Consider the following 115,343-nt stretch of genomic DNA (forward strand, 5'->3'; position numbering starts at 1 on the left):
CATTATCGTTGCTGTTGATTCCTATCTGGGCTTCGAACAATGCCAGCTCATCCCTTTACGCTTCCCCATTATGGGTACAGCACATCGCATTACTAACGTCTTTGCTGCTGGGTAGCGTGCTGCTTGCACTGTTTACACTGCGTGATACTAATCGTCACTTCATTCGAGTGTTATTCATGTCTGGGATGGCACTGACCACAGCATGGACGGTTCGTTGGATCACCATGATGGAAGTACAAACCATCGCTAAGTTTGATGTTGGCCCATATCCATATGACTTGCCAATTGGCAGTAATGGTCTACTCGGCATCATCGGCATGTTTGGACTATGGATTGCGCTGGCATTACTTGGTTCCGAACTGATTCAACCAAAGCGTGAATCTACATCTTCAACCCTAACTCAACACTGATCTAAGAGGATTTCATTATGGATAACAAACGCCGTCAGTTTTTGAAATCTGGCCTTGCAGTGGGAGGGCTTGGTGCCTTTGCTGCGGGCTACGCAACCACCACCAAACACATGGTAGAAGGTGCTATTCATGGTACTGCGGGTGAGAAAACCCGTGATATTCACCACGGCAACTCACTTGAGCCCGAATACAAGGTGAACGACAAGGGCAACTTAATCCCGAATCCGAATCAGCGTGTTGCGCCATCAATGTGTTTTGGTTGTTGGAGTCTATGTGGTTTGCGCGTTCGTATCGACAATCGTAACGACGAGATCCTGCGCATTTCGGGCAACCCATACCATCCGTTATCACATCAGCAACACATTCCATTTGAGACGCCTATAAAAGACGCTTACTTGAGCTTGGCGGGTGAAAACGGTTTAGAGGGCCGTTCCACAGCGTGTGCTCGCGGTAACGGCATGATGGAAATTCGTAATAGCCCTTATCGTATAACCCAACCACTGAAGCGTGTGGGCAAACGTGGTGAAGGTAAATGGGAACCGATCAGCTACGAGCAGTTGGTGGACGAAGTCGTCAACGGTGGTGATCTATTTGGCGAAGGTCATGTTGAAGGTTTGAAAGACATTCGTGACCTAACGACGCCCGTTGATCCGCAAAACCCTGAATACGGCCCAAAAGCCAACCAACTGTTGATGACCAACGCCGGTAACGAAGGCCGTGACGACATTTTCAAACGTTTTGCTTTTAACAGCTTTGGTACGCGGAACTTCGGTCATCATGGTTCTTACTGTGGCTACGCTTTCCGCGCAGGCAGCGGCGCGTTCATGAACGATCTGGATAAGAACGCCCACTTAAAGCCAGACTTCGACAATGCCGAATACGTTATTTTCATTGGCATGTCACCAGCACAAGCGGGTAACCCATTCAAACGTCAGGCTCGTCAGCTAGCCAAAGCACGTACCGAAGGCAAACTGGAATACACCATTATCACGCCGAGCTTGCCAGCAGGTTCATCCAGCCTTGCCGCGGGTGATAATAACCATTGGATGCCTATCAAGCCGGGCACCGATTCTGCCTTGGTTCTTGGCATGATTCAGTGGATCATCGCCAACGAACGCTACAACAAAACCTTCCTTGCGCAGCCAGGAGCAACGGCGATGCAAAGAGCGGGCACGGCACATTGGTGTAATGCCACTCACCTTGTGATCAGCGATGAATCCCACCCACGCTACGGGCACTTCTTACGTGCATCGGAAATGGGTATGCCATTTGAAGGGGAAGCACTGTCAGAGACAGATCCATACGTGATTGTCGATGCGCAAAGCGGTGAGTTGAGCGTACACAAGCAGGCAGGTGAAGCATCGTTGTTTGTCGACCAAGATGTAGAGCTGGCATCTGGTGTCGTTCGCGTTAAGTCATCATTGCAACGTTTGAAAGAAGAAGCGTTTAAATACGATCTGGACTTCTACAGCGAGCAATGTGAGATCCCTGTGGATCAAATCATCGCGCTAGCAAAACGCTTTACCAGTCATGGCACTAAAGCGGTGGTTGATACTCACGGCGGCAACATGCACACCAACGGCTTCTACAACGCCTTCACCATCATGATGCTTAATGCTCTGATTGGTAACATCAACATGAAAGGCGGCGCAATGGCGAAAGCGGGTGGTTATCCGACATCTGCGGCAGGCCCTCGCTATGACTTCACTCAATTTGAAGGCAAAGTGGGACCAAAAGGCGTGTTCCTTTCGCGCAGCAAATTCCCTTACCAGAAAACCAGCGAATACAAACGTCGCGTGGAGGCGGGAGAATCCCCTTACCCGACTCGTGCACCTTGGTATCCGTTTGCAGCGCCTTTGCTTACCGAGCATCTATCGGCGGCGATCGATGGTTATCCATACCGAGTGAAAGCGTGGATCAACCATATGGCAAACCCAATCTATGGCGTGCCGGGTTTAAAAACGCTGCTTGAAGACAAGCTAAAAGATCCAAAGCAGCTCGGTTTGATTGTTTCTGTCGATGCCTTCATCAACGAGACAACGGCACTATCGGACTACATCGTGCCAGATACCGTCACTTACGAAAGCTGGGGCATGGCATCACCTTGGCATGATGTTCCAGTGAAAGCAGTGACTGCTCGCTGGCCAATCGTGGAAGCTCGCACAGAAAAAACCGCCGATGGTCGCAGTATTTGTCTCGAGAACTTCCTGATTGATATCGCCAAAAAGATGCAACTGGGCGGCTTTGGTGACAACGCCATCAAAGACACGCAAGGTCGTTTACACGGTATTCACTCTGCTGAAGACTTCTATCTTCGCTCAGCAGCCAACCTTGCCTACGTGAAAGGTGGCGTTCCGGAAGTGAGTGCAGAAGACATTGCTTGGTCTGGTCTTGAGCGTCTATTGCCAAGCATGCAAAAAGCACTAACACCAGATGAGATGAAGCGCGTGGCATACATTTTTGCTCGTGGTGGTCGCTTTGAAAACGCTACAGAAGCCTACAAAGGCGAGCAAATGAAGTACAAGTGGACGCGTCCAGTCGCGATTTGGAACGAGCGTGTTGGCAGCGCAAGAAACACCATGACAGGCGAGTTCTACAGTGGCTGTCCGACTTGGCATCCACAAAAGCTCGCAGATGGCACACCACTTGAGACTCAGTACCCGAAAGCCGAGTGGCCATTCAGCCTGACCAACTTTAAATCGAACATTCACAGCGCAGTATCCAACTTATCACCACGCTTAAACTCGATTAAAGGTGTTAACCCTGTCTATATCCATCCAACGGATGCCGCTGCGGTTGGCATTCAAACTGGCGACCATTTCGTGATTGAAACACCGGGAGCCAGCACTACCGCACTTGCAATGGTCATGTCTGGTATTCGCCAAGGGGCGCTCGGTTTTGAACATGGCTTTGGCCACACAGAGCTAGGTCAGCGTGCGCACTGGATTGGTGATAAACAACAACCAGTGAAAACCAGCGGCAATGATGGCGTCAACATCAACGACGTCGGTTTGATTGACCCTACTCGTGAAGGTAAAGGCGTGATGTTGGATTGGGTGGTTGGTGCAGCGGCACGTCAATCTCTGCCAGCGAAGATTCGCAAAGCGTAGCGGATTCAGCCACCATTCATTTGTTAGGCTTCTTCCCTTTTAGGGTGGAAGCCTTTTTTATTTCTGCAGCAAGCCGCAATGCCTCTCCACAAGATTTATGTGGATTTCCACAATAGCCACAACTAATAACAATACTCACAATAATGCGCTCAAATAATAATCAAATGTGAGTCAGCATGTTTCGTAACTTATCTTTGGCTGCGCTTTGCTTGAGTGCCGCCTCTTTCGCAGCTTATTCTGCCCCACTCCCCGAACACGGTGAGATCTGTACCGGATGCCATGGTGTCGACGGTAAAGGCCAAGCAGGTATCGCACCTATGCTTGCCGGACTGAATGCCGACTATATGGAAAGTCAGCTCGAACTCTTCTCGAACGACAAGCGCCACAATGTCATCATGAAAGGCATGGCCGATGAACTGAGTGACCCAACACTTCGTGCAGAAGTTCTGCAATATTTTGCTCAATTGCCGACTTGGGAATTTACCGACCTTGAGCAGCGCGGTGATCAAGCGGATATCAGTAATCCTTATCGAAAATTGGTTTATCAAGGAGACTGGGATAGAAACATTCCCGCTTGTTCAACTTGCCACGGCGCAAGTGGTATGGGCGTAGATAAATTTCCCCGTCTTGCGAGCCAACAAGCCGATTACTTACAAAACCAACTTCATGCTTGGAAGAACGGCACACGTAGCGGTGATCCGCTCAATATGATGGGCAGCATTGCGAAAAAGCTCACCGATAAAGAAATCGAAAACTTGTCTTACTACTTCGCTTCTTTGCGTTATGAGGAGTCGAAATGAAACTGATTTACTCTCTGCTGCTTGCAAGCATCTCTACCCTCGCACACGCCAGTGATGCCGCAAACAATGAACTGCCAGACAGCCAAACAGAACTACCAGCGGTACAAAAACACGCTGATACGCAATATCTTAAACCCCGTGATTTGAGCACCATCGAAAACGACGAGTTTGGTCAGAAAGTGAAATACGGCTACTCACTGTTTGTGAACTCGCAGCAAATGCGTGGACGTTATGTGGGTAACGAGCAAAACTGTGTGAATTGCCATATGGAAGCCGGACGTAAAGCCAACGCAGCACCACTTTGGGCGGCTTATATGGCCTACCCTGCTTATCGTAAAAAGAACGACAAAGTAAACAGTTACGCCGACCGCATTCAAGGCTGTTTCACCTATTCGATGAATGGTAAGCCACCAGCAAAAGACTCAAAAGAACTAGAGGCGCTCAGCGCTTATGCCTACTGGTTAGCAATGGGAGGCTTATTAGACCAATACGGTATGCAAGATGAGCCAGTTCCTGCCATCAGTACTGAGCAATTATTGACGGGCGGTAAGGCGGAAGATTTCCCGTTGCCAGAAAAAATCGCTAACGCCTTACCTACGAAGAAACGTGGCAACCTCGCAGGCCGTGGCTATCCAAAAATTGACAATCCAGAGCTTGAGCCTTCACCAGAGCGTGGTGCGCAAGTTTACGTTGATAACTGCGCGGCCTGTCATGGCGAAAGTGGTCAAGGCATTCACGATGAAAACGATCGCTCTTACATTCCACCTTTGTGGGGTGAATACGCTTACAACTGGGGCGCTGGCATGCACCGCATTAACACCGCGGCTTACTTCATCTATGAGAACATGCCTTTGGGCAAAAGCGTTCAATTGAGTAAGCAAGATGCATGGGATGTCGCGGCTTATATCAATAGCCACGAAAGACCACAGGATCCTCGCTACAAAGGTGATTTGCAAGCAAACGCAGCGAAGTACCACAACCACCAAGGGTACTACGGTAAAGAAGTGAATGGTCATGTTTTAGGCAGTAAAGCCTTCCCACCAACTACGGTAGATTAAGGCGTAACTTCAATTCGACTAAAAGCGTGTTCACCTGAGCACGCTTTTTTGTTTTAAAACCTTGATACACCGCCACTATTCTCAATTGGGTGTTTGAGTTCATCCGCTGTGCATTGTTAAATGAAGCAAATTTCAGATCCTGAGTTCCCTATGGCCACCATCAAAGACGTCGCAAAAGAAGCTGGCGTATCCATTGCAACCGCATCTCGCGTCATCAATGACGCCCCACACACCAGTGAATCCGCGATTGTCGCCGTCAAAGAAGCAATGAAGAAACTAGGCTATCGCCCGAACGCCAATGCGCGCGCACTGGTCAGTAAATCGTCCAACGCGATTGGGGTATTGGTGAACGACGTTTCTGCGCCCTTTTTTGGCACCATGGTCAAAGCCATCGACACCATTGCCAGTGAGCAAGAGAAACAGCTTCTGATTGGCAGTGGCTATCATGATGCCGTGAAAGAGCGCAACGCGATCAACTTGCTGATCAACAGCCGCTGTGAATCTTTGGTCGTGCATAGCAAAGGCATGACAGATGACGAGTTAGCCACGCTCGCCAATGAAATTCCGGGCATGGTGTTGATCAACCGTATCGTGCCAGACATCGCTTCACGCTGTATTGCGTTGGATAACCGAAAAGGCTCTTACATTGCCACTGAGCATTTGATTCGCAATGGACACGAACACATCGGCTATATCTGCTCAGGTCATGATATTGAAGATGCACGCGATCGCCGCGACGGCTATCTTGATGCTCTGCGAGATAACGGCATCAAGATTCGTGAGGAATACATCGAGTACGGCGAGCCAGATGAAACCGGTGGCGAGCAAGCTATGGTGAACTTGATGGCGAAGAACACGCCCATCACTGCTGTTGCTACCTACAACGACTACATGGCAGCGGGCTGCATGACCTTGCTGCAAGAAAACGGCATCCGTATTCCTGAAGACATGTCTGTGGTTGGATTCGATGATGGTCATATCGCGCGCTATATCTACCCTCGCCTAACGACCATTCGTTACCCAATTCAAGTCATGGCAAACGAGGCGGTGAAGCTCTCACTTCAGTTGGTCAATAACGAAGAAACAGAGCGTACGGAACACAAATTATTCATGCCAATTCTGGTCAGACGCTCTTCCGTTGGCAGCATCAAATAAAGCTCAAACCGGCCTGTGTGGCTGGTTTTTTCTTTTAAACAGGTAAGAAGCTTGTAAAACATTCCCGCAAAAACAAGCGCATATCTTGAAAAAGGGTTATTCTTAGTGATTAAAAGTACGAAATAATAACTGAATGAGCATTCAACCCAATTCACGTCAATTAGTCTCCTGTGAGGAGTGCGGCTTGGTCGTTCGTATCCCAGATATCGAGCAAGGTCAAAAAGCGCAGTGTCCTCGTTGCGAACATTCGCTTACCAAAGTGAACGCGAAACCGTATCAAAGCGTCATTGCTGTATCGGTGGCTTGCTTGATCACCTTAGTTTTAAGTGTCTCATTCCCGTTTATGTCATTCAGTGTTCAAGGCTTATCTCAAGAGATTACCTTGATGCATGCCGCTAAGATGCTAGCCGAGTTTCATAACGCATTGCTAGGGGCTTTGCTTCTGGCGACCGTCGTGGTGCTGCCCGCAATCTACGTCGGATTAATTCTGTTTTTACACCTTGAAGCCTTGAAGTCACTCAAGCATCCATTAGGTAAGAAGCAGATTCGGATGGCGAAAACCCTATGCCGGATCTTATTCCGTGTTGAACCATGGTTGATGGTCGATGTGTTCCTGATCGGTGTCTTAGTGAGCTTAATTAAAATCGCCTCACTGGCTGAGATTGGCATGGGTAGTTCGTTTTGGGCATTCTGTGTTTACACCGTGCTGGTCGTGAAATGTATTTCAATGGTCGATAAGAGCTGGCTGTGGGGACACTTCATTCCTGCGATTGAACTGCCAAATGTGAAAGAAGGTGATACGCACCACAATGAAAACCACATTGGTTGTCACACCTGTCATCAACTCAACCCTATTGAAGACAAAAAACATCAAAAGTGTCTTCGTTGTGATAGCCCAATACACAAATACAACCCTACAGACAGCATGCAGAAAGCATGGGCCTTACTTTTTGCGGCAATCATTTTCTACATTCCCGCGAACCTTTATCCAATGATGTACACAGTGAGCCTCGGTCATTCCGAAGGCTCGACCATCATGGAAGGTGTGGTTCTTCTGTGGCAACTGGGCTCCTACCCTATTGCAGCGGTTATCTTCTTCGCCAGTGTGTTTATCCCAATGGCAAAAATGTTGGCACTCGCTTGGCTGTATTTCAACGCTCAAAAAGCACAATACTTGCCTCCTGAAGAAAGTATTTCACGCTTGAAAATCTACCGAATTACAGAATTTATCGGTCGTTGGTCGATGATTGATATTTTTGTTGTCGCTATTCTGGTTGCGCTCGTGCAGTTGCAAAACCTAATGGCGATTTACCCTGGTCCAGCAGCGCTTTCATTTGCTGCTGTGGTCATACTCACCATGCTCTCTGCAATGATTTTTGACTCGCGTTTGTTGTGGCAATTACCACAAAACGAAGCGCAGGAGCCAATGACTAATAACTTAAATGAGAAAGCCAAATATGAGTGATGAGAACAAGGCAACCGCTCAAATAAAACCGCAAAAGCAGGTCTCTGCGATTTGGATCATTCCGATCCTTGCGTTAGCGATGGGAGCGTGGATGCTGTTCCAATACATCAACAGCACAGGGCCAGAGATCACACTGAAATTACCAACAGCAGAAGGTATTGAAGTCGGTAAAACAGAGATCAAAGCACTGAACGTAAAAGTTGGCGTGGTTACTGACGTTAAACTCAGCGAAGACTATGACCACATCATCGCTACAGCACAAATGAACAAAGACGCGAAACGCATGCTGCGTGAAGACTCCATGTTCTGGGTCGTTAAGCCTCGTATTGGTCGTGAGGGCGTGTCAGGTTTAGAAACCCTGTTATCTGGTGCCTATATTCAACTTCAACCAGGCAATTCTCAGGTCGAAAAAGAGCATTTTGATGTTCTCGATGTGCCACCTGTCGCTTCCCCTGACGCAGAAGGTCTACGCATTGTATTGACACACCGCGAAGCCGGAAAACTTGGTGTTGGTGACCCAGTGATCTACAAAGGCTTTACCGTGGGTCGAGTTGAAACCACTAGTTTCGATGTCGACACTCGCCGCGCTTTGTACCAACTGTTTATCTTCAAGCCATATGACAGCCTTGTGCGTACCAAAACTCATTTTTGGTTGAGCTCAGGTGTCGATTTGCAGCTTAATGCGGAAGGCTTTGAGGTGAAGTTCGGTTCACTAGAAAGCATGATTACGGGCGGCGTAACCTTCGATACCCTGCCAGGAATGGGCGCAGGAGATGAGCTTAAAGAAGACATGACACACTTCCGTTTGTTCGATGATGTTAAACAAGTGCGCGAAGGCATGTACGATGAATACATTCAGTTTGTGATGATGTTTGAAGAGTCTGTTCGTGGTCTGAAAGCTAAAGCACCGGTTGAATACCGTGGTTTACGCATTGGTACCGTTATCAAAGTGCCTATGCGAATGCCAACGCCAGAAGAAGACTTCTCCGCGAAGAAAATCCCAGTGCTTGTACGTATTGAGCTTGGCCGAGTTTATGAAAATTTACCATCAAGCCAACTGCCAAGGTTCAAAGAGAAGCTAAAAGAAGAGTTTGCCAAAGGTCTTCGCGGTACGCTGAAAACAGGTAACTTGTTAACGGGTGCGCTGTATATCGATGCGGATTTCTATCCTGATGATGAACCTTACGTGCCGAGCCAATTTGAAGATTTAGATGTCTTCCCAACCAAACAAGGTGGCTTTGCTCAGGTTCAACGCCAAGTGAATGACTTCCTAACCAAGCTAAACAACTTACCAATGGAAGACACGTTGAACTCACTGAACAAGACGTTGAAGAACTCGGAAAAAACGCTTGCTTCAGCAGAGCGTGTTGCGAGCAGTGTGGATCGTCTCCTCAACCAAGAAGACACCAAAGCGATTCCAGCCGACATTCGTAAGAGCCTAGAACAGCTGCAAAGAACATTAGATGGCTACGGTCCGAACTCCACCATGTACAGTGAAATGGAGTCGACGCTGAAAGAGCTAGAACAAGTAATGACTGAGTTCAAACCAGTCCTTAAGCAGTTGAACGAAAAACCAAATTCATTGGTATTTGGCGAAGATGAAGTCAACGACCCAATCCCAGTTAGAGGACAAAAATAATGAAACGCGGACTTTTATTGATTTCTGCCCTTCTGGCAGGTTGCAGTAGCGCTCCTGAAGACACAGGCGCTTTGTATGTCTTACCGGAAGCAAGCTCAGCAAAGGTAAGCGACACCATGATTGCACAACGCCCACAACTTGTAGTTCGCCCAGTTGAATTGGCAAGCTACCTTGCCGACAGTGGTATTGTGTATCGCGCTTCAGAGACCCAGATCATCCAAGCGAAGCACAATCAGTGGGCACACAGTATCTCTGAGCAAATCACGACGCGTGTAATCGACGAACTGCGTAGCAAGCAAAGCCAATACTGGCCGGTAGAAGTGAATAACCTGCTCGACCAGAGTGACGAAAGCAAGCTTCAATTGTCGTTAAGTAAGTTCAATGGCAGTTATGAAGGCAACGCTGAAATCGAAGGTGAATGGATCCTTGTTGATGCTAACGGCAAAGTGAAGACCAGTGCACCGGTCAAAATCAGCATGCCTTTACAAGATGAAGGCTACGATGCGCTTGTCGATGCACTATCGGTAGGTTTGAACAACCTGACAGATCAAATCGCCGCTCAGCTATAACACTCCTCGCCCATTCAGTTCTCTGAGTGGGCGACTTTTTCTCCCCTTGTTTTCCCGATACACTGTAACCCTGCCCTTTTAGTGAGTGATAAAGAATGAAAGACATGCGACAAGCGTTGCTCGATGCCGGATTGCATCTGATCAATGAACACGGCTTTGCTGGTGTGGGTTTAATGAAGATCATTAACGAAGCAGAAGGCACTAAAGGGTCGTTTTATCACTACTTCAAATCAAAAGAACACTTTGGTGCGATTTTGCTGCACGACTACTTTGAAACGCACCTTGAGCGTCTCGAACGCTTTTTGAGTGACGAATCCAAAGCGCCAAGCGAACGCGTACAAGCCTACTTTGATGATTGGTGCGTCGTTAAGTTGACCGAAGACTTTCATATTCAATGCTTAGTCGTCAAACTCGCAGGTGAAGTCTCTGGTCACGACACTGAAATGCAAAGTGAAATGGCTGCCGGCACTAAGAAAATGATTGAGAAAATGACGACTTTCTTTGAGCGCAGCAATCAAGAAGGTACGCTTTGTTTGTCTGCACCGGAACAAACAGCAAAAACACTGTTTAGCTTGTGGTTGGGTTATACCTTGCTTGCGGCAATGCAAAAAGATCGCGCAATTTTAGATGATGCGATGCAAACCACCGTTAAGCTTCTCAACGAATAAGCAGAACCTCTCACATACTCGGCAAAACACTGTGCAACACATATATCGAGAGAAACCATCAAGATAAAGACAACAAAGCCAGCATTTCGCTGGCTTTGTGTTTATTAGATGGGTAATGCTAATTCCCGACCCCACCGACGGTTTCTGCAGGTGTTTCTGGTGTCACTGGAGGCCACTTTTTGAAGGTTTCCAAATGCTGCTGAACTGCGGCTTGGGCAGGACCAAAGGCCCACATTTTCTGCCCCATCCATTTTAAGTACATACCGGATTCTTCTTCCGCTCGCTCATAAGGATCTTGGCGTAGGTTGAATAACAGTGGCGCATTCAACTCTTCTTTCGGACCACTCCAACCGTGGTTTTGTACCACAAAATGCGCTTTCCAATCTCCCACACGAACGGCTTGCAGTTTATCACGCTCATAGTAAAAGATTTCATTGCGATTAGATTTGCCGTTGTTGGTTAGCATTTCCATTTGGTTGTAGCCATCAAGGTGCGCTTTGTGGCCTTTGTAACCTTTCAGCATTTGCTGTTTTAAATCAGCAGGGCCACCAGCAGCTTCGACCAACGTCGGTAACAGATCCATCCCATCAAACATACCGTTGCTGACTTTATTAGCTGGGATTTTTTCAGGCCAACTGATCAAGAAAGGGGCTCTAACCCCACCCTCCCATGTTGTGCCTTTCTCACCATGGAATGGCGTCATACCACCGTCTGGCCATGTCATGATCTCAGGCCCATTATCGGCGGTGAAGATCACTATGGTGTTGTCAGCAACGCCGAGCTCTTCAAGCTTCGCAAGCATTTCTCCAACGTGGTCATCGAGGTCTTTCATTACGACCTCTTGCAATCCCCAACCGTTAGTACCAAGCATCGCTTCATATTTTGGAGAGAGATGCGTCCATACATGACCTCTTGATGGGCAGTACCAAGTAAAGAAAGGTTTTTCGGCCTTCACCGCACGCTCAATAAAATCGATCGCACGCTTGTTGACCTCATCGTCAAGAGTACGCATTCGCTCAATGGTGAGAGCGCCATCATCTTTAATCGACTGACCGCCTTTTCCATCGGCTTTTGCATGAATCACATTACGTGGCGCAAACTTCTGGAAAGCTTCATCTTTTGGCCAATCAGGGTCTTCAGTGTATTCCATTGCGTTTAGGTGGTAAAGCCAACCCCAATACTCGTCAAAGCCGTGCATGGTTGGAAGAAACTCATCGCGGTCACCTAAATGGTTTTTTCCAAACTGCCCCGTAACGTAGCCAAGCTCTTTAAGTAACTCAGGTAGAGTTGGAGTATTTTGGTTAAGCCCAACAGGACCACCAGGTAGGCCGACAGTGTGCATACCTGTTCTTACCGGTAATTGCCCAGTTAAAAAAGCAGAACGCCCAGCAGTACAAGATGGCTGGGCGTAATAATCGGTAAGTAACATGCCTTTTTCAGCAATGCTATCGATGTTTGGCGTCTGGCTACTCATCAACCCTCGGTGATAAGCGCTGACGTTAGATACACCAATATCATCAGTAAATATCACGAAGATATTGGGTTGGTCCTGCGCTGCGGTTACAGCGAAGGACGCCAATGAAGCTAATCCTAGCGCTATACGACGAAGTATCCCTTTCATAGATTTTCCTTATGCAGTTTGCTCTTCTTTTCTGATCATCTTCAGCCCCACTAAGCCAAAGCCGAACTCCAAAAATAGATACACGACTAACAACCAATGCGGCATTCCGTCTACTAGCAAACTCAAGAGCCTTCCCATCGCTAAGCCCCACATAAAAATGACCAAGCTATACAGTGCAGGTAGACGATATTTGGTGCTCATCGCCCCCATTACCCAAAACATAGAGAGCGCTAAATACAATCCCATGACCGCTCGGAAAATGTGGCTAACATTCACCGAGGATGCATCAATCCCAAATAAAAATGAGAGCGAGTCAACCGGTGAAAAACCATAAGAAAGTGCAATCGGGGTAAGACCTGCCGCAGCTAAGAGAAGAAAAATACTTTGAATTTTCATGACGTCTCCTGATTCGCTGTTTCACATACAGCGTAGTTAAATTAACAAATTAAACAAGTTGCATAGCTAATGGTTTTTTGAAAGAGGCTTGATGAAGCCTGTGTGTCTTTAAGCAAACATTAATAAAGGCGCCAAAATACACAAACCAGATAGCAGGACGTTTTCGATTTTCATCTGGGATTCTCCGTCAAATATCATTCCATCGACGTTGAATGTTGAACGCATTACCACGTTCTTCGATGGTCAAAGAATACATAATACAAACCGGTCGGTCTAGAGCTATTTACAAAAAAGATCTTAGCTCGATCATAGGGAATCGCTATCACGCTGAATTGAAAAGAAAGTTATCCATAAACCTGAGATTTTGAATTACTGCAATCCATGCTCTACGCTAATTTTGTGCAACTCATTTAATAACGATTACAAACACGGACGTTGATATGGCTAAGATGACCTTCCCTTCTATCGCCCTCATTTCCTCGCTTGCAGTGGCGCCAAACGCAATAGCAGAAGATACGCAATCCCCACCAAGCGACTGGCAACACAGTGTCGAGATCTACATGCTCGCCTTAAATATCAATGGTGATACCACCATGGGTAACTTCTCTTCCAGTCTCGATGTCGATCCAAAGTTCATCATGGATCATCTCGACATTGGCGCTATGGCAAGGCTTGAAGGGGTATATCAAAACAAATGGGGTTACTACATCGATTACAGTTTTATGGACCTCAGTGGTGACGTAAATAACCTGTCAGGTATTCTCCCGAGTGTCAGTTATCGTGCTGATTTGGAAATCCGCCAAGGCGTTCTCGAAGCAAAAGCATTTCAGCGTGAAACCTACTCATTCGGTATGATCGATTACATGTTTGGCTTACGTTGGTGGGATAACGACATCAAGGGCAAGGTTTACCGCAACGATAACCGTATTCTGGTGGATAGACTCAACATCAAAGAAGACTGGGTTGATTTTCTAATGGGTGTTCGATGGATCAATGACCTAACCAAAGATTGGCGCTTTCATGCCAGCTTGGATGCCGGTTTAGGTAAAGACACCAACTTTACCTATGCGACCCAATTTGGTTTGCGTTACCACATTAATGATTGGTCGGACGTTAACCTCGCTTACAAATCCACTTGGGTGGATTACGTAAACGAAGGAACCTTTGAATACGATACCGCCTCGCATGGCTTCTTAATCGGTCTTGGTTTGTACTTTTAATCACTTTAGGGCGAAGTGTTTCGGCACTTCGTACCGGATTCTCCTAAGCTAATAAGAACGAGTGTCATAAGGTGTTGCTTAGATGAACAAATCGGAAGTTATCTGGCCGGATTATTATCATCCCAAACATTCTCATATTCATGTGCGTAGCCAAATCGAAATCCCTGAACCTCCCGAGGTTGTTTGGCAACACTTAGTTCGTGCTCATGAATGGCCTGCGTGGCGAGACGGAAAAACCATGGTTCAGATCCTAAGTGGTGACAGTACATTGTGCAAAAACACCATGTTTCGTTGGAAAGCCTCTTGGCTCGACTTTCATTGTACGGTTGTGGAATACACACAGCATCAGCGCTTGGCTTGGAAAGGGAAAAAAGGCGGCGTTGATATGTATCACGCGTGGGTGTTGGAACCAACCAAAACCGGTTGCAGTATTGTCACCGAAAGCACGCAGCGTGGTGGCATGACTTGGCTTACCAAATACTTTGCACCAAAAAGGTTGAGAAGATACCAGCTCAAATGGCTAGAAGAGTTATGTCGTCAGTCTCATGGTCACTGCGGCAAATAAGCACCAATGCCCCCCGCCTACCGACGGATATGTACAATAAATGCTCCCTCCCTGATCTCAATCATATTTGAGACACATTGCATGAGATACCCTTAGCGAAAACTATAAAACCCAATCATATGACCCCATGGTCAATAGATAAGGCGCTTGAGCAGCAATGTCGATTAACATTTCAGATCTAACCACCGCATTAAGCAAGGTGGAGCACATCCACAAAGTTCAATTGGAAAACGTGCATCAGTTTTTTAAGTCTAACGAAACTTTCTCGGTAAAAGCCTTTAGCCAAATCGTGGCGACGGACTCTATTGATGAACGTTTTAAAGCTATCGACAAAGAATTTGCTTCACTTGGTGACGTTAAGACTTACTTGCTGGAAGCTTCTTACCTAGTAAGCTAAATGCCTCAAGAATAAAAAAGCCCCGACACAATCGAGTTTCGGGGCTTTTTGTTGTTTGCTATCTAACAACTAGTTCGATGACAGCTTGTAACGGTCGTCGATAACCGTCACTTCAGGGAACGATTTGCCCGCCTTCATCGCTTTCTCTGTTTCTTTCTTCACAGACTTATCAATCCAGAAGTTTGAAATATCCATTGGGTGCAAAATCCATTCGGTATTTTTTGTCATCCCATTCTTAGGAATCTTAACCCAACGCCAATGGGCATCACGTGTGTAAGGGACCATGTAACCAGGAACAATGACGTTTGCATCACCGATGTATTTTTGGATCTGACGAGACAAGTCGTAGCGTTTTTGTTGTTCAAACTCATTATCATACGCTTCAATTAGCTTATCTAGCTCTGGGCTGCTGTAGTTTGTATGTGCATTAGTTTGAGGCTTATTCGCATTATCTGAGTGGAAGTATTCCCAGTACGCAGGGATCTCACCAGAGCCCATATTCAAAAATGCTAGTTGGTGCTTCTTCTCCAGAATGTATTTAAACGCCGAAGAACCATCAACAAGGTTTAAGGTAAACTCCAAACCTGCCAACTTCGCTTGCTCTTTTAAGTACGCAATACGTGGAGTGTGTGAGTTGTAACCGTAGGTAATCGCAAAACTCAAACGCTCACCTTTATCATTGACGCGGATACCATCCGAACCAATTTTATCAAAGCCGGCTTTCTCGAAATGTTTTACTGCCTCTGCAGCATCAAACTTCGGTGGTGTGTTGCTTGGATCATCATACTCACCGTGGCCAAAACCAAGACCATGTGGCTTACGAGAGTAGTCACCACGCATTATGTTTGCGATCATACCGTCGTAGTCTGTTGCTGCCATCACACCTTTACGCACTTCTAAGTTGTCTAGCATCGGCATTGCCGTGTTCATCCACAGACCACCCGCCCCCTGAGGCGACTGGTTGAAGCCCCAGTATTTTTGTACATAGCCTTTCTTGTACACTTCACTGTCTGTTTTATCATGCCAGAAGTTAGGTAACACCATCTCGAAGTAGTCTAAATTGCCCTTCTCGAAGTGCTTCATTGCGATGTCTTCATCACGAATCACGGTAATACGAACCTTGTCTACATTGTAACGATTTTTATAGTAACGGTTGTTATAACCCCACCAATCTTCACCAACGTGTTTAAACGTCACGCTCTTACCTTTCTTCACTTTATCAATGTAATAAGGTGCCGCGGTAGGCTCTGATTTGAAGTTGAACTTACGAACAAAGTTGTCCGGCATACCATCTTTGTTTTCATCTTTTTCCCCTTCAAAAAAGTGCTCTGGGCGAGGCTGAAAACCATTACTTGGCATGTTGATCAGAACCATCAAAGCATCTTGGCTCTGTTCCACAGCAAGGTTTACTTGGATGGTGTAGTCATCGATTTTCTCTACGCTTACAATGCTTGTTTTAAAGAAATCGTTGTACCACGGATCAATGATGTCTTCTGACGTGTAGTACTTCATCATAAACACGTAATCATCGGCGGTTATCTTCTCACCATCGGACCATCTTGCCGTCTCATCTAACTTGAAATAAACGGTTTTGTTGTCATCGCCAAATGCCCATTCCTTAGCAAGTTGGGGAATCCATTTACCCGTATCAGGATGGCGCTGAGCGAGTTTAGGAGTGCCATCCATTAAGTATTGGCGAAGACCAGAGTTCGCATCAGGACCAACACTGCGTAACGTTTGAGGGAAGCTTCGAATAAAAGTACGGTATGTTCCACCTCGTACCGCTTCTTCTGAAGCAAACAGAGGCTCATTATTGTTTGAAATCCATTCTACCTCTGCTGGTAGCTCAGCTGCGCTAACTTGAAAGCTGGTTGCCATCAAGGTTGCCAGTGCTGCAAATGGCAGGGTTTTTATCATTGTATTCTTCCTTGTTGTGTTTACGCGGTAAGACTGATGGAGCGACAACAAGTGAATCTCGGAGAGGCTATGCCAAGGCACAGTAAAGGAAATAATAAGCGCTAATACCAAGTGAATTCCTGTCCACTTTACGTATTAATATCAGAGAGTTTCACGAGGTCATCCTAGACCTTACAACGCAGTGAATGCATCAACCTCATAGTATTCGTTACACATTTGTAACGCAACCCATCCATAACACATGCTTGCAATTTCACATCATCACAGCGAGTTATGTTACCAAAGTGTGATCGTAGCAGTCCTATCGCCTAATCTAACACTATCCGGCGATATTCAATTCAAGCTTACACCTCAGATTTTCTGTGTTAAAAAAACAAAAAAGGTGAAGCACTTTCACTTCACCTTTCCATCTTCCATTTCAACAATGTTTACATATTCGCCAAACTTTCGTTGATAGATTTAAGCACAGCCGCTGGATCTGTCGCTTGAGTAATTGGACGGCCAATCACTAAGTAATCAGAGCCTGCTTGAATTGCATCGACTGGCGTCATGATACGGCGTTGATCACCTTGCTCAGAGCCTGCTGGACGAATACCAGGTGTCACTAACTTGAACTCTTTACCTAATTCACTCTTAAGCAAAGAAGACTCTTGCGCTGAACATACCACACCATCAAGGCCAGAGTTTTTAGTCAGCGTAGCTAGACGAATCACTTGCTCTTGAGGCGCAACGTCCAAGCCAATACCAGCAAGGTCGCTTTGCTCCATACTGGTCAATACCGTCACACCAATCAGCAACGGACGGTCTTTACCGTAAGGCTCAAGAATTTCACGTGATGCCGCCATCATGCGTTCACCACCACTCGCGTGCACGTTCACCATCCATACACCCAGTTCAGCCGCAGCGCGAACTGCTTTTGAACACGTATTCGGGATATCGTGAAACTTCAGGTCTAGAAATACAGAGAAACCACGTTGATGAAGCTCACGTACGAAATCAGGACCAAATAGCGTAAACATTTCCTTGCCTACTTTTAGGCGACATGACGCAGGATCAATTCTATCCACAAACGCAAGCGCATCTGCTTGGTTATCATAATCCAGTGCGACAATAACTTTTTGGTCGATCATTTCATCTCCTAACTGTTTTTGGTTCTTATTAAATAAAGGTCAAAAAAATGCAGCGGACAGAAACTCTGCCAGCTGCATTAAAACTATTCACCGTCCAATCCTCGGATTGGCTTGATCGTCCCCCATCCTTTACATGATGGACAATGCCAGTAAAGAGAATGGGTGGAGAAACCACATTTCCTGCATCGGTAATGCGGTTTAACTTTTAACTGTTCACCAACCATCGCTTGTAGCGTCGATAAGCTGTCTTTCGCACGGCCATCTTCTGCTTCAGCAATATGGTAGTCGATAAGGCGGTAGAAGCCTTTCATCGTTGGGTTTTTCAGTAGTTGTTTCGTCAACAGCTCTTGCGCGGCACCAACGCTCTCATGATGCGCGACAAGTTGCGCCAACATTAATTCGGACGATACACCCGCCTTTTTATCGATACAGGCACGTAAGAATTCTACGAGTTCATCTTCCTGACCTAAATGGTGATAACACTCAGCAATCGTTGGTAGGACATCACTAATAAAGTCTTTATCTTGCTCAAGCACGCCTGTCAGGTACTTGATGGTGTGTTTGTAATCTTCTGACTCTAAATACACCCGGCCAAGGGCAATACTCGCACGAACACATTTAGGGTCTTCTGACAGTGCTTTCTTGAAATGTTGAATCGCTTTACTGGTGTTACCATCAGCTTGGTCAAGCATGGCTAACTCGCACCAGAAATGTGCAATGTTGGCACGAATACGAGTGCGCTTCTTACCCATCTTCGCCAACTGGTTTGCGTAATGAATGGCTTTTTCCCACTCACGCGTTTGTTGGTAGATGGTGACAAGTTGCTGAAGTGCACTTTCACGATGGTCTGGCTCTTCCACTAACTGTTCAAAGATTTTTTCTGCACGGTCTAAGAAACCAGAAGCCATGTAATCTTTAGCGAGCTGTTGAAGCGCGAGATTTTTCTGGTCTAGCGTGAGGCCAGAACGAGAAATGAGATTTTGGTGGATTCGAATTGCTCGGTCGACTTCACCACGAGAACGAAAAAGATTACCCAACGCTAGGTGAGTATCTATCGTTTCGTTATCAACTTGGAGCAATTCAATGAAGTGGTCAACCGCCTTATCTGATTGATCAGATAGGAGCAGGTTAAGACCCGTCACATACTGACGGGATATCTGATGAGATTGCTTCTGCTTGTCTTGCTGAGCGCTACGGTGGCCCATGTACCAACCATAGGCGGCGGCTATTGGCAATAACAAGAAGAGTAGTTCAAGCATTAAAGTTAAGCCTTATCCTTATGCCTGTTTTTCTACTGCTGGTTTTGCAGGTTGTTCTGCTTCAGCGGGCTCATACTTTTTAAGTTTCTTTTTCAGACGACGCACTTGCAGTTGAGTTTTGAACTGAATGCTAGCAAAGATAACCCATGCTATGCCAAAACCAACGACAAACACTACACCCAGCAGGGTTGATAAGTGGAACTCACCTTTCGCCAGAAGATAATTAAAGGTTACGATCTCTTGGTTTTGAGAACCTAAAGCCAGTGCAATTAAAAAGAGAGCTAAAACAGCAATGATTTTTATAATTTTCATGTTACATCACCCTTCGAGGAGTAAGTAGGTAAGATTATGCAGTAAAATGTTTCTTCAGACCATGTATATTACCAATAATCTAGTTATAAAAAAGCGGCATACACGAGAGTATGCCGCTTTTTCAAACTAATAAGAGAGCCTTAGCTATCCATATTTACGCGTTCACGAAGCTCTTTGCCTGGTTTGAAGTGAGGAACGTATTTACCCTCTAACTCCACCTTGTCGCCCGTTTTAGGGTTGCGACCTACGCGAGGCTCGCGGTAATGAAGAGAAAAACTACCAAAGCCACGGATCTCAATACGGTCACCGGTCTCTAGTGTAGAGGCCATGTGCTCTAAAATATCTTTTACAGCATCTTCTACCTCTTTCGCTGATAAATGTGTTTGCTCAGCGCAGAGTCTTTCAATCAGTTCAGACTTAGTCATAGTTGCCCTCTTTGAGTATCTTTATCACTCATTATAGTAAGTAATACTAATTCCAACAAACACTTGCTATCAATTCTAGACAATTTTTACACAAAATGTGCAATCAAAAAATGTCTTTTTTTAGCATAGTTTATCAACATTAGTATTACTACTTAGTTTATAGCAAGCATAAAAAAGGAGCCTTGCGGCCCCTTTTTAGCTTAAGCGAGTAAATTATTCGCCTTTAGCAGCTTTGAAAGCGTCAGCCATTGCATTACCAAAAGCAGCTTCGTCTTGCTTGTTGATAGATGCCATTGCTTCTTGCTCATCAGCTTCATCTTTAGCTTTGATAGATAGGTTGATTACGCGGTTCTTACGGTCTACACCTGTGAACTTCGCTTCAACAACATCACCAGCACTTAGGATTAGAGAAGCATCTTCTACGCGATCGCGTGATACTTCAGAAGCACGGATGTAACCTTCAACGCCTTCTGCGATTTCAACTGTAGCGCCTTTAGCGTCAACAGCAGTTACAGTAGCGTTAACTAGAACACCTTTCTTGTTGTCAGCAACGTAAGCATTGAATGGGTCGTTTTCCATTTGCTTAACGCCTAGAGAAATGCGCTCACGCTCAGCGTCTACTGCTAGAACAACTGCAGAGATCTCGTCGCCTTTCTTGTACTCACGTACAGCTTCTTCGCCAGCAACATTCCAAGAAATGTCAGATAGGTGAACTAGACCGTCGATGCCGCCTTCTAGACCGATGAAGATACCGAAGTCAGTGATAGACTTGATCTTACCAGTAACTTTGTCGCCTTTAGCTTGTGCTTCAGCGAATGACTGCCATGGGTTAGCTTTACACTGTTTCAGACCTAGAGAAATACGACGACGTTCTTCGTCGATCTCAAGAACCATAACCTCAACTTCGTCGCCAACATTAACAACTTTAGATGGGTGGATGTTCTTGTTAGTCCAATCCATTTCTGAAACGTGTACTAGACCTTCAACGCCTTCTTCGATTTCAACGAAGCAGCCGTAGTCAGTTAGGTTAGTTACGCGACCAGTTAGTTTGTGACCTTCTGGGTAACGCTTAGCGATTGCTACCCATGGATCTTCGCCTAGTTGCTTAAGACCTAGTGATACGCGAGTACGCTCACGGTCGAACTTAAGAACTTTAACTTGGATCTCGTCACCAACGTTAACGATTTCAGATGGGTGCTTAACGCGCTTCCAAGCCATATCTGTGATATGTAGAAGACCGTCAACGCCACCTAGGTCAACGAACGCACCGTAGTCAGTAAGGTTCTTAACGATACCTTTAACTTCAGAACCTTCTTGTAGAGTTTCTAGAAGCTCGTCACGCTCAACGCTGTTCTCAGATTCGATAACTGCACGACGTGAAACAACTACGTTGTTACGTTTTTGGTCAAGTTTGATAACTTTGAACTCTAGCTCTTTGTTTTCTAGGTGAGCAGTGTCGCGGATTGGACGTACGTCTACTAGAGAGCCAGGAAGGAAAGCACGGATACCGTTTAGTTCAACAGTGAAACCGCCTTTAACTTTACCGTTGATGATACCAACAACAGTTTCAGCTTCTTCGTAAGCTTTCTCAAGAACGATCCAAGCTTCGTGACGCTTAGCTTTCTCACGAGAAAGTTGAGTTTCACCGAAACCATCTTCAACAGCGTCTAGAGCTACGTCTACTTCAGCACCAACTTCAACTTCAAGTTCGCCAGCAGCGTTCTTGAACTGTTCAGCAGGGATAGCAGATTCAGACTTAAGACCAGCGTCAACAAGAACGAAACCGTTCTCGATAGCTACTACAGTACCTTTAACGATGCTGCCTTGTTGGAATTCTGTTTCGTTTAGAAACTCTTCAAAGAGTTGAGCAAAAGATTCAGTCATTTATTTAATCTTCAATAAATTAAACGTCCACGGGTATCCTACCGCATGGGGTTATTAAATTCGCCAGTCATCATCCTTGCGACCAACGCTCTTAGTCTAGCCGAGTGTTATTACTCAGCTAGCTTCGATTCGATATATTGTAGTGCCTTTTCTACTACTTCGTCGATACTCATCGACGTAGAATCTAGCACAAGCGCATCCTCTGCAGGGCGTAGTGGTGCCACTGGGCGGTTACGATCGCGATCGTCACGCTCTTGGATCTCGCTCAAAAGGTCAGCAAATCTAACATCTAACCCTTTCTCTTGCAACTGTTTAAGGCGTCGATTTGCACGCTCTTCTGCGCTCGCATCAAGGAAAATTTTCGCTTGTGCATTCGTGAATACGACCGTACCCATATCACGGCCATCAGCAACCAGACCCGGAGCGGTCTCAAATGCACGCTGACGGCGCAATAATGCTTCACGAACGCGTGGCAGAGCTGCTACTTTAGACGCCGCCATCCCCGTTTCTTCTTTACGAAGCTCACCAGAGACGTCTTCGCCTTCTAGAATCACTTTTACTAGGTCACCTTCAGCAACAAACTGAACGTCTAGATGAGTAGCAAGTGGAACAAGCGCATCTTCTGACTCAGTGTCTACGCCGTGGTGAATCGCTGCGAGTGCAAGTACACGATAAATTGCGCCAGAATCAAGAAGATGAAAGCCCAACTTCTTCGCCAGCAACATACATAAAGTGCCTTTACCTGCACCACTAGGTCCATCTACGGTAACAACCGGAGTTTGAGAGGACATGTTTTTCTCCACGTTGATGTGCGAATTTCGGTGCTTCCACCCAAATTCATTTCATTCTTAATTTTACGGTGCGGGAGTATATACCTAATAGCCTCAGGATACCATTTCTTTGCCCTCTCCCCGGTTCAGAATTTGCCGTTTTCTCTCTTCTGATTTTTTCTCTTTAAAACGCAATACCAAATGGCGGATTTTCTCTAAGTTTCATTTTTCCGACCCGATCACACATTAGTAATACAATATTATTGTATATTAAATCATCTTATCGACGACCCTATAAAAATTGAGAACACCATATGAAGAAATTAGCGCTTACTTTTCTTGCTGCCAGCATTGCCTCTGCGTCTGCTATGGCTGCGACTTCGTCTAATGAATTAGCGAACAAATATGAGCTAGATCCGACAAAGGCTCCAGCTCAAAACTTTGATATGACGAATTGGAAAATTACCTTGCCTGAACTAACTAAAGAAGGTGAACGCAAAGGTAAAGCATTAGAAATAGCCAAAGATGAGCTGGGCAATACAGAAAACCCTTATGTTCACCCTGAGTGGTTCTATACCAACAAAGAAACAGGCGCCGTGGTTTTTGTTGCACCAAATGAAGCACCGACCACTCCTAATAGTAAGAACACCCGTAGTGAACTTCGTGCCATGCTTGCTACGCACTACGGTGAGCCAAAAAACAACTTTGTCGTCGCTTCTCACCCAAATGCTGCTGAGTATGGTGCGATTGGTGGCGAGCTAAACGCGACCCTATCTGTTGACCAAGTAAGTACAAGTGGCAACTACAAAAAGAATGGCGCATTCGCTGTCGTGATTGGCCAAATTCATGGCTCTGACAATGAGCCTTTAAAGATTTCTTACCGAAAACTGCCTGAGCATGAATACGGCTCTCTTTCGTGGAACTACGAGTTAAACCCAACCAAAGAACTTCAAGACGCGAAAGATGAAAATGGTAAGAAACTTCGCCAAGACATCCGCCACAACGTGTTCGGACAATACAACTTACGTAAAGGCGATGCAGACCCACAAGACGGCATCAAACTGGGTGAAATCTTCTCATACAGCGTGAATGTGGAAGGTGACATCATGCACCTGACTTTCACTAAGAACCCTGGTGAGAAAAATGAAGTCACTAAGACATTTGATGTGAATCTAGCAAAAGGCAAATACCAAGGTCATGAAGTAGACCAAGGCTATGGTAACGATTGGATGTATTACAAAGCCGGTGCTTACAACCAATGTAATACGAAGAAAAGCAGTTCAGACTGTGAATGGCGCGGCATGGAAGCGGGTGATTATGCTCAAGCAAGCTTCTATCAATTAGAACTGAAACAATAACGGTTAGAGCTGAACTAACAACCCTCAGCGGAGACAAAAAAACCAACTAAACAGTTGGTTTTTTTGTTACTTCTTAAGCATTACACAATTGGCTTTTGACCGCGTTCTGCAAGTTTAAGTACGACACTATCAGCCACTTTACTTGCAACACCGGCAAGCTTGTCTGCCAGTTTTTTCTTTTGCACGTAATGCACTGCTAGTACGGTTTTCTCTTTGCATGCTGCAACAACTAGATCGTCGGAAGTGCTGATTTCATCTACCAGTCCTAGCTCTTTCGCTTGCGTACCAAACCAGTGCTCACCGGTTGCGACTTTTTCAAGTTCTAGCGCTGGGCGACGTTCACTGATGAAATCTTTGAACAGTACGTGTGTTTCTTCAAGTTCTTGTTTGAACTTATCACGCGCTTTGTCGGTGTTCTCACCAAACATCGTTAGTGTACGCTTGTACTCACCAGCTGTTAGCTGCTCATATTCGATATCGTGTTTTTTCAACAGTTTGTTGAAGTTAGGGATCTGCGCGATAACGCCGATAGAACCTACAATCGCAAACGGCGCAGACACAATCTTGTCTGCCACACATGCCATCATGTAGCCACCACTTGCTGCCACTTTGTCGACAGAAATCGTCAGAGGCAGACCTGCAGCTTTGATTCGATCAAGTTGAGAAGATGCTAAGCCATAGCCATGGACCATACCACCACCAGACTCTAGACGAAGCAGCACTTCATCGCCTTCACGAGCTACTGCTAATACTGCAGTGATCTCTTCACGTAGAGAGCCCACTTCTTTTGCATCAATACTTCCGTTGAAGTCCAACACGAACAGATGCGGTTCGCGCTTGCTATCAAGAGAACCTTCTTTGCTCGCTTGTTTGATTTCTTTCTCACGAGATTTGTTCTTTTCTTTCTCTTCCTTCTTAGCCGCTTTATCACGAGCTTTGATGAAAGCGTCATCGTGCAGGTGATGTTCTAACTGTTCGATTGCATCTTTATGACGCTCAGAAAGATTGGTGACTTCCAATTCGCCTTTCGCAGCACCCGATTTACCACCCGCCGATTTTGCAATAATCAGCAGCACAACCACGGCCGCAACAACGGTAACAATCTTGGCTAAAAACAGACCATAATCTAATAAAAATTCCAATGAGAGTTCCTCTATCTCATACCAGTAATAGTCATCAATATGTTACGTAGAAAAATCAGAGAGAAGGCAAGAAAATCGGTAACCTCTTGTTCTGATTGATGGTGTTCAAATAACATACCGGACAACCGTTCTGGAATTGGTATAACACATGAATTGGTGTATTGTAACCAACTTGTCACGATTACCAAGATTTTCCATTGAGAAACAGGCGCATTTCTACACCAAGATGACGTCTGTTCGTCGGAATTAGATACAATAATAAGGATTAACTACCGTGAACTACTCCGTTTCAGCAGATGCCCTAAAAGGTAAAGTCATTCTTGTCACTGGTGCAGGCAATGGTATTGGTCGCCAAGCGGCACTTTCTTACGCTCAGCACGGTGCGACTGTGATTCTACTTGGTCGAAACGTTCAAAACCTTGAATCCATCTACGATGAAATCGAATCTGCAGGTTACCCTCAACCCGCGATCATTCCACTTGATCTAAAAGGCGCAACTAAGCAGCACTACATCGATATGGCAGAAACCATCGAAGGTCAATTTGGTCGTTTGGATGGCCTGCTGCACAACGCTGGCGTTTTAAGCACGCTGTGCCCGTTTGAGCAAATCAATGAAGAAGACTTTGACGACATCATGCAGATTAACGTGAAAGCAGAAGTCTTGATGACTCAGGCACTGCTGCCTATCATGCGCAAATCAGATGCTGGTCGTATTGTCTTTACCTCTTCAACGGTTGGCCATTCAGGCCGCGCTTTCTGGGGTTCGTATGCTATTTCTAAATTTGCCGTCGAAGGCATGATGCAGGTTCTCGCCGACGAACTGAGTGACACACCAATGCGAGTTAATGCCATTAACCCCGGTGCAACTCGTACTCGTATGCGTGAAAAAGCCTACCCTGGTGAAGATTCAAATACATTAAAAACACCTTTAGATATTATGCCGTTGTACCTGCATTTAATGGATCCAGCCGTCACTGATATCAACGGTCAGTGTATTGACGCACAACCAAAGCGTAAGTGATAAATTCTCACGACCTCGCATAATCGATTGAAAAGGCAGCAAACGCTGCCTTTTTTCGTATTTCTGCCTATAAAAATCTTGCGACTTTCCATCACAGAAATATACTGTGCATATATACAGGTATTTTATTATGCAAGACATTATCCAGAATTTAAAAAGCCAACATCTTGTTTGGCAAGCAAATTTAACCAAAGCTGATACACACCAGACTCTCCATAGCTCAGGTTTTCCTGAGTTAGATACCTTGCTTGGGGGCGGTTTTCCTCCCCATGGCGTCGTGGAAATGGAGTCCGTTGGCAGTATTGGTGAATTGCGTCTTTTAGCGCCTTATTTAAAAGCATCTCTGGCAAGAGGAGTAACGGCATTCATTCAGCCTCCCGCATTGATGAATTCATTGTTCCTACACAGCATTGGGTTGGACATCAACCAAGTATGGGTTGTCACACCGGAACATCAACGCGATGCCTTATGGGCAGCAGAGCAATGCCTCAAAAGCGGCGTATGTACTAACGTTTTGCTATGGCAAGATGAACTAGAGATCCACCAAGTAAAACGCCTGCAAGTGGCAAGTGAGCAAGGCGCTTGCCCTCTGTTTATGCTCAAACCTAACATGGCAAATCGCTTGTCTTTGCCTGTGTCACTCAGCTTAAAACTTCACGGTCACGAGCAAGGTGTGAGTGTAGAAGTGCTCAAAAGAAAAGGCGGTTGGAGCAAAGGCAGCGTCGATATCAACTTCCAGCACCACTACCCGCAACTGGTGATTCCAAGCACAACTCGTATTCCATCCACGGTGGTCAATTTCCCATTGGCGAATCAAGGTTAGTGATATGGCTTTGTGGATATACTTGCACTTCCCTCGCCTACAGTTAGATGCACTCTTTGGTGATAACCAAGAGCAGCCCATGGTGATTGTAGAAAGCCAACGTTGTCGGATCATTCAATACAACGAGATTGCCGAGCAACAAGGCATTAAGCCAAATATGGGCTTGGGTAGCGCGGCTTCTTTGTGCCGAGATTTGCAAGTGCATCCTTATCATCCGCAAACCGAATTGAGCAAGTTACAAGAAATTGCTCAATGGCTGTATTTGATTACGTCTGATGTCGTATTGATGCCAAGCCAAGGGGTTCTACTACGCGCAACCCCGATGCTTAACTTATATGAAGGGCTGCAAAATTACTGGCAAAAAGTCACGACTCACCTAGCAACGCTCAAGCTGAGCTTTCAGTTCGGCAGCGGCTTTTCACCCTTTTCAGCCAAATTGATGGCCTTATCTGGCAGTAATTGTTTGAGTGAAGATAAAGCCTTCATGCTACAAGCGTTACAACCTTTGCCACTGACATTGACCGATTTGTCGACCTCCACTGTCGATAAGCTACAGCGCGTTGGAGTTACAACCCTCGAAGGTTTGCTTGAGTTGCCGTTACAAGATATTGCTCGCCGATTTGATATCGATTTAGTCAACTACGTTGGGCGGTTAACAGGCCAGTTCAAACATCCTGTTGATTTTTATCATCCAACGGAATCATTCCAAGTCTATCTAGAATTGCTGTTTGAAATTGAAAACGTGCAATGGGTGGAAAGACCGTTAGCCAAGCTCCTTCAGCAGCTCGAAACCTTCCTCAAGCTGCGCGATAAAGTCGCGTTTGAGCTGTGCTTGACGCTCCACCAGCGAGATAAGCAAGAACAACATCTTCAATTGACTTCAGCGCAGGGCGATTACTTATATCAGCGTTGGCAACAACTCGCCAGTTTGAATCTAGAATCATTGACCTTAAACGGCCCAGTGATGGGCTTAACGTTAAAAATCGTCCGTCAAGGAGAGCCTTTAAGCGCAACTCGTGATCTCTTTGCTGGGCAAAAGGGCCAAATGAATGCATTAGAGTTGCTCTCTCTACTGCAAGCTAAATTGGGTAAAAGCGCAGTACTCAAACCGAATATCGCCTGCGACCCAAGACCTGAGAAAGCCAGTCAGTATCGCCCAGCCGATGAGCCGGATGTGTCGATTAACACCATCCCTGCGTTGTTACGCCCAGCGATGCAATTACCCGAACCTATCGCGCTACAAGAGCAAGTATCTCTCATTCATGGACCAGAGCGAATTGTCTCTGGATGGTGGGATGGCGATGAAATCATGCGTGATTACTACGTAGCACATACCAAGCAAGGGCGCTGGTTATGGGTCTTTCGCGATCAACACAAGCATTGGTTTCTTCATGGCTATTTTTGTTAAATCGGCAGTTATTTTTGTTAGGTTGTTATGAGTTACGCAGAACTATTTTGTCAGTCCAATTTTTCCTTTCTCACTGGGGCTTCTCATGCGGAAGAGTTAGTACTGCAAGCCGCTTTTTATCGTTATCAAGCTATTGCGATTACTGATGAATGCTCTGTTGCCGGTGTCGTCAAAGCGTACGCGACCATTAAACAGCACAAGCTTGATATTAAACAAATCGTCGGCAGCATGTTTTGGTTGAACGAGGAATGCCAAGTCGTGCTGCTTTGCCCTTGTCGAAAAGCCTACGCTGAGCTGTGCCGTATCATCACCAATTCAAGAAGACGCAGCGAGAAAGGCAGCTACCAACTTTCCGAATGGGATTTAATGTCGATTCGTCACTGTTTCGTGCTGTGGTTACCTGCACATCAGGAAAGTGATCACTACTGGGGACGTTGGCTTAATCAACACCATTCCGAACGATTATGGGTCGCGATTCAACGCCACCTCAGTGGAAGTGATGAAGCATACACAACTCATTGTGAGTTATTGGCTAATGAATTTCAGCTTCCTATTACCGCTTGTGGTGGTGTTTTGATGCATGCTGTCGAACGCCTACCTCTACAGCACGTACTCACTGCCGTTAAGCATGGATGCAATGTCGATAAACTTGGTTTTGATCGCCTATCCAATGCAGAAAGAGCGTTGCGCCCAATGAATAAGCTACTCCGCATCTATAAACCAGAGTGGCTTGCAGAAAGCAAAACCATCGCAGATTTGTGCGAATTCGAGCTGTCTGACCTGAAATACGAATACCCAGCCGAACTCATTCCAGATGGTTACACACCAGACTCTTACTTACGTTTTTTAGTTGATCGAGGTAAGCAACGACGCTTTCCCGAAGGGGTTCCAACAGACATCAATCAAACGATTGAGCGTGAACTCACACTCATTAAAGAGCTAGAGTACCATTATTATTTTCTAACCATTCACGACATTGTGATGTTCGCTAAGCAGCAAGGCATCCTCTATCAAGGACGTGGATCCGCGGCTAACTCCGTAGTGTGCTACTGCTTAGAAATCACCGCGGTTGACCCGAGGCAAATCTCTGTCTTATTCGAGCGTTTTATTAGTAAAGAGCGAGACGAGCCGCCAGATATCGATGTGGATTTCGAGCACGAGCGTCGTGAAGAAGTGATTCAATACATCTACAAAAAGTACGGGCGCGAGCGTGCCGCTTTGGCGGCCACCGTGATCAGCTATCGCTTTAAAAGTGCCGTGCGTGAAGTGGGTAAAGCACTGGGGATTGAAGAAACTCAGCTAGACTTCTTCATCAAAAACGTCAATCGCCGTGATCGTAGCCAAGGTTGGCAAGCGCAAATCATCGAATTGGGGTTACAACCAGAGTCATTAAAAGGCCAGCAGTTTATCCAGTTGGTGAATGAGATCATCGGATTCCCGCGCCATTTATCTCAGCATGTCGGCGGCTTTGTGATTTCATCTGGCCCTTTATATGAACTGGTGCCTGTCGAGAATGCCTCGATGGAAGATCGCACCATTATTCAATGGGATAAAGATGATTTAGAAAGCTTAAAGCTATTGAAAGTCGATGTACTTGCACTTGGCATGTTGAACGCGATCCGTAAATGCTTTCAATTAGTCGAGAAGCACCACCAGCGATCCCTGTCGATTGCCGAGATCACGCGCCTGCAAGACGATCCGCACGTATACCGCATGATCCAAAAAGCCGATACTGTTGGCGTATTCCAGATTGAGTCTCGCGCGCAGATGAGCATGCTGCCACGCTTAAAACCTGCACGTTACTACGACTTAGTCGTGCAGATTGCCATTGTTCGTCCGGGCCCAATCCAAGGAGATATGGTGCACCCGTTTTTAAAAAGACGAAATGGTGAAGAACCGATCAGCTACCCATCGGAAGAAGTGAAAAACGTACTAGAGCGCACCATGGGCGTACCGATTTTCCAAGAACAAGTGATCAAGTTGGCAATGGTCGCGGCTGGTTTTAGCGGCGGTGAAGCGGATCAATTGCGTAGAGCAATGGCAGCATGGAAGAAGAACGGCGATCTCGCTAAGTTCAAACCAAAGCTTATCGATGGGATGCTTGAACACGGCTACGATCTTGAGTTTGCCGAACGTATCTTTGATCAGATTTGTGGCTTTGGTGAGTATGGTTTTCCTGAGAGCCATTCCGCCTCTTTCGCGGTACTGGCTTATTGCTCTGCATGGCTAAAGTTCTACTATCCCGCTGAATTCTATACTTCGCTACTGAATAGCCAACCCATGGGCTTTTATAGCCCTTCACAGCTGGTTCAGGATGCACGTCGACACGGAGTGGAAGTACTGCCTACTTGCGTGAACCACTCACACTACCAGCACCACTTGGTAAAACGCCCCAATGGACGCCTTGGTATCCAACTAGGCTTGCGGTTAGTCAAAAGCCTCAATGAAGAAAACGCTATCCGCTTGGTTGAACACCGCCCAACTCATGGTTATCGTTCTATCCAAGAGGTAAAACAAATTCTGAGAAGTCGTCGTGATATTGAGTTATTAGCTTCTGCGAATGCTTTTCAAATACTCTCAGGTAACCGATATAACGCACGTTGGTCAGCTATGGATTCGTTATCAGACTTGCCCTTATTTAATCAAATTGAAGAGCCTGAGGTGAGCTATCAACCTCAGCCTTCTGAGTACGAAAATCTCATTGAAGATTATGCCAGTACAGGGTTATCACTTAGCCGTCACCCAATTACCCTACTGGAGGAAGCTGGCAAACTACCACGCTTTACTCGTATGAAACAGCTCGTAGAAAAAGAGCACAAGTCCTTGGTGACGGTTGTCGGTGTCGTCACAGGCAGGCAATCCCCAGGCACTGCAGCTGGCGTCACCTTTTTCACGTTAGAAGACGACACTGGTAACATTAATGTGGTTGTGTGGCGAGCAACAGCGCGCGCGCAGAAACAAGCTTATCTCACCTCAAAGGTGTTAATGGTAAAAGGAATTTTAGAAAGAGAGGGAGAAGTCACGCACATCATTGCAGGTAGGCTCATTGATTGCACTCAACACCTTGCGGGACTGCAAAATAAATCGCGGGATTTTCATTAAAGAAATGAGAATAGAGACAGATTGACACAGGGTAAACTGAATAAAATAAAGGGAGGTCGACCCTCCCTTTTCAATTCCGCTGAAATTAGTCATCAGCTTCCGCTTCCGTACGTTTTTTCTTGTATTCCCTATACAGTAACAAAGATAAAGTCATAATAACTTTAGATGTTAGCCATATCATTAAAAGGAAGTACCCTATACTGATGAGTCGAGTTGACTCGTAGGTGAAAAGTAACGTGATATACCTGACATATTTCACTGTAAAAAATATGTAAGTAAAGTATAGCAACTCATGAAGCAGACATCATAAAAACTTATGAATGAGTTTGTAACAAGATAATTATACCTTGGATAACCTAAACCACCTGACGCAAACGTTCTTGTGCGACTTCAACAAGAAGATCTGGTTGGAACTTAGATATAAAGCGGTCACAGCCCACCTTTTGCACCATGGCTTCATTAAAACTCCCACTTAAAGAAGTATTTAGCGTGATGAACAGTTTGGACATTCTCGGATCACTACGGACTTCATGCGTCAGTCGATAGCCATCCATTTCTGGCATTTCAGCATCAGTAATCATCATCAGTAACTCGTTCGCGACATCTTTACCTTCGTCACACCAACGTTTTAATACCGTCAATGCTTCAAGGCCATCTCGGCACTCAATAATATTCAAACCTAATTGAGACAAGGTATCACGTACTTGGTTACGAGCTGTTGAGGAGTCATCCACAATCAGCACATTACGACCAATCATAGCTTGAGCAAGTTCGTGGTCTAACACGCCTTCAGAAATCGTGACATCGTAATGGATGATTTCCGCTAACACCTTTTCTACATCGATGATTTCGACGATTTGAGAGCTATCCCCTTCTTTCACTTGGGTAATTGCCGTGAGGTAGTTAGAGCGACCAGATGTGGAAGGTGGAGGCTGAATTTCGGTCCAAGCTGTATTGATGATGTTTCGTACAGGCCCAACAAGGAAGCCTTGAACTGAGCGGTTATATTCCGTGATGATCAGGTTTTCTTCTTCCGCTTCACCACGCAAAGGGGGAAAGCCAATTGAACCACGCAAATCAATCACAGGTACTGCTTCACCACGGAGAGAAGCGACACCACGAATATTGTAGTGTGAACCAGGTAGCTTGGTCAGTGGCGGCAGTTTGATCACCTCTTTCACTTTGAAAACGTTGATCGCAAATAACTGGCGACTATTTAATGTGAACAGCAAAAGCTCCAGTCGGTTCTCACCCACTAGATTCGTACGCTGATCCACTGTATTTAACACTCCGGACATACCACTACCTAACTCTGAATAACTATCCTTCACTCTTTAAAGAAAACCGTGCTGAAACAACAAAGTAAAACTTTTGTATGAGTGTTTTACATTACTTAGGGAAATTACATTAATGCTATTGATATAGCAATGAAGCAAAGCTCAGATTGGCGCTTTGCATCAAATTGGCGATCAAAAAAGGGTGAACTCTTAAAGCTCACCCTTTAAAACTACGCCACAACAATACGAGAAATTAGCCTTCAATTACCTTCATCAGTAACTGACCATCATACAACGCTTGTTTGATAAGCGCGGCACCCGGCATGGTCGCTTGTTTGTAGAAACGAGATTCCACCAGCTCAAGATCTTGGTGGTAGACCGGTAAACTCTGCTCTTCAATGCAGCGGCGAACGGCAGGATAAAGCACCTCTTTCGCTTGGTTGATTACCCCACCAATCAAAATCTTCTCTGGGTTAAACAAGTTGATCACAATAGCAATTGCAGATCCCAAGTAACGACCAAGCTTCTCGATAACATCGACAGCCAAAGGATCGCCATTTGCCGCCGCCTCACAAATACTTTCGATGCTCATTTCTTCCTGATCAGCAAGAATTGAGGGTTCGCCATCAGCAATACGAGTCACCACTTCTTCACGAATAGCTTGTGAACTCGCAACGGTCTCTAAGCAACCAATGTTACCACAGTGACAACGTTTACCATTCGGATCAATTTGAATATGGCCAAGTTCACCAATGTTACCATGACGGCCCTGTAGGACACGCCCATCTAAGATGATACCGGCCCCTAAGCCGTGGTGAATCGAAATCAGAACCGAGTTATCGTTCTCTTGTGAGTGACCAAACAGCTTCTCAGCCAATGCCCACGCACGTGTATCGTTGGCAATAAACACTGGTAAACCTGTTGCTTTGTAGATCTCAGGTCCTAGAGCAAGGTTCTCAACATTGTAATGCGGCATTTGCAGCACAATACCCTGCTCTGAGTTCACCAGACCAGGCAACGTGATAGCAATACTAGTCACACGATCAAGTTGATCGGCGTACGTTTGAAAGAATTCATCAATTTCGTAGAGTAAGCGTTCCAAAACATCATCTTGATCGCGCTCGTGGATATCGATTTTGGTATCGATAAGCACATCCCCACCAAGTTCATGCAAAGCAATGGTCAAATACCCTCGCCCTAAACGCATCGATAAGAATTGCCAGCCTTCATTATTGACTTGCAAACCTACCGCTGGACGGCCACGACTGGTCGCCTCTTGCACGGTAGTTTCATGAATCAGATGTGCTTCAATCAACTCTCGAGTGATCTTAGTGATACTCGCAGGTGCAAGCTCACTTTTCTTGGATAAATCGATTCGAGAAATTGGACCCTTCAGGTCAATTAGTTTGTATACACGACCAGCATTGACCTGTTTGATATGATCAATATGGCCCGGTTGAGCCATGTACATCTTGCACTCCGAAATTCTATAACGGGATAATTTTTTTACTTTGCGAAGTAATTGTGAAGTGAATTGATAAATCCCCGTGACAAGCATCACGTATAAACATGTTTGTTTGTGTATTCAATCAAATAACGAGAAATCTACTCCTGTTAAATTGTTTGAAAATTGACTTATTTTATTCATCAAATTAGGAAGCAAAGCCTGAGACTCAGCGTTTTTTCAGCACTTTGACCTAAATACGAACAATATGTACATAGTGTGCATATACTTAGCGAGAATAGAATTCCAGTTATCTCGTCCTACACCTGCATTCTTCGGAGAATCTATGACTTCTATATTGAGAAGAACAAAAATCGTCACAACGCTAGGCCCTTCAACCGACAAAGACAATGTCCTTGAAGAAATCATCAAAGCGGGCGCAAACGTCGTACGTATGAACTTTTCCCACGGTACGAGCGAAGACCATATTCAACGAGCCAATAAAGTCCGTGCGATTGCGGCTAAACTGGGTCGACAAGTTGCTATTCTCGGCGATTTACAAGGTCCTAAAATACGAGTCTCAACTTTCCAAGATGGTAAAATCATCCTCAGTGTCGGAGACAAGTTCACTTTAGATAGTGACTTACCTAAAGGCGAAGGCAACCAAGAATCGGTTGGCTTAGATTACAAAGAACTTCCACAGGACGTCTCAACTAACGACATCCTGTTACTTGATGATGGCCGAGTACAGCTCCAAGTTACCAGCGTTGAAGGAAATAAAGTTCACACCCGAGTCACTGTTGGTGGTCCATTGTCCAACAACAAAGGCATCAACAAAAAAGGTGGCGGTCTTTCTGCGGATGCTCTAACAGAAAAAGATAAGGCAGACATCCTAACCGCAGCAGAAATCAAAGTGGATTACTTAGCCATCTCATTCCCTCGCAACGGGGAAGACATGAACTACGCACGTCGTTTAGCGCGTGACGCTGGCTTAGAAGCGAAGCTTGTCGCTAAAGTCGAGCGAGCAGAGACGGTAGCGAACAATGAAGCAATTGATGACATCATCCTCGCTTCCGATGTGGTGATGGTGGCTCGTGGTGACTTAGGGGTAGAAATTGGCGATCCAGAGCTTATCGGCGTACAGAAAAAGCTGATCCGCCGTGCGCGTAGCTTAAACCGCATTGTTATCACTGCAACCCAAATGATGGAATCTATGATGGCCGCACCGATGCCAACTCGTGCAGAAGTGATGGACGTTGCCAACGCCGTGCTTGATGGTACAGACGCCGTTATGCTTTCAGGTGAAACAGCTGCGGGTTTATACCCAGTAGAAACCGTTAAATCCATGGCAGAAGTCTGTATGGGTGCAGAAAAAATGTCAGAAGCAAGCCTCTCGACTTACCGATTGGATCGCACGTTTGCGACCGCAGAAGAGACCATTGCAATGTCGACTATGTATGCTGCCAATCATATGGAAGGCGTAAAAGCGATGATTTCATTAACAGAATCAGGCCGCACAGCATTGATGATGTCACGTTTGAGTTCTGGTCTACCGATTTTCGCACTCTCTCGTAACGAGTCCACATTGAACCGTGCAGCACTATACCGTGGTGTAACACCAGTGTTCTTTGATTCTAAGGGGGGCGCTGGATTGACGACCGCTCACGCGGCAATTGTAACGCTTAAAGAACAAGGATTGCTCGATGAAGGGGATCTCGTGATCTTCACTCAAGGTGATGTCATGGATGTGGTTGGTTCAACGAACTGTATGCGAATCCTATCTGCGTAGCATTTGACTCGAATACATGACAAAGGCTCCAACTGGAGCCTTTTCTTTTATCGAATTACGGATTCAAACCTAAGCGGTCTCTCGGCCATCTACGTTTAACTTATCATAGAGCTGAATTAGGTTAAAACCCGCTTGTAGTCCGAGTTGGTAGTCATGCTCTAGCGCTTCTGGGTCACTAAGTAGAGAAGAGGATTGGAGTTCTTCTTTAGGAGCCAACTGGAGGATAAAGGTATCATCCGGCGGCGCAGACAAGAAAGCTTGTGTCAGTTCGAACGTTTGGTAGTGAATCATCAACATATCTGCCAGCCCGGAGTCGAAGTTCTCTCCGACCAAATGACTCAAACGATACAAATTGTCCGCCCCAAACAACCAACGTCCGCCATTCAGCAGTTTGTGGCCAGTTAACTTAGAGTCATGAGCGGCATTGATTTTTTGTTGAAGGAAGTCACTCCAATCATCTTTCCATTGAGTAACTTTTTGTTGCCAAGATTCTTGTACTGAATTGATAGATTCTCGATACCACTCAACGCCACCATCACCAATCTCACTTTGCGCTTTAGCTTCTGATTCAGAAAAAGGCTCAGTACGAATCACAATAATATTACGTGCATTTTGTCGCCATGCTTCTTGCACTGGGATAGACGCAGATACACCTCCATCCACAAACTGCTGACCATTAATACTCACGGGGCTTTGGTACAATTTTGGTATGGCGCACGTCGCTACCATAGTATTAACCCAATTTTGGCTCAAAATCGGCAGGTATTGATCTGAGAGAGTGTCGGCGTTAGTAACCGCTGCGAAGGCGCTACGGGCTCCTAACACACTTTTACCCATATCTAAGTCAAGTTTGTAAGGGTAATCCTGAATCCGCTCTAAGGCCCATTCTAGCCCCAAATACTGCTTTTTACGGATGTAGCGGAAGAGATTGAAGAATTCGTCAGATGTCGTGAGGTCAGTAATGAAAGCTTTCCCCATTCCGTGTTGTCGGCAGAGATAAGCACAGAGGTTAAGCGCGCCGGCTGAAGTTCCATAGAACTCATCAAACGGGTCGAAATTGGAAAGAAGAAATGCATCCAATACACCAGCGGTAAAAATCCCTCTCTGCCCTCCACCTTGTGCGACAAGGGCAGTTTTGCCATTTCTAAAGCGCTCGTAAACATCTACATCAAGCTCTGCATGGCTGTCGGTGATTATACCGCTGTTACGTATCATAGGCGTGATGCCAGTATGTTAGTTAAGCCGTAGTAATCGCAATAATCCCAAAAGACAGTAAAACTGCGAACACCGTGACGACAATGAGTAGGGCGGATTTTAGATCGTGTTCCATAGACACCTCCTTTAGTTGTAACAAATTAATAACACCAGTGTGAATTATGTTCAAGAATTGCCTAATTTAGTCGCACGATTTTGACTAAGGCATCACAATTAGCTTAGTCATAATAAGGAGATAGCAAATGAACTATAAAATTGGCTGGCTAGTTGGGAGTATCTTATTGAGCAGTTCTATGGCTGCTCAAGCAAACGTTATTGTTACTCCCTACGTCGGCTTTACAGGGGGCGGAAAAGTAGAGGATGAAAACAGCCGCACCTACGATTTAGACCCTTCCATCAATTATGCGATATCCGTAGAAACACCTTTCGAGATGGGTCGTATTGGTTTTTTCTATTCAAACCAATCCTCAGAGCTACAAGACATCAATAACTCCGCAGATATTCACTATCTCCAATTTCAAAGCAGTATTTACTACCCTCTTTCTCAAGGATGGCAAACCTATGTTGGCTTGGGATTAGGAGCCTCTTATGCCGATGTTGATTGGGTTAATGACAAATACGGGTTTTCTGGCAGTGCTTTCGCCGGTCTTGAATACGAATTCTCGAAAACCTTTGCGATGACAGCTCAGATCCGTTGGTTGGGCACTGTTGTCGATAACGACACATCAGGAGCCTGCGTCCTACCGACTGACGGTTCATCTTGTATTATCAAGTTTGAAACCGATTGGATGAACCAATTCCAGTCAAATATTGGTTTTACCTTCCGCTTCTAACACGTCGTTTTAACGTAATATCTTCTATAGGGTGTCATCAATACAGACAGACGCCCTATAAAACAAAAACAGTTTATTAGACCAAGATCACATTGATAATTTAGATATTTATTTCAAAAACAACCACTAATTACCGATCGGATGCCCTACAAAAACACCATTTAACAATATTTAAACCACATAAAATCCTGCCATTAACATTTAGAATCTATTGCGCTAAATAATGTAAAAAGTTAGTCTAACCACAGAAAGCAGAAGAATATTTCAGCTTTTACAAACACACATCAAAATACTAAGCATTTAATTCTATTTCTTTGCATGCATTACAAAGTAAAACACCAGAATTTTGTAACAATTCGGAATTAAGGATAAAAACTGATGGATAACAGTTGCCCTTTCTTCTGCTGGTTTTTTCATAATGCCTGAAAGAGCTTCATTCCTTAGGGAGTTGTACAGGAGTCAAATATGAAGCGAGAACAATGGGGATCCCGTGCGGGATTCATTTTAGCCGCAGTCGGTTCAGCCATCGGTTTGGGTAACATCTGGCGTTTCCCTTATATGGCTTATGAGAATGGTGGCGGTGCCTTTTTTATTCCTTACCTTTTCGCCATGATCACAGCAGGTATTCCATTCATGATCCTAGAGTTCAGTATGGGTCAAAAGTACCGTGGTTCTGCGCCAAAAACACTCGCGAAGATCCACTCTAAGTTTGAGTGGTTAGGTTGGTTTCAGGTGGGTGTTGCTGCAGTTATCGCAGTCTATTACGTTGCCGTTATTGGTTGGGCGATTTCTTATTTTGGTATGTCGTTTACTCAAAGTTGGGGTTCAGATACGAATGCATTCTTCTTTAGTGAATACCTAAAGCTTGGTGATAATTCACCAACGGATTTAGGCAGTATTCAATGGAAGATCGCAGTATCTATGTTGATTGCTTGGGCGATTACCTACACAGCCATTGTGAGCGGTGTTAAATCGGGTATTGAACGCGCTTCTAAGATCATGATGCCTATTTTGTTTGTTATGGTGATCTTCTTGATTGGCCGCATGATTTTCCTACCTGGTGCGCTAGATGGTGTGAACTACATGTTCGAGCCTGATTTCAGCAAAATTTGGGATGTGAAGGTATGGGCTGCGGCTTATGGTCAAATCTTCTTCACGTTGAGCATTGGCTTTGCGATCATGCTGGCGTACTCAAGCTACCTACCAGAGAAATCGGACATCACCAATAACGCCTTTATGACGGTATTGATCAACTGTGGCTTCTCAATTCTATCGGGTATCATGATTTTCTCAGTGTTGGGTTATATGGCGCAAGAGCAAGGCAAACCACTCACTGAAGTTGTATCTGCAGGTGTTGGATTGGCATTTGTGACATTACCTGCGGCAATTAACTTATTACCAGCACCATACATTCTTGGCCCGCTGTTCTTCTTTGCTTTGGTTGTTGCTGGTTTAAGCTCGCACATTTCGATCATGGAGGCAGTCACTTCAGCGGTTATCGACAAGCTAAAATGGAGTCGTAAAAAAGCCGCTAACGTCGTAATTGGTGCGGGATTTGTTGTCTCGATGGCATTCGCGACCAACGGCGGACTGCTTCTACTTGACCTTGTCGACCACTTCGCAAACAACGTTGGTATTATGGTTGGCGGCCTTGTAGAAATCGTTCTGATGGCTTGGTTATTGAAACAAGTGCCAGAAGTTCGCAATTACGTTAATGAACGCTCTGACTTCTCTATCGGTCAATGGTTTGAAATCTGTCTACGTTTCGTGACGCCTATCATGCTAGCGATTATCTTGGCAACAAAACTGTACGCGCTTCTAACAGAAGGCTACGGTGGCTACGACCTAACCCTAGGTTGGGCAATGATTGCTGCGCTGTTCGTGTTTGGTGTATTAATTAACGTAATGAGCAAGGAGAAAGCGTAATGACGACAAGTGCAATCATCATGATGATTATCGGTCTGGGTATTACTTGGGGCGGAGCCGCAATTTGCATCAAACGTGCGATGAACAAGCAATAATCATAATTAGAAGTTAAAAAATAAAGTGCCGGCGACAAAGCCGGCATTTTTGTGTCTGTTAGAAATTATACTTGATACCAAGTGCCCCACCGATTTGTAGGTCAGGTCCTTTATAAAGCTCAAGTTCTGGGTGAATTTGAGCGTAGACGTCCCAACCTTTAGATAAGTCCCAGTTCAAACCCAATGGAACACGGACACCAAATTCATCATCCCACTCATACCAACCACCAATACCGACGTACCAGGTCAGTGGCATGCTTTGATCGAACGTCCCGCGCTTCGCAATGTAGTCAAACGCCATCCCATCATTACCAATGATGCCGCGATACTTATCTTCAATTTCAATCACGACACTCAACTGCTGATCAACAGCCATACCCACAGAAAAATTCTTTGGTCCATCTGCAGCCATTACGGCGCTTGGCAATGCAGCTGCTGCCAACAAAATTAGTTTTTTCATCAACATCTCCCCCTCTAAAAAACAGCGTGCATAATTCAAACATAACACCATTTTATTTTGTCAGTAACGAGTAAGGATGACGTACGAATAAAGCTACAAAGGTAAGGCTGAGAAGAAGATCACGCACTGTAACTAAGGAAGTGACTAAGAGAGAAAACAGTAACAATAGAAAAGAAAAAGGTAGACCAAAATTTACAGATCAAAAAAGGAGGCCGAAGCCTCCTTTTTTATGAATGACTGAGATTAGCCGTGGTTACGAATCCACTCATCCATTTCTGTTTTCAGGTTGTCAGACTTAGTACCGAAGATAGCCTGTACACCACCTGCAACAACTACAACACCAGCAGCGCCAAGTTGTTTTAGCTTGTCTTGGTCAACGGCTGCTGTATCAGCAACTGCTACACGTAGACGAGTGATACATGCGTCTAGACCTGTGATGTTAGCTTTACCGCCGAATGCAGCAACAAGCTCACCAGCCATGTCTGAACCAGTCGCAACCGCAGCAGTTTCTGTTTCATCTTCACGACCAGGAGTTTTTAGGTCAAGAGCAGTGATTACTGTGCGGAATACTACGTAGTAAATGACTGCGTAAACTAGACCAACAGCAACCATCAGACCCATCTTCTGAGCGTGGCCAGATAGAACTAGGAAGTCGATCAGACCGTGTGAGAATGATGTACCGTGTACGAAACCGAGAGTATTAGCAACAACGTATGCAGAACCAGCTAGTAGAGCGTGGATACCGTATAGTAGTGGAGCAACGAATAGGAATGAGAATTCGATTGGCTCAGTAATACCTGTTAGGAATGAAGTCAACGCAGCAGATGCCATGATACCCATTACTTTCGCGCGGTTTTCTGGTTTAGCACAGTGAGCAATTGCGATTGCTGCAGCTGGTAGACCAAACATCTTGAACATGTAACCACCCGCTAGCTGACCGAAGCCATTACCAGCAGCACGAGATGCTTCATCAGCAACTAGGTAACAAGTTAGTACGCCGTTTTGAGTTTCGCCCGCAGCGTTCACACAAGTACCAGCTTCGAAGAAGAATGGTACGTTCCATACGTGGTGTAGACCGAATGGGATTAGAGAACGTTCAACAACACCGTAAATACCGAATGCTAGTTGTGGGTTCTGATGTGCAGCCCAGTCAGAGAATGCAGAGATTGCACCGCCGATTGGTGGCCATACGAAAGAAAGTACTACCGCAAGGAAAATCGCAGCAAAACCAGTGATGATTGGCACTGCACGCTTACCAGCGAAGAAACCAAGGTACTCTGGAAGTTGAATTTTGAAGAAACGGTTGAATGCCCAAGCAGCAACACCACCGACAAGGATACCACCTAGTACGCCTGTATCGATTTTCTCAACGCCCATGATGCCAGCCATAACGCCAAGCGTTGCTGTCATAATGCCGTAACCAACAATAGCAGCAAGACCTGCTACACCGTCGTTGTTTGTGAAGCCAAGTGCTACACCAACAGCAAATAGAAGTGCCATTTGGCCGAATACTGAACCACCAGCTTGTTCCATAAGATTCGAAACGATCTCTGGAATGAAGCTAAGGTGGGCAGCACCAACACCTAGTAGAATACCTGCGACTGGCAAAACTGATACTGGTAGCATCAGAGCTTTACCAACTTTTTGCAGGTTTGCAAAAAGGTTCTTAAACATGTTTATGCTCCTGATAAATTATAAGTATTATTTGGGCACTAACGGCACACCCCCGTAGCCTCAATGTTAGCACCCAATGAAAATGTAACCACACGTTGCATTATATTTTCCGGCTCTAAATATATATTGATGGCCCTCAAACTTTCCACACAGTTACGAAATTTAGTTTCAAAACAAGTCTCAGATCACACCGAAAAAGCGCTAATGAAAAGGTTTGCATTAAACTTATATTACTGTTTTATAAAGACTTTATTATCAACAGAATTAATTTTAAGGCGTAAATAAAATAAAGACTGATGTTATTTTTAGTAACAAAATTACATTTGAGGAATTTGAATGCGGTTAAATCAACAAATTTAGTAAACATTAAACTAAATGATCTTTTTGGCGTATTTCTAAACAAAAAAGGGGCTATTGCCCCTTTTTTACTACGCTTATTGATTTTTCATCGCAAAAAAAGATTTCGGAAGTTTTCGGTGGTTTTTTGCCCTACCTCTGCTAGCGAGCATCCTTTTAGCTGTGCGATATAGGCTGCAACTTCGACTACGTAAGCGGGTTGGTTCTCTTTTCCACGATGTGGCACGGGAGCTAAATACGGTGAGTCCGTCTCAATAAGTAGCTTTTCTAGCGGTAATGCTTTCACTACTTCCTTCAATTCTGTCGCTTGACGGAAAGTCACAATACCCGAAATTGAGATGTAGAACCCCAAATCCAACGCAGCTTCTGCAAATGGCAGATCTTCCGTAAAACAATGAATCACACCACCACATTTATCCGCTCCACCTTTACGTAGAATTTCTAATGTATCTTCACGTGCGTTACGAGTATGAATGATGAGTGGTTTATTTAGTTCTACCGCTAATTCAACTTGCTGCTCAAAACGCTCTTTTTGCAGTCCCGCTGTCTCTGGTTTGTAATGATAATCTAACCCCGTTTCACCAATCGCCACGACTTTCTCGTGAGAAGCATGACGATGCAGCGTCTCTAGTGAAAATGCACTTTCTACATCAAGTGGGTGCACACCACAAGACGCGTATACATTATCGTAAGGCGTGATCAGCTCTAACATCTTAGGGAAAGAGTCCAACGTCACACCGACCGATAGAAGTTCGGTTACGTTAGCTTGTTTTGCTTTGTTAATAACGTCTTCAACATTGATATGAAGATCGTCGTAATTCAACTTGTCTAAATGACAATGCGAATCTACGAACATAATGCCTCTCGTGATTCAATTAACCAGTTCATTGATAGTAGTTCAAGGTTTAAACCGGGAAAATTCTGCACCTGTGCTTTAAGCTCAAGGAGCTTTTTCGTTGATAGGTACAACCCATCATAATTATTTGTTGGGAACTTCGTCGCGCCAGGCAGTTGATCCACCTCGACAACGCCAAACTGAGCCTTCTGCGCATCTGTTAATAAATACCATGCCCAGTCCAACGCTTTATCAGGGTTCTTCGCAATCATAGTCGCGCACTGAAAAACATCCGATATCGGCGAAGATAGCGTGTCGATAAAACAGCGTTCAAACGTTTGATATTCATCTAACTCGCCACTTTTCACAGCTTCTAGGGTTTTTATTGGAGACCCCATATTCAACTTCAGCGCATAAGCAGGCACATTTGACTCGCCTTGCTCTTTAATCCAGTTCATTGCCTGTTCAGTCGAAGGGGATGCCACCACCCACTGCTGACAACGACTTTGAATCGTTGGCAGTAATCGCTCTTGATTGTGCGTGACAAGTAAGAACAAGCATTTGTGTCCTGGTTCTTCGAGTGTTTTTAACAAAGCATTAGATGCAGACTCATTCATTGCATCCGCAGGCTCGATAATAAACACACGATAGCCATTCAATTGAGAAGACTCATGAGCAAGACGATTACAGGCGCGAATCTGATCAACCGTAATCGCTTTGCCTTCTTTCTCTGGCCTTATCCAATGTAAATCGGGATGGCTTTGAGACTTCACCAACTGACAGCTATGGCAAAAACCACAAGCTTCGCTGGCGTAGTTTTGGCACAACAAAGTAAGACTGAAAACTTCCACGAGCTTATCCACGGCCAAACCTTTCTCACTTTGCAGCATCAAAGCGCCGGGAACCCGTTCGGAATCTAGGCTCGTTTTTAGGTTATCCCAAACTGGCTGTAACCATGGAAAATCATTCAACATGAATCACCTCAATCCAGATATCACTTATTGTTGCTCTAACCACTCATTAAGAGCAGCTTTGATGTCTCGTGACACTTCTTCAATCGTCTGTTGTGCGTTGATAATAACAATAGAATCGTCTGCATTCGCCAGCTCTAAATAACGCTCACGAGTACGCTCAAAAAAGCTGATGTCCATCTTTTCAATACGATCAAGTTCGCCACGACCACGAGCACGCTCAAGACCGACACGCGGATCGATATCCATGTACAGTGTGAATGCAGGCTTGAACTCACCTAACGTGGTATCACGTAGGTTCTTCATAAGAGATGCATCGATTTGACGACCACCACCTTGGTAAGCCTGAGAAGACAAATCATGACGATCGCCCACCACCCACTGTTCGTTTGCTAGAGCTGGCTTGATGACGTTTTCGACTAGCTGAACACGCGCTGCGTAAAGCAAAAGCAGTTCGGTCATGTCTTTTAGGTCTTCACCCTCATGCTCTTCTTTTACAAGCGCACGCATTTTTTCTGCTAGCGGTGTGCCACCAGGTTCACGAGTATTAACAATGTTTTCGATACCCGCCATCTTGAGCGTATCTAAAACTGTTTTAATGGCAGTGCTTTTACCCGCGCCTTCTAGGCCCTCAACGACAATAAAGTTTGCTTTCATCATTTGTTCTTTCTTAGTTCTCTTAAATAGGCACGTACAGCACGATTGTGCTCAGCAAGGGATTTCGAAAATACATGTCCGCCCTTTCCACTTGCTACGAAATATAGATAGTTGCTGTTTTCTGGGTTTAAAGCCGCTTCAATCGATGCTTCACCAGCCATGGCAATTGGTGTTGGCGGCAAGCCATTAATCGTGTAAGTGTTGTATGGCGTTGGTGTTCGTAAGTCTTTCTTCCGGATGTTGCCATCATACGCATCGCCCATACCATAGATAACCGTCGGGTCTGTTTGTAGGCGCATACGTTTATTCAAACGGTTTACAAACACAGAAGCTACACGTTCACGCTCAGAATCAATCGCCGTCTCTTTCTCGATGATAGACGCTAAGATCAATGCTTCATATTTATCTTTGATTGGCAGTTTTTCTTGGCGTTGCACCCAGTGAGCATCCAAAATGGCATTCAACTTATCATGAGCACGCTTCAGAATTTGACTTTCACTTGCGCCCGCAGTGTAGTGATACGTCTCTGCTAAAAACAAACCTTCTAGCTTATCTCGTTTAATACCCAATTTTTCCGCCATCTGTTTTTCAGATAAATCTGTCATATCATGCTTAACATATGGCGCAGCACTCAGTTGTTCAACCCACTCAGAAAAACGGCTCCCCTCAACAAACGTAATCGCAAATTGATGCTCTTTGCCAGTATTAAGTTGTTCGAGAGTTTCGTACAACGACACACTAGGCTCAAGTTGGTAAGTGCCTGCTCGCACCTGAAGAAGCTCTGGGTAAAGGTGGGGCATTAAACGAATGTAATCAGAAGCTTCTATGATGTCGTCTTTTACAAGATCACGCATCACTCGGTGAAAGCTGGTGCCATTTTCTACGGTAAACAGCTGAGGCTGCTCTATAAGAATTGGCGAGTTAACATATTGCTTAGTCTGTGAAACAACGTAAAAAACACCAGCTGCACCAATAACGGCAATCAGTACAACAAAAGCAAACAGTTTTTTAATCACGTATTTAGATTCCCTTGAAGTCGTTGTGTCAATTTTCCAATTGGAAATAGAGTCTTATTGTTTTGCGACGAAATGCTCCTAACAGGAGCAACACCTAATAGAGAGTTACACATCCAGATCTCATCGGCCTCAAGCAGCTCGGCAAGCGAATAAGTACTCACTGCCACTTTAATACCAATAACATCTAAATATTCCAGAACTTTACGGCGCTGGACGCCAGCGACACCAGATAAACTCAAATCCGGTGTAAACACACTATTATCTTTAACCCAAAAAAGGTTTGCCATTGTAGTTTCAATGACATGATTTTGCACATTTAACGTCACAGCATCGGTAAATTCAGAGCCCTCTATTTCTGCTTTGGCGAGAACTTGTTCTATTCGGTTATTATGCTTATGTCCGGCCAGAAGCGGTTGAATACCAAGGCGGGTTTCACAGACCCCTAAGTGAACACCATTTTCTTGCCAAAAAGGATAATGAGAAGGGAACGCAAAGTTAGATACACTGACCGTAGGTCCCTCAATGCCACTTGGACTGTACCCTCGCCCACCTTCACCACGGCTGATGTGAATTTTGATACCTGCCAATTCATCTTTCAAAATAGCTTGGGTAGCCCATTCATGGACAGTGCACCAATTTGGAGAAGGTATTTGCAATGTTTTTAGGCACGCCTCCAACCGCTCGATATGTTCTGGCCAATAAACCAGTTCACCTTTTTTAGTCAAAATAGTGGTGAAGCAACCATCGCCATACTGAAAAGAACGATCGCTAACTGAAACGTGCGTTTGTGGAAGTCCATTTACCCAGAACATTCAAATACCCTTGCTTTGTGAGCGCCAAATAAAACAAAACGGCTCAATGCTAAGCATCGAGCCGTTAGAATACAAGTTTCGTGTCTCTAAACAGTGTTAGAGATTTTTACTCAGCAAATTTTTTGAATACAAGCGAACCGTTTGTTCCGCCGAAGCCGAACGAATTACAGATAGCGTATTCCATATCAACTTTACGCGCTGTGTGCGGCACAAGGTCGATATCTAAGCCTTCTTCTGGATCATCAAGGTTGATCGTTGGTGGAACAATTTGGTCAACCAGCGATAGAACCGTAATAATAGCTTCAACCGAACCTGCAGCACCTAGTAGGTGACCAGTCATCGATTTAGTCGAAGAGACAAGTACTTGCTTAGAGCCTTCTTCACCAAGAGCACGTTTCACACCCTTGATTTCAGCAACGTCACCCGCAGGCGTTGATGTACCGTGAGCATTCACGTAACCAACTTGAGTACCTGTGATGTTTGCGTCACGCATTGCTGCTTCCATCGCTAGAGCGCCACCTGAACCATCTTCACTTGGAGAAGTCATGTGGTAAGCGTCACCAGACATGCCAAAGCCAACAAGCTCTGCGTAAATCTTAGCGCCGCGTGCTTTCGCGTGTTCATACTCTTCAAGAACCATAATACCGGCACCGTCACCAAGAACGAAACCATCACGGCCTTTATCCCAAGGACGAGACGCTTTTTGTGGTTCGTCATTGCGAGTAGAAAGCGCTTTTGCTGCACCAAAACCAGCCATACCTAGTGGAGTAGATGCTTTTTCAGCACCACCAGCAACCATAGCTTCAGCGTCACCGTATGCGATCATACGTGCCGCGTGGCCAATGTTGTGAAGACCAGTAGTACATGCTGTAGAGATCGCGATGTTTGGACCACGAAGACCACGCATGATAGATAGGTTACCTGCAACCATGTTTACGATGGTCGAAGGAACAAAAAATGGGCTAACTTTGCGAGGGCCTTTATCAACAAGTGCTGTATGACCTGTTTCGATAAGGTCTAGGCCGCCAATACCTGAGCCGATTGCAACACCAACTCGAGCCGCGTTTTCTTCGGTAATTTGTAAGCCAGAGTCATCTAGCGCTTGGATACCAGCAGCAATGCCGTATTGGATGAATAGATCCATTTTACGCGCATCTTTTTTAGACATGTACTCTGTGCAATCGAAATCTTTTACAAGACCTGCAAAACGAGTTGAGAAGTTTGTTGCATCGAAATGTTCGATGTTAACAATACCACTTTGACCTTCTAGCAGGGCTTTCCAAGATGATTCGACTGTGTTGCCTACCGGTGACAACATACCCATGCCAGTGACAACTACACGACGCTTGGACACGATATAATTCTCCGGGAATTGAATGTTTCTATGAGAGGATAGAAGAAGTTAGAAAGAACACAGGCGGTCTAGGAGACCGCCTGGGAGAGATAATTACTGAGCGCTGTTTACGTAGTCGATTGCAGCTTGAACAGTAGTGATTTTCTCAGCTTCTTCGTCAGGAATCTCAGTGTCGAATTCCTCTTCTAGAGCCATAACTAGCTCTACAGTGTCTAGAGAATCAGCACCTAGATCATCAACAAATGAAGCTTCGTTTTTAACTTCTGCTTCGTCTACACCTAGCTGTTCAACAATGATTTTCTTTACGCGTTCTTCGATGTTGCTCATTTTTCTTTTCCTTTACAGATTTCGCCTAATGCGATGATTCCGTAGTTTATTCGAACTATTGAAAGTTGCAAGGGGGTCCTTGCTGGTCAAACCACAAAATTAGCGAATTTAACCGAATTTCAATACATTTTTGACTTAAATCATGCACAAATCTTGCGCATGAGCATGACAACTTAATGACAGTTAACAGCAACTATAGGCTATTTTTCACAAAGTAAAACAGCTTATTTTGCGCGAACTGTGCATTAAACCATGTACATGCCACCATTTACATGCAAAGTTTCACCAGTAATGTAAGCCGCTTCAGGTGAAGCCAGGAACACAACTGCTGATGCAATTTCACGTGGGTCACCTAGACGACCTGCAGGCACGTTTGACAACGTTGCTGCACGTTGGTCATCATTTAGCGCCTTAGTCATGTCAGTTTCAATAAAACCAGGTGCTACTGTATTGACTGTCACGCCACGAGAAGCAACTTCACGAGCCATCGACTTAGTAAAGCCAATCACGCCCGCTTTTGCTGCAGCATAGTTAGTTTGACCAGCGTTACCCATAGTACCAACAACTGAACCTACATTGATGATACGACCCGCACGTTTTTTCATCATGCCGCGTAAAACCGCTTTAGACATGCGATAGATAGGCGTTAGGTTCGTATTGATGATGTCATTCCACTCATCATCTTTCATGCGCATAAGTAGGTTATCACGCGTGATACCAGCGTTGTTAACTAGGATATCGATCGCACCAAACTCATCGTTGATGTTTTTTAGTGTCGCTTCGATTGACTCAACGTCAGTTACGTTAAGTGCAAGGCCTTTGCCATTTTCACCTAGGTATTCGCTGATCGCTGCTGCGCCGCCTTCAGACGTTGCAGTACCGATAACTGTCGCACCGCGTTCAACAAGAAGTTCAGCAATTGCACGACCAATGCCACGGCTCGCGCCTGTCACTAGGGCAATTTTACCTTCTAGATTCATCATGTTGTGTTTCCCTTTTCTTATCGTGAGTAAATTACTTAGCGGCTTCTAGCGACGCGACGTCGTTAACAGCTGCTGCGCTTAGTGTTTTCACGATACGTTTTGTTAGACCTGTAAGTACTTTACCAGGACCAAGCTCAAGAAGATTTTCTACGCCTTGCTCACTCATTAGCTGCACACTCTCAGTCCAGCGAACTGGGCTGTGTAACTGGCGAACAAGTGCATCTTTGATTTTTGCAGGATCTGTTTCTGCTGCCACATCAACGTTGTTGATTACTGGAAGCTGTGGCGCATTGAATTCAATAGACTCTAGCGCAACAGCTAGTTTCTCTGCTGCTGGTTTCATTAGTGCACAGTGTGAAGGCACAGAAACTGGAAGAGGAAGAGCACGTTTAGCACCTGCTTCTTTACATAGTGCGCCGGCGCGCTCTACTGCATCTTTGCTACCTGCAATAACAACTTGACCAGGCGAGTTGAAGTTTACTGGAGAAACGACGTCACCTTGTGCTGCTTCTTCACAAGCTTTTGCAATGGCTTCGTCATCTAAACCGATGATCGCGTACATTGCACCAGTACCCGCAGGTACCGCTTCTTGCATCAGTTGACCACGTAGCTCAACCAGTTTGATTGCTTCTTTAAAGTCAATCACACCAGCACACACAAGCGCTGAATACTCACCTAGGCTGTGACCCGCTAGGTTTGCTGGTTGCTCTAGACCAAGATCTTGCCATACACGCCAGATAGCCACAGATGATGCTAGTAATGCAGGCTGAGTACGGAAAGTTTGGTTTAGATCTTCTGCAGGTCCATTTTGAACAAGCGCCCATAGGTCGTAACCTAGTGCGTCAGATGCTTCTGCAAATGTTTGTTTCACTACGTCATATTGTTCGCCTAGGTCAGCAAGCATACCTACAGCTTGTGAACCTTGACCTGGAAATACGATAGCAAACTTGCTCATGTTGTTTTCCTTTAAGCAAAGTAAAAAGAAATAAGATGCACCGCAGCGCATCTTAAATTTTGAATTCTTATGAAAGTTAGAACTTCACCAGAGCTGAGCCCCAAGTGAATCCGCCGCCAAACGCTTCAAGAAGCAGAGTTTGACCACGTTTAATACGACCATCACGTACCGCTTCATCCAGTGCTGTTGGCACGGTTGCTGCTGATGTGTTGCCGTGTTTATCAAGTGTAATCACGACTTGGTCTAGTGACATCGAAAGCTTCTTCGCTGTCGCTGAAATGATGCGGTAGTTCGCTTGATGCGGAACTAGCCAGTCTAGTTCAGACTTATGCATGTCGTTCGCTTCAAGCGTGTCTTTTACTAGCCTTGAAAGCTGAGTAACGGCTACTTTGAACACTTCGTTTCCAGCCATATGCAGCCACTTGTTCGCATCTTTACCACGTTCAGGAACAGGCAGGCTCAATAGATCGCCAAACTGGCCGTCTGAATATACGTGCGTAGAGATAATACCAGGCTCTTCGCTTGCACCAAGGACAACGGCACCCGCAGCATCACCAAATAAGATGATAGTTGAGCGATCCGTTGGATCACATGTTTTCGACAATGCGTCTGCACCAATCACAAGCACATTTTTGCACATGCCAGATTTGATGTGTTGATCAGCAACAGACAATGCGTATACAAAGCCTGAACAAGCAGCGGCTAAGTCGAATGCAGGACAACCTTTAATGCCAAGCTTTCCTTGCACCTGACACGCAGATGAAGGGAAAGTATGGCTACTGCTAGTAGTAGCAACGATAATCAGGTCGATATCGTTTTTGTCGATGCCGGCCATATCGATAGCGTTTTCAGCTGCGTAGAATGCCATATCTGCAACTGTTTCATCTTCAGCTGCAATTCGACGCTCTTTAATACCAGTACGAGCTACGATCCACTCGTCACTTGTATCTACCATTTTCTCTAGGTCTGCGTTAGTACGCACCTGAGATGGCAGGTAGCTGCCAGTACCTAAAATTTTGCTATACATGAAGACTAATAATGCCTCTCGAGTAAAACCGCTTCCAAACGATCGCTAATACGGCTTGGTACTTGTCGTTTGACCTCGTGTACTGCCTCGCCAAGTGCATTGACAATCGCAGATACATCCGCACTTCCATGGCTTTTTATGACGATGCCGCGCAATCCTAGCAAACTTGCGCCGTTATACTGGTCGGGGTTCAGTGTTTTTAGTTCATTAAATAGCCGAGAAAACAGTTTTCTAGCAATCCATCCCTTTATCGTTGATGCCATCATGCTGGTTTTTAGTTTTTCGATAAAGAGTTGCGCTGTTCCCTCGCTGGCTTTTAAGCATACGTTACCGACAAAGCCATCACAAACAATGACATCGGCCACGTCATGCAAAATTTGATTACCTTCAATATAACCCACAAAATTAATTGCGTCGGTTTGAGAAAGCATTTCTGCACAGCGTTTGACTAAATCGTTTCCTTTAATTTCTTCAGCACCAATATTCAGTACCGCCACTCGAGGTGGGTGGCCAAGATGCTCTTCGGCTAATGCACTGCCCATTACAGCAAACTGAAATAAACTGTCAGCATCGCACGACACATTTGCACCAAGATCTAACATCCAAGTACGTTTGCCACTGATGGTTGGTAATGCGGAAACTAAAGCAGGACGCTCAATACCAGGAAGCAGTTTAAGAATAAATCGTGAGAGCGCCATAAGGGCACCGGTGTTCCCACCACTCACACATGCATCTGCTCCGTTTTCAGAAACGAGATCGATAGCCATACGCATAGAGCTGTTTTGGCTGTTACGTAATGCTAATGAAGGCTTTTCTGAATTTGAAATCACTTTCTCGCTATGAAGAATGCTCAAACGAGAACTGGTCGAGGTGCCTAGTTGGGATAATTGAGACGTGATCAGAGGTTGATCACCTATAAGAATCACTTTTAGCTCTGGGAAATGAGACAGTGCCTGCACGGCGGCAGGCACTGTTACGCGTGGACCGAAATCCCCGCCCATTGCATCAAGTGCAACGGTAATACTTTGCAAAGGTTCAACCTTACTTGTTGATAACCTTTTGACCACGGTAGTAACCTTCAGCAGTTACGTTGTGGCGTAGGTGAGTTTCACCAGAAGTCGCGTCTACAGATAGTGCAGCTGTAGTTAGCGCATCGTGTGAACGACGCATACCGCGCTTAGAACGAGTTTTACGGTTTTTCTGTACGGCCATTGACCCTACTCCTATACTATTGGGTTAAAAACCTAAAGAAGAAGCGGCTACCACACCAGTTACTTTTTCAGATTTTTCAAAACGTCGAATGGATTCGGTTTTTCTTCCTCAATTTCTTCAGGAATCTCACCAAAAACCATGTTATTTGAATCAACGCTACAATCCGCTTCGTCGTGCATTGCGATTTGAGGCAATGTTAAGATGAACTCGTCTTCAACTAGTTGTATAAGGTCTAATTCACCGTACTCATTTAGATCTACCAAATCATAAATTTCTGGTGCTTCCTCTTCCGTCTTCTCACCGTAGTAAGGAGTGTAAAGGAATTCAACTTCACACTGATGTGTGAATACCTCATTACAACGCTGACACTCTAAATCGACTTCGATGTTAGCTTTACCAGAGATAACAACAAGTCGCTGTTCATCAAGATCAAATGACAATGAGACTTCTGCGTCGCGTTTTACGCCTTCAGTTGTTTCCGCTAAGCGCTTGAAAAGACTAGCTTGGATGATGCCATCGTAATCTAATCGTTTCTGTGCGGACTTCGCCGGATCAACCGTTCGCGGTATTTTTACCTTTTGCATAGGGCGCGAATATTATCTTCCAAATCAAAATTAGTCAAAGAAAAAGGCAAAAAAGTTGTACTTTTTTACGCTTAACATACAGAGCATTAGCCAGAATCGATTTTGATCGATTATCCTATTGGAAATGCTTGTGCGAATTGTAATTCAAAATGAAAAATTACCAACTGGTTTTAGCCTCAACCTCCCCTTTTCGTAAACAACTGCTGGAAAAACTAGCAGTGCCTTTTACTTGCTTGTCACCGAACAGCGACGAGACACCTTTGCCGAACGAGACACCTTTAGAATTGGTGCAAAGGCTCGCAATTAGTAAAGCCACCTCTTGTGACACAACCGATAACAGCTTAGTGATAGGCAGTGACCAAGTCTGTGTTATTGACGGTAATATAGTTGGCAAGCCGTTGAACCGAGAAAACGCCATTAAGCAATTATTAGCTCAAAGCGGTAAAACTATCACTTTCTATACTGGCTTTGCCGTACACAACACTAATACGAACCATACTGAGGTCGGCTTCGATACGTTTGAAGTGCATTTTAGAGCGTTAACCCAAGAACAAATCGAACGTTACGTCGATAGAGAAGAACCATTTTACTGCGCAGGCAGTTTTAAGAGTGAAGGCATGGGGATTTGTCTGTTTAAGAAGTTAGTCGGCAAAGATCCGAATACGTTAGTCGGGCTGCCGCTCATTGATTTGATCGACATGCTGCAAAAACAAGGGCTAGATATTTTGTAGGGAATCAGGAATCAGCTCTATTTTGTCTTTCTACATACCAATTCTGTCAACTCCAGTTAGAACTTAGCTTCTTTCACATGCCCTCCAACGGAGCGCTTCCGAATATTAGAGCGCTGCATTCCGAACGCCCTTGTAATCCAACTCAACGATCAAAAAAGCCGATGTATTAACATCGGCTTTTACATAGTTTTTTGCAGTCCAGAAGGAGTAGATACTCTTACCTCTACTTTTTACGCAAACCCGCTAAGACTTTCTCTAATTTCGCTTCCATCGGCGCGTTGATTTCCATCCACTCATCATTCGATGGGTGCTGGAACTTGATGTTAGCTGCGTGTAGGAACAAACGGTTCAAACCAACCTGACCAGTGTACGCATCAAAACGACGATCCCCATAGCGGTCATCCCATGCAATTGGGTGGCCCGTGTATTGAGTATGCACACGAATCTGGTGAGTACGCCCCGTAATTGGGCTGGCTTGAATCAACGTTGCTTGCTCGAACTTCTCCAACACTTTAAAACGCGTCTCAGACGGCTTACCGTTTGGATTCACTCGAACAATACTGTTCACTTCGTTTTTAAGAAGTGGCGCATTAACAACTTTGCAGCTGTTTTTCCACTCGCCCATCACAAGCGCGAAGTAAAACTTCTTCACTGTTTTCTCACGGAACTGTGCTTGCAGGTGACGCAGTGCTGAACGCTTCTTCGCAACAAGTAAGATTCCGGATGTATCACGGTCAATGCGATGAACAAGTTCAAGGAAGCGAGCTTGTGGACGCAGTGCTCTGAGTGCCTCAATCGCACCAAACTTCAAACCACTTCCCCCGTGTACTGCCGTACCGGATGGCTTGTTGAGAATCAAAAGATGATCGTCTTCAAAAATGATCTTATCTTCTAACTCTGCCACTTTATTTAGCTTCGTACTTGGTGCAACGTCGTCTTCTTTCTTTTCTACCGTAACTGGAGGAATACGAACAAGATCGCCTGCTTTTAGTTTGTACTCTGCTTTAATGCGCTTTTTATTTACGCGTACTTCGCCCTTGCGCACAATTCGATAAATCATGCTCTTTGGGATGTCTTTTAATTGGTTACGCAAGAAATTATCAATGCGTTGACCCGCCATATCTTCGTCGATATCGACGAACTGGACTTGTGTTCTTATTTCGCTCATGGCCGCTATTGTAAACCCAAATCTGTGTGACTTCACATTATTCTTGCTGCAAAAGAAACACTTGTAGTCATAAATAGCCCCAAAACACGCCAAGCTTTTGTTTAGATTATTAAAAGTCTTTATCAACTTCTCTATTTGTTTCTCGTCTTTCTCAGTTTGCGAGACTCAAGTGCTTATGAAACAGCCAGTTATAAATTACAAAAATTGAATTTAGCGCCAATTTTTCCATCGTTTGCGCTAAAGCAGATTGCTGATATCAACCTGCGCTGCTATAGTTCACAGCTGCTAAGGAAGGTTTGGTTACATTTTGTTCATTACCAATCATTTACCCCAAGCAATGTGAGTAGGTTGTTGAATGTCAGGTGCAGCATTGGCGTAAGACACATTGAGTTCAACACACTTGTCACTCTACTCCTCGCATATTCACGTTGAGTATCAACCGCCCGAATAGCGGGTCACAAGTTTCCGTTTCCAACGAAACCCAAAAGAATTTGTGATGACTGAAGTGCCCGAGAGCATCCCCTTCCAGCCGGGAGGCTGCAAAATATAAGCCATGGGATCAGGCACCGTGAAAGAGCGAAAAACCAGTGACAAGTTGCAAAGAAATATAAAAGAAAAGACAACGAGAAATTTTCAATGAAAAGAATGTTAATTAACGCAACTCAAAAAGAAGAGTTGCGTGTCGCTCTGGTTGATGGCCAGCGACTTTTCGATCTTGATATCGAGAGTCCAGGTCATGAATCTAAAAAAGCGAATATCTACAAAGGACGTATCACACGTATCGAACCAAGCTTAGAAGCCGCATTTGTTGATTACGGTGCTGAGCGTCACGGTTTCCTCCCTCTCAAAGAAATTGCCCGCGAATATTTCCCTGAAGGTTACACTTACCAAGGTCGCCCAAGCATTAAAGAAGTGCTGACTGAAGGTCAAGAAGTAATCGTGCAAGTGGAAAAAGAAGAACGTGGTAGTAAGGGGGCAGCCCTAACTACGTTCATTTCTCTTGCGGGTAGCTACCTTGTTCTCATGCCTAATAACCCTCGTGCTGGCGGTATTTCTCGCCGTATCGAAGGTGACGAGCGCACTCAACTGAAAGCCGCTTTAAGTACGTTAGAACTACCACAAGGTATGGGTCTAATCGTACGTACTGCAGGCGTAGGTAAGAGTGCAGAAGAACTTGAGTGGGATTTGAACGTACTACTTAACCACTGGGGTGCGATTAAGGGCGCAGCAGATTCTAACCCTGCTCCATTCCTAATCCACCAAGAAAGTAACGTAATCGTTCGTGCAATCCGTGACTACCTACGTCGTGATATCGGTGAGATTCTAATCGACAGCAATACCATCTACGAACGTGCTAAAGAGCACATTCAGCTGGTACGCCCAGATTTCATCAGCCGCGTTAAAAAATACGAAGGCGAAGTACCGCTATTTAGCCACTACCAAATCGAAAGCCAAATTGAATCGGCTTTCCAACGTGAAGTGCGTCTACCATCCGGTGGTTCTATCGTAATCGACCCAACAGAAGCGCTAACTTCTATCGACATCAACTCTGCTCGCGCAACAAAGGGTGGTGATATTGAAGAAACAGCATTGAATACTAACTTAGAAGCAGCAGACGAAATTGCTCGTCAATTGCGTCTACGTGACCTTGGTGGTTTGGTTGTTATCGACTTTATCGATATGACACCAGTTCGCCACCAACGTGAAGTTGAAAACCGTCTACGTGAAGCTGTTCGCCTAGACCGTGCTCGCGTTCAGATTGGTCGTATTTCTCGCTTTGGCCTTCTAGAAATGTCTCGTCAACGTTTGAGCCCTTCTCTTGCAGAAGCGAGCCACCATATCTGTCCTCGCTGTAGCGGTACAGGTGTCGTTCGTGATAATGAATCCCTAGCTCTATCCGTCCTTCGTTTAATCGAAGAAGAAGCACTGAAAGACAACACCGCGCAAGTTCTTGCCGTTGTACCTGTTCCGATTGCCTCTTACCTTTTGAACGAAAAGCGTCGATCAGTAAACCACATCGAGCGTATCCAAGAAGTTAAGATCACCGTTGTTCCTAACTCTGATATGGAAACGCCACACTTCGAAGTGATTCGTGTACGCGAAGGTGAAGAGTTTGACCTGCTTTCTTACCTACTTCCTAAGAAATTGGAAGCAATGAAAGAAGCAGAAGGCAAAGAACCTGTTGAAGTTGAAATCAAACCAAAACGTATTGAAGAACCAGTACTAAAAGGCTTTGCTTCACCAACTCAAACTGCACCAGCTCCGGCTTCTAAACCAGCACCAGCTGCTAAGAAGAAAGAAGTGGTACAGGAAGAGAAGCCTGGGTTGTTCAGCCGTCTATTTAAAGCACTAGGTAGCTTCCTATTTGGTGGCTCTGAAGAAGTTAAAGAAGAGCCGAAACAAGAAGAGAAGAAACCAAACCGCGACAATAAACGCAACAAACGTGATCGCAACGACCGCCGTCGCAACAATCAGCGTGGCGAAAACCGTGAGAATCGTGGTGACAGAGATAACCGTGATGGCAACCGCGACAACAAACGTCGTCGTAAACCACGTGAAGAGCAGTCAACAGAGCAGAACGAAACACAGCAGCAGTCTAATAAACCGCAAAACCGTAACCAAAAGCGCAAGCCAAAACCTCAACAAGCTGAAAAAGCTCAAGAGCAAAAGGCAAACGCTAAAGTTGCGGAAAAAGGTCTACAACTAGCTGCCGAAGCTCGTACTGGTTCAGAGGCGAAGCCTGAAGAAAACAAAGCGAAGCCAAACGCGAAAGCAGAAAAAGTGAAAGAGCGTCGTCAACGTCGCAAACTGAACAAATCTGTTCGTGTGAAGGACCAACAAGCCGCCGAGCAAGCAGTTGAAACTGTAAAAGCCGTTGAACCTGTTGAAACGCCAGTTGAAAAGCCAGTAGAGGCAGCAGCAGAAGCACAACAAGACAACAAGGCAGAGTCGAAGCAACGTCGTAACCGTCGTTCTCCACGTCACCTACGTGCAAGTGGTCAACGTCGTCGTCGTGGTCGTGATCGCCGCCCTAACCCATTCCGCCTACGTAAAGGTGGTGTAGCCTCTCCAGAGATGGCAATGGGTAAGGTAATGCCACGTTACATTCCAAAACCAGCGCCTAAGAAGGAAGAGCGAGTTCAGGAAGAAACCGTTATTGCAACATCAGCGGTACCAGCAATGCAAGGTGGTTTTGCTTGTCCAGAAATGGCGATGGGTAAAGTTATCATTCGTCGTGAACAACCTATTGTTACTGAAGCACCAGCTGTTGAACCGAAAGTTCAAGAGACTGTTGAAGCAAAAACTGAAACACCAGTTGTAGAAACGGTTGTTGTTGAAGCACCAGTCGTGGCTGAACAAGCTTCAGTTGTTGAAGTCGTTGAGGCTGTTGAAGCTCCAGTGGTTGACGCAACAGAAACCGTTGTAGAAGCAGCACCTGTGATAGAAGCGATTGAAGAAGCAGCAGAAGAAGTTGCCGTTGCAATCGAAACACCAGCAGTAACAGCAGAGCCAAAAGCAGAAGTCATCAAAGTTGTAGCTAAACCACAAGCTAGCGCACCAATGACGAAAGCACCGGGCCCTCAAGAAATTCGCGAAATTTCTGTTACCGCAGCACCACTTAAAGCTGAACGTTACACGTCGAAAGGCGCTGGTAGCCAAGTAGCAACAAACAGTGCAACAGCGGCAATGACAAAACCGAACTTTAACTAAGTTTAAAACTGTCATAGCTTAAAGCTAAATAAAAGGCTGCCATTTGGCAGCCTTTTTTGTTACTTATCGTGTTAACTGAAATTGTTCATATTAATATCAACGACTGATCACATTTGTCGGTCATTATCCCTATCATTCTTGAACTTAATCACACTTTTCGGTAGCATTCGCCGACTCAAGTTTTCGACACCATTCTGATGCTGCTCTTTTTTTACTACGGTTTGTGCTGATCGAAGTGGCTAACACTTCACCTATCAGTACTTGTGCAAATATGAATATGTGTCGAGAGAAATTCATCGCCAAGAGAACTCAATACAAACCATGTTCGAATTTCCTCAATTTTCTAAGCACTCCGTAAAAAATGATGTGCTTTCAGGCTTAACCGTTGCGCTTGCGCTGGTTCCTGAAGCAGTAGCATTCGCCTTCGTTGCAGGTGTAGATCCAATGGTCGGTCTATATGCTGCATTCATTGTAGGCCTTATCACCTCTATCTTTGGTGGCCGTCCTGGCATGATTTCAGGTGCGACCGGTGCAATGGCAGTGGTAATGGTATCGCTAGTTGCAACCCACGGCGTGCAATATCTATTTGCCGCGATTATGCTGGCGGGTATTCTTCAGATTGCCGCTGGTTTATTCAAACTAGGTAAATTCATCCGTATCGTTCCACATCCAGTAATGATTGGTTTTGTAAACGGTCTAGCTATTGTTATCTTCCTAGCACAGTTAGGTCAGTTTAAAGCGCCTGATATCAACGGTATGCTAACTTGGTTACCACAGGACCAAATGTTCCTTATGCTAGGTTTGGTTGCTTTGACGATGGGCATCATCCACTTCCTACCTAAGATCACCACAGCTGTGCCATCTTCGCTTGTTGCGATCGTGACAGTGACAGCGCTTGTTGTTGGTTTGGATCTGGAAACTCGCACAGTAGTAGACTTCCTACGTACTATGTCTGGTGATGAAGCAGCGACTTTGGCGGGCTCTCTCCCTACATTCTCCATTCCAGCGGTACCATTGACACTTGAAACACTACAAATCATTCTGCCGTACGCAATCATCCTTGCAGCTATCGGTCTGATTGAGTCTCTGTTGACGCTGACTGTTCTAGATGAAATGACGAATACTCGCGGTCAATCGAACCGTGAATGTATCGGTCAAGGCATGGCAAACATGACGTGTTCAGTATTTGGTGCGATGGGTGGCTGTGCAATGATTGGTCAATCAATGATCAACGTAAATTCAGGTGGTCGTGGTCGACTTTCTGGCATCGTTGCAGCAAGTGCACTTCTGATCTTTATCCTATTTGCATCATCGCTTATCGAAATGATCCCTCTAGCTGCGCTAGTCGGTGTGATGTTCATGGTTGTAATCGGCACATTTGAATGGGCGACCTTCAAGCTTGCACGACGTGTTCCTAAACAAGACTTCTTTGTTATCGTTCTAGTAACTGTCGTTACGGTGCTGACTGACCTTGCAGTCGCCGTTGCTGTCGGTGTTATTGCATCAGCGCTGATGTTTGCATGGCAGCACGCAAAACACATCTACGCAGACACTCGTTTGAATGAAGAAGGCTCTAAAGAATACAAAATCCATGGCCCTATCTTCTTCGGCTCAGCGGCAAACTTCCTAGAACTGTTTAACGCGCACGGCGATCCAAAAGATATTATCGTTGACTTCGCAGACTCTCGCGTAACAGATCACTCCGCAATCGAAGCGATTGAAACGCTTGCAGAGCGCTATGCCGCACTTGGTAAAACGCTTCATCTGCGTCATCTAAGTCCTGACTGTCGCAAGCTTCTTGATAAAGCGGGAAGCTTGGTTGAAATCAATGTGAAAGAAGATCCAAGCTATAAAGTAGCAACAGACATTCTAGCGGGTTAATCCCAAATTAGATTGTTCAGGTATAGTTCTTTAGAAAGCGAAAAAGGGATGAGTCATACTCGTCCCTTTTTGTTATCTGTTATTTACATTTATAGCTTGTTCAAAATCGCTTCTGAAGCTTCTTCAATCAAATCTAATACCAATTCAAACCCCCTTTCTCCACCGTAATATGGGTCAGGAATTTCATCGTATTTGGAGTCCGAATGGCTCAAAAATAGCGAGACTTTATGGCGATGCTCTACCGGGCAAATATCCAAAAGATCCGCAAGATTCGCCTTGTCTGCTGCGAGTACAAGATCAAACTCTCCAAAATCCTCAACCTTTACCTGACGTGAACATATTCCTTTAAAAGAATAGCCTCGTTGCTTACCGGCTTGCATAGAGCGTGCATCTGGTGAATTACCTGCGTGGTAACCAATTGTGCCAGCCGAGTCAATTTCGACATCCACACCAAGCTTTTCGGCTTTCGCTCTCAGTACCGCCTCTCCAGTTGGAGAGCGACAAATATTTCCCATACAAACAACGAGTATTTTCTTCATTTTATTCCCTGAATTATCGATGGTTTTTCTTCACGATGTGTTGGTCTATCATAGCGAGATAATCTAATGAACCCAAGTCAGCTTGGGCAAGGCACGACAAGGAATTGAGGAAGTAATATGTCTATCGAAGAAAACAAAGAAGCACGCCATAAGGCTCGCCAACAAAAAGTAAAAGAACAGGTAGACGCAAAAATTGCTGCGGCTCAAGAGGAAAAAGGCTTGCTACTGGTTATCACAGGTAACGGTAAAGGGAAGTCAACTTCGGGCTTCGGAACGATCGCTCGTGCAGTTGGTCACGGTTTGAATTGTTCCGTTGCTCAATTTATTAAAGGTACTTGGGACAACGGCGAGCGTAATCTACTTGAAAAGCTTGGGGTAGAATTCCAAGTGATGGCCACGGGTTTTACATGGGAAACACAGAATAAAACGGCGGATACAGATGCTGCTCAGTTAGTTTGGCAAGAATGTAAGCGTATGCTTAAAGACGAATCGATCGATGTGATTCTGTTTGACGAATTAACTTACATGGTGAGCTATGGGTACATAGACTTGGATGAGGTCGTAGAAGCCCTAAACAACCGTCCTAAAATGCAGTCTGTCGTGATCACTGGCCGCGGAGCACACCGCACTCTGATTGAAATGGCCGATACAGTATCGGAAGTAAAGAACGTCAAACACGCTTTTGAATCTGGCGTAAAAGCTTTAAAAGGTGTGGATTGGTAATCTATTCATCGTGCAATAATTAATAAAAAAGGGTTGGCGTATTGCCAACCCTTTTCTCTTTTAGATTTAGACCGCAGTTAATTGAACAAGCCTTTCAATAGGCCATCAACGGCTTCTTTGGTTTTCTCATCTTTGATCTTGTCCGTTAGCTTCTCTACACCACGATCAATTTCTTTCTGCGCTTTTTGTTTTAACACATCATCAAAGACCAGTTTGAATTTAGGCTCTGCCCATTTTCCAGATACATTGATAGGAATGGTAATGTCTTTAAGTTCATCGATGTTCTTACCACCTTGCCCTTCTAAAGAACCAACTACTGAGGTACTGATCGTAAAATCGACGGTTTCATTCAGATAGTTGGCTTTACCTTTACCGCGCACACGCAATAACGGTGATTGGGCTTTCATGTTATCCGTTGAAACGACACCTTTATTCAGTTTCAATGTTGCTGTCATAGCACTGAAGTCGGTTTTCTTCACTTCATCTGTGCCGTCTAAGCTCTGTCCTTTGAAACGTGCGTAGTTTTCACGAATCAATTGTGCAACGTTAATGCCGTTAACCGCACCATCGGTAAAGTTAATCGCGATAGTACCAACTAAGTTCTTTTTGATGCCTGTTGGAGTGAGGCTGCTGCCCTTCACATTAACGTCAATATTACCTGTTCCTTCAAGCATATCGTTGTTCGCTACATCAATAAGTAGCGGTTGAACATGAATACCTTTGATCGACTTCTTAGCCGTATAAGTCGCAGGTGATTTACGAGCATCCAACTTAGCTGTTGCAGAAATCGTACCTTGATACAGCTTAGAGGTGAACGAGTTCAGATCAAACACACCACGATTGATAGAGAGGCTTGCTTTTACTGCTTCCATCTTCGCATTCGCCGCTTTGAATTTATCGATCGTGATATCGCCTTTCACGTCTAACGTTTTCAATGCAGACAGGTCCGGTTCAACTTCTGGTCCTGCTGGTGCTTTGCTATCACCAGATGCTGGTTTATCACCCGCAGGAGCTTGATTATTCAAGCCCAAAAATTCATCTAAGTCGATATTAGGGCTGTGCACAGCAAAGCGTACCTTAGGAATATCCCCCAGAGTGACATCCGCTTTACCATCAAGTGCAATGGCGTTCGCCGTTAGCTTCTCCAACACAAAGCTCAGGTGACTCTTAGTTAGGTCAAATGAAAGATCCGAAGCCATATCCACTTTCATTGGTGATTGCGGCAGCGTATCCCCCTCAAAAGTTGAGTTGAGCGTCAACTTGTTTAATTGCACTTTGCTAATCGCCTTATCAACGTTCAGCTCACCGCCGCCTTTCATATCGAGTTTCATGCCACCCGCTTCGCCTTTGAGCGCATAGCTTAGGTTATTGGCCTTATCGAACTCAAAAGTGTCCAGACCGATAGTTGCGGAATCAATCTTGTTTGTCGCATCCGCATAAGTCGCATCAAAGTTAATGTCTTTCAGAGCATAGTTTGCAAGACCTTTCGCCAACTTAAAGTCAGCTTTACCTTGGGCGGTAAACTTCTGCTCATTCATCTCACCTTTCACACCAAAATCTGCGGTGGTCCAGTTATCAAAAGCAAACTGGGAGAGATTTAAAGAGATATCAGAAAGCTTAATATGGCTGTCTGCTTGCTTGTCTTGGATTTCAACATAACCATTTGAGATGGTGACACCTGCAAGATTGATTGTCCAATCGGAACCAGAACCTTGTGTTGCACTCTCCTGCTCCGGCGTAGTATCCGTTGTTTGCTCAACTTGTTGAGTTTGCGCCTTGGTAAGGGAATCAATATTTCTGCTGCCATCTTTCAAGGTTTCTAAATAGAACTCAGCGCCATCCAGTGTGACATTGCCAATTTCTAATTGTTTGCTCAACAGAGGCGTAACTGAGACATCCACCCCGACGGCGTCGACTTTGAATAAGTTTGGTTGGCTAAAGCCTTGAGGATTGCGCAGCTCGGTGCGTCCCAGTTCGAAACCAATCGATGGGAAAAACTGCCAACTGATATCGCCTTCAATCACCAACTCTAAACCCGTTTGCTTCTGCGCTTGTTCCACAATAAGGGGTTTAAATTGATTCGGATTGACGAAAATAATTAATGCTAAAACAACGGCCAAAATTGCCACAACAGGTATGGCGATAATTAAGAGCAGTTTCTTCATTCGCTTTTTCCTTGCTCGTGTGTTTTTAAAATTATAATAGCTGACGCCACTTATCGCAGACAGTTCCGCAAAAGCGTGAAAAACATCCAATTTTTATCTGCAACTGACTAATTTAAAAACAAAAAAAAGAAGTGGCACCTAAGGTGCCACTTCTTATCACAAAAATAAAGCGATATAGCCGTCTAAAGGCTTAAGCTTTCAGAAGTTTTGCAATGTGCGCTTTAAGAACGTCGATTGCGATACGGTTTTTACCACCACGAGGAACGATGATATCTGCGTATTGCTTTGAAGGTTCAATAAATTGCATGAACATCGGACGAACAGTTTGTTGGTATTGCTTAAGAACAGAGTCCATTGTACGACCGCGTTCTTCAACGTCACGCTTAACACGACGAAGTAGACAAATATCCAAAGGCGTATCCATAAACACAGTTGCGTGCATTAAGTTACGCAGGCGTGGGTCCGTTAGCAGCAAGATGCCTTCTAAAATGATTACCTTTTTAGGGGTCATTGGTGTGGTGTTACTTGTACGAGTGTGCTCAGTGTAGCTGTACTCAGGCACTTCTACGGCTTCGCCACGCACCAATTTTTCCAAGTGTTCACAAAGTAGGTCGTGGTCTAACGCGCTCGGGTGATCGTAGTTAGTCTTTACACGCTCTTCCATGCTTAGTTGGCTTTGGTCGTTGTAGTAGCAATCTTCCGTGATGACACCGATTTGATGATCGCCCACTTTCTCGCGAAGCTCATTGTAAATCGTGCTCGCGATCAGACTTTTTCCAGAAGCAGAAGCGCCAGCAATACCTACGATGACGCATTGATTATTATCAGACATTAGTTTGCACCCGATGATGATTTTCTAGTCACATAAAAAGATAAACTGCGTGATTATAGGGAGTTCACCCCATAGTTACTAGCTGGAATTAGAGTTTCGTTATAAGTTTCTGTCTACCTAGAGGATCAACCTCTAGGCAAACGATAAAACGAACAGTTTTCAACCAGTACTGTTTAAGAACTTAGTTTACCATTGTAAAACTGATTGCATCTGGCTTGGTCTTTCCTTGCCAATACATGATGCTACAAACACGATCGGCCAATTGCTTGTAGTAGCCAGCATGCTCACTCTCCGGACGTCTTGCGACGGTTGGAGTGCCCAAATCAATGTCTTCCCGCATTGAAATGTGCAATGGGATTTGACCCAGTAAGGCTAAGCCAAACTCTTGCGACATTTTTTCAGCTCCGCCAGTACCAAAAATGTGCTCGACCGCACCACACTGACCACAAATGTGATAACTCATGTTCTCAACTACACCGACAACTGGGACGTTCACTTTATGGAACATCGCCGCCCCTTTACGAGCATCCGCTAATGCAAGATCTTGTGGTGTCGTAACAAGCACAGTACCTGTTACTGGAATCTGCTGTGACAACGTCAATTGAATATCACCCGTACCAGGTGGCATATCAATCACCAAGTAATCAAGCTCTGGCCAATCGGTTTCCGTCAGCAACTGTGAAAGCGCTTTAGAGGCCATCGGGCCGCGCCAAATGGCCGCTTCCGACTTATCCACTAAGTAACCGATAGAATGAGTATAGATACCATGTGCGAAAATAGGCTCCATCCATTTCGCATCGCGAACTTCTGGTTTTGCGTCTTCTTGACCTAGCATCATAGGAACCGATGGGCCATAGACATCAGCATCTAACAAGCCAACTTTCGCCCCCGACTGTGCAATGGCTAAAGCAAGGTTGACAGCCGTTGTCGATTTACCCACGCCTCCCTTTGCTGAGCTAACTGCGATAATGTTTTTCACGCCTTTAACGGCATTGGTAACTTGCGTCTCAAGCGCTTTGATATTCAACTCGATTTGAAAATCGAACGCTGGAACATCACCCGATGCTTGTTGCTCTTTAACCCAATGGCTCAACGCAACTTGAAGTTCGTTGCTCGCAAACGGCAAGGTAATTTGAATACCACCTTGCGCGGGGATCGCAACCATACCATTAATATCTGCCCAGTTTTCCACCAACTGCGGATGTTGAAACTGGTTAAGCCAATGACAAAAATCTTGTTTTGAAGTGAACTGATGCATGAGGCCTCCTTTATGCATCTAATCGTAGCACCCAGCGGCGAGATTCAGAACCCCAAAAAAACTAAGGCAATCCATGGTTTGATGCCTTGGCGTTAGGGAACTCATGGGGTAGTATTAGTCTCTATTTTTTATACCTATCAAAAAGCGATTATTAAGTATGGCAAACGATCCAAGAAAACTGCTGGTAACTTGTGCCCTTCCGTACGCTAATGGTTCGATTCACCTAGGTCACATGCTTGAGCACATTCAAGCTGACATCTGGGTTCGCTACCAACGCCTGCGTGGCAACACTGTAAACTTCATCTGTGCTGACGATGCTCACGGCACGCCGATCATGCTAAAAGCACAACAGATGGGTATTACGCCAGAAGAGATGATCGCTGCAGTGAGCGAAGAGCATCAAAAAGACTTCGCTGGCTTTGATATTAGCTTTGATAACTACCACAGCACACACTCAGAAGAGAACCGTGAACTGGCTTCTCACATCTACCTTGAGCTGAAGAAAAACGGTTTTATCTCTAGCCGTACTATTTCTCAGTTGTTCGATCCTGAGAAGGAAATGTTCCTACCAGATCGCTTCGTTAAAGGTACTTGCCCTAAGTGTAAGTCAGAAGACCAATATGGCGACAACTGTGATAACTGTGGTGAGACGTACAGCCCAACTGAACTGATTAACCCAAAATCAGCAGTATCTGGCGCAACTCCAGTAATGAAAGACTCGGAGCATTTCTTCTTCGACCTACCTCAGTTCGAAAGCATGCTAAAAGAGTGGACACGCTCTGGCTCACTGCAAGCTGAAACAGCAAACAAAATGCAAGAGTGGTTCGAGTCTGGTCTGCAACAGTGGGATATCTCTCGTGATGCGCCTTACTTCGGTTTCGAAATTCCTGGTGAAAAAGACAAGTTCTTCTACGTATGGCTAGATGCACCTATCGGTTACATGGGTTCATTCAAGAACCTATGTGACAAGCGTGATGACCTAGACTTCAACGAATACTGGAAGAAAGACAGCACTGCTGAGCTTTACCACTTCATCGGTAAAGACATCGTTTACTTCCACAGCCTATTCTGGCCTGCGATGCTAGAAGGTTCTGGTTTCCGTAAGCCAAACAACGTATTCGTACACGGCTACGTAACAGTAAACGGCGCTAAGATGTCTAAGTCTAAAGGCACATTCATCAAAGCGAGCACGTACCTAAACCACCTAGACCCTGAGTGTCTACGTTACTACTACGCAGCGAAGCTAAATAGCCGTATCGACGACCTTGACCTTAACCTTGAAGACTTCACTCAACGTGTAAACGCTGACGTAGTAAACAAGATTGTTAACCTAGCTTCTCGTAATGCAGGTTTCATCACTAAACGCTTCGAAGGCAAGCTATCTGCTGAATTTGCAGAACCAGAGCTTTACAACGAATTTGTTGCAGCTGCTGAGCGCATCGGTGAGCTATACGAAACTCGTGAATTCAGCCGTGCTATCCGTGAAATCACAGCGCTAGCAGACAAAGCGAACCAGTACATCGATGAGAAAGCACCTTGGGTTCTTGCAAAAGAAGAGGGTAAAGAGAGAGAGCTTCAAGAAGTTTCTTCTGTAGGTATCAACCTATTCCGCGTTCTAATGGCTTACCTGAAACCAGTGATGCCTGAGCTTGCGGCTCGCACTGAAGCTTTCCTAAACGAAGAGCTAACGTGGGAAGGCGTTGCTACTCCGCTAACTGATCACGAGATCACTAAGTTCAAAGCGTTATTTAACCGAATTGATCCTAAGAAAGTGGAAGCGATGATTGAGTCTTCTAAAGAAGATGCAGCGGCAGAAATAGCAGCAAAAGAGAAAGCTGAAGCTGAGAAAGAAAAAGCAAGCCAAACTGAGCTAGACAAAGATCCTATCGCTGAAGAGATTGAGTTTGATGCTTTCGCAGCCGTTGATATGCGTATCGCGCGCATCATCTCGTGTGAAGAAGTGCCAAAAGCAAACAAGCTACTGAAGTTCCAACTGGACATCGGTGGTGAGACTCGCCAAGTATTCTCTGGCATCAAGTCAGCTTACAAACCTGAAGAGCTAGAAGGCAAGCTAACCGTAATGGTAGCGAACCTAAAACCTCGTAAGATGAAGTTTGGTATGTCTGAAGGCATGATCCTAGCAGCGGGCCCTGGCGGCAGCGACCTATGGATTCTTGAGCCACACGAAGGTGCTCAGCCAGGTATGCGTGTAATGTAATTCATTACGTTATCGTATTGCTTAAAAATCCCTGCCAATTCGGCGGGGATTTTTTTTGACCAAATTCACACTTTTGGTGAGAGTACGCACCAAATTTGTACGCCTGATTTTAATAAAAACTCATAACACTCTGTTTTTATTGACTTTAATTATTGGCATTAAAACTGCTCCTACTTACTTGCTAGGTCAAAAGCACTAATAAGGAGTTGGTTATGTTTGTTTTGATTTCAACTTTCATTTCAATTGCCATTCTGGCGGGGATTTATCACTTGGCTGCGAAGCGCGAGAAGCAACATGCTCGTAAATACCAGCTACTCAGTTTATTGCGTGATGTTGTCTACCTATTACGACGTCATCGAGCAATGACTCACCACTCTCTCCAATATCATCAAAACCACGAAAATGAGATAGAACACGTCCATCGTGAGTTGAGCAATAAGTTACACCTATTACTTGATACGTCACACTTCGAGAACAAACCCATGTATCGCGTGCTGCAAATCAAAATCGATAAACTCATGGAGCAATGGGAGGATAACTCTGTCGCACGTAATCAGATGGAACATGGCCGGTTAATTCGTCACTGTTTGTTCCTGATGGATGAAGTGACCATTGCGTGGTTGGCTATCGCTCAAAGAGATGAACTTAATGACGAATATCACATGAATTGGCAAACTGTCATCGACAGCTTAGAAACATTAACTCAGTTACGGATCAGTATCCAAGATATGGAAGATCGCGGCGGTCCTGAACGAATGCGCAATTATGCGTCAGTAATGATAAGAAGGCTTAATCAGCTTGCGGTTATCAGCCCTTTGAGCCTTGCCTCTCCTACATCAGTAAGTTCCATACAGGCACTCAACGAATACATTGATGGGGATATCAACACGCTTAAAGTAGAGAAGTTGTATGATATTACTTCGGATTTATCTTTGACCATATTTAACACTTACGACCACATTCTGTCAGATATTATTGAAGTCCTGTATCAACCGCTACCAAAGTTATCTTTAGCCTAGTAGTTAAAATAAAAAACCGCAGTCGAGTGACTGCGGTTTCTTTATTCTTGAAAACGTCGTTAAGTTGAAGCTTAGCTGTCGTCTTCAGTGAAGTTGGTTGGAAGTTGCAGCTTCATCTCATTCCAGATCTGTGCACTTTCCATACCGTAATGACGAATCAAAATCGGTAGCTGATCACGCTGACCTGTTTCACAGGTTTCAAACAACTGACGGTAGAATCTCAATGCCAGATCACGTGATGCTGGGTTCGAGAAGTAGTAGCTGCCTACACGATCATAAAGCTTTCTCAAACCGTTAAAAATCAAGCCGTAAATTTGGTTGCCAGAATGGAATGCAAGGCGTTGAAACAGCATGTAGTCATAGAAGTTGAACGTCTTAGCAATCAGAATCTCTTGGCGTTTTGCTTCATCTTTTTCGTTGTCTTCTTTGACACTTTGCAGGATTTTGTCTGCATATGGAGACGCGGCAATAAAGTCATCCCAAGAAGGTGCGCTAACAAGTGCTTCACAAGATTCAATTACGTTCTGGATTGTACGCTCAGACGCCTCTTTGTTTGCTTTGAACGCATAGCGCATAAAAATTGGACTGATATTCGTACGTGCCGCAAGCAAATCTTCAACGATGTTTGTCGCGTTATCAACATCTAACGTCATTAGCGTGTCCAAGATATGCAGACCAGAAGTCTCCATGAATTGGTTCACTTTGGTTGGTTTACCATGCTGGATAGTCAACCATCCATCACGAGCAAGACGTTGCAATACTTCACGTAGTGTAGTTCGAGTAACCCCGATCAGTTCAGATAGTTCACGTTCAGCGGGTAAAATTGAGCCAGGAGGAAAACGGCCGTTCCAAATGCTCTCGATTATGTATTTTTCTGCGAAACCCGCAGGGCTCTTAGCCTTAATGACCATTCTGTTTTTATCCAATATTGATTTCTAAGGGTCGATACCACTCATCATACCACTACTTAACGATTAGCGAAAATTAACGATCAATAAATGAAACGATTTCTCAATATAGAGTTAATACTCTACATATATCTTCAATTTAAAATACCAACCACTTGGAACCAAAGGCGCAAAAGTCATATTCTGTATAAAATACAGCAGTCATAAAGTCATATAAAATAAAGCCTACCTCGTCACATTTTTCTGCTCAAAATATGCAAAATAAATTTGTGTTTTACGATTAATATTCTTTCTTAATTGATCTTTTCTCGTAATTGACTTCGTTTTAAATTCCAAGGTGATTTTTTTTAAGCTTTTCGTGGTATAGTAACGCCGTTTTGATCGCGTTATTACAAATAAAAAGCAGTTTTAGTCGGAAGCATCACGTTTTGTTATTGACTATAAAATGCCGAGGTGTAGAGTTGCGGTCGAAAGTGAGCGGTGCTTAAGTTCAGGGGAAGTAACTTGGCAAGACTACAGTAAGACAATGGATTGTTGTTTTTCTAAGTTATTGTTTTAAAAGACTAAATAATAAGTCTAACAAACAGATACTTAAGCACTATTGTAGTGTCTATTCATAATTTTGTTATAAAGAGAATTATCATGCCGATGTCGCTCGGAAATGCCTTTATCAAGAACTTCCTTGGTAAAGCGCCTGATTGGTACAAAGTTGCCATTATAGCCTTCCTAATTATTAACCCGATTGTTTTCTTCTTAATTGACCCATTTGTTGCAGGTTGGTTGCTAGTAGCGGAATTTATTTTCACATTAGCAATGGCGCTGAAGTGTTACCCACTTCAACCCGGAGGCCTCCTCGCAATAGAAGCGGTTGCTATCGGTATGACTAGCCCTGCCCAGGTGAAGCATGAGCTAGTTGCCAATATCGAAGTACTTCTACTATTGGTATTCATGGTTGCGGGTATCTACTTCATGAAACAGCTTCTGCTGTTCATTTTTACGAAGATCCTGCTTGGTATCCGTTCTAAAACGTTACTTTCGCTCGCATTCTGTTTCGCTGCCGCGTTTTTGTCAGCATTCTTGGATGCGCTGACCGTAATCGCAGTTGTTATCAGCGTTGCCGTTGGTTTCTACTCGATTTACCACAAAGTGGCTTCAGGAAACCCAATTGGCGACCACGATCATACTCAAGATGACACCATCACTGAGCTAACTCGTGACGACCTAGAAAACTACCGTGCTTTCTTACGTTCACTGCTTATGCATGCTGGTGTAGGTACCGCACTAGGTGGCGTAACGACGATGGTTGGCGAACCACAAAACTTAATCATTGCTGACCAAGCTGGTTGGTTCTTTGGTGAGTTCTTGATTCGCATGGCACCGGTAACACTTCCAGTCTTCTTCTGCGGTTTAATCACTTGTGCAGTTGTAGAGAAGCTGAAAATTTGTGGTTACGGTGCACAACTGCCTGATAACGTTCGTCAAATCCTTGTTGATTTCGACCGAGAAGAACGCAAAACACGTACAAATCAAGACGTCGCTAAACTTTGGATTCAAGGTCTTATTGCCGTGTGGTTAATTGCAGCACTTGCACTACACTTGGCAGCAGTTGGTCTGATTGGCCTTTCGGTAATTATCCTCGCGACTTCGTTCACGGGTGTGATTGAAGAACACTCAATGGGTAAAGCGTTTGAAGAGGCTCTGCCATTCACGGCACTACTAGCGGTATTCTTCGCGATTGTAGCCGTTATCATTGACCAAGAGTTGTTTAAGCCTGTTATCGACGCGGTTCTCGCCGTTGAAGACAAAGGTACGCAACTTGCGTTGTTCTATGTTGCAAACGGTCTATTGTCGATGGTATCGGATAACGTATTCGTAGGGACAGTCTACATCAATGAAGTGAAAGCGGCATTGATCGACGGTCAAATCACCCGTGAACAATTCGACCTACTTGCAGTAGCAATCAACACAGGTACTAACCTACCTTCTGTTGCGACTCCAAACGGTCAAGCAGCCTTCCTATTCTTGCTAACATCTGCACTGGCACCATTGATTCGTCTATCATACGGCCGCATGGTTGTCATGGCATTGCCATACACTATCGTACTTGCTCTTGTAGGTTTGATGGGCATCATGTTCTTCCTAGAACCTGCAACCGCATTCTTCTACGATGCTGGTTGGATTGTGCCTAGTAGTGGTGATCTAGCACCCGTTGTGTCAGGTGGACACTAAAAATATGAGTTGATTAGGAAACTTATCCACGTTAAAAAGCTCTGAGTAATCAGAGCTTTTTTATATTTCAGACAGGATTGAAACCCGTGACTATTTTCGCATCACTAAACCAGTTTTCGAAGGGACGCTTATCTTGGCTTCTACTTCTTCTTGCTATTGTCTTCTTTGAAGCCTGTGCCCTATTTTTCCAGCACGTTATGATGCTAGCCCCTTGTGTTATGTGTATTTATGAACGCGTAGCCATGCTAGGTATTGGGGCAGCTGCAATGCTCGGCCTTATTGCACCAAACAACCCAATCACGCGTTGGATTGCGCTTGCAGCTTGGGGAGCAAGTGCATATAAGGGTTTAATGCTGGCAATGCAGCATGTCGATTACCAATTTAATCCATCGCCGTTTGCTACATGCGATCTCTTTGTTACGTTCCCAAGCTGGGCGCCATTAAATCAATGGGCACCATGGATGTTTGAAGCGTATGGTGATTGTGCAAAAATCGTATGGCAATTCTTTGGATTATCGATGCCACAATGGCTCGTTGTTATTTTTGCCGGCAACTTGATCGCTTTTGCTTTTGTTCTTATTGCTCAATTTGTAAGCCCAAAAAGAAAGAACCCGATCCAATAACACGGTTCAATAACCAAGCGATAGTTATGAAAAAGCCGACCTCAGGTCGGCTTTTTCACGTCAAGTCAGCGAGTGAAATCTACTTCCCACAACACTGCTTAAATTTCTTACCACTCTCACATGGGCATGCATCATTACGGCCTACACCTTTGAATGGATTTAAGCTCTTCGACTTTTTACCGACCATCAGCTCATCAGCGCCTAATGCGACTTCATTGATCATCAAGTCAAGCTGGCCCACAAAATCAGAAAGCGCAGGCGGTGTTGCGATGCCAGCATCACGCATTTGTTGCTGTGTTTGCTCTTCATCAATCGCCAACATCATTGTCGTCAATAATGCTTGCAGCATGCGCTCTAAGCCATCATTAAGCGCAACGTCATGCCATTGTTCCTCAATGGTTGTCCATACAGACATAAAGCCTTCTGCAAAGTCTGCTAGCTGCTCTGTATTGCTATCTGTTAACTCTAGAATCGAGTATTCATTACGCAGGATATAGTTGTGCTGCTTGTGAATCTGTTCTTCTACTACTGGTTGAATCGCTTTAAAACCCTCACCTAATAGCGGCTCTAGCCAAGTTTCTGGAGCTAAAGGTTTCGTCGTTAAGTTGGCTGCGAGTACCGCGCCTTCAATAAAAAGTGAAGACTCACCTAGCTGGACTTCACCTTTTTCTATCAATGTATATTGCATGACATCTGGTTTCCCATGAATTTGGCGGCATTATACCTCAGAGCTTATACCCAAGTAACCTCGAGATGCTTGGGTATATAGAATGCAAGTTGATGTCACTCCAAGCGGATGACTCTTTTAATGACAAACTTCACTCACATCGCTACAATCGCCCTCCTTTTTCTCACCAAACTGTATTAGGCAAACTATGCGAGTTGTATTAGGCCCGATGGAAGGGGTTTTGGACCATTTGATGCGTCAAATCCTGACTGAAATAAACGACTATGATCTTTGTGTGACAGAGTTTGTTCGCGTGATCGATCAGCTTCTTCCAGATCATGTTTTCCATCGCTTATGCCCTGAACTTCTGCAAGACTCTCAAACTGCATCTGGTGTACCTGTCCATGTCCAACTACTCGGGCAAGAACCAAACTGGATGGCTGAAAACGCGATAAAAGCAGCGGAGCTTGGCGCGCGCGGTATTGATTTGAACTTTGGCTGCCCAGCAAAGTTGGTGAACAAGAGTAAAGGTGGTGCAGCCTTGTTACAGCACCCTGAACTCATCCATAATGTGGTTAAAGCATGTCGCGATGCCGTGCCTAATGATATTCCAGTGACCGCAAAGATTCGCCTTGGCTGGGAGAACCCTGAAGACTGTTTTGAGATTGTAGACGCAATTCAAACAGCTGGAGCGAATGAGCTCACGGTTCATGCTCGTACCAAAGAAGGCGGATACAAAGCTTCTGAAATTAAGTGGGAATACATTACGAAGATTCGTGAGCGTTTCGATATCCCATTAATCGCTAACGGCGAAATCTGGAATTATGAAGATGGTCAACGTTGCATTGCGACCACAGGAGTTGATTCTTTGATGGTATGCCGAGGTGCATTCAACATTCCTAACCTTGGAAACATGGTTAAACACAACCACCAGCCTATGCCTTGGTCAGAAGTGGTTGATCTATTGATTTACTACTCACAGTTTGAAATGAAGGGCGACAAAGGCTTGTACTACCCGAACCGCGTAAAACAATGGTTCTCTTATCTGCGACAAGCGTATCCAGAAGCGAAAGAACTGTTCCGAGAAATCCGTACGTTTAACAAAGCCGCCCCTATTGTCGAGTACATTCAACGCTATCGAGATGAATTGCACGCGCGCGTCGCTTAACCTACCGACATTAAAAAAGGGCGATGAATTCGCCCTTTTTTATGTCTAATTTCCAACAATAAATTGCTTAAGTCGCTTAATAACAGATTTTGTTCTTACCTGTACTTTTCGCTTCATAAAGCTTTTCATCAGCAAGCTTAAACAGCTCATCAAAACCTTCCAATTGAGCCGCAGACTTAAATTCAACCCCACCCGAAACCGTAAAGCCTCCGTCGACGATTTTAATGGAGTGTTTGGCAATTGCTTTTCTTACACGCTCTAAAATTCTTAGCATGCTGTCGAAGTCTTCATCATAGATAGCCAAGACGAACTCTTCTCCACCAAAGCGTGACGCAACATCAGAATGTCGAATGTTATCTCGAATGCATTTGGCGACTAAGCGAATCGCATCATCACCTACATCATGACCATAAGTATCGTTAATCGCCTTAAAATCATCAATATCAAACACTGCTAAAGCAACGTGCTTTTTGGTCATTTTGTTTCGCCACACCGCTTGAATACCGCGGCGATTTAATAGTCCTGTCATGGGGTCTTTAGCGGCCAATTCCTTGAAGTAACGGCGCTCTGTTTGTGTATTCACTAGGAACAACGCCACTGTACTCAAAACGTAAATAAAGAAAGCCACAGCCACACTGTATTTCTCAAACGCAATCAGGTTTTTAAATTCATCCCAAAGCTTGTATTCATAAAAAATACTGTGGTTAGCACTTAAACGGTCGTGCTCCACAGGTTGAATTCGCATTGCGTTTTGAGGTATCGGCGTGACGTTAGAAATAATATGCAGCTTACCCGCGAGATTCTCATTGGTCTTGAGGAGTGCATCGACATCAAAATCAATGGATAGAACCCCTTGATGAACAGCCTTCTCATAAATCGGCACTGTTAAGCTGATAACTTGACCATCACGACGTGCCAGCATCGGCGCAGGGCCAGACATGGTGACTTTTACGGTTTCTTGAGCTGTCTTTTGCCAAAATGGTCGCGCTTTTAGCGTATTCCATAGCTCTTGGGAAAAGTTCTCTGCATAGGTGTCTGGTGATGAGATAACGTAGCCACGCTGGTCGATATAGTGGATACCTATAATGTGCGATTCAATGTCATGCAGGAACGACAAAGACGGCGCAAAACCCGCTTTCTTTTCTGCCAAATTAAACAGAGCAGAACCTTGCTCACATAATTCTTTTTGACCAACAATCATGTAATCCAGTTCGACCGCAGGTAAACCTCCCGAATGTTTATTTTCTAAGAGCAATACATCGATAGGCCATACGTAACACATGCCATTTCTTATCATATGGTTGTGTTCTTGAAACAAAGGATGGGCTGGATTTGAGTAATTAACAAAGCTGTAGTCTAAAGCGGTAAGTACTTTAATCGCTCGGTTCAGCGCGCGATCAATCTGCGCGTATTCCAACGTAATGTAGCGATTCATTGCATCGTAATAGTTCTTCGCAGTCACGATCATGACTGCGATAAACAAAAATAGCGGGAAGAAGATGACAAACTTGAGGCTAAATCGCCTTTTATTACCCATTAAACACCATTGTTTCAGTTATTATTTGCCCTCAACAACGTAAGTTACCAAAGGGCTATTTATAGTTTTTCATTTATGTATTCATAAATTTTAATAAATCTGAGCTAACGTGTCACTCCAACTGCCATAATTTGCAGTTCATTGCTGGGATATTGACAGAAAAATGACGTTGCGCATCGATAACTTCACCATTGTCTAATAATTGATGCAAGTGCTTTGCATTTAAGCCAAGTTGCCATAAAGGTAAATTAACAATTTTGTCGTATTCGCTTAAGTTAAATGCCACAACTATTGTTTCTTCTTTCCACTGTCTGGCATACACCATTGTGCTTTCATCACAGTGTAACCATTGTATACTCCCTGACTGTAATGACTTGTATTTATTACGAATTACAATTAATAGCTGATAGAAAGGAAACCACTGAGAACCATCTAATTCCTCCCAAGGGAAGCAACGTCTATTGTCCGGATCTAAACTCCCTCCTAACCCCACTTCGCTACCATAGTAAAGGCATGGAGTACCGACATAAGTCATTAACAATAACAATGCCACTCGCATTTTTTCTTCATCGCCATTCAAAAGCGTCAGAAAACGGGCAGTATCATGGCTATCTAACTGATTAAGTTGAGAGAGTTGGTTTGCAAATGGGATTTTAGCCCGAGCTTCATCTATCCACTCTTTAAACTCCATAACATCAATATCAATTGGGTCATACATGATGTCTTGTTTTGCAATCAAAGCGCGAACCGGATGAGCAAAGCCGTAATAATTCATCGCGCCATCTTCTTGTCCCCCCTGAAGCCATTGTGTCGCTTCAAAGAAATGCTCCCCTAACACATAGGCATCGGGATTGACCTCTTTTGTGGCCTTGCGAAAAGCTTCCACATAGTGTGCGTTGTTCTTTGCGCCATCGCCCTCACCTAACATATGAATCACATCGAAGCGCCAACCGTCGACAGCATAAGGCGGTTTAAGCCAATATTTGATGACCGACTCTTCACCTTGGTAGATATGGTCACGAACTTGTTCATTCTCAAAGTTCAGAACCGGTAGATTGCCAATACCTTTCCATCCAATGTAATTGTTGGTTTGTCCCTCGAAGAAGTAGTAATCACGAAAGTCAGAATTTGGATTCCCATAAGCCCCTTGGCCTTCTTGTTTAAGATCAAACCAAGGGTGATGAACTGATGTGTGGTTAAACACCGCATCCAAAACAATCTTCATCTGCTTACCACGAATTTGCTCACACAACTGCGCAAACTGCTCATTCGAGCCAAACATTGGATCAATCTTGAAGTAGTCTGTGGTGTCGTATTTATGGTTGCTTGGCGCTGTGAAAACTGGGTTGAAGTAAAGTGCTGTTACACCAAGTTCGGCCAAGTAATCCAGTTTTTTCTCTACGCCTTTTAAGTCGCCACCAAAGAACTCGCGCGCACCCGTATTTTTATGAGAACCAACAGGGTCTCCCCATGACTTAACCAGTGCGTCTGGGTCATAGGCAGCATAATCATCTTGGGTGACTTGCTCAGAACGACTTGAGGCAAAACGGTCCGGGAAAATTTGGTAAAAGACCTGCTCTTGTACCCAACTTGGCGGTTGAGATTGAGTGTTGAGTTTGAAGTGAAACTCTTTGGGCGGCATACGTTTATGTACACCTCTGCCATCGAGCCAAAACTGCTGCTTGCCTTTGAGCAGTTTGAAGACATAGTGAGTCACATCACGATCTTTATTTGACGCAAACTGAGCTTTCCAGAGAGTAAGCTCACCAGCTTCTCCGCTGCGTGACATGCTAATCAGGTATTCTTCATTATCCGGTTCACAACGAACGTGCACGCTATCAAAATCAGTGTTCTCGGTTTTCAGGATGACGGTTAGCAAATCGCCATCAAAAGTGAGGCCATCATCAGTTTGGCTATGGAAGATAAATGGAAGGGTCATGGCAAGTGCTCTTAGTATTGGAATATTCCACTATTTTAATTAAGAGTATTTACCGAAAAATCCTCCTTTTAAAACGACCATTTAGGTTATTTCTCAAGGAGGATCACGTTTGGTAGGCGTAGTTCTGTGTTTGCTTAGATTAGTTCAACAATAAACTGTCGTCCGCTAATTCCTCTCCTCGCACCTTTGAGAACATCTCTAGGAGATCCGGAACTTGCATATTGGCACGTTGCTCACCTGCGACATCAAGAACAATCTCACCTTGGTGCAGCATGACCGTTCTGTCACCACAAGCCAGCGCGTCTTTCATTGAGTGCGTCACCATCATCACTGTGAGATTGAACTCGCTGACGATACGCTTGGTTAGATCGATAACAAAAGCCGCCATGCGCGGATCTAACGCAGCAGTATGCTCATCTAACAACAACAGCTTACTGTCTGATAGTGTTGCCATGACCAAACTCACGGCTTGACGTTGGCCGCCAGACAACAGACCAATACTGTCTCCTAGCCGGTCCTCTAAACCCAAACCAAGAATACTGATTCTCTCCTGGAAAAGTTTACGTCGTTTGGAAGAAATCGCCATTCCCCAACCACGACGCTTACCGCGCATGTACGCTAGAGCCATATTCTCCTCGATGGATAAGTCCCCACAAGTCCCTGCTAAAGGATCCTGGAAAACTCTCGCACACTGCGTAGCACGTTGGTCCACACTCTTTCGTGTTACGTCTTGCCCGTTGATAATGACTTGCCCACCAATCATCGGTGTTTCACCAGTCACCGCACCAAGCAGAGTCGACTTTCCCGCACCGTTAGACCCAATCACAGTGAGGAACTGGTGCTCAGGCACATCCAGAGATACGCCTTTTAACGCTCGGTTTTCCAAAATCGTTCCGGGGTTAAAAGTTACTTGAATATTACTTAACTCAATCATAGCGCCTCCCCTGAACCATTTTTAGATGCCGTTTGTTTGGCGTCATTAACGCGTTGTTTGGCTTTCATTTTTTGTTTTAGCTTTGGTGCAATTAGAGCTACAGCTACAAGCACCGCCGTAACGAGATTCAGGTCGGAAGCCTGTAAGCCAAACATGCCAGAGCTCAGAGCAAACGCGACAGCAAGTCGGTATAAAACCGAGCCAATAATGACCGCACATACCGCCACCCATATTTTGCGACCTGGAATGAGTGTCTGGCCAAGAATCACTGCCGCAAGACCAACCACTATCGTACCGACACCAGAGGTCACATCAGCAAAGCTATTGGTCTGAGCAAACAAGGCCCCAGCAAAGCCAACAAAACCGTTAGATAGCGCCAAGCCAAAGTAGGTGTAAAACCCTGTACTGGCTCCTTGCGCTGCAACCATACGCGCATTGACGCCTGTAGCCCTTAAACCAAGGCCAAAATCACTGTTCAGTAAACGCACCACAAACCAAGCAGAGAACAAGACCAGTACACCGACAACTAACGGCCGGATGTACATAGAGTCCCCTATGGCTTCAAACGGGGTAAGAATGGTGTCTTCACCTAGAAGGGCCATATTGGGCTTGCCCATGATGCGAATATTGATAGAGAACGCCGCAATCATGGTAAGGATGGAAGCTAATAGGTGAAGAATGCCACATCGAACCGCTAGAAAAGCCGTTACCCACCCTGTCATCCCACCAGCAATGACAGCCATTCCGGTGGCAATCCAAGGATTGATGCCCGCAACAATCGCAGTTGCAGCCACGGCAGCCCCCATTGGAAAGCTGCCATCAACACTTAAGTCGGGAAAGTCGAGAACACGAAAAGTTAGGTAAACGCCTAATGCAACCAAGCCATAAATCAAGCCGATCTCAAGCGCACCAAAAAAAGCAAATGCAGACATAACTGCTCCCTCTGCATAAATCAGGTCAGCATTTTACCGACCTAATAAGGACTCTTATTGCATGCTAGTTGCACGTTTCACTACAGCGCTAGGTAACTGGATACCGAGTTTGGTCGCAGCACCTTCATTCACCACTAAGTCAGAGCCCGTCGCAACTTTGACATCTAGCTCACCCGGTTCTTTACCTTCTAATATCGCAGCAACATAATCCGCGGTTTGCACACCTACCTGATAGTAGTCAAACCCGAGGCTGGCAATGGCACCTTTTTCGACGTAAGACGTTGCACCACCAAACACTGGCTTTTTCGCCTGATTCGCCGCAACAATCATCCCTTCTATCGCACTTGCGACTGTGTTGTCTGTTGGCGCATAAAGCACATCCGACTTAGCGGCAATGGCTTGCGTCGCCGATTGAACATCCGCACTCTTCAATGCTGTCGCTTCCACGACTTCTAATCCATTTGCTGCTGCACTTTCTTTTAGCAGTTGTACCAGCGTCACCGCGTTTGCTTCTCCTGGATTGTAAACCACACCAATGGTTTTAGCGGCTGGGAGTATTTCTTGAATCAAAGCAACATGCTGTGCCACAGGTGATAAGTCAGAAAGGCCAGTGACGTTTTTCCCCGGCTGATGCATGGATTTCACAAGCTTTGCGCCCACCGGATCCGTTACCGCAGTAAATACCACAGGAATTGAACGTGTCGCTGAAACCAGAGCTTGAGCAGAGGGCGTTGCAATACCCACTAAAACGTCTGGATTCTCACCGACGTATTGGCGAGCGATCTGTACGGCAATCGCGGGGTTACCTTGGGCAGTTTTATAATCAAACTCGAGGTTTTTGCCCTCTTCGTAACCTTTGGCTTTTAGACCGTCTAATAAGCCTTGTCGGGTAGCATCTAACGCTGGATGCTCAACGATTTGGGACACCGCTACGGTTGCGGTGTTGGCAAACACGCTAGCGGAAGAAAAAGTCGCCGTAGCAGCTAAAATGGCGGTGGCTAGTAAACGTTTTGTTCTCATCATTACTCCTTGATGTCTCTTCATCCTTGTACCACGAGCGTTCGTAAAAATTATGATGCCAGCATGGTTATTCAGAAGATGGGATGTCGTGTTTTTTGTGCACTTTTTGTGCATCTCATTTTCATTATTAACGCTAACTCTCGGTAAATAAAAGTAAGATTTAACAACAAAGTAACATTTGTGATCGCGACGCCGCTATAAAGATAGTTTTGACAGCACAGAAAACGGTGGGATGGAGAAATGTAGAACAGACAGAAATGGAGTGACAAAGGCTCACTCCATTTTCATAACATTGACTTGAGGGTTGTTGTTGTCGAGATTAGAACCAGCGCTCCAGCGCAGTTTTATCTAACTGACGGAAAGCTCTGTTCAAGATAATCGCCAATTCTTTGTATCTTGGTTTTGCTTTTGCTGGCTCAAGTGCAAAGCCTGTCTCAGTGATCTTTTGATGCAGTTCTCGGTACCAAGACGCAAGTGCTGGCGGCAATTTGGTGTTAGAACGACTGCCTAACCACCACATCCCTTGTAAAGGCATGCTGATGGCAAATAATGCGACGACAATGGCTTGCGGTAACGCATTGTAATTGTTAAAAGCCATTTGAGTGAGAACACTGATCGCCGCTACTGCCGGCATCACTTTAATGCCGAAACGCGTTGCTTTGATAATGCGTTGTTCGGGAAAAATGGCGGTCAGCTCTTTACGAACCGGCCAGATCTCCATGTAGTTTTGGCCATCTTTCAGGCTATGGAACAATCCGACTTTATTACTCATACCACTCTCTCACTAAAAAATAGTTGAACATTTCAACTGAAGGCGCAAAAAATTGATGAAAGTTAATATTCTTTCAAAATTTTTTTGTTATCATTGCCTATTATCGCTATCCTTTGCAGACCCTCAATCTCATTGTTGCCGTTATTTACAATTTAAGCAACTTGAGATTCCTATCTGCACGGATCGCATCATAGTGATGGATGGGTTCATCACTATTCTTTTATACGGAATTAGAACGATTTTTGACCAAGATTAGTACGCACCCTCGATGGTATCGTCTATTCTTGTGATTAATTTTTCATCCTTTAACTGATTTTGATCAGACGAATAACAGGTAGTCACACATGTCTAAGCTAGTTTTAGTTTTAAACTGCGGTAGTTCTTCTCTTAAATTTGCTGTTGTTGATGCAGAAACAGGTGCAGAGCACCTATCAGGTCTTGCTGAATGTCTTCACCTTCCTGAAGCACGTATCAAGTGGAAACTTGATGGTAAACACGAAGCTCAACTAGGCAACGGTGCAGCACACGAAGAAGCACTAGCGTTCATGGTTGAAACTATTCTTGCTTCTAAGCCAGAGCTTAAAGCTAACCTAGGCGCTATCGGTCACCGTATCGTTCACGGTGGCGAACAGTTCACTCAATCTGCACTGATCACTGACGAAGTACTTAAGGGTATTCAAGACGCTGCGACTTTCGCACCGCTTCACAACCCAGCGCACATCATCGGTATCGAAGCTGCTAAGCACAACTTCCCAGAGCTTCAAAACGTTGCTGTATTTGACACTGCGTTCCACCAAACTATGCCTGAAGAGTCTTTCCTATACGCTCTTCCTTACAAACTATACAAAGAACACGGTATCCGTCGTTACGGCATGCACGGTACTTCACACCTATTCATCACTCGTGAAGTTGCAGGTCTACTAAACAAGCCAGTTGAAGAAGTTAACATCATCAACTGTCACCTAGGTAACGGTGCATCTGTTTGTGCGATCAAGAACGGTCAATCTGTAGATACTTCTATGGGTCTTACTCCTCTTGAAGGTCTAGTAATGGGTACTCGTTGTGGTGACATCGACCCAGCTATCGTATTCCACCTACACGACGCTCTAGGTTACTCTGTTGAAGAAATCAACAACATGCTAACTAAAGAGTCTGGCCTACAAGGTCTAACTGAAGTGACTTCTGACTGTCGTTTCGTCGAAGACAACTACGGTGAGAAAGAAGAAGCAACTCGTGCAATGGACGTGTTCTGTCACCGTCTAGCTAAATACGTAGCAGGTTACACGGCTTCTATGGAAGGTCGTCTAGACGCAATCACTTTCACTGGTGGTATCGGCGAGAACTCTGGCCCTATCCGTGAAATGGTTCTAAACCGTCTAGGTATCTTCGGTATCGAAGTTGATGGTGAAGCTAACCTTAAAGCTCGTTTCGGCGGCGAAGGTACTATCACTACAGCAAACAGCCGTATCCCAGCAATGGTTATCTCTACTAACGAAGAGCTAGTAATTGCTGAAGACACTGCACGCCTAGCAGGTCTTTAATAGAATGAACTGGCTAGCCCTCGGCTAGCCAGTTTTTCTTCCAAACGAATTTCTTAGGGGCTCAACTCCTATTCTCTGAACCTCATGGAATAAGAGTTGAGCTTTTATCCCCCAATAGCTAAAGGTACTCTACGAATGTCTCGTACTATTATGCTTATCCCTGCAAGTGCTGGTGTTGGTCTAACTAGCGTAAGCATGGGTGTTCTTCGCGCTATGGAGCGCAAAGGCGTTAAGGTTTCTTTCTACAAACCAATTTCACAGCCACGTTCTGGCGGCGATCAACCTGATCTAACTTCAACAATCGTTGGTTACAACAGCGATATGAAGATCGGTCAACCTCTAGCGATGTCTGTTGCAGAAAGCCTAATCGGTAACGACAACATGGACGAGCTGCTAGAAACGGTTGTTGAACGTTACAACCAAATCAACAAAGACGCAGACGTGACGCTTATCGAAGGTCTAGTACCAACTCGTAAGCACCCATTCGCTAACCAAGTGAACGCGGAAATCGCAGCAACTCTAGGTGCGGAAATCGTTCTTGTTGCAACTCCAGGTACCGATAACCCAGCTCAACTTAAAGAGCGCATCGAAGTAGCATGTTCTAACTTCGGTGGTACTAAGAACAAGAACATCTCTGGCGTTATCATCAACAAGCTAAACGCACCTGTTGACGAAGCTGGCCGTACTCGCCCTGACCTATCTGAAATCTTTGACGATGCAGACAGCGCGAAGCAAAACGAAATGAAAGTGATGGAAATCTTCAACACTTCTCCAATTCGTGTACTAGGTTGTGTGCCATGGAGCATCGATCTGATCGCTACTCGTGCTATTGATATGGCTCAGCACCTAAATGCTGACATCATCAACGAAGGTGACATTGCGACTCGTCGTATTAAGAGCATCACTTTCTGTGCACGTTCTCTGCCAAACATGATTGAGCACTTCAAACCAGGTTCTCTACTTGTTACTTCAGCAGATCGTCCAGACGTTATCGTTGCAGCAGCGCTTGCGGCAATGAACGGCGTTGATATCGGTGCTATTCTGTTGACTGGCGGTTACGACATCCCTGAAGAGATTTCTGGTCTATGTAAGCCAGCATTCGAAACAGGTCTGCCGATCTTCAAAGCACAAGGTAACACTTGGCAGACTTCTCTAAACCTACAGAGCTTCAGCATCGAAGTTCCTGCTGACGATAAAGAGCGTATCGAGTTCATCAACGAACACGTTGCGGGTCACATCGACGGTAACTGGATCGAGTCTATGACTGAGGGCACTCAGAAGTCTCGTCGTCTAAGCCCACCAGCATTCCGTTACCAGCTAACTGAATTCGCTCGTAAAGCAGGCAAGCGTATCGTTCTTCCTGAAGGTGACGAGCCACGTACAGTGAAAGCTGCAGCGATCTGTGCTGAGCGCGGCATTGCAGAATGTGTGCTTCTAGGTAACCCAGACGAAATCCGTCGCGTTGCTGAGCAGCAAGGTGTAACACTAGGTGCTGGCGTAACGATCATCAACTCTGATGAAGTTCGTGAAAACTACGTTGCTCGTCTAGTTGAGCTACGTGGCGCGAAAGGCATGACTGAAGTTGTTGCTCGTGAGAAGCTACAAGATTCAGTATTCCTAGGCACTATGATGCTTGAGAACGACGAAGTTGACGGTCTAGTTTCTGGTGCGGTTCACACCACAGCGAACACTATCGTACCTCCGTTCCAAATCATCAAGACTGCACCTGATGCGTCTATCGTATCTTCTGTATTCTTCATGCTGCTACCTGACCAAGTACTGGTTTACGGTGACTGTGCGATCAACCCAGATCCAACAGCGGAACAGCTTGCTGAAATCGCTATCCAATCTGCTGATTCTGCAGCGGCATTCGGTATCGACCCTCGCGTTGCTATGATCTCTTACTCTACTGGTGAATCTGGTAAGGGTGCAGACGTAGATAAAGTTCGTGAAGCAACAAAACTTGCTCAAGAGAAACGTCCAGATCTAGTAATCGACGGTCCTCTACAGTACGACGCGGCTATCATGGAAAACGTTGCTGCTTCTAAAGCACCAAACTCTCCAGTTGCAGGTAAAGCGACAGTATTCGTATTCCCAGACCTAAACACTGGTAACACGACTTACAAAGCGGTACAACGTTCAGCAGACCTAGTTTCTATCGGTCCAATGCTGCAAGGTATGCGTAAGCCAGTAAACGATCTATCTCGCGGTGCACTAGTAGACGATATCGTATACACAGTTGCTCTAACTGCGATTCAGGCAGATCAAGCTGACCAAGCAAAAGAAAAAGCAGTTAACTAATTAACCGCACCTTTCTGAATGAAAAAACCTCGCCACGGCGAGGTTTTTTATTTCATGTTGCTATACGAGAATCGGGTCCATTGGACGATTCAATTGATACTGCACGTTCAAATTCGTATTACTCGATCCGATGTCCCTATACTTCCAACGCACACCTTCATTGAGCTGGCGAGCAACGACGGACTCCACGGTAAGCAAGTTATCATTTTCTATGATGAGCCGATCGCTATCGCTACCACTTGAGGCAGCGCGATAGTGCGTCATGAACCAATCTCGTTTCAACATGTATTGACGCGCGTGGCCAAACTCATGAATAAGCCCAACCGCTGGTGACTGCGTCCCTCTAGATACATTGTTATTTGGCACACGACTGCGTCCAACGGGTTTATTGCGCTTAATGTCGTTTACATTCAAGCTATCAAAAGGATTCCAAGTCACTAAACTGCCGCGAACATTGCAGCCTGCTTGTTTTACGATTTCTGCAGGAAAAAAGCTGCTGGTAGTATCAGTTGTACAAAGCAACGTGACCTCTTCGCCTCCCGAAAGAAAATCTAATAGTGCTGCCGCCGCACTAGATTGACGTAAATAGGCCACAGCGTCGTTATATTTAGTGATAGGTTGTTCCACGGTTTTCCATTTAAAGCCCGTCCCTTCGACCACTCCTGGAAATACAGTAATCATATCGTTTCTTCCTTGTTCAGATTCCTAGCGCTTGGAACGAAAGCCCAGCACTTGGTGAATCAGTATAGAAAAAGGAATGAGTTTTACTTGATTGATAAGTACAGATTGGAACCTAGCTCGCGACCTAATAAATTGTTTTTGCATCAGACGGTTATTTGTTCTAAACCGCCAAATAGACAAGCCCACCCAAACAAACCGCACTCAACATAGGTGGAACAACCTTAGCCCACAGTTGACGAGCACCTATCATGAGTACCATCCCCATCTTTACAATGGTATTCACTGACGCCGCGATAAATATCCCGAGCACAGCAACCTCTATCGCCAATGACTGAGTACTTTGACGCCCTAAAGTCAGTGAAATGGCATCAACATCCGTAATCCCTGACACCGCAGATAGAACTAAGATACCCGCACTACCAAACCAATCTGAAAGCGCATGAGATAACAATATAATGATCGCCAACACAACACCAAAGAACAGTGCCGATTGAAGGGCCAACGGGTTAGTCTGTTTGTTTGATTGCTCTATTTTCTCGACTTCACTGCGACGCCATATCCACCAAGCCGGCAAATAAAGTGCAATCATCATGACCAAGACAATCGGCCATAACAGACTGACTAATTGAGGATTGAGAACAGATAAGACAATCAACAAGCGAGGAAACATAGTGCCGCAACTCAACAAGATTCCGCTTGCGAGCAGAGGGCTGATACCTTCCTGCTCACGTGAAAGATGAGAGAACTGCAACGTAAGTGCGGTAGAAGAACTTAAGCCAGCAAAGACAGACGTAAACAATATGCCCCGCTTCGCTCCGCCGATCTTAATCGCGAAATAACCGACAAATGAAATACTGGCGATCAGCACCACCATCCACCAAATCTCATAAGGATTCAGTGCCTTCCAAGGACCGTACGCTTGGTTAGGTAGAAGAGGCAATAAAACGATGGAAATAAGCAGAAGACGCAAAGCCGCATCCAACTCATATTCTTGTAAACGCTGCAACGCTTGATGAAGCTCTTTCTTATTGTCCAGCACAACTGCAGTGATAACTGCCGCCGCTGCTGCAAGAACGGCCTCACCAGAAACAGCTAAACTGCCGAGTACAAACGTAATCACTAAACTGACCACACCTGTAATGCTGATATCCTCACTCTTTTTTTGCTGAATCACAAATGCAATACAAGCAAGAATAACCAAAGCAATAAGAGCAAAGCCAAGTAACAAAGGCGTGTAGATCTTAGCAAGAATACCGATCAGGCCGCCAAGTAGCCCCACCAAAGAGAAAGTGCGAATCCCCGCAACTCGACTGCCTTCAACACTGTTACGCATTACCCAACCGCGTTGGGTTCCGACAATTGCGCCTAATAACAGGGCAATAAACAGATTCCAAATTAGATGCTCACCACTGACAAACTCATTGACGTCCATACCCCACCTAAGTCCAAGATCGGTTGTTATATCATCAGTTTATGTGTTCATAAGGAATAAGGTGTGACGGTGGGAAGATATTGAGAAAAAGAAAACGCGCCAAATCAAATGGCGCGTTTCTCGGAGAGCTTAAATTTTAAATTAGGTCCCGACCATGGAGCGAATCCAAATCTATCGCCGGGCCTTTTGGTACCACTTGCGTAGGGTTGATACCCGTATGACTGAAATAGTAGTGACGCTTAATGTGGTAGAAGTCTGTAGTTTCTGCCACACCTTCTACTTGGTATAGCTCTTTCAAATAGCCTTGAATGTTTGCGTAGTCGGCAATGCGTTGTTTATTACATTTGAAATGGCCTACGTATACTGCGTCAAAGCGAACAAGAGTCGTAAACAAGCGCCAGTCGGCTTCGGTGATTTTGTTGCCCGCTAGGTAGCGATGCGTCGCAAGATGAGCATCAATTTTATCCAGTGCTGCGAACAATGAATCAAACGCCTCTTCGTACGCCTCTTGCGTTGTCGCAAACCCACAACGGTAAACACCGTTATTCACGTTAGGATAAATATAGTCGTTCCACTGGTCGATAACACTTTGAAGTTGCTCCGGGTAGTAGTCATCTTTGTTCCCCGTTAAATCGTTAAACTCGGTGTTAAACATTCGGATGATTTCAGACGATTCATTCGACACGATGGTGTTGGTCTTTTTATCCCATAAAACCGGAACAGTAACGCGACCTGTGTAATCAGACTTGGCTTGAGTGTAGATTTGGTGCATTCGAGTATGGCCAAACAGTGGCTCTGGCAACCCCATTTGCCAGCCTTCACTTAGCATATCTGGGCAAACGACCGTGACGTCTATGTGTTTTTCCAAACCTTTGAGTTTGCGGAAGATCAATGTGCGATGTGCCCACGGACAAGCAAGCGAAACATAAAGGTGGTAACGGCCTGACTCAGGTTGGAATGTTGCATCCGGTTTATTCTTTACCCACTGGCGAAAACCCGCATCTTCACGAACGAACTTACCACTGCTTGATTTAGTGTCATACCATACGTCTTGCCAAACGCCTTCAACTAACTTACCCATAACTGCTCTCCTCATATCTTGTCTTCTACTATATTAGCGATTCATACTGAGCTTAGAATCCGTTCACTTAGTACATCTTGTTCAAGAATTTCGAATGAACTTAAACCAACAAAAATCGTAGGCATAAAAAAAGCGCGACCCTATAAAAGGAGCCGCGCTTAAGCCCGTCACAGGCTGAATTAGATTATATCGCTACGTTCAAACAGGAAACTGCGTGAACATCAGAGCCTTGGATATTTGGTTTAGTCTTCGAGCACTCATCCGTCGCTTGTGGGCAACGAGTGCGGAAAACACAACCCGATGGTGGGCTAATAGGTGACGGTAAGTCCCCTTCTAGCATTTGAATCTTTTTGTTGCGCTCTAACTCCGGATCAGGAATTGGAACCGCTGACATCAAGGCACGAGTGTATGGGTGCTTTGGATCGGCAAATAAAGCCTCTGATTCACCGAGCTCAACCGCATTACCAAGATACATAACCAGTACACGATCAGAGATGTGCTTTACAACGGACAAATCGTGCGCGATAAATACCAAAGAAAGACCAAGCTCTTTTTGTAGCTCTTTCAGTAGGTTAACTACCTGAGCCTGAATCGATACATCAAGCGCCGATACTGGCTCGTCACAAATGATCATCTTAGGCTTTAGGATAAGAGCACGAGCAATACCGATACGCTGACACTGACCGCCTGAGAATTCATGTGGGTAACGGTTGATCACGTTAGGTAATAGACCTACCTTCGCCATCATCTCTTTAACGCGGTCTTTCACTTCTTGCTTAGTCAGTTCTGGGTAGAATGTCTCTAGCGGCTCAGCGATGATGTCGCCCACTGTCATTCGCGGGTTCAAAGAAGCCAAAGGATCTTGGAAAATCATTTGGATTTCTTTACGCGTTTCGCGGCGTTGAACGTCTTTCATTTTCGTCAGGTCTTGACCCAACCAAACCACTTCACCGTCGGTAGCTTCAACAAGACCAATGATCGCGCGAGCAAACGTAGACTTACCACAACCAGACTCACCTACTACACCAAGAGTCTCGCCTTCGTACAGACGAACATTTACGCCGTCTACCGCTTTTAGGCTCGAAGGCTTTGACCACGGCCACGCTGATTTCGATGCAATGCTGAAGTGAACTTTCAGATCAGACACATCCAGAATTAGTTTTTTATCTGTACTCATTTGCTCCAAGCCTCCCATTCAGAAAAACATGCACGCTGACGACCATCACCAAATGGTGTCAAGATTGGTGCTTCGCGTTTACAACGACCCATCACGCGGTGGCAACGCTCTTGGTAAGGGCAGCCAGGTGGCAGACGCAGTAAGTTTGGCGGGTTACCTGGAATTGTTGGCAGGATCTCGCCTTCTGTATCTAGACGAGGAATCGCTTTTAACAGACCTTCCGCATACGGGTGGCTTGGGTTGTAGAAGATTTCGTTCACAGTGCCGTACTCCATGGTACGACCTGCGTACATCACCAGTACTTTGTCACATGAACCTGCAACAACACCAAGATCGTGCGTGATCATGATGATTGCAGTGTTGAACTCAGATTTCAGTTCGTTCAGCAGATCCATGATCTGCGCTTGAACCGTAACGTCCAATGCCGTTGTTGGCTCATCCGCAATAAGCAGTTTTGGACGACACAGTAGCGCCATTGCGATCATTACACGCTGACGCATACCGCCTGAAAACTCGTGTGGGTACATAGTGATACGCTTGCGAGCTTCTGGAATTTTTACCGCTTCAAGCATGCGAACAGATTCTTCGAACGCTTCAGCCTTGCCCATACCTTTGTGCAGCATCAGAACTTCCATAAGCTGATCACTAACTTTCATGTATGGGTTAAGGGACGTCATTGGGTCTTGGAAGATCATCGCGATCTGTTCTGCACGAACCTTGTTCAGTGCTTTTTCTGGCAGATTAAGGATCTCGTTTCCTTCAAACTTCGCGCTACCAGAAATGATACCGTTCTTCGCTAGCAAACCCATGATAGCGAATACGGTTTGTGATTTACCTGAACCCGACTCACCTACGATACCTAGGGTTTCACCTTGGTTTAGAGAGAAGTTCAAATCGTTTACTGCGGTCACGATACCATCTTGAGTGGTAAATTCTACGCGCAGATCTTTGACATCTAATAAACTCATCATTGCTTCCTTTATTCTTTCTATTTTTAATTATCTGTCTTTTGGATCCAGCGCATCGCGCAGGCCATCACCGACGTAGTTGAAGCAGAATAGAGTCACAACCATGAACGCTGCTGGGAACGCCAGCTGCCAGATTGCTACTTCCATTGTTTGCGAACCTTCTTGTAGAAGTGCGCCCCAACTTGTCATCGGTTCTTGAACACCAAGACCAAGGAATGAAAGGAATGATTCTGTCAGAATCATGCTTGGGATAAGCAGTGTCGAGTAAACCGCGACAATACCCAGTACGTTTGGAACGATATGGCGAGTGATGATTTTCCAATTGCTCACACCACAAACATGTGCCGCTTCAATAAACTCTTTACTACGTAGACTTAGCGTTTGACCACGTACGATACGAGCCATATCTAGCCACGCAATAGCACCGATAGCGACGAAGATAAGAACAATATTACGACCGAAAAATGTTACCAGTACGATAACTAGGAACATGAACGGAACCGCGTACAGGATTTCAAGAATACGCATCATGATACGGTCAACTTTACCGCCGATGAAACCAGAAGCCGCACCGTAAAGCGTACCAATCACAACCGCAACCAATGCACCTAGAACACCAACCATTAGAGAGATACGACCGCCAATCAGCGTACGCACATAAAGGTCACGGCCTAAGCTGTCCGTGCCAAACCAGTGTTCAGCACTTGGACCGACGTGCATCGCATACCAGTCAGTGTCATCAAATGTGTAAGGGGCAATCATTGGTAAAAAGATTACCGCCAGTGTCATCAATGTAAGAATGAACAAGCTCACCATTGCCGCTTTGTTACGCATAAAGCGGATACGGGCGTCTTGCCACAAACTACGGCCTTCAACTTCCAGATTCTCTGCAAATTTCTCGACCGCTTCAAGATTCTCTTTTTTCGTTAACATAACCATACTTCCCTGTTAGTAGCGAATTTTCGGGTCAATCATTGCTAGTAGAATATCAACGATGGCGTTGAATAGAATGAATAGGAAACCAATCAGGATGGTTACCCCCATTACTAGCGAGTAGTCACGGTTGAAAGCAGCATTGACGAATAACTTGCCGATACCAGGTAGACCAAAGATGGTCTCGATAACAACCGAACCTGTGATGATACCTACGAAGGCAGGCCCCATATATGACACAACAGGAAGTAGTGCTGGTTTTAGCGCGTGTTTGATAACGATGTAACGGTAGCTTAGACCTTTCGCACGTGCTGTACGAATAAAGTTACTGTTCAACGTTTCTATCATCGAACCACGGGTGATACGAGCGAACGTCGCGACATAGAGCAGTGACATACCGATAACTGGGAGTACGAGGTATTGCCATCCGCCATCATTCCAACCGCCAGCAGGGAATAAGTTCCAGTGCAACGAGAACAGATAGATTAAAGCGGGCGCCAATACAAATGAGGGCATAACCACCCCGAGCATGGCGGTCGACATGATCACATAATCCACCCAAGTATTTTGTTTGAGGGCTGCGATCGTCCCTATGCTTACCCCAAGAATGACAGTAAAGATAAAGGCAATGAAACCTACCTTTGCTGACACAGGAAGAGCAACCGAGATCAGTTCGTTTACTGTGTAGTCTAAGTATTTAAATGAAGGACCAAAGTCACCTTGGAGAACGTTGGTCAGATAAGTCGTATATTGCTCAAATACTGGCTTATCTAGGCCGTATTTAGCTTCGATGTTCGCCATAACTTCTGGCGGTAATGGACGCTCGCTCGAGAATGGGTTACCCGGTGCGAAACGCATGAGAAAGAAAGATACGGTGATCAAAACCAACATAGTTGGGATCGCCTCAAATATCCTTTTTGCGATGAATTTAAGCATAAACTCACTCTTTCAGTCTGTGACAGTTAAAAATTTTGATGATAGGCACCGCACGTCCAGTGATTAGGACGTGTGGGCCTTTTTCTTATAGTCTTGAAGCGACTTTATTAGTCTGCTTTGATGTAAAGATCTTTTGAGTAGATCTTTTCTTCCGCGTTATTTGCTGGGAAACCACCAACATGCGGATTTAGTAGACGAGAACGAACGTACTGGTAGATAGGCGCGATAGGCATATCTTTCGCCATTAGCTGCTCAGCTTCTAGGTAAATTTTGGTACGCTCTTCTTCTGAAGTCGATTTAATCGCTTTGTCGATCAGAGCATCGTACTCTTTATTACCCCAGTGCTGACCACCCGTAGTGTTCGAGCTAACCATAAGGGTTAGGAATGAAGATGCTTCGTTGTAGTCACCACACCAACCTGCGCGTGCTACTTCGAAATCACCTTGGTCTTTAGTAGATAGGTATGTTTTCCACTCTTGGTTTTCTAGCGTTACGTCTAGACCTAGAGTTTTCTTCCACATTGAACCTAGCGCTACCGCCAGTTTCTTGTGGTTCTCATCTGTGTTGTATAGAAGAGAGAATTTAAGAGGGTTGTCTTTGCCGTAGCCCGCTTCTGCAAGTAGACGTGCCGCTTCTTCGTTACGCTCTTTTTGCGTCATCTTACCGTAAGCTGGTAGCTCAGGGTTGAAGTGCGCTGTAATTTCAGGCGTTAGGAAGTAAGCAGGCTTCTGGCCTTGGCCAAGAATTGCGTTTGCTACGATGTTACGGTCAATCGCGTAAGAGATCGCCTTACGTACACGAACATCGTTAAATGGTTCTTTCTTCGTATTGAATGAGTAGTAGTAAGTACATAGGCTACCTTCAACCGATACTGACTCTGGGTATTCTTTCTTCAAACGCTTAAAGTGCTCAGTTGGCAGTTTAGACGTGAAGTCGATTTCACCAGATAGGAAACGGTTCATTTCAGCAACGCCGTTCTCGATTGGAAGGTACGTAACTTTGTTGATAACGGTCTTATCGTTATCCCAGTACTGTTCGTTACGTACAAGTTCAAGACGCTCGTTCACTACCCACTTGTTTACGACGTATGCACCGTTACCTACGAAGTTTTCAGGTTTTGTCCATTGGTCGCCAAACTTTTCGACTGTTGCTTTGTGCACTGGCTTCATTGTTGTGTGGCCAGCCATCATTACGAAGTAAGGAACCGCAGTGTCTAGCTCAACGACAAGCGTGTGATCATCAGTCGCTTTAACACCCAGCTCGCTCTTGTCTTTTTTACCTGCAACGATGTCTTTCGCATTTTTCATCTTGGTGTATTCCATGTACCAAGAGTAAGGCGAAGCCGTTGCTGGATCGACAGCACGCTGCCAGCTGTATACGAAATCTTGCGCTGTTACAGGGTCGCCGTTAGACCATTTTGCATCTTTGCGTAAGTGGAAAGTAAACGTTTTGTTGTCTGTCGTTTCCCAACTTTCTGCAACACCTGGGATAGTATCGCCATCTGCATTTTGATTCACTAAGCCTTCAAGAAGATCACGAATCACATGAGATTCAGGAACACCTTGAGATTTATGCGGGTCAATTGTCGCAACTTCAGTACCGTTACCACGAACGAGTTCTTGTTTGTCAGCAAGTTTAGTGCCTGCTGGAACATCAGCAGAGAAAGCGGTAGTTGAAGTGGCAGCCACTGCCAAACCAGCACCTAGAAGAAGGGCTTTAGTGATTTTGTTCTTATACATGCGTAAAACTCCAAGTTTTTCATTAGCATCCATGACTTCTTTGCAAGGGACTGGAACGGTCAGCATTTTAGAACTTTTTAGTGCACTTTTTGAGCATAAACGTCTAAAACCTTACAAAGACTGCGGCACACATTAGCAATCCTCAAAGTAATTTGCCATAAAAATGTAGCAAAAAAACTAATAATTCTGTAATTAGTGCTCATATTTAGCAATAAATACTAATCAAAAAGTATTGCCTAGCGAAATAAGGATTCAAGCATCCATTTGGCAGCTTAAACTTTCGATAACTCTAAAATCAAACTCTTTGATAGCATCTTATGCTAGATATATGAACAAAAATTAACATTTATGACATATTGAGTCTAATTAATAATTGCATATATCTTGTTTGATATTTTTTATTGTGAACAAGGTCACCGGGAGCAAAAATGGAGGAATACACGGCTTTTACGCACGCTGGAGAATTGGATTGGAGATAACTTGGCAGAGTAAAAAAGAAAAAAGGCCAGCTGCTCTATACATCTGACCTTTTAGGATTAAGCTGTAGAACAAATAAGAGTTCTACTTCTCCCAGCGTTGCGCTGCTTGATGGTCCGTATCACGTGACTCGATCCAGCGATTTTCACTGGTCGTGCGTTCTTTTTTCCAGAAAGGTGCTTTGGTCTTTAAATAGTCCATAACAAACTCACAAGCATCAAAGGCAGCACCTCGATGGGCACTAGAAACACCAACAAAAACGATTTGATCACCAGTGTCGAGATCGCCAACACGATGAATTACACGGATGCCCAATAACGGCCAACGCGATTCGGCTTCGTCACAGATATCGATCAGGCTTTTCTCTGTCATGCCAGGATAATGTTCTAAATGAAGGCCAATGACATTATCACCTAAGTTCATATCACGAACTTTACCGATGAAAGTGACCACAGCACCAGAGGCTGTCCCTTCTGATAGACGCTGGTATTCTTGATCAACAGAGAAGTCTTCAGCTTGCACTGAAACGCGAGGATCCATTTTAGCCCCCTGTTACTGGTGGGAAGAAGGCAACTTCGTCACCTGACTTCACTTCTGCGTCTAGCGGAACAATAGACTGGTTTACTGCGGCAAGCAGTTTACCCGGCTCAAGCGCAAGGTCCCATTTACCCTCTTTATTTACACCAGCATCCACTAAATGTGCACGAATCGCTTCAACGTTATCAAACGCGCCTTCGAGCTCAAGACCATCGATACCAACTAACTCTCGTGTTTGAGCAAAGAAAAGTACTCTAATCATGATTCCGCCTTGAAATGCCCAGATTTGCCACCCGTTTTCTCTAATAAGCGGACTTGCTCGATAACCATGTCTTTTTGCACCGCTTTACACATATCATAAATTGTCAGTGCAGCAACAGAAGCGGCAGTAAGCGCTTCCATTTCCACGCCTGTCTTACCCGCCAGCTTACATACTGATTCGATACGTACTTTATTCTCCGCTTCAATCGCTTCTAGCTGGACTTCAACTTTAGAAAGCAATAAAGGGTGGCAAAGTGGGATCAGGTCCCATGTTTTCTTTGCCGCTTGAATACCAGCAATACGCGCGGTTGCAAACACATCACCTTTGTGGTGTTGGCCTGAAACAATCAGTTGCAGTGTTTCTGGCGCCATGTGTACAAATGCTTCTGCGCGCGCTTCACGAACGGTTTCCGCTTTTGCAGACACGTCGACCATGTTAGCTTCGCCAGACGCATTGATATGTGTAAATTGGGTCATTGTTGTTCCTTCGCTTTTAGGAAAGGTTATACAGATAGGTGTGGCATGAAGTTACAAGGGCGGTGACTCGCGTCTAACTGCTGCTTGATGATCTTCGTCCAACCCGTGCGGCATGCACCTGTAGAACCAGGCATTGCAAAGATAACAGTGTGGTTAGCAAAGCCCGCAATGGCGCGAGATTGAATGGTTGATGTACCAATCTCTTCGTAAGACACCTGACGGAACAATTCACCAAAGCCTTCCACTTCTTTGTCAAATAGTGGCTTAAGCGCTTCTGGAGTACTATCACGTGAAGTAAAACCTGTACCGCCAGTGATCATAATTGCTTGTACGTTTTCGTCAGCAATCCATTGAGAAACGATTGCACGAATCTTGTACATATCATCGATAACGATTTGTTTATCAACAACGTTATGACCCGCTTCCTTTGCGTGCTCAACTAGATAGCCGCCTGAAGTATCGTTTTCTTCTGTACGCGTGTCAGATACCGTTAGAACGGCAATGTTTGCAGGTTGAAATTTGCTTTCAGCGTGACCCATTTGTTCACCTATTCTTTAATTTGATTTTGATACGCAAAGTATCGATTCTGGAAAGTCATCGGAAGCCACGTCAGCTCCCAATGTAAAATCTGAATTTAACCGCCGATAGACGCAAGATGTGGCGTCATACCCGTATTGCCGTCATGCAAGAAGTGACTGACCGATTTTGTTTGCAGCTGGGCTTGAATACGCTCAATCAATTCATTTTCTTGGTCATCACGTTCTAATAGGTCCCGTAACTCTACGCCATGATCGCCGAACAGACACAGGTGCAGTTTACCTTTAGCAGAGACGCGAAGTCGGTTACAGCTCTCACAGAAGTCTTTTTCATAAGGCATGATAAGACCGATTTCGCCCTTATAGTCCGGATGAACAAACACTTGTGCAGGGCCATCATTATGAGAACGAACTTTGAGTAACCAACCGTTAGCAATTAATTGATTTCGAATAGCAACACCAGAAACATGGCGTTTCGCAAACAAATCATCCATTTCACCAGTCTGCATTAATTCGATAAAACGCAGTTGAATTGGACGATCTTTAATCCAGTTAAGGAATGCGGGCAGTTCGTTGTGGTTGAGGTCTTTCATTAGTACCACGTTAACTTTGACTTGCTCGTAACCCACTTCAAACGCGCGTTCGATACCATTCATCACTTCAGTGAACTTATTTTCACCCGTGATTTGATGGAACATGCGAGGGTCTAAACTATCCACGCTTACGTTGATGTTGGTCAAGCCAGCTTCACGCCAGTCAGCAACGTGCTTCGCCATGCGGTAACCGTTTGTCGTTGTTGCGACTTTTTTGATACCCGGCGTGGTTGCGACAGAGTGGATAATGTCAGTAAAGTCTTTGCGTAAACTCGGCTCACCACCAGTGATGCGTACCTTTGAGGTACCACAATCTGCAAACGCTCTTACGACACGATTGATCTCTGGTAGAGATAAAAAAGACGAGTTTTTATTGCCCGATGGCTTGTAGCCGTCAGGAAGGCAATAGGTACATTTAAAATTACAAACGTCGGTCACAGACAGACGCAAGTAATAGAACTTACGATGAAATTTGTCTTCGAATTGTTGCGCCACGGAACACCTTTCCAAACACGGGAGGCATAATCATTTCCAATTATGCCCTTGTGACAGTATGTCACTGGCTCAAAACGCCTATCCTTAGACTTAGCATAGTGAGCTCGGAGTTATGGCAACCAGAGGAAAGCCCCCTGATAGCTTTGCCGTGTAAAATACTTAAAATTTGTAATGGAATCCAGAGCAGAGTGATAAAAAACTCTCTAGAAACACAATTTACCGCTAAGTGAGTACCGTTAAGACACTCATTAAGATAAATTGTAGTCGCTTTTTACAAGATTATTAGAAGAACGTAATGAATATCTACACCAATAAGAAAGTGGTCGCAGTTGGCGGTGGTCACGGTTTAGGTCGAATGCTGGCCGCACTTAATGATTTTGGCAGCAATGCAACGGGCATTGTGGCAACCACTGACAACGGCGGATCAACTGGCCGTATCCGCCATTGTCAAGGCGGAATAGCTTGGGGCGATACACGAAACTGTATCAACCAGTTGATCACAGAGCCATCGATCAGCTCGATGATGTTTGAGTACCGCTTTAAAGGGACTGGTGAATTAGATGGCCACAACTTGGGGAACCTGATGCTCACGGCATTGGATAACCTCTCCGTCCGCCCTTTAGACGCGATCAATCTGATTCGCAATATGTTGAAAGTCGATGTCAACATTCTTCCTATGTCTGAACATCCTTCCGACCTCACTGCTTTGTCTGTAGATGGGCAATGGGTAACAGGTGAAACTAATGTGGATGAAATGGATAAAGATCTTCGCCGATTAGACCTTTCACCAGAAGTGCCAGCAACAAAAGAGGCGGTAACCGCTCTTGCAGAAGCTGACGCCATCATCCTCGGCCCTGGTAGCTTCCTAACGAGTATCATGCCACCGCTACTCTTACCTGAATTGGGGAAAGCAATCGCAGCGAACCAAAAAGCAAAAGTCATTTTTGTGGCGAACCTTAGTCCAGAATATGGTCCAGCGGGTCGCATGACGATGAAACAAAAGCTGGAATGGTGTGAGCGAGCATGCCAAGGCAGACAGATTGATGTCGTACTTGCAGAGGAAACCGATCAAGAGGTTCTGGATAACTGGAATGTGGTCACCGAGTCATTGGCGTCTACCAACCGCGACTGGCGTCATGATCGTGACAAACTTAAGTTAGCGATTGAAAACCAATTGGTTGCAAAATAACACAAGAAGTGGCCTACAATTGAGGCACCTGAGCGTATAAAATGACAAAGCCCTTCACCGACGTGAAGGGCTTTGTTTTTACAAGGTTTAATACAGGGCTACTGCGTCCATAAACGATACGCATCACGAGTAGCGTGAAGCAAGTTTAACATCGAAGTAATGTCTCCCCCCCCTTCTACTAACTCACCTGATTTAGCTTTCTTATCAATCGCTACGGCCAAATCACACAAACGATCAGCCCCAAAACTGGCGGCACTGCTTTTTAAAGCATGACTGATTTCCTTTAGATAGATCAGTTGCTCACTGCCTTGGTATTGCGACAAGTTGGTGATATAGACATCCATTTCTCCGAGGAAAATATCCAGCAAAATAGGAACGTTATCTAGGCCAATTTCCGCGGCCAATTCGTCGATTTTTTGCTGATTCAATACATCCATGCTCATACGTTTTGTTTTTCTTCCCTATTATTCCAAGCTTGCAACTTGCGATATATGGTTGAAGGGCTGACATCTAAGTAGCCCGCAGCGCGTGGAATATTGCCATCACACGCCTGAATCGCCTGCTCGATGGCCATTTTTTCAGTCATCCAAAGCGGCATAATGTCTGACACCGTCATGATTTCAGGTTCAATAAATTTTGAAATCGATTGACGAACCACCGGTTGATTCAGTGGTGGTGGTAGCATGTCCAGAGTAATTTCTTTGCCGTTGTTCAGTACCACGATATTACGCAACACGTTTTGCAACTGACGAACGTTACCCGGCCATTCGTAACTGTTGAAACGTTCAATCACATCTTGTGCAAAACGAATAAAACTCTTGCCTTCCTCGTGAGACATATAGCCCAGCAAAGAATACGCAATTTCGATCACGTCTTCACCACGTTCGCGTAGTGGCGGCAAATGTAAAGGAATCACGTAAAGGCGGTAATACAAGTCTTCACGAAAACGGCCTTCTTGTACTTCTTTCCACGGGTCGCGGTTAGTCGCACACACAAAGCGAACATCCACACTCTTCATCTTAGAAGAGCCTACTTTTTGGAACGTACCCGTCTGGATGAAACGCAATAACTTGGTTTGTAAATCCAAGTCCATTTCACATAGTTCATCAAGGAACAACGTCCCGCCGTCAGCCAGTTCAGCTGCACCTTGACGGTCATTTGCTGCTCCGGTAAACGCACCTTTAACGTGGCCAAACAACTCACTTTCGATCAGATCTTTCGGGATAGCAGCACAGTTGATCGCAATAAACGGCTTATCGCCACGTTTGCTTGCTGCGTGAATCGCCTCGGCACACACCTCTTTACCAGTACCACTTTCACCAGTAATGAAGATACTGGCTTTACTGCTCGCAGCCGAGTCAATGGTGCGGTAAACCTGCTGCATGGTTTGGCTACTGCCGATGAAGCCTTGGTAGTTTTGGTTACCTGGGTTGTCGGCTTCATTCTTTAATTTCGTTGCCTTACGAATCGCGTTATTTACCGTTACGCGCAGCCGATCAGCCTCACAGGGTTTGATTAAGAAATCTTGAGAGCCATGACGCATCGCCTCTACCGCGGTATCGATAGAACCGTGAGCAGTCATGAAAATAATTGGCACATCAGGGTGACTTTTCTTCACCGCGTGCAATACGTCCATCCCCGTCATATCTGGCAGACGAAGATCGAGAAGAATAAGATCCGGAATACGGTGATTCAGGCTTTCGATTGCATCTCTGCCTGTTCCAACAATATTGATATCAATGCCGAGCGGCGTTAGGTAAGAACGGTACAATGCCGCAACGGAAGCGGTATCTTCGACCATTAATAGGTAACGTGACTTTTGACCTTCTGTTATTTGTTGCATAGCCTAGCCGATTTTTTGTTGTGTTTTAAATAATAATCGCATTACGCTTTGCATTTTGCAAATAAACATTCGTTAGATTGTGGGTATTCTAAACAAATTAAACCGAATATCAACAGGTTAAAATATGGCACAAACCATGCTGTTTGTTTAATGACCCCTCGGGTCACCTAGCCAACTGACGTTGTTAGTGAACGATATGTTCACAAAACAAGCCAATAGACCCGACTGCCTATTGGCTTCTTTTTTGTCTGTTTTTTGGGGGAAATATAAAACCCAAATACAAATGCACTCGGGTTTTGGTAGGCCTAAAGAGTTAACTATTGGCAATAAACTGCGCTCGTAGTTTCTCTATCTCATCGCGTTTTTGTGCGGCCAATTCAAACTCAAGATCTTGAGCATGTTGGTACATCGCAGCTTCTAAACGACTGATCTCTTTTTCCAATTGCTGTGGTGACATCACGTCGTAAGACTGCGAAGGTTCTGCCACCTTAGATAATGGTACCTGCTTGGTATTACGCTGGCGCTTAGATTTAGTAATATCACCCAATTCCATGATGTCTTTGATATTGCGTTTCAGAGGCTGAGGCTCAATACCCATCTCTGCGTTGTAAGCTTTCTGTTTCTCACGACGACGATCCGTTTCATCCATTGCTTTTTTCATCGATTTTGTAATCGAGTCTGCATACAAAATCGCTCGACCTTCGATATTTCGTGCCGCACGGCCAATGGTCTGAATCAAAGAACGCTCTGAACGTAAGAAGCCCTCTTTATCCGCATCAAGAATCGCCACCAGTGATACCTCTGGCATATCAAGACCTTCTCGTAACAAGTTGATCCCAACCAGCACATCAAACTCACCCAAACGCAGATCTCGAATGATCTCGACTCGCTCGACAGTATCGATGTCTGAGTGAAGGTAACGCACTCGAACATCATGCTCATGCAGGTATTCCGTTAAGTCTTCTGCCATACGTTTGGTTAGTGTAGTTACCAAAACACGCTCGTCTTTCGCCGCTCTAATTCGAATCTCAGACAACAAGTCATCGACCTGAGTTGCCACTGGGCGAACTTCTAATTCAGGATCAAGCAGACCCGTTGGGCGCACGACTTGATCGGCAATTTCATCTGCAGATTTTTCTAATTCGTAATTGCCTGGAGTTGCCGACACGAAAATAGTTTGTGGTGAGATCGACTCAAATTCCTCAAATTTCATCGGACGATTGTCTAAAGCAGAAGGTAAACGGAAGCCAAATTCCACCAGCGTTTCTTTACGCGAACGGTCGCCTTTATACATGGCACCGATTTGCGGAACCGTCACGTGCGACTCGTCGATGATCAACAAACCATCGTGAGGCAAGTAATCAAATAGTGTCGGTGGCGGCTCACCCTCGGCACGACCACTCAAGTAACGAGAGTAGTTTTCGATACCTGAACAGAAACCCAATTCGTTCATCATCTCAATATCGAATTGAGTACGTTGGCTGATACGTTGTTCTTCCAACAACTTGTTATTGTCTAGTAGTTGTTTCTTACGAACTTCTAACTCAACTTTAATACTTTCAATTGCATCTAAAATACGCTCGCGTGGCGTAACATAGTGCGTTTTAGGATAAATGGTGTAACGAGGTAAATCGCGTTGCTTTACGACCCCAGTCAATGGATCAAATACGCTAATGCAATCCACTTCATCATCAAACATTTCTACACGGACAGCATCTTGATCTGACTCGGCTGGGAAGATGTCAATCACCTCACCACGAACACGGAACTGACCGCGTTCAAATGCGACGTCATTGCGTGAGTATTGCAACTCTGCAAGGCGGCGTAGCATATCGCGCTGATCAATCACATCACCGCGACGCAGGTGCAACATCATTTGTAGATACGATTCAGGGTCACCCAAACCATAGATAGCCGATACCGACGCGACAATAATGGCATCTTTACGTTCTAGTAGTGCTTTTGTAGCGGACAAACGCATTTGTTCAATGTGCGCGTTAACTGACGCGTCTTTCTCTATGAAGGTATCCGTGGTCGGAACATACGCTTCCGGTTGGTAGTAGTCATAGTACGAAACAAAATACTCCACCGCGTTATTGGGGAAGAAAGACTTCATTTCACCATACAACTGAGCAGCAAGTGTTTTATTGGGTGCGAGTAGAATCGCTGGTCGTTGCGCTTCTGCAATAACATTCGCTAATGTAAATGTTTTACCAGACCCCGTTACACCTAAGAGTGTTTGGTGGGCAAGACCGGAATCTAACCCTTCTAGCAACTGCTTGATGGCTGTTGGTTGATCACCAGATGGTTGATAATCAGAGACCAGTTCATAAACTTTACTCATACCCTTCCTCAAAATTACTGCACTTTGGCTGTATATATATACACCTTCAAAGATGAAATCTACGTCTATCTATGATTTATAGCTCATTACTATTAAATTTTGTGCTTTCTCTACTTTGATCTAGCCTTATTTAACACGTTCTGATATAGTCTTTCGCCCTAGTCGATGAAGCGTCTGCACTCATCACGATATAATTTCCACAAGTTTTCCCCAAAAAACACAAAAATCATCCTTTATCCCCAAAAGTGTAAATTTTATCCACTTTGATTGATCTCATAGTAAATTTAATAAATCACTGTTTTACTTGACTAATCAGTGAATATTCTCGCGTAAAAATTCACACAAAGCACACCCAGTTGCATAACAATGATCTTTACTCAGATCTCATCAACATAGTTATCCACAATTTTGGTGGATAACTAACTCCAGCCCTTTACTGGCAAGGAGTACAAAAAAGTAAAGATGTAAAAACTCACTTTTTTGCTCAAAATGTGTTTTTTGGGTGTTGACAGCTTTGTGGGTGCTCGGTAAGATTCGTCCCGCTTTCAAGCAAAGCAATTCCTCCTTAGCTCAGTTGGTAGAGCGACGGACTGTTAATCCGCAGGTCGCTGGTTCGAGCCCAGCAGGAGGAGCCAAATTCCCGAAAAGCCCAGTTGAAAAACTGGGCTTTTTTCGTATCTAAATTCAACGGCTCAGCACCAATAAGCGCCTCAGAGCATCTCGTTGCCAGTACCGTCTTCACTAACTCTAGCGCAACGTCCCTTTTTAAATTCCGCCTTATTTTCTATTCTTAAAGATTTATTTCTTCTTTTTGGCCTTAAAACACAATTAATCCATTGATTTTTATATAAATGCAAAATAATCATTAAAAAAATGAAAAGCATTCATTTTACTCATACAGATTAAATCCATACGATTGACAGGGTTAAGAATGGTTCCGTCCTACTCGTCGCCTCCATTCTATTTATCAATAACTTAGGGATTTACTTATGACTATTCCGACGACTGATATGCTAGACGCATGGGCTGGATTCGCTGCTGGTGAGTGGCAAAACTCTGTCAACACTCGTGACTTCATCCAAAAAAACTACACACCCTATGAGGGAGACGAGTCCTTCTTAGCCGAGGTTAGCGCATCCACTTCAGCATTATGGAACCAAGTGCTTGAAGGCATTAAACAAGAAAGCCGCACACACGCTCCTGTTGATTTCGATACCGATCTGCCATCAACGATTACTTCTCACGATGCGGGTTACATCAACAAAGATCTGGAAAAGATCGTTGGCTTACAAACCGATCAGCCTCTAAAACGTGCAATCATCGCTAATGGTGGTATTCGCATGGTGAAAAACTCGTGCGAAGTTTATGGCCGCGAATTGGATCCAACAGTCGAAAAGATCTTCACTGAGTACCGTAAAACTCACAACAAAGCGTGTTTCGACCTTTACACCAAAGAAATCCTAGCGTGTCGTAAATCAGGCATCATCACTGGCCTTCCTGATGCCTATGGCCGTGGTCGTATCATTGGTGACTACCGTCGTATCGCCCTTTACGGTATCGACTTCTTAAAAGCGGACAAAAAAGAGCAATACAACTCGACACAAACGTTCCTAGAGCGCGGTGGCGATCTTGAGAAAACGCTTCGTCTACGTGAAGAAATTGCAGACCAAGTTCAAGCACTTGAAGACATTCGTCAAATGGGTTTGAAATACGGCATTGATATGTCGCTACCTGCAAAAACAGCGCAAGAAGCGATTCAATTTACCTACTTTGGTTACTTGGCGGCAGTTAAGTCTCAAAATGGCGCAGCAATGTCATTGGGTCGTACATCAACTTTCCTAGATGTTTACCTAGAACGTGATATCGCAAATGGCTTGATTGATGAATCGCAAGCGCAAGAGATGATCGACCACTTCATCATGAAACTGCGCATGGTTCGCTTCCTTCGTACACCAGAATACGATTCATTGTTCTCTGGCGACCCAATCTGGGCAACAGAAGCAATGGCAGGTATGGGGGTTGATGGCCGTACACTAGTATCTAAAACGACATTCCGATACTTACATACGCTCCACACTATGGGTCCTGCTCCTGAGCCAAACATGACGATTCTTTGGTCAGAGCAATTGCCTGAAGCGTTCAAACAATACGCTGCAAAAGTATCGATTGATACCTCTTCTGTTCAATACGAAAACGACGATCTAATGCGTACTGATTTCGACAATGACGACTACGCGATTGCATGTTGTGTGAGCCCGCAGATTGTTGGTCAGCACATGCAATTCTTTGGTGCACGAGCCAACCTTGCAAAAGCACTGCTTTACACTATCAATGGTGGTATCGATGAAAAATCGAAAGCGCAAGTGGGTCCGGTAGTGGACAAAGTACAAGATGAAATTCTCGACTTTGACGCTTTGATGCCACGCTTCGACAACATGTTGGAATGGCTAGCAACACAATACGTCACAGCATTGAACATCATCCATTACTCGCATGACCGTTACAGCTACGAAGCATCACTGATGGCATTGATGGATCGCGACGTGCACCGCACTATGGCGTGTGGTATTGCAGGTCTGTCTGTTGTCGCTGACTCTTTGGCGGCCATTAAATACGCGACCGTGAAGCCTGTTCGTGATGAAGATGGCATCGCCGTTGATTTTGAAATCGAAGGTGATTATCCAAAATTTGGCAACAACGATGCCCGTGTTGATGACATCGCTTGTGATCTGGTTGAGCGCTTCATGAAGAAAATTCAGAAGATGCACACCTACCGCGAAGCAGTGCCAACTCAATCGATCCTAACGATCACATCTAACGTGGTTTACGGCAAAAAAACGGGTAATACACCAGATGGCCGTCGCGCAGGTATGCCTTTTGGCCCGGGTGCAAACCCAATGCACGGTCGTGATGAAAAAGGGGCGGTTGCGTCTTTGGCATCGGTATCTAAACTGCCGTTTGCTTACGCAAAAGATGGTATTTCTTACACCTTCTCAATTGTGCCTAACGCGCTGGGTAAAGATGACTTGAGTCAGAAGAAAAACCTAGCCGCGCTAATGGATGGTTACTTCCATCACGAAGCAAGCAACGAGGGCATTGCGATTGAAGGTGGTCAACACCTTAACGTCAACGTTCTGAACCGAGAGATGTTATTGGATGCGGTTGAACACCCAGAGAAATACCCTCAGTTGACGATTCGAGTATCCGGTTACGCGGTACGTTTTAACTCGCTAACTCGAGAGCAACAACAAGACGTGATCAGCCGAACGTTTACAGAAAAACTGTAATCGCGAGATTGTAAAATAATCGAAGCTCATGCCTCTAACTCATTAGGGGGATGAGCTTTTGTCGTTTCTGGCAAACCATACGAAGTGATACCAAAACCATCAACAACGCGTGCGTTAAATCAGTGGCGGTAATTGCGTTTTTCTTTGTTAACAACCATTCACCAAACTTTTCAATTTCTTATTAATTCATCCGCTCACATCACATACACGTATAATTTTCCATCGGGTGCATAAAACCACACCGTTCTCTGGTTGTTATTGGTGTCACAAAACACGATAATATTGGGATCGGATTTTAAGAACGTAATAACTATGACCGAATATATTTTGTTGTTGGTCGGCACTGTGCTGGTGAACAACTTTGTACTGGTGAAGTTTTTAGGCTTGTGTCCTTTTATGGGCGTGTCTAAAAAACTGGAAACAGCAATTGGCATGGGCTTAGCTACAACTTTTGTACTAACGCTCGCGTCTGTGTGTGCATACTTGGTGGAAAGCTATGTTTTGCGTCCACTGGGCATCGAATATCTACGAACCATGAGCTTTATTTTGGTGATCGCTGTTGTTGTACAGTTCACCGAAATGGTCGTGCACAAAACCAGCCCGACGCTGTATCGTCTGTTGGGTATCTTCCTACCGCTGATCACAACGAACTGTGCGGTTCTGGGTGTTGCTCTGCTTAACATCAACGAGAACCACAACTTTATCGAATCGATCATTTATGGTTTTGGCGCAGCGGTTGGCTTCTCTTTGGTACTGATCCTATTTGCGTCAATGCGTGAACGTATTGCCGCTGCTGACGTACCTGTGCCATTTAAAGGCGCATCGATTGCGATGATCACCGCAGGCCTGATGTCTCTTGCCTTTATGGGCTTTACAGGTTTGGTGAAGTAAACGATGAGTACGATTTTAATTGCGATCATCGCTCTTGCTGCCCTTGCCGCTGTATTTGGGGCCATACTTGGTTTTGCATCGATTCGCTTCAAAGTCGAAGCGGACCCGATTGTCGATCAAATCGATTCTATTCTTCCTCAAACTCAGTGTGGCCAATGTGGCTACCCGGGTTGTCGTCCATACGCAGAAGCAATCGCGAATGGCGATAAAATCAATAAATGTCCTCCAGGTGGTCAAGCAACCATTGAAAAACTGGCGGACCTAATGGGCGTTGAAGCGGAAGAGTCGGCACACGATCTCGACAGCAAAGTCAAAACCGTTGCTTTCATTCATGAAGACATGTGTATCGGTTGTACCAAGTGTATTCAAGCGTGTCCTGTCGATGCGATTGTTGGTGGTACTAAAGCCCTTCATACCGTTATCAAAGACGAGTGTACCGGTTGTGACTTATGCGTGGCGCCTTGTCCAACTGACTGTATTGAAATGATTCCTGTGGAAACTACCACAGAGAGCTGGAAGTGGAAGCTTAACGCTATTCCAGTAGTTGACATTACGGATGCTGCCAATGCAGCGAACGTGACTGATTCAATTAAATAAGGTTTCGTATGTTGTCTTTGATTGAACAAATTCGTACTGGTTCGCTATGGGATTTCCCAGGCGGCGTGCATCCGGCAGAAAACAAAAAGCAATCCAACAAAACTGAATTGGTTCATGCTGCCATTCCGTCGGAAATCGTCCTACCTCTGAAACAACACATCGGTAAAGCAGGTAATCTATTGATCGCTATTGGTGACACAGTGTTGAAAGGTCAACAGCTAACGGCGTCAGACAGTGGTTTTACTGTTCCTGTTCATGCTCCAACTTCTGGGCAAGTGACAGCTATTGAGCCACGAACCGTCGCTCACCCATCGGGTTTAAGCGAACTGTGCGCAGTGATTACGCCAGATGGTAACGATACTTGGTGTGAGAAAACGCCAGTTGCCGATTACACCCAAGAATCTGCAGATGCGTTGATCGATGTGATTCGCCTTGCTGGTATCTCGGGCATGGGTGGCGCAGGCTTCCCAACGGCTAAGAAGATCCAATCGGGCATTGCACGTACCGAAATTCTTATCGTTAACGCGGCTGAATGTGAACCTTACATCACCGCCGATGACAAACTCATGCAGGAGCATGCGTACGAACTGATCCAAGGGATCGAGATCGTCGAGCATATCCTTAAGCCAAAACTGACCATCATTGGTATTGAAGATAACAAGCCAGCAGCAATCAAAGCGCTGGAACAAGCGGCGATGAACAAAGACATCGTGATTCGCGTTATCCCAACCAAATACCCTTCTGGTGGTGAGAAGCAGCTCATCAAGATTTTAACCAACAAAGAAGTTCCTAGCGGCGCTATCCCTGCTGATATTGGCATTCTGGTTCAAAACGTTGGTTCTCTCTACTCAATTAAACGTGCAGTGATCGATGGCGAACCTGTGGTAAATCGCATCGTGACTCTGACGGGTAAGACCTTCAAGCAACCACGTAACGTTTGGACGCTACTTGGTACGCCAGTACAAGCACTGTTAGACGAGTTTGGCTACAAAGCAGATAAGAAACTGCAGCGTCTGATCATGGGTGGTCCAATGATGGGCTTTACCCTACCTCACGCTCAGGTTCCTATCACTAAAACGGCAAACTGTATTCTGGCACCGAAGCGTCGTGAGATCGCTTCTGACCAATACGAAATGGAATGTATCCGTTGTAGCCAATGTGCGGAAGCGTGCCCTGCATCGCTATTGCCACAGCAGCTTCAGTGGTATGCAAAAAGCCAAGAATACGAAAAGCTGGAAGAACTGAACCTTAAAGACTGTATTGAATGTGGCGCGTGTGCGTTTGTGTGTCCGAGTGAAATCCCACTGGTTCAATACTATCGTCAAGCGAAAGCTGAAATCCGAACACGCGCTCAAGAAGCGGCAGCCGCTGAACGAGCTAAGCTGCGCTTTGAAGAGAAGAAAGCGCGTATGGAACGCGAAAAAGCAGAACGTGAAAATCGCTTTAAGAAAGCCGCGGATGATCGTCGTAAAGACATGAAAGCCTCTGGCGGTGATGATGCGATTGCCGCAGCCATCGCTCGCGTGAAAGCACAGAAAGAGAATACTGAAGCGAAAGCCGAGCCAGCAGTGAAACCAGCGGTTGCTGCCGCGATTGCCAAAGCAAAAGCGAAACAAGCTGCAGCGGCTCAATCTGGCGCAGCCGAGCCTGATAACTCAGAAATGGCGAAGCTACGCGAAGAACGCAAACGCCTTGCTCGCGAACGCAAAGTGCAAAAAGAACAAGGCGACGCATCTACGGATAATGCTGACGACAAGAAGTCAGCGGTTGCAGCAGCGATTGCCCGTGCTAAGGCGAAGAAAGCTCAACAAGAAGACGCATCAACACCTACTGAAGCTGGTGATAAGAAAGCAGCCATCGCAGCAGCTATCGCCAGAGCTAAAGCGAAAAAAGCTCAGCAAGAAGACTCTACGGTATCTGCAGAAGTGGAAACATCAGCAGAACAATCTGAAGATCCAAAGAAAGCTGCAGTTGCCGCTGCCATTGCTCGCGCTAAGGCACGCAAAGCTCAGCAAGAAAGCTCTATTGACTCTGCTGAAACGGAAGCACCTGCTGAACAAGCTGAAGATCCAAAGAAAGCCGCAGTTGCTGCTGCCATTGCTCGCGCTAAGGCACGCAAAGCTCAACAAGAAAGCTCTATTGAATCTGCAGAAACGGAAGCACCTTCTGAACAAGCTGAAGATCCAAAGAAAGCTGCTGTTGCCGCTGCCATTGCTCGTGCTAAAGCGCGTAAAGCCCAGCAAGAAAGCTCTACTGACTCTGCAGAAACGGAAGCACCTGCTGAACAAGCTGAAGATCCAAAGAAAGCAGCAGTTGCCGCTGCCATTGCTCGTGCTAAAGCACGCAAAGCTCAGCAAGAAGCACAAACAGAATCTGTTGAAGCGGAAGCTCCTTCTGAAGAACCAGAAGTGGATCCGAAGAAAGCCGCGGTTGCCGCAGCTATTGCTCGTGCTAAGGCACGTAAAGCGCAGCAAGAATCGCAAACAGAATCTGTTGAAGAAACGCCTTCTGAAGAGCCAGAAGTGGATCCGAAGAAAGCCGCGGTTGCCGCAGCTATTGCTCGTGCTAAGGCACGTAAAGCGCAGCAAGAATCGCAAACAGAACCTGTAGAAGCAGAGGCTCCTTCTGAAGAACCAGAAGTGGATCCAAAGAAAGCTGCTGTTGCCGCTGCCATTGCTCGCGCTAAAGCACGTAAAGCTCAGCAAGAAGCGAATAAGAACAATACTGAGGAGAACGAGTAATGTCGTTTTTTATTGCCAGTTCACCACACGCTCACAGCCGTCGCAGCACGCCTGATTTGATGAAATGGGTAGCACTGTGTGCTATTCCTGGCTTAGTGGCTCAAACCTATTTCTTTGGTTGGGGCACCATCATTCAACTTGTGTTCGCTATTGCGGTCGCAGTGTCACTTGAAGCATTAGTTATGCTTGTGCGTAAACGTTCTCCAATGCGTGCGCTGCGTGATAACAGTGCCATTGTGACAGCCTGGCTATTAGCTGTGGCAATCCCACCATGGTCTCCTTGGTGGATCATGGTTATCGGTTTGATTTTTGCCATCGTTATTGCAAAGCACTTATACGGTGGTATTGGCCAAAACCTATTTAACCCAGCGATGGTCGCTTACGTCGTATTGCTTATCTCCTTCCCTGTCCAAATGACAAGTTGGAGCGCGCCTGTTTCATTGATGTCTGAGCACGTGACGTTTGCAGACGCGTTGTCTCTGATCTTCACTGGCTATGACTTTGATGGTTTGTCACTGCAACAAGTTCGCGCTGGTGTGGATGGCGTAACAATGGCAACCCCATTAGATGCATTCAAAACTGGTATTCATACTGGTGCTACGCCAAATGAAGTACTATCACAGCCAATGTTTGGTGGGCTTGCGGGTATCGGTTGGCAATGGGTAAACCTAGCTTACTTGGTTGGTGGCCTAGTGATGATCAAAAAACGCATCATCCAATGGTACATTCCTGTTGGTTTCCTAGGTAGTTTGACACTGTTTAGCACCGTGTTTAGCTTGATCATGCCGGGAGAAACCGCATCACCAATCTTCCACCTACTTTCAGGTGCAACGATGTTAGGCGCGTTCTTTATCGCTACCGACCCTGTTTCAGCGTCAACTACTGTGAAAGGTCGCTTGATTTTCGGCGCTCTCATCGGCGCGTTGGTATTCATTATTCGTAGTTGGGGTGGCTTCCCAGATGGCGTTGCGTTCGCCGTTCTGCTTGCCAATATGTGTGTACCGTTGATCGACTACTACACCAAACCAAGAACTTACGGTCACTGAGGTAAACATGTTAACCGCTATTAGAAAAAATGGTCTGACATTGGCGATCTTCGCCTGTGCAACAACCGGTCTTGTGGCACTGACTCAGTACCTAACAAAAGATCAAATTAAGCTTCAGGAACAAAAGCAATTGCTGTCGGTTCTTAACCAAGTGATTCCGGAAGAAATGCACGACAACAACCTTGTCGCGGCATGTACTATGGTATCTGCACCCGATCTAGGTACGGTTCGCTCGATGCCAACTTACATTGCGACCAAAGATGGCCAACCTACGGCAATGGCAATTGAGTCCATCGCACCAGATGGCTACAACGGTGAAATCAAAATCATCACCGGCATCGATAATCAAGGCAAGATCCTTGGTACTCGTATCCTAAGCCATCAAGAAACACCGGGGTTGGGTGATAAAATTGATTTACGCGTTACAGATTGGATCTTGAGCTTCACCGGTAAGCAAGTGACAGAAAGTAACTGGAATTCTTGGCGAGTTCGTAAAGATGGTGGCGATTTCGATCAGTTTACTGGCGCAACCATTACCCCTCGTGCGGTAGTGAAAGCGGTGAGAAACACAGTAAACTACGTAAATAAGTCTCGTGATGAGATTCTGAATCAGCCCCTAGACTGCGCAGGAGGCAACCATGAGTGAAAATAAACTGCTAATGAAAAACGGCATGTGGAGCAACAACCCTGCCCTAGTGCAACTTCTGGGTTTGTGTCCTCTACTTGCGGTTTCTTCGACCATTACCAACGCCCTTGGTCTGGGTATTGCGACTTTGTTGGTGCTTGTCGGCTCTAACCTGACGGTTTCACTGATTCGTAACTACGTACCAAAAGAAATCCGTATTCCGGTTTTCGTTATGATCATCGCAGCCTTGGTAACTTGTGTTCAACTCTTGATGAACGCTTATGCCTACGGACTGTATCTATCTCTGGGTATCTTCATTCCATTGATCGTAACCAACTGTATTATCATCGGCCGTGCGGAAGCTTACGCATCGAAGAATGATCCATTACCAGCAGCATTGGATGGTTTCTGGATGGGTCTTGGTATGACAACCGTATTAGTTGTACTTGGCGCTATGCGTGAACTTATCGGCAACGGCACCTTATTCGATGGTGCAGACCTATTATTGGGTGACTGGGCTGCGGCACTGCGTATTCAAGTTTTCCACTTCGATAGCAGCTTCTTACTGGCATTATTGCCGCCAGGTGCGTTTATCGGTGTAGGACTTTTGATTGCGTTGAAAAACGTTATCGACAGCTCAATTCAGGAACGTCAGCCGAAAGAAGAAAAACCAGCCATTGAGCGCGCCCGCGTAACTAACGCATAATACAAGAATTCTAAAATCAAGGCTCTACCACTCGTAGGGCCTTTTTCATAAACCGCAAAGACGGGTTTGGAAGTCAGCAATGAACAAAGTCAAAAGAATTGAAATTCTCGAACGACTCCGAGAAAACAATCCCAATCCTCAGACGGAGCTCAACTGGAGCACGCCGTTTGAGTTGCTTATCGCCGTACTGCTTTCTGCGCAGGCGACGGACGTAAGCGTAAACAAGGCAACAGACAAGCTCTATCCTGTTGCGAACACGCCTCAAGGCATTCTTGATTTGGGTGTCGATGGTTTAAAGGAATACATCAAAACCATCGGTCTGTTTAATTCAAAAGCCGAAAACACCATCAAGACTTGTAAGATCTTACTAGAGAAGCACAACAGTGAAGTACCAGAAGATCGTGCAGCACTAGAAGCTTTGCCGGGTGTCGGTCGTAAAACCGCTAACGTGGTACTGAATACCGCCTTCGGTTGGCCAACTATCGCGGTGGACACACACATCTATCGTGTTTCTAACCGTACAAAGTTTGCGATGGGTAAAACCGTCGATGACGTAGAAGAAAAACTGCTAAAAGTGGTGCCAAAAGAGTTTAAGCTTGATGTACACCACTGGCTGATCCTTCATGGTCGTTACACATGTGTGGCAAGAAAACCGCGCTGTGGTAGCTGCATCATTGAAGATCTCTGTGAATACAAAGAAAAAGTGTACCCAGACGAATAAACCCGTCTGAAACAATCGCTAGGAGCAAATAATGTCAAACGGTCGAATTCTTCACACCATGCTACGCGTGGGTGATCTAGACAAATCTATCAAGTTCTACACTGAAGTAATGGGCATGCAGCTACTTCGTACCAATGAAAATAAAGAGTACGAGTACACGCTGGCATTCCTAGGCTACGGTGATGAGTCTCAAGGTGCCGTCATCGAGTTGACTTACAACTGGGGTACAACCGAGTACGACTTAGGCTCTGCATTTGGCCATATCGCCATTGGCGTAGACGATATCTACTCAACTTGCGATGCAATCAAAGCAGCAGGTGGCAATGTCACTCGTGAAGCCGGCCCAGTAAAAGGCGGTACAACACACATCGCTTTCGTGAAAGACCCTGATGGCTACATGATCGAGCTGATCCAAAACAAGCAAGCATCAGCAGGTTTAGAGGGCTAAACCCAACCCCCATTCTGAAATGCTGTAAAAGATGACAGGCAGATCTGAGAGCTGCCTGCTCATTTATAAACAAATATCTTTACTTGATAATAATTATCGTTTAGATTTGTTCGCAACATCGATATGTGGGACAAACGATAATGATCAGTGAATGGGAAAAACACACACTTCTAGCCGATACTGCTCTTCAACTAGATGACCCTGTTCGCAGCATTCTTCATTACCAGCAAGCCCTTAGCCTGAGTGAAGATATTAGCGAATGCGTGGAAATAGAAGCTGATGAACGCTTACTAATTTCAGTGATTTCATGCCATAACCTCGCTCAATTTTGGCGCTGGG

101 protein-coding genes, 1 tRNA gene and 1 riboswitch (2 of these 103 only partly in view) are annotated in these 115,343 nt (G+C 45.1%); of the genes, 44 read left to right on the forward strand and 58 right to left on the reverse strand.

The annotated features are described in order from the left end of the window. From nrfD to L1076_RS06180, 9 genes are all read left to right on the forward strand, one after another. Nucleotides 1-410 carry the final stretch of an NrfD/PsrC family molybdoenzyme membrane anchor subunit gene (nrfD, locus tag L1076_RS06140; RefSeq protein WP_237303376.1) on the forward strand. It extends 688 nt beyond the left edge of the window, so the window shows 410 of its 1,098 coding nt (coding positions 689-1,098); the start codon falls outside the window, past its left edge; its stop codon occupies nucleotides 408-410. 17 nt (nucleotides 411-427) lie between these two features. Beyond that, a complete protein-coding gene (locus L1076_RS06145; RefSeq protein ID WP_237303377.1) occupies nucleotides 428-3,520 on the forward strand; it encodes a tetrathionate reductase subunit A in 3,093 nt (1,030 codons plus the stop codon). Between the two features lie 176 nt (nucleotides 3,521-3,696). Further along, complete coding sequence (locus tag L1076_RS06150) at nucleotides 3,697-4,320, forward strand: c-type cytochrome (protein WP_045405752.1); 624 nt, start codon at nucleotides 3,697-3,699, stop codon at nucleotides 4,318-4,320. After that, nucleotides 4,317-5,378 (forward strand): c-type cytochrome, encoded by a 1,062-nt coding sequence (locus L1076_RS06155; protein WP_045405751.1) that lies wholly within the window; start codon nucleotides 4,317-4,319, stop codon nucleotides 5,376-5,378. The genes L1076_RS06150 and L1076_RS06155 overlap by 4 nt, the downstream gene beginning before the upstream one ends. 150 nt (nucleotides 5,379-5,528) lie before the next feature. Continuing rightward, nucleotides 5,529-6,533 (forward strand): substrate-binding domain-containing protein, encoded by a 1,005-nt coding sequence (locus L1076_RS06160; RefSeq protein ID WP_237303547.1) that lies wholly within the window; start codon nucleotides 5,529-5,531, stop codon nucleotides 6,531-6,533. A gap of 133 nt (nucleotides 6,534-6,666) precedes the next feature. Then, on the forward strand, nucleotides 6,667-7,998 hold the full coding sequence (locus tag L1076_RS06165) for a paraquat-inducible protein A (RefSeq protein WP_038880656.1): 1,332 nt from the start codon (nucleotides 6,667-6,669) through the stop codon (nucleotides 7,996-7,998). Beyond that, a complete protein-coding gene (gene pqiB, locus L1076_RS06170) occupies nucleotides 7,991-9,637 on the forward strand; it encodes an intermembrane transport protein PqiB (protein ID WP_237303378.1) in 1,647 nt (548 codons plus the stop codon). Before L1076_RS06165 ends, pqiB begins: the two co-directional genes overlap by 8 nt. Next, the gene (locus tag L1076_RS06175; protein ID WP_237303379.1) at nucleotides 9,637-10,206 is read left to right on the forward strand and encodes an ABC-type transport auxiliary lipoprotein family protein; all 570 of its coding nucleotides are present in this window, start codon (nucleotides 9,637-9,639) and stop codon (nucleotides 10,204-10,206) included. Before pqiB ends, L1076_RS06175 begins: the two co-directional genes overlap by 1 nt. Before the next feature lie 95 nt (nucleotides 10,207-10,301). Further along, nucleotides 10,302-10,874, forward strand: a complete 573-nt coding sequence (locus L1076_RS06180; protein ID WP_237303380.1) for a TetR/AcrR family transcriptional regulator — start codon at nucleotides 10,302-10,304, stop codon at nucleotides 10,872-10,874. Between the two features lie 118 nt (nucleotides 10,875-10,992). Here the strand turns inward: L1076_RS06180 and L1076_RS06185 are convergent, their stop codons facing one another. Then, nucleotides 10,993-12,495, reverse strand: coding sequence for an arylsulfatase (locus L1076_RS06185; protein ID WP_104035580.1), 1,503 nt, complete (start codon nucleotides 12,493-12,495; stop codon nucleotides 10,993-10,995). A 9-nt stretch (nucleotides 12,496-12,504) separates the two neighbouring features. After that, nucleotides 12,505-12,891 carry a DUF4345 domain-containing protein gene (locus L1076_RS06190; RefSeq protein ID WP_042604029.1) on the reverse strand — a complete coding sequence of 129 codons (387 nt, stop codon included), beginning with the start codon at nucleotides 12,889-12,891 and terminating at the stop codon, nucleotides 12,505-12,507. A gap of 440 nt (nucleotides 12,892-13,331) precedes the next feature. Between L1076_RS06190 and L1076_RS06195 the strand changes: the two genes are divergently transcribed. From L1076_RS06195 to L1076_RS06205, 3 genes are all read left to right on the forward strand, one after another. Further along, the gene (locus L1076_RS06195; RefSeq protein WP_237303381.1) at nucleotides 13,332-14,111 is read left to right on the forward strand and encodes a hypothetical protein; all 780 of its coding nucleotides are present in this window, start codon (nucleotides 13,332-13,334) and stop codon (nucleotides 14,109-14,111) included. A gap of 82 nt (nucleotides 14,112-14,193) precedes the next feature. Continuing rightward, entirely contained in the window at nucleotides 14,194-14,676 is a 483-nt protein-coding gene (locus L1076_RS06200; RefSeq protein ID WP_054756739.1) for an SRPBCC domain-containing protein, read from the forward strand. Nucleotides 14,677-14,833: 157 nt separating this feature from the next. Then, a complete protein-coding gene (locus tag L1076_RS06205) occupies nucleotides 14,834-15,073 on the forward strand; it encodes a hypothetical protein (protein WP_042604030.1) in 240 nt (79 codons plus the stop codon). A gap of 69 nt (nucleotides 15,074-15,142) precedes the next feature. Here the strand turns inward: L1076_RS06205 and L1076_RS06210 are convergent, their stop codons facing one another. The 7 genes from L1076_RS06210 to cmk form a co-directional block, all read right to left on the reverse strand. Next, a complete protein-coding gene (locus L1076_RS06210; protein ID WP_039977033.1) occupies nucleotides 15,143-16,990 on the reverse strand; it encodes an extracellular solute-binding protein in 1,848 nt (615 codons plus the stop codon). 428 nt (nucleotides 16,991-17,418) lie between these two features. Next, nucleotides 17,419-18,120, reverse strand: a complete 702-nt coding sequence (gene pyrF, locus L1076_RS06215) for an orotidine-5'-phosphate decarboxylase (RefSeq protein ID WP_237303382.1) — start codon at nucleotides 18,118-18,120, stop codon at nucleotides 17,419-17,421. Nucleotides 18,121-18,203: 83 nt separating this feature from the next. Further along, complete coding sequence (gene lapB, locus L1076_RS06220; protein ID WP_005431114.1) at nucleotides 18,204-19,379, reverse strand: lipopolysaccharide assembly protein LapB; 1,176 nt, start codon at nucleotides 19,377-19,379, stop codon at nucleotides 18,204-18,206. Between the two features lie 18 nt (nucleotides 19,380-19,397). Beyond that, the gene (locus L1076_RS06225; RefSeq protein WP_038869494.1) at nucleotides 19,398-19,691 is read right to left on the reverse strand and encodes a lipopolysaccharide assembly protein LapA domain-containing protein; all 294 of its coding nucleotides are present in this window, start codon (nucleotides 19,689-19,691) and stop codon (nucleotides 19,398-19,400) included. Between the two features lie 140 nt (nucleotides 19,692-19,831). Further along, entirely contained in the window at nucleotides 19,832-20,116 is a 285-nt protein-coding gene (gene ihfB / locus L1076_RS06230) for an integration host factor subunit beta (protein ID WP_038869491.1), read from the reverse strand. Between the two features lie 213 nt (nucleotides 20,117-20,329). Continuing rightward, on the reverse strand, nucleotides 20,330-22,000 hold the full coding sequence (rpsA, locus tag L1076_RS06235; protein ID WP_005533588.1) for a 30S ribosomal protein S1: 1,671 nt from the start codon (nucleotides 21,998-22,000) through the stop codon (nucleotides 20,330-20,332). Between the two features lie 110 nt (nucleotides 22,001-22,110). Next, nucleotides 22,111-22,791 carry a (d)CMP kinase gene (cmk, locus tag L1076_RS06240; protein ID WP_038881643.1) on the reverse strand — a complete coding sequence of 227 codons (681 nt, stop codon included), beginning with the start codon at nucleotides 22,789-22,791 and terminating at the stop codon, nucleotides 22,111-22,113. A 293-nt stretch (nucleotides 22,792-23,084) separates the two neighbouring features. Here cmk and L1076_RS06245 point away from each other — a divergent pair, with 293 nt between their 5' ends. Further along, nucleotides 23,085-24,128, forward strand: a complete 1,044-nt coding sequence (locus tag L1076_RS06245) for a polysaccharide lyase family 7 protein (RefSeq protein WP_237303383.1) — start codon at nucleotides 23,085-23,087, stop codon at nucleotides 24,126-24,128. A gap of 80 nt (nucleotides 24,129-24,208) precedes the next feature. Here the strand turns inward: L1076_RS06245 and sohB are convergent, their stop codons facing one another. Further along, nucleotides 24,209-25,270, reverse strand: a complete 1,062-nt coding sequence (gene sohB / locus L1076_RS06250) for a protease SohB (RefSeq protein ID WP_005439550.1) — start codon at nucleotides 25,268-25,270, stop codon at nucleotides 24,209-24,211. Nucleotides 25,271-25,544: 274 nt separating this feature from the next. Between sohB and L1076_RS06255 the strand changes: the two genes are divergently transcribed. The 4 genes from L1076_RS06255 to L1076_RS06270 all read left to right on the forward strand — a co-directional run bounded on the left by L1076_RS06255 (nucleotide 25,545) and on the right by L1076_RS06270 (nucleotide 31,624). Further along, nucleotides 25,545-26,291, forward strand: a complete 747-nt coding sequence (locus tag L1076_RS06255) for a YciK family oxidoreductase (RefSeq protein ID WP_039977035.1) — start codon at nucleotides 25,545-25,547, stop codon at nucleotides 26,289-26,291. Nucleotides 26,292-26,421: 130 nt separating this feature from the next. Then, a complete protein-coding gene (gene imuA, locus L1076_RS06260; RefSeq protein ID WP_039977036.1) occupies nucleotides 26,422-27,114 on the forward strand; it encodes a translesion DNA synthesis-associated protein ImuA in 693 nt (230 codons plus the stop codon). A gap of 4 nt (nucleotides 27,115-27,118) precedes the next feature. Then, nucleotides 27,119-28,522 carry a DNA polymerase Y family protein gene (locus L1076_RS06265; protein WP_237303384.1) on the forward strand — a complete coding sequence of 468 codons (1,404 nt, stop codon included), beginning with the start codon at nucleotides 27,119-27,121 and terminating at the stop codon, nucleotides 28,520-28,522. A 27-nt stretch (nucleotides 28,523-28,549) separates the two neighbouring features. Then, a complete protein-coding gene (locus L1076_RS06270; RefSeq protein WP_237303385.1) occupies nucleotides 28,550-31,624 on the forward strand; it encodes an error-prone DNA polymerase in 3,075 nt (1,024 codons plus the stop codon). A gap of 356 nt (nucleotides 31,625-31,980) precedes the next feature. Here the strand turns inward: L1076_RS06270 and L1076_RS06275 are convergent, their stop codons facing one another. Together L1076_RS06275 and L1076_RS06280 are read right to left on the reverse strand one after the other, a co-directional pair. After that, nucleotides 31,981-32,922 carry a chemotaxis protein CheV gene (locus tag L1076_RS06275; RefSeq protein ID WP_038869478.1) on the reverse strand — a complete coding sequence of 314 codons (942 nt, stop codon included), beginning with the start codon at nucleotides 32,920-32,922 and terminating at the stop codon, nucleotides 31,981-31,983. Between the two features lie 232 nt (nucleotides 32,923-33,154). After that, nucleotides 33,155-34,372, reverse strand: coding sequence for an ROK family protein (locus L1076_RS06280; protein ID WP_038869476.1), 1,218 nt, complete (start codon nucleotides 34,370-34,372; stop codon nucleotides 33,155-33,157). A 319-nt stretch (nucleotides 34,373-34,691) separates the two neighbouring features. Here L1076_RS06280 and pyk point away from each other — a divergent pair, with 319 nt between their 5' ends. Beyond that, nucleotides 34,692-36,134, forward strand: coding sequence for a pyruvate kinase (gene pyk, locus L1076_RS06285; protein ID WP_038869474.1), 1,443 nt, complete (start codon nucleotides 34,692-34,694; stop codon nucleotides 36,132-36,134). 69 nt (nucleotides 36,135-36,203) lie between these two features. Here the strand turns inward: pyk and L1076_RS06290 are convergent, their stop codons facing one another. Both L1076_RS06290 and L1076_RS06295 read right to left on the reverse strand, forming a co-directional pair. Continuing rightward, entirely contained in the window at nucleotides 36,204-37,349 is a 1,146-nt protein-coding gene (locus L1076_RS06290; protein WP_237303386.1) for a patatin-like phospholipase family protein, read from the reverse strand. 22 nt (nucleotides 37,350-37,371) lie between these two features. Next, on the reverse strand, nucleotides 37,372-37,464 hold the full coding sequence (locus L1076_RS06295; RefSeq protein ID WP_005444835.1) for a YnhF family membrane protein: 93 nt from the start codon (nucleotides 37,462-37,464) through the stop codon (nucleotides 37,372-37,374). Between the two features lie 127 nt (nucleotides 37,465-37,591). Between L1076_RS06295 and L1076_RS06300 the strand changes: the two genes are divergently transcribed. The 3 genes from L1076_RS06300 to L1076_RS06310 all read left to right on the forward strand — a co-directional run bounded on the left by L1076_RS06300 (nucleotide 37,592) and on the right by L1076_RS06310 (nucleotide 40,203). Continuing rightward, entirely contained in the window at nucleotides 37,592-38,182 is a 591-nt protein-coding gene (locus tag L1076_RS06300) for an outer membrane beta-barrel protein (RefSeq protein WP_038881634.1), read from the forward strand. A gap of 465 nt (nucleotides 38,183-38,647) precedes the next feature. Beyond that, nucleotides 38,648-40,108 carry a sodium-dependent transporter gene (locus L1076_RS06305; protein ID WP_038869467.1) on the forward strand — a complete coding sequence of 487 codons (1,461 nt, stop codon included), beginning with the start codon at nucleotides 38,648-38,650 and terminating at the stop codon, nucleotides 40,106-40,108. Further along, nucleotides 40,108-40,203 carry a MetS family NSS transporter small subunit gene (locus tag L1076_RS06310; RefSeq protein WP_095760653.1) on the forward strand — a complete coding sequence of 32 codons (96 nt, stop codon included), beginning with the start codon at nucleotides 40,108-40,110 and terminating at the stop codon, nucleotides 40,201-40,203. Before L1076_RS06305 ends, L1076_RS06310 begins: the two co-directional genes overlap by 1 nt. Before the next feature lie 58 nt (nucleotides 40,204-40,261). Here L1076_RS06310 and L1076_RS06315 read toward each other — a convergent pair whose 3' ends face one another. From L1076_RS06315 to yceD, 15 genes are all read right to left on the reverse strand, one after another. Then, entirely contained in the window at nucleotides 40,262-40,663 is a 402-nt protein-coding gene (locus tag L1076_RS06315; protein WP_105068796.1) for a hypothetical protein, read from the reverse strand. A 243-nt stretch (nucleotides 40,664-40,906) separates the two neighbouring features. Further along, nucleotides 40,907-42,337 carry a PTS glucose transporter subunit IIBC gene (ptsG, locus tag L1076_RS06320; RefSeq protein ID WP_038869464.1) on the reverse strand — a complete coding sequence of 477 codons (1,431 nt, stop codon included), beginning with the start codon at nucleotides 42,335-42,337 and terminating at the stop codon, nucleotides 40,907-40,909. Nucleotides 42,338-42,782: 445 nt separating this feature from the next. Then, nucleotides 42,783-43,550 (reverse strand): YchF/TatD family DNA exonuclease, encoded by a 768-nt coding sequence (locus L1076_RS06325; RefSeq protein ID WP_038869462.1) that lies wholly within the window; start codon nucleotides 43,548-43,550, stop codon nucleotides 42,783-42,785. Continuing rightward, the gene (locus L1076_RS06330) at nucleotides 43,541-44,503 is read right to left on the reverse strand and encodes a DNA polymerase III subunit delta' (protein WP_237303387.1); all 963 of its coding nucleotides are present in this window, start codon (nucleotides 44,501-44,503) and stop codon (nucleotides 43,541-43,543) included. The genes L1076_RS06325 and L1076_RS06330 overlap by 10 nt, the downstream gene beginning before the upstream one ends. Before the next feature lie 24 nt (nucleotides 44,504-44,527). Next, nucleotides 44,528-45,160, reverse strand: coding sequence for a dTMP kinase (tmk, locus tag L1076_RS06335; RefSeq protein WP_038869457.1), 633 nt, complete (start codon nucleotides 45,158-45,160; stop codon nucleotides 44,528-44,530). Next, nucleotides 45,157-46,173: an endolytic transglycosylase MltG gene (gene mltG, locus L1076_RS06340; RefSeq protein WP_104036861.1), complete on the reverse strand. Its 1,017-nt coding sequence runs from the start codon at nucleotides 46,171-46,173 to the stop codon at nucleotides 45,157-45,159. The genes tmk and mltG overlap by 4 nt, the downstream gene beginning before the upstream one ends. Continuing rightward, a complete protein-coding gene (gene pabC, locus L1076_RS06345; protein ID WP_237303388.1) occupies nucleotides 46,170-46,985 on the reverse strand; it encodes an aminodeoxychorismate lyase in 816 nt (271 codons plus the stop codon). Before pabC ends, mltG begins: the two co-directional genes overlap by 4 nt. 106 nt (nucleotides 46,986-47,091) lie before the next feature. Next, the gene (fabF, locus tag L1076_RS06350) at nucleotides 47,092-48,339 is read right to left on the reverse strand and encodes a beta-ketoacyl-ACP synthase II (RefSeq protein ID WP_038869452.1); all 1,248 of its coding nucleotides are present in this window, start codon (nucleotides 48,337-48,339) and stop codon (nucleotides 47,092-47,094) included. 93 nt (nucleotides 48,340-48,432) lie between these two features. Further along, a complete protein-coding gene (acpP, locus tag L1076_RS06355) occupies nucleotides 48,433-48,666 on the reverse strand; it encodes an acyl carrier protein (protein ID WP_004406112.1) in 234 nt (77 codons plus the stop codon). A 245-nt stretch (nucleotides 48,667-48,911) separates the two neighbouring features. After that, nucleotides 48,912-49,646, reverse strand: coding sequence for a 3-oxoacyl-ACP reductase FabG (gene fabG / locus L1076_RS06360; RefSeq protein ID WP_026000247.1), 735 nt, complete (start codon nucleotides 49,644-49,646; stop codon nucleotides 48,912-48,914). A 34-nt stretch (nucleotides 49,647-49,680) separates the two neighbouring features. Beyond that, a complete protein-coding gene (gene fabD / locus L1076_RS06365) occupies nucleotides 49,681-50,604 on the reverse strand; it encodes an ACP S-malonyltransferase (RefSeq protein ID WP_038869450.1) in 924 nt (307 codons plus the stop codon). A 76-nt stretch (nucleotides 50,605-50,680) separates the two neighbouring features. After that, entirely contained in the window at nucleotides 50,681-51,631 is a 951-nt protein-coding gene (locus L1076_RS06370; RefSeq protein WP_038869448.1) for a beta-ketoacyl-ACP synthase III, read from the reverse strand. A gap of 5 nt (nucleotides 51,632-51,636) precedes the next feature. Continuing rightward, entirely contained in the window at nucleotides 51,637-52,662 is a 1,026-nt protein-coding gene (gene plsX, locus L1076_RS06375; protein WP_038869447.1) for a phosphate acyltransferase PlsX, read from the reverse strand. Between the two features lie 10 nt (nucleotides 52,663-52,672). Continuing rightward, a complete protein-coding gene (gene rpmF, locus L1076_RS06380) occupies nucleotides 52,673-52,843 on the reverse strand; it encodes a 50S ribosomal protein L32 (RefSeq protein ID WP_005396978.1) in 171 nt (56 codons plus the stop codon). Nucleotides 52,844-52,902: 59 nt separating this feature from the next. Further along, nucleotides 52,903-53,427: a 23S rRNA accumulation protein YceD gene (yceD, locus tag L1076_RS06385; RefSeq protein WP_038869444.1), complete on the reverse strand. Its 525-nt coding sequence runs from the start codon at nucleotides 53,425-53,427 to the stop codon at nucleotides 52,903-52,905. 149 nt (nucleotides 53,428-53,576) lie between these two features. Between yceD and L1076_RS06390 the strand changes: the two genes are divergently transcribed. After that, nucleotides 53,577-54,158, forward strand: coding sequence for a nucleoside triphosphate pyrophosphatase (locus tag L1076_RS06390; protein ID WP_237303389.1), 582 nt, complete (start codon nucleotides 53,577-53,579; stop codon nucleotides 54,156-54,158). A 223-nt stretch (nucleotides 54,159-54,381) separates the two neighbouring features. On the opposite strand, the gene rluC is transcribed toward L1076_RS06390, so the two are convergent. After that, nucleotides 54,382-55,326 (reverse strand): 23S rRNA pseudouridine(955/2504/2580) synthase RluC, encoded by a 945-nt coding sequence (gene rluC, locus L1076_RS06395; protein ID WP_009707033.1) that lies wholly within the window; start codon nucleotides 55,324-55,326, stop codon nucleotides 54,382-54,384. Nucleotides 55,327-55,962: 636 nt separating this feature from the next. Between rluC and rne the strand changes: the two genes are divergently transcribed. Together rne and L1076_RS06405 are read left to right on the forward strand one after the other, a co-directional pair. Continuing rightward, complete coding sequence (gene rne, locus L1076_RS06400) at nucleotides 55,963-59,037, forward strand: ribonuclease E (protein ID WP_237303390.1); 3,075 nt, start codon at nucleotides 55,963-55,965, stop codon at nucleotides 59,035-59,037. Nucleotides 59,038-59,358: 321 nt separating this feature from the next. After that, nucleotides 59,359-60,918 (forward strand): SulP family inorganic anion transporter, encoded by a 1,560-nt coding sequence (locus tag L1076_RS06405; RefSeq protein ID WP_038869435.1) that lies wholly within the window; start codon nucleotides 59,359-59,361, stop codon nucleotides 60,916-60,918. Between the two features lie 89 nt (nucleotides 60,919-61,007). Here L1076_RS06405 and L1076_RS06410 read toward each other — a convergent pair whose 3' ends face one another. Further along, a complete protein-coding gene (locus L1076_RS06410; RefSeq protein WP_237303391.1) occupies nucleotides 61,008-61,457 on the reverse strand; it encodes a low molecular weight protein-tyrosine-phosphatase in 450 nt (149 codons plus the stop codon). Between the two features lie 117 nt (nucleotides 61,458-61,574). Here L1076_RS06410 and cobO point away from each other — a divergent pair, with 117 nt between their 5' ends. Then, a complete protein-coding gene (cobO, locus tag L1076_RS06415; RefSeq protein WP_038869430.1) occupies nucleotides 61,575-62,180 on the forward strand; it encodes a cob(I)yrinic acid a,c-diamide adenosyltransferase in 606 nt (201 codons plus the stop codon). Nucleotides 62,181-62,257: 77 nt separating this feature from the next. Here the strand turns inward: cobO and L1076_RS06420 are convergent, their stop codons facing one another. From L1076_RS06420 to apbC, 3 genes are all read right to left on the reverse strand, one after another. Beyond that, nucleotides 62,258-64,345, reverse strand: a complete 2,088-nt coding sequence (locus tag L1076_RS06420) for an AsmA family protein (protein WP_237303392.1) — start codon at nucleotides 64,343-64,345, stop codon at nucleotides 62,258-62,260. Nucleotides 64,346-64,535: 190 nt separating this feature from the next. Next, nucleotides 64,536-65,177: a uridine kinase gene (udk, locus tag L1076_RS06425; RefSeq protein WP_038869428.1), complete on the reverse strand. Its 642-nt coding sequence runs from the start codon at nucleotides 65,175-65,177 to the stop codon at nucleotides 64,536-64,538. Between the two features lie 181 nt (nucleotides 65,178-65,358). Further along, complete coding sequence (gene apbC / locus L1076_RS06430) at nucleotides 65,359-66,435, reverse strand: iron-sulfur cluster carrier protein ApbC (protein ID WP_104036853.1); 1,077 nt, start codon at nucleotides 66,433-66,435, stop codon at nucleotides 65,359-65,361. A gap of 157 nt (nucleotides 66,436-66,592) precedes the next feature. On the opposite strand from apbC, the gene metG reads away from it, so the two are divergent. Continuing rightward, entirely contained in the window at nucleotides 66,593-68,653 is a 2,061-nt protein-coding gene (gene metG, locus L1076_RS06435; protein ID WP_045405732.1) for a methionine--tRNA ligase, read from the forward strand. 212 nt (nucleotides 68,654-68,865) lie between these two features. Beyond that, nucleotides 68,866-69,672, forward strand: a complete 807-nt coding sequence (locus L1076_RS06440; protein WP_039977055.1) for a hypothetical protein — start codon at nucleotides 68,866-68,868, stop codon at nucleotides 69,670-69,672. 71 nt (nucleotides 69,673-69,743) lie between these two features. Here L1076_RS06440 and fadR read toward each other — a convergent pair whose 3' ends face one another. Next, the gene (gene fadR, locus L1076_RS06445; RefSeq protein ID WP_038869421.1) at nucleotides 69,744-70,583 is read right to left on the reverse strand and encodes a fatty acid metabolism transcriptional regulator FadR; all 840 of its coding nucleotides are present in this window, start codon (nucleotides 70,581-70,583) and stop codon (nucleotides 69,744-69,746) included. Between the two features lie 639 nt (nucleotides 70,584-71,222). Between fadR and nhaB the strand changes: the two genes are divergently transcribed. Continuing rightward, complete coding sequence (nhaB, locus tag L1076_RS06450) at nucleotides 71,223-72,809, forward strand: Na(+)/H(+) antiporter NhaB (RefSeq protein WP_038881618.1); 1,587 nt, start codon at nucleotides 71,223-71,225, stop codon at nucleotides 72,807-72,809. 86 nt (nucleotides 72,810-72,895) lie between these two features. Beyond that, nucleotides 72,896-73,432: a disulfide bond formation protein DsbB gene (dsbB, locus tag L1076_RS06455; protein ID WP_038881615.1), complete on the forward strand. Its 537-nt coding sequence runs from the start codon at nucleotides 72,896-72,898 to the stop codon at nucleotides 73,430-73,432. Nucleotides 73,433-73,511: 79 nt separating this feature from the next. Here dsbB and L1076_RS06460 read toward each other — a convergent pair whose 3' ends face one another. Then, the gene (locus L1076_RS06460) at nucleotides 73,512-74,120 is read right to left on the reverse strand and encodes an SEC-C metal-binding domain-containing protein (RefSeq protein ID WP_237303393.1); all 609 of its coding nucleotides are present in this window, start codon (nucleotides 74,118-74,120) and stop codon (nucleotides 73,512-73,514) included. A 187-nt stretch (nucleotides 74,121-74,307) separates the two neighbouring features. Between L1076_RS06460 and dusC the strand changes: the two genes are divergently transcribed. Further along, nucleotides 74,308-75,267, forward strand: coding sequence for a tRNA dihydrouridine(16) synthase DusC (gene dusC, locus L1076_RS06465; protein ID WP_237303394.1), 960 nt, complete (start codon nucleotides 74,308-74,310; stop codon nucleotides 75,265-75,267). Nucleotides 75,268-75,343: 76 nt separating this feature from the next. On the opposite strand, the gene L1076_RS06470 is transcribed toward dusC, so the two are convergent. The 6 genes from L1076_RS06470 to yfbV form a co-directional block, all read right to left on the reverse strand. Then, nucleotides 75,344-76,804 carry a GGDEF domain-containing protein gene (locus tag L1076_RS06470; protein WP_038869413.1) on the reverse strand — a complete coding sequence of 487 codons (1,461 nt, stop codon included), beginning with the start codon at nucleotides 76,802-76,804 and terminating at the stop codon, nucleotides 75,344-75,346. A 112-nt stretch (nucleotides 76,805-76,916) separates the two neighbouring features. Continuing rightward, nucleotides 76,917-78,743 (reverse strand): maltodextrin glucosidase, encoded by a 1,827-nt coding sequence (gene malZ / locus L1076_RS06475; RefSeq protein WP_237303395.1) that lies wholly within the window; start codon nucleotides 78,741-78,743, stop codon nucleotides 76,917-76,919. 139 nt (nucleotides 78,744-78,882) lie between these two features. Next, on the reverse strand, nucleotides 78,883-79,677 hold the full coding sequence (locus L1076_RS06480) for an ABC transporter ATP-binding protein (protein WP_038869408.1): 795 nt from the start codon (nucleotides 79,675-79,677) through the stop codon (nucleotides 78,883-78,885). Beyond that, entirely contained in the window at nucleotides 79,674-80,609 is a 936-nt protein-coding gene (locus L1076_RS06485; RefSeq protein WP_038881609.1) for an ABC transporter permease, read from the reverse strand. The genes L1076_RS06480 and L1076_RS06485 overlap by 4 nt, the downstream gene beginning before the upstream one ends. Before the next feature lie 54 nt (nucleotides 80,610-80,663). Beyond that, a complete protein-coding gene (locus tag L1076_RS06490; RefSeq protein WP_038869404.1) occupies nucleotides 80,664-81,629 on the reverse strand; it encodes an ABC transporter substrate-binding protein in 966 nt (321 codons plus the stop codon). A gap of 319 nt (nucleotides 81,630-81,948) precedes the next feature. After that, nucleotides 81,949-82,401, reverse strand: coding sequence for a terminus macrodomain insulation protein YfbV (yfbV, locus tag L1076_RS06495; protein ID WP_038869403.1), 453 nt, complete (start codon nucleotides 82,399-82,401; stop codon nucleotides 81,949-81,951). 344 nt (nucleotides 82,402-82,745) lie between these two features. Here yfbV and L1076_RS06500 point away from each other — a divergent pair, with 344 nt between their 5' ends. Both L1076_RS06500 and pta read left to right on the forward strand, forming a co-directional pair. Then, nucleotides 82,746-83,942 carry an acetate kinase gene (locus L1076_RS06500; protein ID WP_038869402.1) on the forward strand — a complete coding sequence of 399 codons (1,197 nt, stop codon included), beginning with the start codon at nucleotides 82,746-82,748 and terminating at the stop codon, nucleotides 83,940-83,942. Between the two features lie 135 nt (nucleotides 83,943-84,077). Further along, a complete protein-coding gene (gene pta, locus L1076_RS06505) occupies nucleotides 84,078-86,243 on the forward strand; it encodes a phosphate acetyltransferase (RefSeq protein WP_038869401.1) in 2,166 nt (721 codons plus the stop codon). A gap of 60 nt (nucleotides 86,244-86,303) precedes the next feature. Here the strand turns inward: pta and L1076_RS06510 are convergent, their stop codons facing one another. From L1076_RS06510 to moaA, 13 genes are all read right to left on the reverse strand, one after another. After that, nucleotides 86,304-86,870, reverse strand: a complete 567-nt coding sequence (locus L1076_RS06510; RefSeq protein ID WP_237303396.1) for a hypothetical protein — start codon at nucleotides 86,868-86,870, stop codon at nucleotides 86,304-86,306. A 214-nt stretch (nucleotides 86,871-87,084) separates the two neighbouring features. Further along, nucleotides 87,085-88,356, reverse strand: a complete 1,272-nt coding sequence (locus L1076_RS06515) for an MgtC/SapB family protein (protein WP_237303397.1) — start codon at nucleotides 88,354-88,356, stop codon at nucleotides 87,085-87,087. Between the two features lie 136 nt (nucleotides 88,357-88,492). Then, nucleotides 88,493-89,437, reverse strand: a complete 945-nt coding sequence (locus tag L1076_RS06520; RefSeq protein WP_038869397.1) for a glutathione S-transferase family protein — start codon at nucleotides 89,435-89,437, stop codon at nucleotides 88,493-88,495. Nucleotides 89,438-89,621: 184 nt separating this feature from the next. Then, nucleotides 89,622-90,614 carry a murein tripeptide/oligopeptide ABC transporter ATP binding protein OppF gene (gene oppF, locus L1076_RS06525; RefSeq protein WP_275424151.1) on the reverse strand — a complete coding sequence of 331 codons (993 nt, stop codon included), beginning with the start codon at nucleotides 90,612-90,614 and terminating at the stop codon, nucleotides 89,622-89,624. Further along, nucleotides 90,611-91,582 (reverse strand): ABC transporter ATP-binding protein, encoded by a 972-nt coding sequence (locus L1076_RS06530; protein ID WP_237303549.1) that lies wholly within the window; start codon nucleotides 91,580-91,582, stop codon nucleotides 90,611-90,613. Before L1076_RS06530 ends, oppF begins: the two co-directional genes overlap by 4 nt. 30 nt (nucleotides 91,583-91,612) lie before the next feature. After that, entirely contained in the window at nucleotides 91,613-92,515 is a 903-nt protein-coding gene (gene oppC, locus L1076_RS06535; RefSeq protein WP_038869373.1) for an oligopeptide ABC transporter permease OppC, read from the reverse strand. Between the two features lie 15 nt (nucleotides 92,516-92,530). Next, a complete protein-coding gene (oppB, locus tag L1076_RS06540; protein ID WP_038869362.1) occupies nucleotides 92,531-93,451 on the reverse strand; it encodes an oligopeptide ABC transporter permease OppB in 921 nt (306 codons plus the stop codon). 107 nt (nucleotides 93,452-93,558) lie between these two features. After that, nucleotides 93,559-95,190, reverse strand: a complete 1,632-nt coding sequence (locus L1076_RS06545; RefSeq protein WP_038869516.1) for an ABC transporter substrate-binding protein — start codon at nucleotides 95,188-95,190, stop codon at nucleotides 93,559-93,561. 561 nt (nucleotides 95,191-95,751) lie between these two features. Beyond that, on the reverse strand, nucleotides 95,752-96,207 hold the full coding sequence (gene moaE / locus L1076_RS06550; RefSeq protein WP_038881598.1) for a molybdopterin synthase catalytic subunit MoaE: 456 nt from the start codon (nucleotides 96,205-96,207) through the stop codon (nucleotides 95,752-95,754). 1 nt (nucleotide 96,208) lies between these two features. Further along, nucleotides 96,209-96,466 (reverse strand): molybdopterin synthase sulfur carrier subunit, encoded by a 258-nt coding sequence (gene moaD / locus L1076_RS06555; protein WP_038869356.1) that lies wholly within the window; start codon nucleotides 96,464-96,466, stop codon nucleotides 96,209-96,211. Next, on the reverse strand, nucleotides 96,463-96,942 hold the full coding sequence (moaC, locus tag L1076_RS06560; protein ID WP_038869352.1) for a cyclic pyranopterin monophosphate synthase MoaC: 480 nt from the start codon (nucleotides 96,940-96,942) through the stop codon (nucleotides 96,463-96,465). The genes moaD and moaC overlap by 4 nt, the downstream gene beginning before the upstream one ends. Before the next feature lie 26 nt (nucleotides 96,943-96,968). After that, nucleotides 96,969-97,481, reverse strand: coding sequence for a molybdenum cofactor biosynthesis protein B (moaB, locus tag L1076_RS06565; RefSeq protein WP_038869350.1), 513 nt, complete (start codon nucleotides 97,479-97,481; stop codon nucleotides 96,969-96,971). 95 nt (nucleotides 97,482-97,576) lie between these two features. After that, a complete protein-coding gene (gene moaA, locus L1076_RS06570) occupies nucleotides 97,577-98,566 on the reverse strand; it encodes a GTP 3',8-cyclase MoaA (protein ID WP_237303398.1) in 990 nt (329 codons plus the stop codon). Further along, nucleotides 98,555-98,688, reverse strand: a riboswitch (molybdenum cofactor riboswitch). (Overlaps the previous gene by 12 nt.) 173 nt (nucleotides 98,689-98,861) lie before the next feature. On the opposite strand from moaA, the gene L1076_RS06575 reads away from it, so the two are divergent. Continuing rightward, a complete protein-coding gene (locus tag L1076_RS06575) occupies nucleotides 98,862-99,755 on the forward strand; it encodes a YvcK family protein (protein WP_038869348.1) in 894 nt (297 codons plus the stop codon). A gap of 98 nt (nucleotides 99,756-99,853) precedes the next feature. Here the strand turns inward: L1076_RS06575 and luxU are convergent, their stop codons facing one another. The 3 genes from luxU to uvrB form a co-directional block, all read right to left on the reverse strand. Next, entirely contained in the window at nucleotides 99,854-100,198 is a 345-nt protein-coding gene (gene luxU / locus L1076_RS06580; protein ID WP_181027902.1) for a quorum-sensing phosphorelay protein LuxU, read from the reverse strand. Then, a complete protein-coding gene (luxO, locus tag L1076_RS06585) occupies nucleotides 100,195-101,598 on the reverse strand; it encodes a quorum-sensing sigma-54 dependent transcriptional regulator LuxO (protein WP_038869346.1) in 1,404 nt (467 codons plus the stop codon). Before luxO ends, luxU begins: the two co-directional genes overlap by 4 nt. Nucleotides 101,599-101,911: 313 nt before the next feature. Continuing rightward, on the reverse strand, nucleotides 101,912-103,942 hold the full coding sequence (gene uvrB, locus L1076_RS06590; RefSeq protein WP_038869344.1) for an excinuclease ABC subunit UvrB: 2,031 nt from the start codon (nucleotides 103,940-103,942) through the stop codon (nucleotides 101,912-101,914). A 559-nt stretch (nucleotides 103,943-104,501) separates the two neighbouring features. On the opposite strand from uvrB, the gene L1076_RS06595 reads away from it, so the two are divergent. The 11 genes from L1076_RS06595 to L1076_RS06645 form a co-directional block, all read left to right on the forward strand. Then, a tRNA-Asn gene (locus tag L1076_RS06595) sits at nucleotides 104,502-104,577 on the forward strand. A gap of 354 nt (nucleotides 104,578-104,931) precedes the next feature. After that, a complete protein-coding gene (gene pflB / locus L1076_RS06600) occupies nucleotides 104,932-107,229 on the forward strand; it encodes a formate C-acetyltransferase (protein WP_237303399.1) in 2,298 nt (765 codons plus the stop codon). A 312-nt stretch (nucleotides 107,230-107,541) separates the two neighbouring features. Then, nucleotides 107,542-108,120 carry an electron transport complex subunit RsxA gene (gene rsxA, locus L1076_RS06605; protein WP_005425202.1) on the forward strand — a complete coding sequence of 193 codons (579 nt, stop codon included), beginning with the start codon at nucleotides 107,542-107,544 and terminating at the stop codon, nucleotides 108,118-108,120. 3 nt (nucleotides 108,121-108,123) lie between these two features. Further along, nucleotides 108,124-108,717 (forward strand): electron transport complex subunit RsxB, encoded by a 594-nt coding sequence (gene rsxB, locus L1076_RS06610; RefSeq protein WP_237303400.1) that lies wholly within the window; start codon nucleotides 108,124-108,126, stop codon nucleotides 108,715-108,717. Between the two features lie 8 nt (nucleotides 108,718-108,725). Next, nucleotides 108,726-111,458, forward strand: coding sequence for an electron transport complex subunit RsxC (gene rsxC, locus L1076_RS06615; RefSeq protein WP_237303401.1), 2,733 nt, complete (start codon nucleotides 108,726-108,728; stop codon nucleotides 111,456-111,458). Further along, nucleotides 111,458-112,504: an electron transport complex subunit RsxD gene (gene rsxD / locus L1076_RS06620; RefSeq protein WP_237303402.1), complete on the forward strand. Its 1,047-nt coding sequence runs from the start codon at nucleotides 111,458-111,460 to the stop codon at nucleotides 112,502-112,504. The genes rsxC and rsxD overlap by 1 nt, the downstream gene beginning before the upstream one ends. 7 nt (nucleotides 112,505-112,511) lie before the next feature. Then, on the forward strand, nucleotides 112,512-113,150 hold the full coding sequence (gene rsxG / locus L1076_RS06625; RefSeq protein ID WP_005536427.1) for an electron transport complex subunit RsxG: 639 nt from the start codon (nucleotides 112,512-112,514) through the stop codon (nucleotides 113,148-113,150). Continuing rightward, a complete protein-coding gene (locus tag L1076_RS06630; protein ID WP_005439683.1) occupies nucleotides 113,143-113,835 on the forward strand; it encodes an electron transport complex subunit E in 693 nt (230 codons plus the stop codon). Before rsxG ends, L1076_RS06630 begins: the two co-directional genes overlap by 8 nt. A 79-nt stretch (nucleotides 113,836-113,914) precedes the next feature. Continuing rightward, nucleotides 113,915-114,556 (forward strand): endonuclease III, encoded by a 642-nt coding sequence (nth, locus tag L1076_RS06635; protein WP_038881585.1) that lies wholly within the window; start codon nucleotides 113,915-113,917, stop codon nucleotides 114,554-114,556. 31 nt (nucleotides 114,557-114,587) lie between these two features. Then, on the forward strand, nucleotides 114,588-115,004 hold the full coding sequence (gene gloA / locus L1076_RS06640; RefSeq protein WP_020196364.1) for a lactoylglutathione lyase: 417 nt from the start codon (nucleotides 114,588-114,590) through the stop codon (nucleotides 115,002-115,004). Nucleotides 115,005-115,144: 140 nt separating this feature from the next. Then, nucleotides 115,145-115,343, forward strand: partial view of a DUF2753 domain-containing protein gene (locus L1076_RS06645; RefSeq protein WP_005439686.1) — the 5' portion only. Its footprint extends 236 nt past the window's final position; only the first 199 of its 435 coding nucleotides appear in the window; it begins with the start codon at nucleotides 115,145-115,147; the stop codon falls past the right edge of the window.

The organism is Vibrio sp. MMG023 (genome assembly GCF_021654215.1).
GTDB lineage: Bacteria > Pseudomonadota > Gammaproteobacteria > Enterobacterales > Vibrionaceae > Vibrio > Vibrio jasicida.

Coding starts and splice junctions, on each gene's coding strand:
- L1076_RS06145 (WP_237303377.1), top strand. CDS start 428: ATGGATAACAAACGCCGTCAGTTTTTGAAATCTGGCCTTGCAGTGGGA.
- L1076_RS06150 (WP_045405752.1), top strand. CDS start 3,697: ATGTTTCGTAACTTATCTTTGGCTGCGCTTTGCTTGAGTGCCGCCTCT.
- L1076_RS06155 (WP_045405751.1), top strand. CDS start 4,317: ATGAAACTGATTTACTCTCTGCTGCTTGCAAGCATCTCTACCCTCGCA.
- L1076_RS06160 (WP_237303547.1), top strand. CDS start 5,529: ATGGCCACCATCAAAGACGTCGCAAAAGAAGCTGGCGTATCCATTGCA.
- L1076_RS06165 (WP_038880656.1), top strand. CDS start 6,667: ATGAGCATTCAACCCAATTCACGTCAATTAGTCTCCTGTGAGGAGTGC.
- pqiB (WP_237303378.1), top strand. CDS start 7,991: ATGAGTGATGAGAACAAGGCAACCGCTCAAATAAAACCGCAAAAGCAG.
- L1076_RS06175 (WP_237303379.1), top strand. CDS start 9,637: ATGAAACGCGGACTTTTATTGATTTCTGCCCTTCTGGCAGGTTGCAGT.
- L1076_RS06180 (WP_237303380.1), top strand. CDS start 10,302: ATGAAAGACATGCGACAAGCGTTGCTCGATGCCGGATTGCATCTGATC.
- L1076_RS06185 (WP_104035580.1), bottom strand. CDS start 12,495: ATGAAAGGGATACTTCGTCGTATAGCGCTAGGATTAGCTTCATTGGCG.
- L1076_RS06190 (WP_042604029.1), bottom strand. CDS start 12,891: ATGAAAATTCAAAGTATTTTTCTTCTCTTAGCTGCGGCAGGTCTTACC.
- L1076_RS06195 (WP_237303381.1), top strand. CDS start 13,332: ATGGCTAAGATGACCTTCCCTTCTATCGCCCTCATTTCCTCGCTTGCA.
- L1076_RS06200 (WP_054756739.1), top strand. CDS start 14,194: ATGAACAAATCGGAAGTTATCTGGCCGGATTATTATCATCCCAAACAT.
- L1076_RS06205 (WP_042604030.1), top strand. CDS start 14,834: ATGTCGATTAACATTTCAGATCTAACCACCGCATTAAGCAAGGTGGAG.
- L1076_RS06210 (WP_039977033.1), bottom strand. CDS start 16,990: ATGATAAAAACCCTGCCATTTGCAGCACTGGCAACCTTGATGGCAACC.
- pyrF (WP_237303382.1), bottom strand. CDS start 18,120: ATGATCGACCAAAAAGTTATTGTCGCACTGGATTATGATAACCAAGCA.
- lapB (WP_005431114.1), bottom strand. CDS start 19,379: ATGCTTGAACTACTCTTCTTGTTATTGCCAATAGCCGCCGCCTATGGT.
- L1076_RS06225 (WP_038869494.1), bottom strand. CDS start 19,691: ATGAAAATTATAAAAATCATTGCTGTTTTAGCTCTCTTTTTAATTGCA.
- ihfB (WP_038869491.1), bottom strand. CDS start 20,116: ATGACTAAGTCTGAACTGATTGAAAGACTCTGCGCTGAGCAAACACAT.
- rpsA (WP_005533588.1), bottom strand. CDS start 22,000: ATGACTGAATCTTTTGCTCAACTCTTTGAAGAGTTTCTAAACGAAACA.
- cmk (WP_038881643.1), bottom strand. CDS start 22,791: ATGTCCTCTCAAACTCCGGTTGTTACCGTAGATGGACCTAGTGGTGCA.
- L1076_RS06245 (WP_237303383.1), top strand. CDS start 23,085: ATGAAGAAATTAGCGCTTACTTTTCTTGCTGCCAGCATTGCCTCTGCG.
- imuA (WP_039977036.1), top strand. CDS start 26,422: ATGCAAGACATTATCCAGAATTTAAAAAGCCAACATCTTGTTTGGCAA.
- L1076_RS06265 (WP_237303384.1), top strand. CDS start 27,119: ATGGCTTTGTGGATATACTTGCACTTCCCTCGCCTACAGTTAGATGCA.
- L1076_RS06270 (WP_237303385.1), top strand. CDS start 28,550: ATGAGTTACGCAGAACTATTTTGTCAGTCCAATTTTTCCTTTCTCACT.
- L1076_RS06275 (WP_038869478.1), bottom strand. CDS start 32,922: ATGTCCGGAGTGTTAAATACAGTGGATCAGCGTACGAATCTAGTGGGT.
- L1076_RS06280 (WP_038869476.1), bottom strand. CDS start 34,372: ATGTACATGGCTCAACCGGGCCATATTGATCATATCAAACAGGTCAAT.
- pyk (WP_038869474.1), top strand. CDS start 34,692: ATGACTTCTATATTGAGAAGAACAAAAATCGTCACAACGCTAGGCCCT.
- L1076_RS06290 (WP_237303386.1), bottom strand. CDS start 37,349: ATGATACGTAACAGCGGTATAATCACCGACAGCCATGCAGAGCTTGAT.
- L1076_RS06295 (WP_005444835.1), bottom strand. CDS start 37,464: ATGGAACACGATCTAAAATCCGCCCTACTCATTGTCGTCACGGTGTTC.
- L1076_RS06300 (WP_038881634.1), top strand. CDS start 37,592: ATGAACTATAAAATTGGCTGGCTAGTTGGGAGTATCTTATTGAGCAGT.
- L1076_RS06305 (WP_038869467.1), top strand. CDS start 38,648: ATGAAGCGAGAACAATGGGGATCCCGTGCGGGATTCATTTTAGCCGCA.
- L1076_RS06310 (WP_095760653.1), top strand. CDS start 40,108: ATGACGACAAGTGCAATCATCATGATGATTATCGGTCTGGGTATTACT.
- L1076_RS06315 (WP_105068796.1), bottom strand. CDS start 40,663: ATGAAAAAACTAATTTTGTTGGCAGCAGCTGCATTGCCAAGCGCCGTA.
- ptsG (WP_038869464.1), bottom strand. CDS start 42,337: ATGTTTAAGAACCTTTTTGCAAACCTGCAAAAAGTTGGTAAAGCTCTG.
- L1076_RS06325 (WP_038869462.1), bottom strand. CDS start 43,550: ATGTTCGTAGATTCGCATTGTCATTTAGACAAGTTGAATTACGACGAT.
- L1076_RS06330 (WP_237303387.1), bottom strand. CDS start 44,503: ATGTTGAATGATTTTCCATGGTTACAGCCAGTTTGGGATAACCTAAAA.
- tmk (WP_038869457.1), bottom strand. CDS start 45,160: ATGATGAAAGCAAACTTTATTGTCGTTGAGGGCCTAGAAGGCGCGGGT.
- pabC (WP_237303388.1), bottom strand. CDS start 46,985: ATGTTCTGGGTAAATGGACTTCCACAAACGCACGTTTCAGTTAGCGAT.
- acpP (WP_004406112.1), bottom strand. CDS start 48,666: ATGAGCAACATCGAAGAACGCGTAAAGAAAATCATTGTTGAACAGCTA.
- fabG (WP_026000247.1), bottom strand. CDS start 49,646: ATGAATCTAGAAGGTAAAATTGCCCTAGTGACAGGCGCGAGCCGTGGC.
- fabD (WP_038869450.1), bottom strand. CDS start 50,604: ATGAGCAAGTTTGCTATCGTATTTCCAGGTCAAGGTTCACAAGCTGTA.
- L1076_RS06370 (WP_038869448.1), bottom strand. CDS start 51,631: ATGTATAGCAAAATTTTAGGTACTGGCAGCTACCTGCCATCTCAGGTG.
- rpmF (WP_005396978.1), bottom strand. CDS start 52,843: ATGGCCGTACAGAAAAACCGTAAAACTCGTTCTAAGCGCGGTATGCGT.
- yceD (WP_038869444.1), bottom strand. CDS start 53,427: ATGCAAAAGGTAAAAATACCGCGAACGGTTGATCCGGCGAAGTCCGCA.
- L1076_RS06390 (WP_237303389.1), top strand. CDS start 53,577: ATGAAAAATTACCAACTGGTTTTAGCCTCAACCTCCCCTTTTCGTAAA.
- rluC (WP_009707033.1), bottom strand. CDS start 55,326: ATGAGCGAAATAAGAACACAAGTCCAGTTCGTCGATATCGACGAAGAT.
- rne (WP_237303390.1), top strand. CDS start 55,963: ATGAAAAGAATGTTAATTAACGCAACTCAAAAAGAAGAGTTGCGTGTC.
- L1076_RS06405 (WP_038869435.1), top strand. CDS start 59,359: ATGTTCGAATTTCCTCAATTTTCTAAGCACTCCGTAAAAAATGATGTG.
- L1076_RS06410 (WP_237303391.1), bottom strand. CDS start 61,457: ATGAAGAAAATACTCGTTGTTTGTATGGGAAATATTTGTCGCTCTCCA.
- cobO (WP_038869430.1), top strand. CDS start 61,575: ATGTCTATCGAAGAAAACAAAGAAGCACGCCATAAGGCTCGCCAACAA.
- L1076_RS06420 (WP_237303392.1), bottom strand. CDS start 64,345: ATGAAGAAACTGCTCTTAATTATCGCCATACCTGTTGTGGCAATTTTG.
- udk (WP_038869428.1), bottom strand. CDS start 65,177: ATGTCTGATAATAATCAATGCGTCATCGTAGGTATTGCTGGCGCTTCT.
- apbC (WP_104036853.1), bottom strand. CDS start 66,435: ATGCATCAGTTCACTTCAAAACAAGATTTTTGTCATTGGCTTAACCAG.
- metG (WP_045405732.1), top strand. CDS start 66,593: ATGGCAAACGATCCAAGAAAACTGCTGGTAACTTGTGCCCTTCCGTAC.
- L1076_RS06440 (WP_039977055.1), top strand. CDS start 68,866: ATGTTTGTTTTGATTTCAACTTTCATTTCAATTGCCATTCTGGCGGGG.
- fadR (WP_038869421.1), bottom strand. CDS start 70,583: ATGGTCATTAAGGCTAAGAGCCCTGCGGGTTTCGCAGAAAAATACATA.
- nhaB (WP_038881618.1), top strand. CDS start 71,223: ATGCCGATGTCGCTCGGAAATGCCTTTATCAAGAACTTCCTTGGTAAA.
- L1076_RS06460 (WP_237303393.1), bottom strand. CDS start 74,120: ATGCAATATACATTGATAGAAAAAGGTGAAGTCCAGCTAGGTGAGTCT.
- dusC (WP_237303394.1), top strand. CDS start 74,308: ATGCGAGTTGTATTAGGCCCGATGGAAGGGGTTTTGGACCATTTGATG.
- L1076_RS06470 (WP_038869413.1), bottom strand. CDS start 76,804: ATGGGTAATAAAAGGCGATTTAGCCTCAAGTTTGTCATCTTCTTCCCG.
- malZ (WP_237303395.1), bottom strand. CDS start 78,743: ATGACCCTTCCATTTATCTTCCATAGCCAAACTGATGATGGCCTCACT.
- L1076_RS06480 (WP_038869408.1), bottom strand. CDS start 79,677: ATGATTGAGTTAAGTAATATTCAAGTAACTTTTAACCCCGGAACGATT.
- L1076_RS06485 (WP_038881609.1), bottom strand. CDS start 80,609: ATGTCTGCATTTGCTTTTTTTGGTGCGCTTGAGATCGGCTTGATTTAT.
- L1076_RS06490 (WP_038869404.1), bottom strand. CDS start 81,629: ATGAGAACAAAACGTTTACTAGCCACCGCCATTTTAGCTGCTACGGCG.
- yfbV (WP_038869403.1), bottom strand. CDS start 82,401: ATGAGTAATAAAGTCGGATTGTTCCATAGCCTGAAAGATGGCCAAAAC.
- L1076_RS06500 (WP_038869402.1), top strand. CDS start 82,746: ATGTCTAAGCTAGTTTTAGTTTTAAACTGCGGTAGTTCTTCTCTTAAA.
- pta (WP_038869401.1), top strand. CDS start 84,078: ATGTCTCGTACTATTATGCTTATCCCTGCAAGTGCTGGTGTTGGTCTA.
- L1076_RS06515 (WP_237303397.1), bottom strand. CDS start 88,356: ATGGACGTCAATGAGTTTGTCAGTGGTGAGCATCTAATTTGGAATCTG.
- L1076_RS06520 (WP_038869397.1), bottom strand. CDS start 89,437: ATGGGTAAGTTAGTTGAAGGCGTTTGGCAAGACGTATGGTATGACACT.
- oppF (WP_275424151.1), bottom strand. CDS start 90,614: ATGAGTACAGATAAAAAACTAATTCTGGATGTGTCTGATCTGAAAGTT.
- L1076_RS06530 (WP_237303549.1), bottom strand. CDS start 91,582: ATGAGTTTATTAGATGTCAAAGATCTGCGCGTAGAATTTACCACTCAA.
- oppC (WP_038869373.1), bottom strand. CDS start 92,515: ATGTTAACGAAAAAAGAGAATCTTGAAGCGGTCGAGAAATTTGCAGAG.
- oppB (WP_038869362.1), bottom strand. CDS start 93,451: ATGCTTAAATTCATCGCAAAAAGGATATTTGAGGCGATCCCAACTATG.
- L1076_RS06545 (WP_038869516.1), bottom strand. CDS start 95,190: ATGTATAAGAACAAAATCACTAAAGCCCTTCTTCTAGGTGCTGGTTTG.
- moaE (WP_038881598.1), bottom strand. CDS start 96,207: ATGGATCCTCGCGTTTCAGTGCAAGCTGAAGACTTCTCTGTTGATCAA.
- moaD (WP_038869356.1), bottom strand. CDS start 96,466: ATGATTAGAGTACTTTTCTTTGCTCAAACACGAGAGTTAGTTGGTATC.
- moaC (WP_038869352.1), bottom strand. CDS start 96,942: ATGACCCAATTTACACATATCAATGCGTCTGGCGAAGCTAACATGGTC.
- moaB (WP_038869350.1), bottom strand. CDS start 97,481: ATGGGTCACGCTGAAAGCAAATTTCAACCTGCAAACATTGCCGTTCTA.
- L1076_RS06575 (WP_038869348.1), top strand. CDS start 98,862: ATGAATATCTACACCAATAAGAAAGTGGTCGCAGTTGGCGGTGGTCAC.
- luxU (WP_181027902.1), bottom strand. CDS start 100,198: ATGAGCATGGATGTATTGAATCAGCAAAAAATCGACGAATTGGCCGCG.
- luxO (WP_038869346.1), bottom strand. CDS start 101,598: ATGCAACAAATAACAGAAGGTCAAAAGTCACGTTACCTATTAATGGTC.
- uvrB (WP_038869344.1), bottom strand. CDS start 103,942: ATGAGTAAAGTTTATGAACTGGTCTCTGATTATCAACCATCTGGTGAT.
- pflB (WP_237303399.1), top strand. CDS start 104,932: ATGACTATTCCGACGACTGATATGCTAGACGCATGGGCTGGATTCGCT.
- rsxA (WP_005425202.1), top strand. CDS start 107,542: ATGACCGAATATATTTTGTTGTTGGTCGGCACTGTGCTGGTGAACAAC.
- rsxB (WP_237303400.1), top strand. CDS start 108,124: ATGAGTACGATTTTAATTGCGATCATCGCTCTTGCTGCCCTTGCCGCT.
- rsxC (WP_237303401.1), top strand. CDS start 108,726: ATGTTGTCTTTGATTGAACAAATTCGTACTGGTTCGCTATGGGATTTC.
- rsxD (WP_237303402.1), top strand. CDS start 111,458: ATGTCGTTTTTTATTGCCAGTTCACCACACGCTCACAGCCGTCGCAGC.
- rsxG (WP_005536427.1), top strand. CDS start 112,512: ATGTTAACCGCTATTAGAAAAAATGGTCTGACATTGGCGATCTTCGCC.
- L1076_RS06630 (WP_005439683.1), top strand. CDS start 113,143: ATGAGTGAAAATAAACTGCTAATGAAAAACGGCATGTGGAGCAACAAC.
- nth (WP_038881585.1), top strand. CDS start 113,915: ATGAACAAAGTCAAAAGAATTGAAATTCTCGAACGACTCCGAGAAAAC.
- gloA (WP_020196364.1), top strand. CDS start 114,588: ATGTCAAACGGTCGAATTCTTCACACCATGCTACGCGTGGGTGATCTA.